The 115343-nt window shown below is 45.8% G+C and carries 90 protein-coding genes, 4 tRNA genes, 1 pseudogene and 1 riboswitch (1 of these 96 running past the window's edge); of the genes and pseudogenes, 29 read left to right on the forward strand and 66 right to left on the reverse strand.

Going from position 1 to position 115343, the window contains the following annotated elements; genetic code table 11:
* Together L5M71_RS04655 and L5M71_RS04660 are read left to right on the forward strand one after the other, a co-directional pair.
* Positions 1 to 213: transposase (locus L5M71_RS04655; protein ID WP_248943622.1), on the forward strand; the 213-nt coding region annotated here is incomplete at its 5' end.
* A gap of 438 nt (positions 214 to 651) precedes the next feature.
* Positions 652 to 828 carry a hypothetical protein gene (locus tag L5M71_RS04660; RefSeq protein ID WP_105250227.1) on the forward strand — a complete coding sequence of 59 codons (177 nt, stop codon included), beginning with the start codon at positions 652 to 654 and terminating at the stop codon, positions 826 to 828.
* Positions 829 to 931: 103 nt separating this feature from the next.
* On the opposite strand, the gene aroG is transcribed toward L5M71_RS04660, so the two are convergent.
* The 5 genes from aroG to L5M71_RS04685 all read right to left on the reverse strand — a co-directional run bounded on the left by aroG (position 932) and on the right by L5M71_RS04685 (position 5776).
* A complete protein-coding gene (aroG, locus tag L5M71_RS04665) occupies positions 932 to 1987 on the reverse strand; it encodes a 3-deoxy-7-phosphoheptulonate synthase AroG (protein ID WP_263163580.1) in 1056 nt (351 codons plus the stop codon).
* A gap of 351 nt (positions 1988 to 2338) precedes the next feature.
* Positions 2339 to 3532, reverse strand: coding sequence for a tetratricopeptide repeat protein (locus L5M71_RS04670; protein ID WP_263206387.1), 1194 nt, complete (start codon positions 3530 to 3532; stop codon positions 2339 to 2341).
* A gap of 127 nt (positions 3533 to 3659) precedes the next feature.
* A complete protein-coding gene (locus L5M71_RS04675; protein WP_028761802.1) occupies positions 3660 to 3998 on the reverse strand; it encodes a hypothetical protein in 339 nt (112 codons plus the stop codon).
* Between the two features lie 178 nt (positions 3999 to 4176).
* Positions 4177 to 5427: an ammonium transporter gene (locus L5M71_RS04680; RefSeq protein WP_028761801.1), complete on the reverse strand. Its 1251-nt coding sequence runs from the start codon at positions 5425 to 5427 to the stop codon at positions 4177 to 4179.
* A 10-nt stretch (positions 5428 to 5437) separates the two neighbouring features.
* Positions 5438 to 5776, reverse strand: coding sequence for a P-II family nitrogen regulator (locus L5M71_RS04685; protein ID WP_028761800.1), 339 nt, complete (start codon positions 5774 to 5776; stop codon positions 5438 to 5440).
* Between the two features lie 344 nt (positions 5777 to 6120).
* Between L5M71_RS04685 and L5M71_RS04690 the strand changes: the two genes are divergently transcribed.
* Entirely contained in the window at positions 6121 to 6663 is a 543-nt protein-coding gene (locus tag L5M71_RS04690; RefSeq protein ID WP_263206388.1) for a hydrolase, read from the forward strand.
* Positions 6664 to 6744: 81 nt separating this feature from the next.
* On the opposite strand, the gene L5M71_RS04695 is transcribed toward L5M71_RS04690, so the two are convergent.
* Positions 6745 to 7497, reverse strand: a complete 753-nt coding sequence (locus tag L5M71_RS04695) for a putative porin (RefSeq protein WP_263206389.1) — start codon at positions 7495 to 7497, stop codon at positions 6745 to 6747.
* A gap of 250 nt (positions 7498 to 7747) precedes the next feature.
* Entirely contained in the window at positions 7748 to 9151 is a 1404-nt protein-coding gene (nrfA, locus tag L5M71_RS04700; RefSeq protein ID WP_113939112.1) for an ammonia-forming nitrite reductase cytochrome c552 subunit, read from the reverse strand.
* Positions 9152 to 9376: 225 nt separating this feature from the next.
* Between nrfA and narQ the strand changes: the two genes are divergently transcribed.
* Both narQ and L5M71_RS04710 read left to right on the forward strand, forming a co-directional pair.
* On the forward strand, positions 9377 to 11212 hold the full coding sequence (gene narQ, locus L5M71_RS04705; protein WP_263206390.1) for a nitrate/nitrite two-component system sensor histidine kinase NarQ: 1836 nt from the start codon (positions 9377 to 9379) through the stop codon (positions 11210 to 11212).
* A complete protein-coding gene (locus L5M71_RS04710; RefSeq protein ID WP_105250232.1) occupies positions 11205 to 11834 on the forward strand; it encodes a response regulator in 630 nt (209 codons plus the stop codon). The genes narQ and L5M71_RS04710 overlap by 8 nt, the downstream gene beginning before the upstream one ends.
* 91 nt (positions 11835 to 11925) lie before the next feature.
* On the opposite strand, the gene L5M71_RS04715 is transcribed toward L5M71_RS04710, so the two are convergent.
* Entirely contained in the window at positions 11926 to 12300 is a 375-nt protein-coding gene (locus L5M71_RS04715) for a YacL family protein (RefSeq protein WP_105250233.1), read from the reverse strand.
* Positions 12301 to 12496: 196 nt separating this feature from the next.
* On the opposite strand from L5M71_RS04715, the gene L5M71_RS04720 reads away from it, so the two are divergent.
* Complete coding sequence (locus L5M71_RS04720) at positions 12497 to 13462, forward strand: zinc transporter ZntB (protein WP_131525184.1); 966 nt, start codon at positions 12497 to 12499, stop codon at positions 13460 to 13462.
* A 97-nt stretch (positions 13463 to 13559) separates the two neighbouring features.
* Here the strand turns inward: L5M71_RS04720 and L5M71_RS04725 are convergent, their stop codons facing one another.
* The 3 genes from L5M71_RS04725 to L5M71_RS04735 form a co-directional block, all read right to left on the reverse strand.
* On the reverse strand, positions 13560 to 14693 hold the full coding sequence (locus tag L5M71_RS04725) for a succinylglutamate desuccinylase/aspartoacylase family protein (RefSeq protein WP_263206391.1): 1134 nt from the start codon (positions 14691 to 14693) through the stop codon (positions 13560 to 13562).
* A gap of 1 nt (position 14694) precedes the next feature.
* Positions 14695 to 16050: a lysine-sensitive aspartokinase 3 gene (lysC, locus tag L5M71_RS04730; RefSeq protein WP_131525182.1), complete on the reverse strand. Its 1356-nt coding sequence runs from the start codon at positions 16048 to 16050 to the stop codon at positions 14695 to 14697.
* A 150-nt stretch (positions 16051 to 16200) separates the two neighbouring features.
* Positions 16201 to 16375, reverse strand: a riboswitch (Lysine riboswitch).
* Positions 16376 to 16475: 100 nt separating this feature from the next.
* A complete protein-coding gene (locus L5M71_RS04735) occupies positions 16476 to 16910 on the reverse strand; it encodes a DUF3293 domain-containing protein (protein WP_131525181.1) in 435 nt (144 codons plus the stop codon).
* Positions 16911 to 17498: 588 nt separating this feature from the next.
* Between L5M71_RS04735 and arcA the strand changes: the two genes are divergently transcribed.
* Positions 17499 to 18215 carry a two-component system response regulator ArcA gene (gene arcA / locus L5M71_RS04740; RefSeq protein ID WP_006080127.1) on the forward strand — a complete coding sequence of 239 codons (717 nt, stop codon included), beginning with the start codon at positions 17499 to 17501 and terminating at the stop codon, positions 18213 to 18215.
* Between the two features lie 89 nt (positions 18216 to 18304).
* Here arcA and L5M71_RS04745 read toward each other — a convergent pair whose 3' ends face one another.
* Positions 18305 to 20617 (reverse strand): S9 family peptidase, encoded by a 2313-nt coding sequence (locus L5M71_RS04745; protein WP_263206393.1) that lies wholly within the window; start codon positions 20615 to 20617, stop codon positions 18305 to 18307.
* A gap of 266 nt (positions 20618 to 20883) precedes the next feature.
* Here L5M71_RS04745 and L5M71_RS04750 point away from each other — a divergent pair, with 266 nt between their 5' ends.
* Entirely contained in the window at positions 20884 to 21876 is a 993-nt protein-coding gene (locus tag L5M71_RS04750; RefSeq protein ID WP_263206396.1) for a class 1 fructose-bisphosphatase, read from the forward strand.
* A 500-nt stretch (positions 21877 to 22376) separates the two neighbouring features.
* Here the strand turns inward: L5M71_RS04750 and L5M71_RS04755 are convergent, their stop codons facing one another.
* The 3 genes from L5M71_RS04755 to L5M71_RS04765 form a co-directional block, all read right to left on the reverse strand.
* Positions 22377 to 23324, reverse strand: a complete 948-nt coding sequence (locus L5M71_RS04755; RefSeq protein ID WP_263206397.1) for a DUF4435 domain-containing protein — start codon at positions 23322 to 23324, stop codon at positions 22377 to 22379.
* The gene (locus L5M71_RS04760; protein WP_263206398.1) at positions 23324 to 24691 is read right to left on the reverse strand and encodes an ATP-binding protein; all 1368 of its coding nucleotides are present in this window, start codon (positions 24689 to 24691) and stop codon (positions 23324 to 23326) included. The genes L5M71_RS04755 and L5M71_RS04760 overlap by 1 nt, the downstream gene beginning before the upstream one ends.
* 439 nt (positions 24692 to 25130) lie before the next feature.
* Complete coding sequence (locus L5M71_RS04765; RefSeq protein ID WP_263206399.1) at positions 25131 to 25700, reverse strand: DUF7010 family protein; 570 nt, start codon at positions 25698 to 25700, stop codon at positions 25131 to 25133.
* A 397-nt stretch (positions 25701 to 26097) separates the two neighbouring features.
* Here L5M71_RS04765 and L5M71_RS04770 point away from each other — a divergent pair, with 397 nt between their 5' ends.
* A complete protein-coding gene (locus L5M71_RS04770; protein ID WP_105250244.1) occupies positions 26098 to 26589 on the forward strand; it encodes a TIGR00645 family protein in 492 nt (163 codons plus the stop codon).
* A 117-nt stretch (positions 26590 to 26706) separates the two neighbouring features.
* Here the strand turns inward: L5M71_RS04770 and L5M71_RS04775 are convergent, their stop codons facing one another.
* From L5M71_RS04775 to L5M71_RS04805, 7 genes are all read right to left on the reverse strand, one after another.
* The gene (locus L5M71_RS04775) at positions 26707 to 27951 is read right to left on the reverse strand and encodes a dicarboxylate/amino acid:cation symporter (protein WP_173247503.1); all 1245 of its coding nucleotides are present in this window, start codon (positions 27949 to 27951) and stop codon (positions 26707 to 26709) included.
* Between the two features lie 401 nt (positions 27952 to 28352).
* Positions 28353 to 29225, reverse strand: a complete 873-nt coding sequence (locus L5M71_RS04780; RefSeq protein WP_263206400.1) for a Wadjet anti-phage system protein JetD domain-containing protein — start codon at positions 29223 to 29225, stop codon at positions 28353 to 28355.
* Positions 29213 to 30433, reverse strand: coding sequence for a hypothetical protein (locus L5M71_RS04785; RefSeq protein WP_011790750.1), 1221 nt, complete (start codon positions 30431 to 30433; stop codon positions 29213 to 29215). The genes L5M71_RS04780 and L5M71_RS04785 overlap by 13 nt, the downstream gene beginning before the upstream one ends.
* A gap of 48 nt (positions 30434 to 30481) precedes the next feature.
* Complete coding sequence (locus tag L5M71_RS04790; protein WP_006080105.1) at positions 30482 to 31135, reverse strand: hypothetical protein; 654 nt, start codon at positions 31133 to 31135, stop codon at positions 30482 to 30484.
* Positions 31135 to 34809 (reverse strand): ATP-binding protein, encoded by a 3675-nt coding sequence (locus L5M71_RS04795; protein WP_263206401.1) that lies wholly within the window; start codon positions 34807 to 34809, stop codon positions 31135 to 31137. Before L5M71_RS04795 ends, L5M71_RS04790 begins: the two co-directional genes overlap by 1 nt.
* A 367-nt stretch (positions 34810 to 35176) precedes the next feature.
* Complete coding sequence (locus L5M71_RS04800) at positions 35177 to 35788, reverse strand: response regulator transcription factor (RefSeq protein WP_263206402.1); 612 nt, start codon at positions 35786 to 35788, stop codon at positions 35177 to 35179.
* On the reverse strand, positions 35788 to 37806 hold the full coding sequence (locus L5M71_RS04805; protein WP_263206403.1) for a sensor histidine kinase: 2019 nt from the start codon (positions 37804 to 37806) through the stop codon (positions 35788 to 35790). The genes L5M71_RS04800 and L5M71_RS04805 overlap by 1 nt, the downstream gene beginning before the upstream one ends.
* 282 nt (positions 37807 to 38088) lie before the next feature.
* Between L5M71_RS04805 and dsrO the strand changes: the two genes are divergently transcribed.
* From dsrO to L5M71_RS04825, 4 genes are all read left to right on the forward strand, one after another.
* Positions 38089 to 38871: a sulfate reduction electron transfer complex DsrMKJOP subunit DsrO gene (dsrO, locus tag L5M71_RS04810; RefSeq protein WP_263206404.1), complete on the forward strand. Its 783-nt coding sequence runs from the start codon at positions 38089 to 38091 to the stop codon at positions 38869 to 38871.
* Positions 38861 to 39943: an NrfD/PsrC family molybdoenzyme membrane anchor subunit gene (gene nrfD / locus L5M71_RS04815; protein ID WP_263206406.1), complete on the forward strand. Its 1083-nt coding sequence runs from the start codon at positions 38861 to 38863 to the stop codon at positions 39941 to 39943. Before dsrO ends, nrfD begins: the two co-directional genes overlap by 11 nt.
* A 35-nt stretch (positions 39944 to 39978) precedes the next feature.
* On the forward strand, positions 39979 to 43086 hold the full coding sequence (locus tag L5M71_RS04820) for a tetrathionate reductase subunit A (protein ID WP_263206408.1): 3108 nt from the start codon (positions 39979 to 39981) through the stop codon (positions 43084 to 43086).
* Positions 43087 to 43389: 303 nt separating this feature from the next.
* Positions 43390 to 44694, forward strand: a complete 1305-nt coding sequence (locus L5M71_RS04825) for a methyl-accepting chemotaxis protein (protein ID WP_263206410.1) — start codon at positions 43390 to 43392, stop codon at positions 44692 to 44694.
* Between the two features lie 83 nt (positions 44695 to 44777).
* Here the strand turns inward: L5M71_RS04825 and L5M71_RS04830 are convergent, their stop codons facing one another.
* The 7 genes from L5M71_RS04830 to L5M71_RS04860 form a co-directional block, all read right to left on the reverse strand.
* A complete protein-coding gene (locus L5M71_RS04830; protein ID WP_131525486.1) occupies positions 44778 to 45479 on the reverse strand; it encodes a DUF3581 domain-containing protein in 702 nt (233 codons plus the stop codon).
* A 424-nt stretch (positions 45480 to 45903) separates the two neighbouring features.
* Positions 45904 to 46134, reverse strand: coding sequence for a hypothetical protein (locus L5M71_RS04835; protein ID WP_113939132.1), 231 nt, complete (start codon positions 46132 to 46134; stop codon positions 45904 to 45906).
* Positions 46135 to 46293: 159 nt separating this feature from the next.
* Entirely contained in the window at positions 46294 to 46689 is a 396-nt protein-coding gene (locus tag L5M71_RS04840) for a DUF2391 family protein (protein ID WP_105250257.1), read from the reverse strand.
* A gap of 79 nt (positions 46690 to 46768) precedes the next feature.
* Positions 46769 to 47047 carry a peptidylprolyl isomerase gene (locus L5M71_RS04845; RefSeq protein ID WP_006084190.1) on the reverse strand — a complete coding sequence of 93 codons (279 nt, stop codon included), beginning with the start codon at positions 47045 to 47047 and terminating at the stop codon, positions 46769 to 46771.
* Positions 47048 to 47206: 159 nt separating this feature from the next.
* Positions 47207 to 49525 carry a penicillin-binding protein 1B gene (gene mrcB / locus L5M71_RS04850; protein WP_263206574.1) on the reverse strand — a complete coding sequence of 773 codons (2319 nt, stop codon included), beginning with the start codon at positions 49523 to 49525 and terminating at the stop codon, positions 47207 to 47209.
* A 95-nt stretch (positions 49526 to 49620) separates the two neighbouring features.
* Complete coding sequence (gene hrpB / locus L5M71_RS04855; protein WP_263206413.1) at positions 49621 to 52170, reverse strand: ATP-dependent helicase HrpB; 2550 nt, start codon at positions 52168 to 52170, stop codon at positions 49621 to 49623.
* Positions 52171 to 52297: 127 nt separating this feature from the next.
* Positions 52298 to 54517 (reverse strand): putative bifunctional diguanylate cyclase/phosphodiesterase, encoded by a 2220-nt coding sequence (locus tag L5M71_RS04860; protein ID WP_198571945.1) that lies wholly within the window; start codon positions 54515 to 54517, stop codon positions 52298 to 52300.
* 200 nt (positions 54518 to 54717) lie between these two features.
* Between L5M71_RS04860 and thpR the strand changes: the two genes are divergently transcribed.
* On the forward strand, positions 54718 to 55263 hold the full coding sequence (gene thpR, locus L5M71_RS04865) for an RNA 2',3'-cyclic phosphodiesterase (protein ID WP_263206415.1): 546 nt from the start codon (positions 54718 to 54720) through the stop codon (positions 55261 to 55263).
* Positions 55264 to 55388: 125 nt separating this feature from the next.
* Here thpR and L5M71_RS04870 read toward each other — a convergent pair whose 3' ends face one another.
* Positions 55389 to 56168, reverse strand: coding sequence for a tetratricopeptide repeat protein (locus tag L5M71_RS04870; protein WP_105250260.1), 780 nt, complete (start codon positions 56166 to 56168; stop codon positions 55389 to 55391).
* 431 nt (positions 56169 to 56599) lie between these two features.
* Between L5M71_RS04870 and crp the strand changes: the two genes are divergently transcribed.
* The 4 genes from crp to L5M71_RS04890 all read left to right on the forward strand — a co-directional run bounded on the left by crp (position 56600) and on the right by L5M71_RS04890 (position 59645).
* On the forward strand, positions 56600 to 57235 hold the full coding sequence (gene crp, locus L5M71_RS04875) for a cAMP-activated global transcriptional regulator CRP (RefSeq protein WP_006080082.1): 636 nt from the start codon (positions 56600 to 56602) through the stop codon (positions 57233 to 57235).
* 82 nt (positions 57236 to 57317) lie between these two features.
* Positions 57318 to 57665, forward strand: a complete 348-nt coding sequence (locus L5M71_RS04880) for a PepSY domain-containing protein (protein WP_105250261.1) — start codon at positions 57318 to 57320, stop codon at positions 57663 to 57665.
* Entirely contained in the window at positions 57646 to 58320 is a 675-nt protein-coding gene (locus L5M71_RS04885; RefSeq protein ID WP_131523983.1) for a response regulator transcription factor, read from the forward strand. Before L5M71_RS04880 ends, L5M71_RS04885 begins: the two co-directional genes overlap by 20 nt.
* On the forward strand, positions 58317 to 59645 hold the full coding sequence (locus L5M71_RS04890; protein ID WP_113939137.1) for an ATP-binding protein: 1329 nt from the start codon (positions 58317 to 58319) through the stop codon (positions 59643 to 59645). The genes L5M71_RS04885 and L5M71_RS04890 overlap by 4 nt, the downstream gene beginning before the upstream one ends.
* A 102-nt stretch (positions 59646 to 59747) precedes the next feature.
* Here the strand turns inward: L5M71_RS04890 and L5M71_RS04895 are convergent, their stop codons facing one another.
* From L5M71_RS04895 to orn, 28 genes are all read right to left on the reverse strand, one after another.
* Positions 59748 to 60551, reverse strand: coding sequence for a DUF1338 domain-containing protein (locus L5M71_RS04895; protein ID WP_263206418.1), 804 nt, complete (start codon positions 60549 to 60551; stop codon positions 59748 to 59750).
* Positions 60552 to 60760: 209 nt separating this feature from the next.
* Positions 60761 to 62221, reverse strand: a complete 1461-nt coding sequence (gene astD / locus L5M71_RS04900) for a succinylglutamate-semialdehyde dehydrogenase (RefSeq protein WP_263206421.1) — start codon at positions 62219 to 62221, stop codon at positions 60761 to 60763.
* Positions 62222 to 62230: 9 nt separating this feature from the next.
* Positions 62231 to 63250, reverse strand: a complete 1020-nt coding sequence (gene astA / locus L5M71_RS04905; RefSeq protein ID WP_263206423.1) for an arginine N-succinyltransferase — start codon at positions 63248 to 63250, stop codon at positions 62231 to 62233.
* A gap of 127 nt (positions 63251 to 63377) precedes the next feature.
* Complete coding sequence (locus tag L5M71_RS04910) at positions 63378 to 64595, reverse strand: aspartate aminotransferase family protein (RefSeq protein ID WP_263206425.1); 1218 nt, start codon at positions 64593 to 64595, stop codon at positions 63378 to 63380.
* A 308-nt stretch (positions 64596 to 64903) separates the two neighbouring features.
* Complete coding sequence (locus tag L5M71_RS04915) at positions 64904 to 65815, reverse strand: alpha/beta hydrolase (protein ID WP_263206427.1); 912 nt, start codon at positions 65813 to 65815, stop codon at positions 64904 to 64906.
* A 54-nt stretch (positions 65816 to 65869) separates the two neighbouring features.
* Positions 65870 to 67015: an HDOD domain-containing protein gene (locus L5M71_RS04920; protein ID WP_263206430.1), complete on the reverse strand. Its 1146-nt coding sequence runs from the start codon at positions 67013 to 67015 to the stop codon at positions 65870 to 65872.
* 205 nt (positions 67016 to 67220) lie between these two features.
* Positions 67221 to 69701 carry a prolyl oligopeptidase family serine peptidase gene (locus L5M71_RS04925; protein ID WP_263206432.1) on the reverse strand — a complete coding sequence of 827 codons (2481 nt, stop codon included), beginning with the start codon at positions 69699 to 69701 and terminating at the stop codon, positions 67221 to 67223.
* A gap of 179 nt (positions 69702 to 69880) precedes the next feature.
* Positions 69881 to 70465: an anthranilate synthase component II gene (locus tag L5M71_RS04930; protein ID WP_263206434.1), complete on the reverse strand. Its 585-nt coding sequence runs from the start codon at positions 70463 to 70465 to the stop codon at positions 69881 to 69883.
* 179 nt (positions 70466 to 70644) lie between these two features.
* A complete protein-coding gene (locus tag L5M71_RS04935; RefSeq protein ID WP_105250272.1) occupies positions 70645 to 71082 on the reverse strand; it encodes a ClpXP protease specificity-enhancing factor in 438 nt (145 codons plus the stop codon).
* Positions 71082 to 71711, reverse strand: coding sequence for a stringent starvation protein SspA (gene sspA / locus L5M71_RS04940; protein ID WP_006080065.1), 630 nt, complete (start codon positions 71709 to 71711; stop codon positions 71082 to 71084). The genes L5M71_RS04935 and sspA overlap by 1 nt, the downstream gene beginning before the upstream one ends.
* A 96-nt stretch (positions 71712 to 71807) precedes the next feature.
* Entirely contained in the window at positions 71808 to 72506 is a 699-nt protein-coding gene (locus L5M71_RS04945) for a cytochrome c1 (protein ID WP_105250273.1), read from the reverse strand.
* Entirely contained in the window at positions 72506 to 73720 is a 1215-nt protein-coding gene (locus tag L5M71_RS04950) for a cytochrome b (protein WP_105250274.1), read from the reverse strand. Before L5M71_RS04950 ends, L5M71_RS04945 begins: the two co-directional genes overlap by 1 nt.
* The gene (petA, locus tag L5M71_RS04955) at positions 73720 to 74310 is read right to left on the reverse strand and encodes a ubiquinol-cytochrome c reductase iron-sulfur subunit (protein WP_006080059.1); all 591 of its coding nucleotides are present in this window, start codon (positions 74308 to 74310) and stop codon (positions 73720 to 73722) included. Before petA ends, L5M71_RS04950 begins: the two co-directional genes overlap by 1 nt.
* Before the next feature lie 370 nt (positions 74311 to 74680).
* Complete coding sequence (gene hflC / locus L5M71_RS04960) at positions 74681 to 75574, reverse strand: protease modulator HflC (protein ID WP_113939145.1); 894 nt, start codon at positions 75572 to 75574, stop codon at positions 74681 to 74683.
* A 3-nt stretch (positions 75575 to 75577) separates the two neighbouring features.
* Positions 75578 to 76717: an FtsH protease activity modulator HflK gene (gene hflK / locus L5M71_RS04965; RefSeq protein ID WP_028761770.1), complete on the reverse strand. Its 1140-nt coding sequence runs from the start codon at positions 76715 to 76717 to the stop codon at positions 75578 to 75580.
* 36 nt (positions 76718 to 76753) lie between these two features.
* Entirely contained in the window at positions 76754 to 78061 is a 1308-nt protein-coding gene (hflX, locus tag L5M71_RS04970; protein ID WP_028761769.1) for a ribosome rescue GTPase HflX, read from the reverse strand.
* A gap of 23 nt (positions 78062 to 78084) precedes the next feature.
* A complete protein-coding gene (hfq, locus tag L5M71_RS04975; protein ID WP_006084207.1) occupies positions 78085 to 78357 on the reverse strand; it encodes an RNA chaperone Hfq in 273 nt (90 codons plus the stop codon).
* Between the two features lie 93 nt (positions 78358 to 78450).
* Positions 78451 to 79377 carry a tRNA (adenosine(37)-N6)-dimethylallyltransferase MiaA gene (gene miaA, locus L5M71_RS04980; RefSeq protein WP_263206437.1) on the reverse strand — a complete coding sequence of 309 codons (927 nt, stop codon included), beginning with the start codon at positions 79375 to 79377 and terminating at the stop codon, positions 78451 to 78453.
* Complete coding sequence (mutL, locus tag L5M71_RS04985; protein ID WP_411569130.1) at positions 79370 to 81283, reverse strand: DNA mismatch repair endonuclease MutL; 1914 nt, start codon at positions 81281 to 81283, stop codon at positions 79370 to 79372. The genes miaA and mutL overlap by 8 nt, the downstream gene beginning before the upstream one ends.
* Positions 81284 to 81296: 13 nt before the next feature.
* Positions 81297 to 82754 (reverse strand): N-acetylmuramoyl-L-alanine amidase, encoded by a 1458-nt coding sequence (locus tag L5M71_RS04990; protein WP_113939148.1) that lies wholly within the window; start codon positions 82752 to 82754, stop codon positions 81297 to 81299.
* Between the two features lie 8 nt (positions 82755 to 82762).
* Positions 82763 to 83221, reverse strand: coding sequence for a tRNA (adenosine(37)-N6)-threonylcarbamoyltransferase complex ATPase subunit type 1 TsaE (tsaE, locus tag L5M71_RS04995; protein ID WP_198571956.1), 459 nt, complete (start codon positions 83219 to 83221; stop codon positions 82763 to 82765).
* A gap of 102 nt (positions 83222 to 83323) precedes the next feature.
* On the reverse strand, positions 83324 to 84808 hold the full coding sequence (locus tag L5M71_RS05000) for an NAD(P)H-hydrate dehydratase (protein ID WP_263167850.1): 1485 nt from the start codon (positions 84806 to 84808) through the stop codon (positions 83324 to 83326).
* A 268-nt stretch (positions 84809 to 85076) separates the two neighbouring features.
* Positions 85077 to 85532: a hypothetical protein gene (locus tag L5M71_RS05005; RefSeq protein ID WP_028761762.1), complete on the reverse strand. Its 456-nt coding sequence runs from the start codon at positions 85530 to 85532 to the stop codon at positions 85077 to 85079.
* A gap of 661 nt (positions 85533 to 86193) precedes the next feature.
* Positions 86194 to 86269 (reverse strand) — tRNA-Gly (locus L5M71_RS05010).
* A 42-nt stretch (positions 86270 to 86311) separates the two neighbouring features.
* Positions 86312 to 86387 (reverse strand) — tRNA-Gly (locus tag L5M71_RS05015).
* Positions 86388 to 86428: 41 nt separating this feature from the next.
* Positions 86429 to 86504, reverse strand: a tRNA-Gly gene (locus L5M71_RS05020).
* Between the two features lie 42 nt (positions 86505 to 86546).
* Positions 86547 to 86622: transfer RNA gene (locus tag L5M71_RS05025), tRNA-Gly, on the reverse strand.
* Positions 86623 to 86892: 270 nt separating this feature from the next.
* Positions 86893 to 87438 (reverse strand): oligoribonuclease, encoded by a 546-nt coding sequence (orn, locus tag L5M71_RS05030; RefSeq protein ID WP_006080044.1) that lies wholly within the window; start codon positions 87436 to 87438, stop codon positions 86893 to 86895.
* 112 nt (positions 87439 to 87550) lie between these two features.
* On the opposite strand from orn, the gene rsgA reads away from it, so the two are divergent.
* From rsgA to L5M71_RS05055, 5 genes are all read left to right on the forward strand, one after another.
* Entirely contained in the window at positions 87551 to 88615 is a 1065-nt protein-coding gene (gene rsgA / locus L5M71_RS05035) for a small ribosomal subunit biogenesis GTPase RsgA (RefSeq protein ID WP_105250279.1), read from the forward strand.
* Positions 88616 to 88677: 62 nt separating this feature from the next.
* Complete coding sequence (gene asd / locus L5M71_RS05040) at positions 88678 to 89556, forward strand: archaetidylserine decarboxylase (RefSeq protein ID WP_028761759.1); 879 nt, start codon at positions 88678 to 88680, stop codon at positions 89554 to 89556.
* Positions 89557 to 89562: 6 nt separating this feature from the next.
* Complete coding sequence (locus L5M71_RS05045; protein ID WP_263206444.1) at positions 89563 to 90444, forward strand: DMT family transporter; 882 nt, start codon at positions 89563 to 89565, stop codon at positions 90442 to 90444.
* 68 nt (positions 90445 to 90512) lie between these two features.
* Positions 90513 to 93716 carry a mechanosensitive ion channel domain-containing protein gene (locus L5M71_RS05050; protein WP_105253001.1) on the forward strand — a complete coding sequence of 1068 codons (3204 nt, stop codon included), beginning with the start codon at positions 90513 to 90515 and terminating at the stop codon, positions 93714 to 93716.
* A 14-nt stretch (positions 93717 to 93730) separates the two neighbouring features.
* A complete protein-coding gene (locus L5M71_RS05055; RefSeq protein ID WP_263206446.1) occupies positions 93731 to 94453 on the forward strand; it encodes a glycerophosphodiester phosphodiesterase in 723 nt (240 codons plus the stop codon).
* Between the two features lie 20 nt (positions 94454 to 94473).
* Here L5M71_RS05055 and L5M71_RS05060 read toward each other — a convergent pair whose 3' ends face one another.
* Positions 94474 to 94809, reverse strand: a complete 336-nt coding sequence (locus L5M71_RS05060) for a DUF3392 domain-containing protein (RefSeq protein ID WP_113939153.1) — start codon at positions 94807 to 94809, stop codon at positions 94474 to 94476.
* A 92-nt stretch (positions 94810 to 94901) separates the two neighbouring features.
* Here L5M71_RS05060 and L5M71_RS05065 point away from each other — a divergent pair, with 92 nt between their 5' ends.
* Positions 94902 to 95837 (forward strand): D-2-hydroxyacid dehydrogenase, encoded by a 936-nt coding sequence (locus tag L5M71_RS05065; protein ID WP_263206448.1) that lies wholly within the window; start codon positions 94902 to 94904, stop codon positions 95835 to 95837.
* An 86-nt stretch (positions 95838 to 95923) separates the two neighbouring features.
* Here the strand turns inward: L5M71_RS05065 and L5M71_RS05070 are convergent.
* A pseudogene (locus L5M71_RS05070) lies at positions 95924 to 97498 on the reverse strand (PAS domain-containing methyl-accepting chemotaxis protein).
* A 262-nt stretch (positions 97499 to 97760) separates the two neighbouring features.
* Here L5M71_RS05070 and L5M71_RS05075 point away from each other — a divergent pair.
* Positions 97761 to 97952, forward strand: a complete 192-nt coding sequence (locus tag L5M71_RS05075; protein WP_006080031.1) for a bacterioferritin-associated ferredoxin — start codon at positions 97761 to 97763, stop codon at positions 97950 to 97952.
* Positions 97953 to 98228: 276 nt separating this feature from the next.
* Here L5M71_RS05075 and L5M71_RS05080 read toward each other — a convergent pair whose 3' ends face one another.
* Both L5M71_RS05080 and L5M71_RS05085 read right to left on the reverse strand, forming a co-directional pair.
* Positions 98229 to 98885, reverse strand: a complete 657-nt coding sequence (locus tag L5M71_RS05080) for a thiopurine S-methyltransferase (RefSeq protein WP_263206451.1) — start codon at positions 98883 to 98885, stop codon at positions 98229 to 98231.
* 102 nt (positions 98886 to 98987) lie between these two features.
* Complete coding sequence (locus L5M71_RS05085) at positions 98988 to 99329, reverse strand: hypothetical protein (protein WP_105250285.1); 342 nt, start codon at positions 99327 to 99329, stop codon at positions 98988 to 98990.
* Between the two features lie 249 nt (positions 99330 to 99578).
* On the opposite strand from L5M71_RS05085, the gene L5M71_RS05090 reads away from it, so the two are divergent.
* Positions 99579 to 101387, forward strand: coding sequence for a protein kinase domain-containing protein (locus L5M71_RS05090; protein ID WP_173247579.1), 1809 nt, complete (start codon positions 99579 to 99581; stop codon positions 101385 to 101387).
* Between the two features lie 20 nt (positions 101388 to 101407).
* On the opposite strand, the gene L5M71_RS05095 is transcribed toward L5M71_RS05090, so the two are convergent.
* From L5M71_RS05095 to L5M71_RS05105, 3 genes are all read right to left on the reverse strand, one after another.
* Positions 101408 to 103816, reverse strand: coding sequence for a zinc-dependent metalloprotease (locus L5M71_RS05095; RefSeq protein ID WP_263206453.1), 2409 nt, complete (start codon positions 103814 to 103816; stop codon positions 101408 to 101410).
* A gap of 128 nt (positions 103817 to 103944) precedes the next feature.
* Complete coding sequence (locus L5M71_RS05100; RefSeq protein ID WP_173496262.1) at positions 103945 to 107661, reverse strand: response regulator; 3717 nt, start codon at positions 107659 to 107661, stop codon at positions 103945 to 103947.
* Positions 107662 to 107876: 215 nt separating this feature from the next.
* The gene (locus L5M71_RS05105) at positions 107877 to 109271 is read right to left on the reverse strand and encodes a PhoH family protein (RefSeq protein ID WP_105250289.1); all 1395 of its coding nucleotides are present in this window, start codon (positions 109269 to 109271) and stop codon (positions 107877 to 107879) included.
* A 406-nt stretch (positions 109272 to 109677) separates the two neighbouring features.
* Between L5M71_RS05105 and rapA the strand changes: the two genes are divergently transcribed.
* Both rapA and L5M71_RS05115 read left to right on the forward strand, forming a co-directional pair.
* On the forward strand, positions 109678 to 112584 hold the full coding sequence (rapA, locus tag L5M71_RS05110) for an RNA polymerase-associated protein RapA (RefSeq protein WP_263206456.1): 2907 nt from the start codon (positions 109678 to 109680) through the stop codon (positions 112582 to 112584).
* 223 nt (positions 112585 to 112807) lie between these two features.
* Positions 112808 to 113710, forward strand: a complete 903-nt coding sequence (locus L5M71_RS05115; protein ID WP_263206458.1) for an alpha/beta hydrolase family protein — start codon at positions 112808 to 112810, stop codon at positions 113708 to 113710.
* Between the two features lie 35 nt (positions 113711 to 113745).
* Here L5M71_RS05115 and L5M71_RS05120 read toward each other — a convergent pair whose 3' ends face one another.
* The gene (locus L5M71_RS05120) at positions 113746 to 114552 is read right to left on the reverse strand and encodes a crotonase/enoyl-CoA hydratase family protein (protein WP_263206459.1); all 807 of its coding nucleotides are present in this window, start codon (positions 114550 to 114552) and stop codon (positions 113746 to 113748) included.
* Between the two features lie 562 nt (positions 114553 to 115114).
* Here L5M71_RS05120 and L5M71_RS05125 point away from each other — a divergent pair.
* A protein-coding gene (locus L5M71_RS05125; protein ID WP_028759518.1) for a response regulator crosses the window boundary here: on the forward strand, positions 115115 to 115343 show its 5' portion. It continues 767 nt past the right edge of the window; only the first 229 of its 996 coding nucleotides appear in the window; it begins with the start codon at positions 115115 to 115117; its stop codon lies beyond the right edge, outside the window.

Below are 115343 nucleotides of genomic sequence, written 5' to 3' on the forward strand. Positions count from 1 at the left end.
GGGAAATCTGTTATTCCAAGGCGCCGCTATAAGAATACACCTCAAGAAAGAGTCGATTGGTGCTTATATCGGTATCGACATTTAGTGGAGAATGCTTTTGGAAGAATTAAGCACTATCGAGCAATATCAACAAGATATGACAAGCTAGCAAGAAATTACGCCAGTATGGTGTCACTGGCGTTTATGTTAATGTGGCTGCCGATGTATTGCTGAACAACATTTGTACAGCAAAGATCAACAGACCCTAGCAAAGTCTGAATAAAATCAATCAGATTTTCCTGACAGACAAATAGACTTATTCACGACATACTCATCTGCTATTTTGATTGTATTTAAAGCCAAAACATCATACTTACGCATTACACTGGCGTATTCACAATAAATGAATTTATACTAATTTGTGTTCAGGCATGTACCGTTTTACTTAACCTCAGAGCCGTATGTAAGAGGATAAGAGTGCAATGGAAGAAGGCTTGGCACAAAGTTGCTGCTGTTGATTATTTTTGCCGTTTTGCCCAAAATGCCATGGAGGCGGTTATACAAATCAATAGAATTTGTTAACCTCTACGCGCTAGATTTTGCGATTCATACGCCCAAGTTCTAGCGAGAATATTAAGATAAACAAATTAAATTAAGATCAAAGGAAGCTTTATGTTGGATTCCGCTAAAGTTCAATACCCGCCATTACCACTGATCCAAACTTGGGTGTGGATGATGATCGAATCAGGCAATCCAGAGATACAAGATAAAGGTAGAAACAACCTTATTGCCGCCTTTGGTAGCTTAGCCAAAGCAAATGAATACATTGTTGAAATAAGCAATAAATAGATAAAACAAAGGCGCCAGGATAGCGCCTTTGTTTTTACTTAACCCGCAATCGTTAACGGCTAACTCAGGTATAGTTGCGGTTTATGTTCGCTCGAGCAGACAATTAAACCTGACGGCGTTCGATAATGCTTTGGTTCAAAATGGCTAATAGACGCTCGGTATCATCCCAACCAATACACGCATCGGTAATACTCTGCCCATAGCATAACTCTTGACCTTCAATAAGATCTTGACGACCTTCCACTAAATGGCTTTCTACCATAACACCAAAAATAGCAGTATTTCCCGCCGCCACTTGACCAGCTACATCTTCAGCAACCACTAACTGACGTTGATACTCTTTACTACTATTCGCATGGCTAAAGTCGATCATGATGTTGTCGGCAAGCTTTGCTTTTAACAATTGCTGGCTAATCTCAGTGACATGCGGCGTGCTATAATTGGGCTCGCGGCCACCCCGTAAAATAATGTGGCAATCAGGATTGCCCTTAGTCGAAACGATCGCCGAATGGCCCAACTTAGTCACAGATAAAAAATGGTGTGGTGCATTGGCAGCACCTATCGCATCAATAGCAACTTTGATCGTGCCATCAGTACCATTTTTAAAGCCGACCGGACAAGAAAGACCCGAGGCTAACTCTCTGTGTACTTGAGATTCTGTCGTACGGGCGCCAATGGCTCCCCAGCACATTAAATCAGCCATATATTGTGGGGTGATCATGTCAAGAAACTCACCCGCGGTTGGCATACCGCTGTCGTTCAAATCCACTAATAATTTACGGGCGGTGCGTAAACCATCATTGAGTTTAAAGCTGTTATCCATGTAAGGATCGTTAATCAGCCCCTTCCAACCCACTGTGGTTCTTGGTTTTTCAAAATACACTCGCATCACAATTTCGAGTTGATCTTTATAACGTTCACGCAGTGAGACCAAACGCTGTCCATATTCCAACGCAGCTTTGGGATCGTGGATAGAACAAGGCCCAATCACCACTAATAGACGATCATCAGACTTAGCCAGAATATTATGGATACTATTACGCGCATTAAACACAGTCGCAGAGGCTTTTTCGGAAGCAGGAAATCGTTCAAGAATCGCGATAGGTGGAAGTAACTCTTTTACTTCTTTAATGCGAACGTCATCATTTTGGTAATACATAATTTTACTGCTCCAACGCTGGTGTTTTAGGCTATTTCTATCGCTGCGATAAGGGATCTCAACTGCAATACTGAGTTCAATTTATCGAGTCTCAAGCGCCAATGCAACCAAGTTGTCTCCATTTCAAAAAATCAAATATAACTTATTGTTTTAATATATTTTAAAAAAATCAAAATTCAAATATGCCAGCTAACTCACAGCCTTGATGAACAAAATCGAATATGGCGGATAAAAAGGAATAAACATATTTACTGCAAGTGTATTTAGGTGCCCTATATTAGCAAGCAAAGATGTTTACCCGTAATAAGCTTAATTGATGGCCAGCTCTCTATAGAAAAGAGCGGGCAAATGCTAATGCTGTAACATGACTTGTAACTTGCTCTGATAGCGTTGACGCTCTGACTCATCTCGGCTCAAAGCCAAGGCTTTATCCATATTCAGTTTGGCACGCTTTTCGTCCCCCAGCGCCCAGTAGGTTTTAGATAAACCGAAGAAGAACTCATGACGATAATCCGCTTTTGCCAACGCCCTTTGATACCAAGCCAAGGCCTCGTCGTATTGATGCTCATCATAGGCTTGCTGCCCCATGTCATAGTAATAATAGGGATTACGTATTCGCGCTAATTCAAGCACTTTATTAATTTCGGCCCATTCATCAAGCCGCCCCTGCTCCCCTAAAATCAAGGCTAAGTTATAAAGCGTTGTCAGATTCTTCGCATCAAACTTGAGTGCATAGCGATAAACCTGTTCAGCCCGCTTTTCATCACCTTTATGCCGGTAAATAATGGCGAGCGTGTTGAGTGAAGGCACAAACTGGCCGACTTTTAAACCCGCTTTAATCAAGGCATAGGCCCTGTCTAAATCACCGTTCACCAAAGACTCTGCCGCCATGTTGTTGTAAAACATACTGATTAAGGTCTGCCGATCCACTTGGGTTTTACCGTATCCCCGTAGAGCTCGCTCTGGCATAAAGTCCACTAAAACTGCGGTAGATGACACATAAACTGAATGTGCGTTTTCAGGTGGAAGTAAGCGTAAATTCACATGCCCATTGATTAAATAGAAATCACCTTGCTTATCCCATACGGGTTCTATCGCAATATCTTGATACTCAGCACTCACATTCAATATGTCCGCTAACGCAGAAGTCATGACCACTAAAGACATGCAATTACCTGCCCTTTGGGCATAGGTTTCACGGGCAATTTGGGTCAGATTATCTTGATATCGAAAATCAATGTTAGCGCTATTGGTTTGACTCGCATTGATATAACTAGCTAACCATTCATTGGCTAACATGTTGTTATTGTGTGACAAAGTGTATATCCCATAGCGACGTTGTACATCTGTCACGACCTCGGGTGGCAGATAAAAGATATCCGCAACAGAAGGAATATCGGCCACAGGGGTAAACAGTGAATCGGCAAGTAACGACTCAAGATCCGACGGATTAGGCTCAATGGTCGTCGAGCTACAAGCAAACAATTGACTGAATACAACGCTCAAGATCGTACTCAAGTATACGGCTCGGAATAGTTTCGACATACGTCCTCCCACACCATTAGCTCCTATTTGAGCTTATTACAAATGGCGAAAAAGACGACATAAAATGGTTACAAAAAATGATAATCGCGATCGATTGAAAATAATCGCAAATAATTTAACGAATTAACTATTGTGAAGGTCGGTCAACTTCTATGTATAACTCACGCTGCTGATAATGATACGGCCGATAGTTATGCTCTCCACAGGTAAAATGTCGATAGGGTTTCATGACCGTAACGCAACCTGAGGGTAAAGCCTGCAGAATTTGGATTTGCTGCTGGCGACGAAGCGACTCCTGCCATTCAAAATCCTTGAGCACTTGATCACGCACGGCAAAGGCATCGACAGGCTCACTTGAGCGATTAACGATCACTTCTCCTGCAAAGGCAGAAACCGATATCCAGCCAGAAATGACGATAAGACTTAGTCGCGAAAATTGACCTATTGTTTTTATATTCAAGCTCATAGAACACTCCTTAATTTATGCAAGAAAACAGAATTGCTCAGTAATTAAGCTTATGACCCTGTGCTTAAACTTCAATCACAGTGATTACCCATAAAAAAGCAGAGCCTAGGCTCTGCTTCACTATCCCTCGATCCAAGCTAAGCATCAAGGTGAATCACGCGTTAATGTGCAAGTTTAATCAGCCCGCATTTTTGACCGTAACAAACTCAGGATAGGCATCAATACCGCAGTCAGAAGCATCCATACCGTTGTATTCTTCTTCCTCAGTCACACGGATCCCCATGGTTATCTTAATCACATACCAGACAGCAAATGATGAGCAGAACACCCAAGTGAAAATGATCGCTGCCCCCGTCAACTGTCCGGTAATAGTTGCATTGGCATTGGATAATGGCACACACATTAAGCCAAGGAAACCAGCCACACCGTGTACTGAAATCGCACCGACGGGATCGTCGATCTTAATGCGATCTAAGCCCACAATCGAGAACACCACCACGCCGCCCGCCACTAAACCAATCACACCCGCCATTAACAATGAAGGCGAGAGAGGATCTGCCGTAATCGCCACTAATCCAGCCAAAATACCGTTAAGGATCATGGTCAAATCCGCTTTGCCCCAAATCATCTTACACACGATAAGAGCTGAGATGGCACCAAAAGCCGCTGCAGTATTGGTATTCACAAACACTTTCGCCACTGAGCTTGCATTCGCCGCATCCGACACCATTAATTGCGATCCGCCGTTAAAGCCAAACCAGCCCATCCAAAGAATAAACATACCTAAGGTTGCCATTGGCAAGTTAGAGCCTGGAATAGGATTCACTTGACCATTAGGCCCGTATTTCCCCTTACGCGCACCGAGCAATATTACGCCAGCAATCGCCGCGGTCGCCCCCGTCATATGCACAATACCGCTACCAGCAAAGTCTACAAAGCCCAGTTTAGCGATAAAACCTTGGCCCCAAGTCCAATAACCTTCTACTGGATAGATAACCGCTGTCATCACCACAGAAAAGAACAAGAAAGCCCACAACTTCATCCGTTCCGCCACAGCACCAGAGACAATTGACATCGCCGTTGCCACAAATACAACTTGGAAGAAGAAGTCAGATTCTAATGCATGGCTCGCATCTGCTGATTGCGAACCAATTAAGGTGCCAATTGACGGTAACCAGCCACCTTCAGTGTTATCCACATACATGATGTTGTAGCCAACCAACAGATACATCACACAGGCAATCGCGTACAGCACAACGTTCTTAGTTAAAATTTCAGTGGTATTTTTAGAGCGAACTAAACCCGCTTCTAACATAGCGAATCCCGCCGCCATCCACATGACTAAAGCGCCAGAAATCAAAAAGTAAAAGGTATCGAGTGCAAAGCGTAGTTCAGTGACTGTGCCGCCTAATTTCGTTAATTCTTCCATTGTCAGCCCCTTATAGCGCTTCAGTATCAAGTTCACCCGTACGGATACGGATAGCATGTTCTAAATCAACGACGAAGATCTTACCGTCACCAATTTTCCCCGTATGGGCCGCAGTGGTAATCGCCTCAATCAACATGTCGAGATTTTCAGCCTTAGTGGCAATTTCTAGTTTTACTTTTGGCAAAAAATCCACCTGATACTCGGCGCCGCGATACAACTCTGTATGCCCTTTCTGACGGCCAAAACCTTTCACTTCGGTCACCGTCATGCCCTCAATACCAATTCCGGCGATAGCTTCACGGACATCATCCAACTTAAACGGCTTGATGATAGCGCTGACTAGTTTCATCCTGACCTCCAAAAAAACGCGATTGTTATTAACTTGTATCAAAGGTAATTCAATCATTAGGCCAACAATTTAATCTATTGATTATTATTGGTTTAAATTGTTTAACACTATTTTTTAAGGTTAAAAATGCACCATAATCGAGCACTAACTGGTGCGATGCACTCTTTTAGTGAGCAGTTTAAGTGCGACAGCTATTCGACCTTAGGCCTATTGGTAACAAGGTTAAATTAGGGTCTACTGGGGTAAGCGTAAAACGAGATGAAATCTGAGCATCACAACACAAGCTCTTAGACAAAAGCGAAGATCATCACTAAGACAATCATCAAGCGCAAAAGGAAGGCCCGATGTTAAAACCAGAAGAATGTGTTCTCGTTATCGTCGATGTGCAAGGAAAACTTGCACAAATCATGGATAACAGTGACAAGCTGCATCAACAACTACAGACCTTAATCCAAGGCGCACAATTATTTGAAATTCCAATACTCTGGTTAGAACAGCTACCCGATAAACTCGGAGCAACTAGCCCTGAGCTGCAAACCTTACTTGCGAAAACCAGCTCACCCATTGCCAAGCAGCATTTTAGCAGCTGGCACTGTGACGCGTTTGCAAAGGCATTAACTAAGACGAATCGCAAACACGTCATACTGGCGGGTATTGAAACCCATGTGTGTGTTTACCAAACCTGTTGTGACCTTATCGAACAGCAATATTCGGTGCATCTCGTCGCAGATGGCGTCTCGTCACGCAGTGCTGAGAATAAACAACTCGGGATCCAAATGATGACGGCCAGAGGCGCCCTATTAACTAACGTGGAATCGCTATTATTTGAATTACAACATCAAGCCCAAGGCGAGCGGTTTAGGGCATTATTAAAACTGATAAAATAGTCTTAAATTTATTTAGGGTAAAATAATAAAGGTCACATTAACTTGTGACCTTTATATTAAAAAATCGTTAAATATATTAAATTAGAAACGACCAGTCAAACCTAAACCAATAAATACACCATCAGCATCTGAATCTAATTCTCTAGCTAACTCAAAGTTTGCAGAGAAGCTATCAGACAGACGTAACCAATAAGCGGTTTTCAATACGAAAGTATCGTCATGACCATCATCGGTATAGCCTAGACCAACAGACCATGACTTAGTCACATACCAATCAGCACCTAAATTGAATGTGTCGTCAGAATCTTGATGTGTCCAGTTTGCGCTCAAATTAACACCTGTAGTTGATTGCAGTGCAATAAAGCTACGCACTTTTAAACCGTATGACTCTTCGATGCTATCGCTGCCATCGTTATAGAAAGCAGATACTGCAGAGCTATCATTGAAGTAATAACCGACTTCTGCACCGTAAGTGTTCCAGTCAAAACTGCCGATTTCAGAACGTTGATAGTTAGCAGCAATAAACCATTTAGAAGCAAATACATAAGTGCCATCAACACCAATGGTATCTAAATCTGATTCATCATAATTGCTGTAATTAACGCCAACATTAGACGTTTGAGCTAAAAATCCATTAAGCGCATAAGGACCTTTAGTTTGGTCAACTGGGCTAATGTAGTAACGATAATTCGCGTTCCACAGACCATCGCTGAACTCTTCAGAATTTGCGCTATATTTTAGGCCTGCTTCATGCTGATATGGATTATCTTGTGCAGCAGCGGCATTAACACTTACGAAACCTAATAATATTGCTAGCGCGGTAATTTTTTTCATCAAAGTATTCCCTTATATGATTATAAGCTAGGAGTAAAAGATGAAGATAACGAAGAAACAATCTCAGTGTTGCTTATTCCATTATCATTAATATCCATTTAAATTTAAACGAACCTGCTCTCCTAGCGGCGCACACCTTAATGCAAAAAATATAGAATTGAAATAAAAATTTAATATTTACACTTTAATAAAGGATATAAAAAAGCTCCTTATATAGGAGCTTTTTATTATTTTGAAGTCTACTTAAGTATTATTTATAAGTGGCTTCGCGTTTTTTCGCTTCTTCATCCCACTTAGGTAACATGTCTTTCTTGAATGCTTCTTTCTCTGCATTCATTTTATCCATGTCCATACCTAATGCTGCTTGTGCCTTAGCTTTGGTAGAGATATCAGGAATAGCGATTGGATCTGTGATGCCTTTTTTCGCTAATAACTGTGCTAACTTAACTCGGGCATCGGCCGCTTTATTCACTGAAGTACCTAAAACACGTAGGGCTTCTTCAGGAGCATGAGCAGCAACACCATGGGAGGCAATTGCTAAATCCCAGCGCCATTGAGCATGACGGATATCGGTCAAGATAGGCTTCATTTCAGCTTCAGTTGCACCCAATTCCCACGCTTTAGCAGCTTCGAAGTGCGCTTTGACTAATTGCTCTTCCGCTTTCAGTTTCATTTCTTTAACTTTAGCTTTACGCTCATTAGTGACGCCAACTAAGAATTCTTTCGTTTGGCTATGGCAAGTTGCACAGGTTTCTTCGAAACGGTCAAATGGATTACCCACTTTATGATCGGTAAATTTCTTACCTTCAGGGCTAGTCACTTTTGGCATATGGCAGTCAACACAACTGACATTATTTTTACCATGAATACCCAGTTTCCACGTTTCATACTCTGGATGTTGCGCTTTTAACATAGGTGTTTTAGACAGGGCATGAGTCCAATCGGAGAACTCGATACCGTCGTAGTAAACTTCCATCTGGTCAACAGTTATGCCCATATCCCAAGGGAATTTGACGAAACCTTTTTTGTCTTCTTTTTTCTCAAAATAGTATTCAACGTGGCACTGACCGCACACCATAGATTGCTTGTCTTTCTTCGAAGCTTTATCAAATGGCGTACCGATAGCATCCATTGCACGGTCTACATAAGGACGAGAGATCCGCAGTTTTGGTGAGCCTTTTTCATGACAATCACCACAGCCAATGGTGTTAGTGACTTCAGGGCCACCCTTAGCCCATTTACCTTTGAAGTAGCCATCTTCACCTTGCTCTTCAATTAAGCGAGGTACATCAGGGCTCTTACAGCTCCAACATGCCATAGGCAATGGACCATCTTCCGCATTTTTCGGCGCACCAGTACGTAAGGTATTACGCACGTCGGTCACGGCATACATATGGCCGCGAGGAGCGTTGTAATCTTTTGCGAATGCATAGCCAGCCCACAGGATCACCATATTAGGATCCTGCCCAATCGCATCGACAAGTTCTTCACTCTTTGCGGTATCATGCCAGCTATTATATTGATTCTTAAATTTATCTTTATAAACTTCGTTGCGAGGCTCTGTTTTATCACTCGCCATTGCGCCCGCTGCCATGAAGCTGGCGGCAACCAGTGCACTCAGTGCAAAGGACTTACCTGTCATCTTCTTCATCATCTCATCTCCGTGTTGCATTATTGTTGTAAATCACGACATCTCCATGGTCAAACTTAGTGATTTAACCCTGCTAAAAATATACCTCTTAGGGGGTATCTAGGTTGAAGTTTGCGCTAGATCAAAATGTAAAGGTGTTGTTGTTCACATTTCTATACTTTTGTTAATGTATTACATTATTTTCTAATGTAAAAACCACTGCAAAGTGCCATAACAGCGGCCATCAAAATGAACAGCGGATTAATGAAACGAGGTAGTCTCACCTCAAAAATCTTAGGATTAATGTTAGTACTTATTCTGCTCTCTAGTAGTTTATCGACTTTTGCTATCATCAATTTGTCCTACAGCTTAGGCGACGCCAAGGCGATTAATGCCTCAGGGTCGCTGAGGATGCAAAGCTATCGGTTAATGTTTTACGCCAACTCAGGCAGTGATGCTGCGCAGGATAAAATCACCGAATTCGAAAATACGCTCTATTCCGACACGTTAAAGCCCTCGGAAAGTTGGTTTAGTCCACCAGAAATTGCCGCTCAATATCAGCTTGTCATCGATAAATGGCTGGTGATGAAACACTACATAGAACAAGAAAACTCCCGCGATTATGTCGCCTCACTGAAGGACTTTGTTGATACCATAGATTTACTGGTGCTAGAGATGGAGCACTACGCCGCCTTTAAACTCAGGCTCCTTGCCGCCAGCCAAATATTAGGCTTAGGCGTCATGCTCATTATCGCTTTTGTGGCCGTGCGTTTTACAAAGAAGAAAGTGGTGATCCCACTGCAAAAACTGATGGAGTCGGCGAATACCATTTCTAAAGGTAATTTTGAAATTGAAATGCCCGAGACCGAATATATTGAACTCACAGCGCTGACCCATGCCCTACAAAAAACGGCTAAGGAACTCGCGACGCTTTATGGCAACCTAGAATCGCAGGTAGCAGAAAAAACCCTAGCGCTGACAAGGGCCAACAACGAGCTGGCATTCTTATATGATAACCTACTGACATTAAACGCGAATAAACTCGATTACAAAGCACTTAAAGCGGCGCTGAATCAGTTAAAAGGCTATGAATCACTCGACTACCTAAGACTCATTATCCAATATCCCGAGCAAGAGCTTGAAGTGATTGAGGCCGATGGCGGCTGGCCAGATATGACTCAAGAGAGCACCCGTTTCCCACTGCAATTTGAGCAGGCTAATTTAGGCTATTTAGAGTTAATTGCCGACCAAACACCCAATATCGCCTTGTTTAACAATTTCGCAATTATGCTGACCCGCTCAATCGTGATCCACAATGCCACAGAGCAAAGACAGCAACTGGCGCTAATGGAGGAACGTGGTGTAATTGCCCGGGAGCTGCATGACTCTTTAGGTCAAGTGCTCTCTTTCCTGAAAATCCAAATTAGCTTATTACGCAAAAACTTAGATTGCAGTTGCCGCAGTCCAATCGTTGAAGCGCAGTTAACCGAAATCAACGAAGGTGTAAGCACTGCCTACGTGCAACTCAGGGAGTTACTATCCACCTTTAGACTCACAATTAAGGAACCTGATCTAAAAAGTGCTTTAGAGTCTATGCTTGAGCAACTCAGGACAAAGACGAATATAAAGATAACCTTAGACTATAAACTTGCGCCACAATGGCTAGAGGCAAAACAACACATCCACATACTGCAGATCACGCGAGAAGCGACGTTAAACGCCATCAAACATGCTGAGGCCAGCCTCATTAACATCCATTGCTATAAGGATGACGAGGGTATGGTCAATATTGATGTTTGTGATAACGGCATAGGTATTGGACATTTAAAAGAACGAGATCAACATTTTGGCATAGGTATAATGCATGAACGAGCCAGTAAGCTTTCAGGTAAAGTCGTGTTCAGCGACAATGATTTAAAGAGATTTAAACCTGCTATGGCAACCACGACTGAGCAAGGATGCAATGCACAAGACGACGCACTCAAACCTAACAGCCCACTAAACCTTGTGCAGCACAGCAAAGGGTCAAGTGGCACTAGAGTGACGCTTATTTTCCCCTCTCAACAGGAGCCTTCAAATGGGTAAACCTTATTCCGTACTGGTGGTCGATGACCATCCCCTCTTGCGCAAAGGCATCTGCCAGCTCATCGCTTCAGATCCTGACTTCAGCCTCTTTGGCGAAGCCGGTAGTGGTTTAGACGCATTAACCGCAGTGGTCACCGATGAACCCGACATCATATTGCTCGATCTGAATATGAAAGGCATGACAGGCTTAGATACCCTCAACGCCATGCGCCAAGAAGGTGTTACCTCACGCATAGTAATTCTCACCGTTTCAGATGCAAAACAGGATGTTATCCGTTTACTTCGCGCTGGAGCCGACGGCTATTTGCTCAAAGATACTGAGCCAGATTTGCTGCTCGAAAAACTCAAAAATGCCATGCTTGGCCACAGGGTGATCAGCGATGAAGTAGAGGAATACCTTTACGAACTTAAAGATGCGACCGATGAACAAGAATGGATTTCAAGCCTGACCCCAAGGGAGTTGCAAATTCTACAGCAACTGGCGGAAGGCTTAAGTAATCGCATGATTTCAGAGCATTTACACATTAGTGAAGGCACAGTTAAAGTGCACGTGAAAAACCTACTGCGTAAAGCCAATGCTAAATCGAGAACCGAAATGGCGGTGCGCTACCTAAATAATTAAAGATACGAAAATAAGCTTGGTATCGCGCAAACAATAAAGGCAATCCCATGATTGCCTTTATGTTTTTATCAAATAGAGATTAAATAAATGATTACAAACCTTTCTCAATAAATTGCTGCCAACTCAGTAACGCCTGCTCAAAATCCTCAAGGCCACAATAAGCTTCTGACTCAGCATCATAGAGTGACATAGCCTCTTCCAATTCATATTCTTGCTCAAAGCCTAAGGTATTGGCAAAGACTCGCGCCTGTTCACGCTCTAACTCTAAGGTAAAATCATTACCAACAAGACGCCATGAACCTCGTTTATCGGCTTGAATTTCTTTTATCACACCCAACACTTGCTGAATTTTAGCTAACTCAGTCCCTAATTCTTCCGTAAACCATTGCCCAAGCACTTCATGATCCATGCTAAAGCTGGCCAGAAAAGTGCCGGTTAAACTGTTACGCCGAAATTCGTATTCCATTTTATTGTCTCTTTGATCTAAGCCTACTAATGCTAATTTTAACCTATCCTTGGCTAAGTTGCTTGCATCACTCAGCACATCAAATTTATGTCAATTAACATTTACCTCATGTCGTTAAGCATAAGTACTGACTTCATTTTCATGACAAAATCAGTTAGTTTGTTTGGATGATTTTGAAAGTTAAATGGAATGCGATATGCACGAAGGGTTTATCTACAGTTTAGTGCTCAGCGGCGCCCAAGCGGGTTCCACCTTGAGCCTAGAACAGATCGAAAAATGGGATCCTCAGGATGGCCTACTCTGGTTACACCTTCGCTATCGCAATAAAAAGGCACGCCACTGGATACTCAATAGCGGTCTGCCTAAGGTCGAAAGTGATGCCCTACTCGCCCAAGACACTCGCCCCCGCGCTGTGATTACAGGTGAAGGCATATTACTCGCATTACGCGGCGTTAACCTCAACCCCAATTCTGCTCCAGAAGACATGGTAGCAGTGCGTATCTATGCCGATAAACAGCGTATCATTTCCACCTGCGATCGCGAGTTACAGTCAGTCAAAGATGTCGCCGAGCTGATCCTTGAGGGAAATGGGCCTACAACTACGGGGGACTTCATCGTCGCAATCTGCGAGCGACTGACCAATCGTAAAGTCGAGTTTATTGATAAATTGGAAGAACAGCTCTCTGATTTAGAAGAGCTCGTCGTCTCAGGCAATGTGAAAGACTTACGTACCGATATCGCCGAACTGCGCCGTCAAACTGTGGCCATTCGCCGCTATTTAGCCCCACAGCGCGAAGCATTCTCGAAAATGATTTCAGAGCAATTCAGTCTATTTAAAGATACTGAGCGACTCAAGCTGAGGGAAACAAACGATAAACTTATCCGCACCATTGAAGATCTCGATGCCCTGCGCGATAGGGCCAATGTGACTCAAGAAGAATTACTCAGTCAGCAGTCGGAGCAACTCAACAAACGCTTATACTTCTTATCCTTAGTGTCAGCAATCTTCTTACCGCTAGGCTTTTTAACAGGCTTACTTGGGGTCAATATTGGCGGGATACCGGGCGCGGACAACACTTGGGCCTTCGCCACCTTCTGCGGCATATTAATCTCACTCGTCGCCCTGCAAATGGCGCTGTTTTATCGATTTAAGTGGTTATAGCCACCTTAAAACAACAAAGCCAATCGATTAGGATTGGCGTTGTTTTCTCTCAGTCCGATAAGCTAATTGTTATGGGCTAATGCTTACGAGCTAATTTTTATGATTTAGGCTGGAATGTCGGCAACTCAAACACATTGGTCATCACTTTATAAAGCTCAGTTCCTTGGTGCACTGACGCCGAAGCAAAGTGTAAAATCGGCACACAGTCCTGCGGCAAACTAACCGTTTTTAGCTCATCAGCCGTACCATATAAATCCATTCGCAGCAAATTCACTAAGGGCTGCCCCGCAGCCAATGGCTCACCCACAGGTGCAAGGTATTCCACTAAGCCAGAACTTGGCGCGTGATATTTTTTATAGTCTTTTAGATAACAACCAAAGCGCTGCATTTTAGCGGGTGCAACGGTTTCAGCGATCACGCCTCGGTGGCTTAAATATGCCAAAATCCCTTGTGCATCAACCCGTGCATCCTCAAGACAGACGCGCTCTTGGCTCGCCAATTCCAAGGTTAACGCTGACACTGCAACCCCTAAATCGCGCCCTTGAGATTTTGCAAAATCACTCAATTGCCACCAAGGACAAAACGCAGCCTCATCCATGGCGCCACCAAAGGCATTGGGGATAATGAGCGTATAAGGGATCGACAAAAACTGCGCAGCAGCTAAGTCATATTCAGGACAATACAAGTGCTTACAAGACTTAGGACCTGTGTGCAGATCGAGCACTATATCCGCACCATGGGCCATAATCTGCAGGTTAACCGCAAGCCTATGGCCGGTTGTAATGCCCCATTCATGACGCAATTTTTGCTGACAAGCTTCAACCAAAGTACTGCGATAGGCTTGGATCAGCTCGCTATCACTCAGCTTGGCATGTTCCCCATACCAAGTCGGCAAATCAATAGCATGATTCAAATACTCACGATTCCAATTCGCCCCCGTAATAGGATCAAATCGGCCAAGGGTAAACTCACCACTTTTTTGGTTGATCCCGAGTGGATTCGCCAATGGCACTAAGGTGATTTCGCCGCGGATGTCACAGTGTTCAAGCTGCTTCATCAACTGATAAATCACCGCATTCCCTTGTACTTCAGCACCGTGGACATTGGCCTGAATATACACTTTGGGGCCAGTCGCCTTATCGTCACTCGGTTTGAAATGGTAGATAGGCAAAGTGAGTGCTTGCCCTGCGGCAAGCTCCCCGATTTGCAGAGACGATGTTGTCGGCAACATACTAAACGCCTTCGAACAGATTTTGATGCAGCGATTTAACCACTTGCGCCGCTTCCGATTCTGCCACTAACACACACAGATTATGTGGGCTGGCACCTTGGCAAATCATCCGCACATTGTGTGGTTCTAACACTTCAAACACACGACGACAAATACCCGGCGTCGTCGCAATACGATTACCGATAATCGCCACTAAGGCCAATCCATCTTCAACTCGCACACGACAATGCTGTGATAATTCTTGCAGCAATGCCTCACTCAACAGACCTTGTCCACTTGAATCCGAACCAGTTTTATCTAGGGTTAGAGACACATTCACTTCTGATGTGGTAATCAAATCCACACTGATCTTATGTCGCGCTAATGTCGCAAAGGTTTCCGCTAAAAAGCCCTGCGCATGCAACATTTGCAAGCTGTGAAGATTTAATAGGGTTTGATCGCGGCGCAAAGCCACAGCGCGGAATACGGGCGCATCTTCCACTTGATGACGGATCCAAGTTCCGCCCTTTTCAGGCTCTTTACTTGAACCCACAAACACTTGAATTTGCTGACGAACGGCAGGAAGAATAGTCGCTGGATGCAATACCTTGGCACCAAAGGTCGCCATCTCGGCAGCCTCATTGAAACTGATCTCGGCAATCGGAAAGGCATTGGGCGCCAAACGAGGATCCGTTGTATAAATCCCAGCGACATCGGTCCAAATCTCTACCGCTGAGGCGCGTAACGCTTCAGCTAACAGTGCAGCAGAATAATCACTACCACCACGACCTAACGTTGTTGTTTGTCCCGCTTCATCGGCACCGATAAAGCCTTGCGTGACAATCACTTGTTCCGCTAATAGTGGCTGTAGATAATCACGAGCTAGAGTCGCAATCTGCTCGACCTGAGGTTCGGCTCGGCCAAAGTGGCTGTCAGTACGTAACACTCGGCGCACATCGAAGGCACTTGAGTTGACACCTTTCTCACGGATCACCGCCGAAAACAACGCTGAAGAACATTGCTCACCGAGGGACAACAACTCATCCATAGTCGCTTTGCTGCGTTGTGATGCAAGCGCTTCACTCAATACTGACATGCGACTCAATAATTTATCTAATGCGGCGGCCACATCGTTAGGACGACCGAGCTTATCTAAAATCGCATATTGAATTTGGGCAATTTGTTTTAATCGCTGTAATCGGCCATCGTCGTTGATCGATTCTTGGGTCAATTCTACTAGTAGATTTGTCACGCCGCTCGAAGCGCTGACCACGACTAAACGGCAATGAGGATTAGCTAACACTATGTCGGCACAGCGATTCATAGCGTTATAGTCGGCGACTGAGGTGCCACCAAATTTTGCGACAACGAGGGACATTAGCGCACCTCCGTGAAACACGTAGGGCAACAAATAAATGCAGATTGAATAAGATATTGATTAACTAACATGATCACACTCCGAACTGACTTCGTTCGAAGAGCCTGGTGCTCAATGATAACGCACCCCAAAAGAAGGGAAACAGCAATCGTCACCAGAAGCTCTCCACCAATTACAGGTGACAATCGTCAGGATTCAGCCTGAGCGACCGACATAAACATGCAGCAACCATATCTATGCCTCGGCGTTAATCTCCCTCATCAGTCATCGCTGGAGTTTGTGCTCCTCTGACCGACTACCTAGTTAACGCTCCTCTTCTGTTCCTTTCCTAGGAAAGGGACGAAAAAAGTAGCAATAAACCCCTAATGAAGTCAATGCTAATTTCATAACAAATGAACAATTTAAATAAAATCTTTTGAAAACAACTAAATGTTCAAATCGGGTAGCTCGTATACCAGCTGCACATAATCTCTAAATTTGCCTAAACACACTTCATCATGTCCATCCAAGATGCAAGGCACTAAGCTCACATCCCCTTGTTCGACAACATAAATCGCATATTGATTAAATTTCTTACCCAATTGCAATGCCATCGTTCTATCGATAAACACGGCCCAACTTTTTTCCATGTGGGATAAATCCGGTGCTGCGCCCACTAAAGCACGATAAGGGCTACCGAGTAATTCAATTTCACGGAGAAGTTGGCGATCGAGTAAACGGTTTTGGCTAGGAGAGAGAAGCTTTGAAGCGGGATTATGAGCGGTAATAACAGCAAAGGAAAAATCACAGGATAATGCTTGAGTCAGCAAAAACAACGGCGCTTGGTAACATTGCCACAAATTTTGAGTCGTATTGTCCATTGGTAGTCTAGTCGAAAAATGAACCCAAGCTAGTGTAGCAGAGTGATTGTAAAATCCAAAGAGGCGTGAACTGGCTCACAGGAATAAGAAATACATTAGTTATACTAATCAATAGCTAAAGTAAATATCATGGTAAAAACCCCTGCTCACCTAAAATTTGTTAACATTTCATTTGTTAACAAATGACTAAAACGAGTACAATGTACGTACTGGTGAGTTGAAACAGATTGAGCAAGATGCTTATCGTTCAATACAGTTTGTTACATATATCGCTTAAAGTAACGTGAACTGACCGGGCATCTGTTTAAAATCTGTTCTACATTTGATTTGTCTTTTAAACATTTAAAAAAAACAATAGTTAAGGAACTTATTCTAACTATTGCTTATCGAAGTTGGTACTGATTACGTTTTCTCGTATTACACTTAAACGTGCACTTAATCTACATCCAGATATAGATGTCACCGTAAAGATTTTCCTTTTGAGCACAAAGCAGTTCAAGGAAGTATCAACGCTTTTATGAATATAAGAGCCCGAAGTAAGTTGCTCTTATTGGTTAGTATAAACTGATTAAAATTTAGGTAAATAATATGCAAAATCCGCACATTCTGATCGTTGAAGATGAAGCCGTTACCCGTAACACGCTGAGAAGTATTTTCGAGGCAGAAGGGTATGTGGTAACTGAGGCCAATGATGGCGCAGAAATGCATAAGGCTATGCAGGAAAACAAAATTAACTTGGTCGTTATGGACATTAACTTGCCAGGTAAGAATGGTCTATTGTTGGCACGTGAACTACGTGAAATCAACAACATCGGTCTTATCTTCCTGACAGGTCGTGACAACGAAGTCGACAAAATTCTTGGACTTGAAATTGGCGCGGACGATTATATTACCAAGCCGTTCAACCCACGTGAATTAACGATTCGTGCTCGTAACCTTCTGACTCGTGTCAACAGCGCTGGCGCTGAAGTCGAAGAAAAGAGCTCAGTAGAATACTACCGCTTCAATGATTGGAGCTTAGAGATCAACAGCCGTTCATTAGTGAGCCCACAGGGTGAATCTTACAAACTGCCACGTAGCGAGTTCCGCGCTATGCTGCACTTTGTTGAAAACCCAGGCAAAATTTTGACTCGTGCCGATCTACTGATGAAAATGACCGGCCGTGAACTTAAGCCACACGATCGTACTGTAGACGTGACTATCCGTCGTATCCGTAAGCATTTCGAAAGCTTGCCAGATACGCCAGAAATCATCGCGACTATTCACGGTGAAGGCTATCGTTTTTGCGGTAACTTAGAAGGCTAATCACCCGCTAAGCGACATCCGCATTAATTGGTTTGATAAGAATCGATTCACAAAAAACCAGATCCTAGGATCTGGTTTTTTTATGCCTACTATTTGGCGTTTTTCAACTGCCTATCTAGGAAATCGGCCAGTGAGCGATATAAGTGATTACGCACTTTCTCGCCACGCATCGAATGTTTAGATCCCGGATAATCGATCATCTGGAATAATTTACCTTCATCCTGCAGCGCTTTATAAACCCGAGTGCTGTTTTCAAACAAGACGTTATCGTCAGCCATGCCGTGATACATCAACAGACCTGCTTGATAGTTTTTCACGTAAGGAAACACGCTGCTGGCTTCATAACCCTTTTCATTGCCTTCAGGATGACCTAAGTAACGCTCAGTATAATGGGTGTCATACAAACGCCAGTCGGTCACAGGTGCGCCCGAAATCGCGGCTTTAAAGTAATCTGGCGCCTTAAATAAACTCATCAAAGCCATATAACCGCCGTAGCTGTGGCCGTAAATCGCCACATTATCGGCATCGACAAAGGCTAAGCTACGCAGATAATCCACCCCCACTTTTTGATCATTCACTTCAGCTTCGCCCAAATGACGGTAAATCACCTGCTCAAACCGAGTGCCTCTGTGGGCGCTGCCGCGGTTATCTAATTGGAATACCACATAGCCTTGTTGCACAAGATACTGGGTAAAGTAGTCCTGCTCACTCCAGCTATTAGTCACTAACTGGGCGTGCGGCCCACCGTAAACCCGCACTACGACAGGGTATTTCTTGCTCGCATCGAAGGGAACAGGTTTGAATAAACGGGTTTGTAACACTTGGCCATCTTCGGCTTTCAGTTCACCAAATTCAGGGATTTGCCACAGACCCGCATAGCCATATAAAGGATGGCCTTGCTTAACTTCATTTTGCTCAACCCAAGCCAATTGTTGGCCCTTGTCACCGTGTAAACTGATCTGCGGTGGCTGAGATAAGCTATTGAAATAATCCAGATACACACTTTGATTGTCGGCAAACACAGGGTCGTGCATGCCCGCTTGCTTGCTTACCCGCTCAACCTTGCCACCCGCTAAAGGCACGCGATAAAGTTGTTTCTCGATTGGCGTATCTTTGCGGCCAGTGAAATATACCCAACCAGCGGTTTCATCTATGTATTCCAACGCATCGACAGCCCACTCGCCCTGAGTCAATTGGGTTTTAAGTTTGCCTTTTAAGTCAAAAAGATACAGATGATTAAAGCCGTCACGCTCAGATGCCCAAATAAAAGCCGATTGCTGTTTTAAAAAGTGCAGATCGTTATTGAGGTTCACCCAAGCGTTACTGCGTTCTTTCACTAAGGTTTTTGGCTTAGTCAGTGAATCTAACGCCACTAACTGCAAATCGAGCTTATGTTGATCGCGGCTCTGCCACTGGAACGACAAGTGTTTGCTATCGGGCAACCAATCGACCCGCGGCAGGTAAATATCTTTGCTCTTGTCTTCGCTGTTCTCTTCGCGCAGAGTCACCCAATTGATAGCCTTATTTTTTAGCGTGACCACACCGAGGGCGATGTCGACATTGTTTTTGCCAGCATAGGGATAGCGCTGCTCAGTAAGTTTAATACCATCAGCATAGATTTCGTTACGGGTTACTTGCTCGACACCGGACTCATCGATACGGGTAAAGGCGATGGCCGATTCATCGGGCGCCCACCAATAACCTGTCATGCGATCCATTTCCTCCTGAGCGACAAACTCTGCCATGGCATTTTTAATTGCCCCGCCGCCATCGGTTGTCATAGCTTGAAGTTTTTTGGTCGACAGATCTAACACATACAAATTTTGGTCCCGCACGAAAGACACAAAATGTCCCTTGGGTGATAGGCGCGCATCTGTGGCAAACCCTTCGCCAATGGGAAGTTGGCTGACACTGTTATCCACTAATGAAAAATAATACAGATTACCAGCAGCCGGAATTAATAGCGCTTGGCTATCATCGGCCCAGAAGTACTCCATAATGCCTTCACCATAAATACGTTGGCGTTCGCGGCGGGCCTTTTCTTCATCGGATAATTCATTGCTTGCCAACTTCTCGGCATTGAGCAATAGGCTAGATTTTCCCGTCTTTACATCCATCTGCCAGAGATCATAAAAGTTTTGATTGTCTTTACGGCCCGCAAGATAAGTGACACGCTGACCATCGGGTGACAATTTCAAACCACGAGGGCTGGTGCCCGCTAATGCGGGCGAGGCATTCATTCGCTCAATCGTCAGTGGCAGTTTGCCGCCTTCCATTGCAAAAGCTGGGGTAATTGAAAACATAGCTGTCGAAATCATGGCCATTTGGCTCGCTATCAGTAGGGGAACGGTGCGCACCTTAAGTGAGCACGCAGGGAGCCAAGTTAACCTATTTTTAATCATTATTATTCCTTGGAAGCATAATCGCCTAAGATGTCAGCGATTAAAAACAAGCCGACATTGTGCCAGAGGCAAACCCTAAATAGAAATAGCATGCAATATGCCGATACAAATTAGGCCCTTGCGCCAAGCCCAATCCAAATAATCCCAAAAAGCCCTAATATTCGCTAAAAGCATCAGCAACATCGCTGAAATTGTCGACTAACTGAGTTATCATTCGCGGCAAATAACGAAATTGACCTCATTGTTGAACCTCTAAAGGACATAACATGCAGACTCTGGCCCAGCACCTGACCTCACAGGCAGTGAACGACTCCCTCTCTCACTTGATTTTAACCTTAGCCGACACCTCAAAAGCCATTAGCCATGCCGTTCGCCACGGTGCACTTGCGGGCGTGTTAGGCGCGACTGAGCAAGAAAACGTCCAAGGTGAAACCCAGAAAAAACTGGATATCATCACCAACGATATGCTCAAAGATGCATTAAAAGCTGACGGTACAGTGCGCGGTTTGGCGTCGGAAGAAGAAGATCATGTGGTTGAAGTCAGCCAAAATGGCCAATATCTAGTGTGTTTTGATCCACTCGATGGCTCATCTAATATTGATATCAACTCGTTAGTCGGCACCATTTTCTCTGTCCTGCCCGCCCCTGCTGGCGAGTTGACTGAAACTAGCTTTTTACAATCTGGCCGCGCCCAATTAGCCGCTGGTTATGTCCTTTATGGTCCATCGACCATGCTGGCATTAACCACAGGCCAAGGCGTGCAACTCTTTACTTTGCACCCAGAAACCAATGAGTTTTTACTGACTAACGCCGCCATGAGCATTAGCCCAGATACCCAAGAGTTTGCCATTAACATGTCGAACCAGCGTTTTTGGGAAGCGCCAATGCAGACCTATATTGCCGATTTACTGCTCGGTAAAATTGGCCCACGCGAAAAATCATTCAACATGCGCTGGATTGCGGCCATGGTCGGCGATGTACACCGCGTGCTATCTCGCGGTGGTATTTTCACTTACCCAACCGACAATAAAGATCCTAAAAAACCGTACAAACTGCGCTTGATGTACGAAGCCAACCCAATGGCCTTCTTAGTCGAACAAGCTGGCGGTAAGGCTTCTACTGGTTATGAAACCATTTTGGATATTCAACCAACACAAATTCACCAACGTGTTGCCGTCATCCTAGGCAGCAGCAACGAAGTCGACGCTTGCCTGACCTACCACGGTATTGATTACAGCGAAGAGCCAAATATAGAGTAAGCCGAATCGCTTAGCTTCTGATTTTTAGGATAAAAGCCACTGACCACAGTGGCTTTTTTGTTATTTATACGGCCTTGCGGCCGAGAAGGTCGTGGGGCTTCACCCCACACCCGACCAAGGAGGACTGCTCGTCCTATCCTCCTTGGATGCTCCATGACGTCCCCAACGGAGTTGAAAGCCCCTTGTGCTCATTGCCAAATCTGCTATCGCTTCCGAAGGATGCGTCCCTGCACCTGCGAAAGCTAGCTCGGCATCCATGCCGAGACTCACGCAATTTGTCTATTCGCCCTGCGGCAACTCCGAGGGGATGGTGTATTCCTCAAACACTAGAGTTATTGATTAAGTATTAAAGCATAAAAGTAACGTCTGTCAGTTTATTCTCTTATCTCGTTTTATTGAGCTTTCAACTTAACCATTTATAACTTGATGTGTTCCTGTATATCGGATAGCTATTCTTACCCAATATTATGACTAGCCGCTATTTCGTATCACCCTTTAATTCAAGCTGCAGACTTTCCAAAATTTTGTCTTACTAGAAATTCTTTCAAACAGTTTGGAGTCTCAGCATATTGGCTTAGTTCAGAAATACTATTCGCCTTAGTCAAGTGCAGTTTAACTTTCCCTTTTGACTTAAAAATAGTCCTTGATTTAGTATTGCATCTATCTTCCTTTAACTTCACCAAGAATACCCTTAAGAACTCTAAGTGCTGTTTACCTCTAAACCATTGATCTGCAGAAAGCTCAATAAAATAATTTTCTGATTCTTGAAGAGAAATTTGAATTTCTGATGACAATTCAGGGAAAATTTGCTGTGGTTTTTTCTCATCGTACTGCTTAGTTACATATCCTAAATTGATTGAAATCAAATCATCAATTGATAAATTATTTATATTAAGTCTTCCACCAATGCTTCCATTTTGTTCCATCACCCTTAACTCTCTAATAAGAAAATTAAAGTATTTTATTTCTTGTAAATAGCTTTTTTTAGTGACGACATAAAGCTCCAATGCCTTTTTATAGCATTCATGTTCATCTGTAGTATCTGACAACCCAAACTCCGCAGCTAAGATTTTTTCGAATACTGCATCAGAAAAATAAAGGTTCTCTATTGAATAACATGGTGTTAGATAAATATCATTAGCATTAGAGATCTCTTTATTGCTATCAAAGTCACTATCGACAAAAAATAAACAAGGTGAGTCTTTATAAGTGGAGTGCTTCCTTATTTTATTCCTCAAGCTTATTACATTTGACTTCCCTTTGGAGTTAATTCCTGACCACCTTATATCAGGGCGTATTATGTTAATTCTCCCTGAAAAATACTTTTCATCTTCTCCTTCAAAAAAAATAGCGATCTGATTAGTACTTTTACATCTTATTCTTGTGAATTCTAAAAATTTTACTGAAATAGAGTCTCTAGAATCTTTAAGTGTTTCAACTCTTGACATTACAGTTCCTCAATATACTCAAACAAATCAACAGTGTGATCTTCAAGTTCATTTTCAAAAATGAAAGGTGAATGAGTAGTAGAAAAAAGGAATTTACATTTACCAGAGTTTATAATGTCAGGAAGTAATGTTTTTTGCCACTCCATAGATAACGAGAGTTCTGGTTCATCAAAAAAAATAGCTAAGTTCTCTTTCTTTTGAAGGTATAACAGAGCAAATAAAGAAATAATTTGCTTCTCACCAGATGATAAACTTTCAATATTCACAGTTCTATTATTTTTTTTCCTGACAATCTCGATCGTGACATTACTTTCATCATAGATAATTTCTTTATCAGCTAAATATTTATTGCTAACTTTTGTAAAATTCTGAATAGCTTCATCATTTTCTTGTTGCTGTTCATATACCTTTAGTAGATTACTGACAAAGTATATTAGCGGGTCATGGTCTTTTTGGATTTTACCAGTATCCACTAAGTCCAATATTTGTTTTTTCTGAGGTTCAGATATATGTTTCCCAATACGTTCCAGTACAATTTCAACTGCTTTTGGATCTGAAATAGAAGTTTTCATCTCTGGTGTTACTAAAAAACCACTTACTAACTGGCTTAGCATTTCACCATTAATTTTTGAAAACCATTCCACAGATGAACTTAATATTTCAGAAGTTATTTTCTCAATACTTTCCTGAACATCATGCATCCCAAAATTTATAGAAACATGCTCATTAAATGAGCCTTTTCCTGAGCCACTAAAAGCTCTTATATCTTCTTCAACTCTACGATATGTAGGTAGGTATAAGGTCTTTAAGTTTATTTTTTTACTAATTTGCTCCAACTTATCTTGGGTTGAAGGTTGAACTCTTTTTTTCGGCCTGTTCTCACGAATATTGTTATGTCTAAATCGCATATCAGGACGGAGGGAGTCTCTAAAAATATCTCTCAAACTCTCCTTTAAAACACTTGCAGGTAAATCTAGTTCAGAAACAACTCTTCTAAATACAGATGACATTTCCATTCGTTGGAGAGGAAGTCGCCTAACATCATCAAGTAGTTGCAATATGAATTCGTGTCCAAACTTAGTCTCTATATGCTCGAAAAGCGGGTGTGACTTAATTAAAGCAAGATCGGCATCAAACTCTGGCTTTGTAAAGCTTATTATGTCTCCATCACTAAATACGATGCCAATTTCTTCGAAAGAAATCTTTCTCAGTTTTGAGGTTTCACCTGATAATAGTGCATAAAACGAGTTTAAAATTGTTGTTTTTCCATAACCATTTTCGGCTACCAGAATTTTATATGGGCTATTAAATTTTATTCTTACATTTCTCTCTTCATAAAGCTTAGTTATAAAAAATTCCTTTATCATTATGCCTCCTGCTCAAAATTTTGATGGTTTTTATAGTGCATCTTAGAATACTTTATATTAAAAGGCGGAACAGGTATAACACTTTTCAGATGAACAGCTAACAATTTAGCTACAGAGATACGCCCATCCCCTGCGAAGTTGCTGGAGGGCGTTGAAGAAAATCGCGTGAGTGAGGCATGGATGCCGAGCTAGCTTCCGGGGCACAGGATGTACCATCGGAAGCGTTAGCTATTTTCGAATAAGCACGAAGCCACTAATCAATGCATGTAACTTCGCTAGGGCGTCTTGGTTGATGTGAAAACAATAGGCAAGGAGGATAGGACGAGCAGTCCTCTTTGGTCGACTCTTAATTAAAATCAGGGGGTGAAGCCCCACGACTTTGATTCACCTCGGTCGTAAGGCCGTATTATTAACGTACACGTCAGTGAGAACTAAACCACTAACCCGCAACACACAGATTTTGCTGAATCTTCCAACGACGCTGCATCACAGGAATCGAAAACCCATAACATATCACCACAATCAAAGGTTGAAGCTGAAAACTCAACTCAGGCCACAACATAAAAGCAGCCGCGCAAGCCACAGTGCGCACTATCGCATGCACTATGGCCACCTTTTGCGCAGCTAAAACACCGTGGACTAACCACATTAAACCTGTTTGCACCGCAAGGGCGAAAGGCAAGGCCAGATAATTTTCCATAAAAAAGGGAATACTGATACTAAAGGTTAAAAAACTCATCCCCATCGCAGCGAGAAACACAGTCTCAAACCAATTACGCTCAGCGCTTTTCTTAAACGAGATATTCTCGCCTGTCAGCCGCGAAATCCCCATGGCAAGGTAGATAATAGAACCTGTACCGATAAAGACCGCCATCACCAACTGCGAAGGAGGTAATACAAAGCTCAATACAAACAGTAGGCTCCACACAATCATGCCGGATAAGGGCATAGCTAAAGCACGTTGTTGACGGTATTCGATTAATTGTTGGTCCAGTGATTTATGTTGCATGATTAAGCCTCCTTGTTTAGATGACTTAAGTATCTGCGTAAAATGTCCATCACGGCAGTGTGAGTTGTCAGCAATCTAGGATGACAAATGTCACTTCCTTCATCAAAGCCCTAAAATGCCAAGAAAAATGATTATCCATGGCTGAATTTGCTTGGTATTAGGTTGAAAAAAGCGACGATCAGACATATCAAAGGCAGTGCAAATTAAACGATGTGGCGCTACTAACACCTAACATAGGGTTTAAATAACCACAGAGGTTACAAAAAAACACAATAACAGCATATAACTCACGCCATTGTGATTGGGTAATAGCGCGCATAAAGTGCATTATGTTACTGTTTTAGTCATTAGTGACTCGATTTTTTTACCGCATTTTAGATAAAGGGTTTAATGGATTATGGAACAAATATTTGAAAAATTAATGTATGCATCGCGCTGGATTATGGCGCCAATTTATTTGGGACTCAGCTTTGTTTTATTGGGCTTAGGCATTAAATTCTTCCAAGAGATCTTCCATATTCTGCCGATCATTTTTGAGATGACGGAAGTGGATTTAGTGCTGGTGACCCTGTCCTTGATTGATATCACCCTCGTGGGCGGCCTGATTGTGATGGTGATGTTTTCTGGCTACGAGAATTTTGTCTCGCAGCTGGATGTGGGCGAAGACAGTGAGAAGCTAAGTTGGCTGGGTAAATTAGATTCTGGCTCACTGAAAAACAAAGTGGCGGCGTCGATTGTGGCGATTTCGTCTATTCACCTACTGAAAATCTTTATGGATGTGAAGAATATCGATAACGACAAAATCATGTGGTATCTGTTAATACACATCACCTTTGTATTATCAGCCTTTGCCATGGGCTATCTGGATAAAATTACTCGCACTAAGTAATGGGCTAACATAGTTGATGCGAACCTAGCAACGCATCAATACCAGCATAGAGAATATTAAACAAAAGCCACTGTTTTCAGTGGCTTTTGTTTTTATAGAATACGACTTAGTGGCACATTAACTCTTCGCTGACTCAAGCTGATGCACTTTCTCGGTTTGATCCACTATAGTCAACACCGCAGTATCACCAACCACGTTACAGGACGTCAGCACCATATCAATAATACGATCCAGCGCTGCCACAATCGCAAAGGCTTCAATCGGTAATCCCATTTGATGGATTAACACACCTATCATCACCATGCCGCCACCGGGAACACCGCCAGCACCGACAGATAATAGGAAGACACTAAATAACAGCGAAGGCAATTGCTCAGTGGTAATGGGCATGCCAAAGGCGTTGGCGACAAAGAAAATCGCAATAGTGATATAAATCGCCACACCGCCCATGTTCATGGTCGCCCCCAGCGGTACGCCAAAACCAGCAACAGCACGGTTCACGCCTAACTTGTCAGTTAAAGTACGCATGGTCACGGGAATAGTCGCATTTGAGCTTGCGGTCGAGAGTGAAAACAGCACTTGCTCTTGGGTCTTCTCGCGGAAGGTTTTGGCTGAAATTGGGGTAAATATCCCCACTGCCATAGGATAAACCACAAAAATCCACAGTAGCAGCAGCGCGAGGATCAGCACCATATACTCAACCACACTCATAAACACACCTGCATCTAAGGTCGCGCCGAGTTTAAACATCAAGGCAAATACACCATAGGGCGCAAGACTCATCACCACAGAAATCAATTTCATCATGATTTTATTGGCGGTTTGAAAACCTTGGACAGCACCCGCAACATGCTCCCCAAGGGACTTAATCACACCGCCAAGCAACAAGGCCATAAAGATCACTTGTAGCATATTGCCCGACATAAAAGCCGTCACAGGATTACGTGGGACTATGTCGATCACCAACGCCATCAGGCTTGGCAGCTCAGTTGCTGTAATCGCTACGCCATCTGTGCTGCTCATATCTACACCTTTACCGGGTTCGAGTAGCAGCACCACTAATAATGCGGTCGCGATTGCGACGACAGTATTGATGATATAAAAACCGAAGGTCTTACCGCCCAAGCGGCCAAAACTTTTGAGATCTTGCAGCTCACAGACACCACAAACGATGCTCACAAACACGAGTGGCACAACCAGCATCATGATCATATTGACGAACATAGTACCAACGCCACCGGCAAGCTCGACTAAATTACCCGAGAAAAAACCGATATCGTTTAAGAAGTATTGCACTATTGTACCGAAAATAAGGCCGGCAAACAGACCAATAAAGATCCGCGTCGAAAGTGATTTCATCATGCTTGTGATTTCCCCAGAAAGGTCATTTATTTGTTATTCATCTTCCATGATGAGCACAATTGCCAATCCATTTTTGGCTCAGGCGGGGATAGTGAAACATGCTAGCCGTTAATTCAATGAATAAATTTCATTTTTTCATCTTGAATTAAGTTAACACCATCACAGAAAAATAGTAATAAACTGATTTTAAACCATAAAAAATCTATAAGCACAATATTTGAGCACTAACAAAATATATTTAAACCAGTATAAATAAACAAAATAAACACCAAATAACATCAAATTAAACATATAAGAAACAATAGCCAGATAAAACCCAGACTTAATAACTGAATTTAAATTTTTAACAGGATTTAAAACCAGTTAATTATTATAAAGCAGAGAGATGAAAGGGATGACAGCTAAATATATGGCACTAACACTAGTTCAAGTCCGCGAGCCAGCAGGTGTTGCTGTTTGATACTAATACGGTGTTGATTTAGCCAAACGGCTAATTTTTGCCAATGCTTTAACTCGGCATTTTGCAAATACTTAGCCTGTTTCGCTTGCTTGTCGAAATCATCAGTAGAATTAATTTGTGCTATTGCCAATAACTCAGCAGGTGCTGTCAGCGCAAGTTGTGGCACAAGGCAATGGGTCACACCCATTAAGGTATGGGCGATTTGTAGCCCTGCGGGATCTAAGTCGGTAAAGGCAATGATCGGTAATTTATCTGCCATCGCTTGCAAAAAATGCCGCACGCCAATCGGGGAATGATGACCGCTACCTCGGTAGATAACCATCACATGAGTTAAATCCTGTGGCAAACGCGCTTGATGGATAACATCAAATACATCTAAGTTTTCAATCACTAGGATGGCTGCGACATTGAGTTCATGGCAATGCTTTTGTGCTTCATCCAAAGGAATACGCAGTGATGTGCGAGTTGAAATCCCAGTTGGTGAAGATCCGAAACCTAGATACTTCATCAAAACGTATTCGGCTTCAGGGCGTATCTTAGCGAGCTTTTCATCGTGACTTTTGGCGGACATCGCCATGCGATCGACATTAAAATCAAGCTGCCTTAAATCAAGCCCCATTAACGCCAACACGCTTTGCCTTAGCAGTTCAAAATCTTTGGGCGCAAAACACAGATACTTTTCGGATTCATCTAACTCACCCACTTCTAACTCGCGGTAAATCGCGCGCCAGTTAGCCGTGAGCTTAACCTTGGGAGAACGCTTAATAAAAGTGTTCTCCAACAGCTGCAGTTGTCGCTGGCCTAGGCTAACCATAACTCAACATCGCGAATGATAAAGTTACCGCTATAAATGGGATGCGGCTCACCTAATGGCTCAAGCTCAAAGTAAGCTTTGTGTTCATCGGGTAGGCCTTCGTAGCCACCAATCACTTGATAAATCCAGCTTTCGGCGTCCCAAGGCAGCGCTTTATCCGCCAGATATTCCAGCGCAGATTGGCGCAGGCCAGACTCAATCACATCGACGAAATACTCATCCACCGCTTGTTTGAGCGGATTATCCGGCACATCAAAGTCTTCACTTTGGGTGATAGAAACGGACACATCATGCTCACGAACCGCCGCAATCACGGGATGACGGCTGATGGCCTTGATATGCGCGACTATGCCCATCAACTCCAGTTCTTGGCTGGCGTTGTGCACATCTACCGATGCAGGGGCGAGCAAGATTTCAGCGCGATTGAATAGACTCGGGATTTCCTTGTGGGACACATGGTCCGCAGGCCGATAATCCGGATGCAAATCAGTGTAGAGCAACCAGCCCTTGAGTAAACGGGTACGGCCACGGATTTGTCTGAAGCGGCCTAAGAGTTCGAGTAAACGCCCCTGCACTACGCTCAGTTCCTGGGCGCAGTCGCTCATGGTTTCCTGCAAAGTCGTCACTAAGAGTTTGCGCAGTTCACGTATATCGCCAGCGATTTCGCCTAGCTCACTAAACTGGAACATCTCTAAGCCATTAAGCAATTCAGACACTTGGCTTTGAGCTAATTCGTTTTCGCGGATCTTAGCGTTGATCGTACCAACGTAACCGAACTCGTTATTGATCCGGCCCCAGAGCACACGAATCGAATAACGCAGACTGTCGGCGAAACTATAAACATGTTCGCTTAAATCGGATAAATAGGCCTCGGCGGCGCTGTAGTCTGAGCTATGACGCGCCTCTTTATAATGGTCGGCCAAGGTTTTAATGGTCGCTAAGGCCGAACCGACATTAGAGTCGATTTGGCGATTGCGCTCATCACTTAAACCTTCTTCGAGTAAGGCACGCACAGAACGCTTAAGCCGCAGCTCCTGATCTGGCTCTGGCCGCCATAAAATCCCTGCCTGTTTAAGCTTTTCGACCACGCTTGGATCGTGCGCATCCTCGTTAAGAGAGCCCGCCAAATAGGTATCCATAATAATGTCAGCATGGCGACCTAACTGCTTGAGCAGTTTCACACCCGCCTGATGTAAGTTACTGCTCATCATGGCCTCCTTGGTCGCAGCTTTTACCTAGGTTTAACAGTGCCAACATTAGATTAAGTCCCGCTGGGTCGCTGTTTCCGCCTGCGCTTCTAGGCTTAAACCTTCGGTTTCATCGATAAAACGAATGACTTCATACAGATAATCCAGCTTACCCGTGGCGATATAGATTTGCTTCTCCGCATTGGGGCGCACTAAATAGCCGAGTTCGACTAATCGTTTGAAGACTAATTTGATTTGCGCATCGCTGTTGGTACTGGTCGAGCCAAATAGACGATATTGGCTGAGTTTGGCTAACTGCTCACGGAACGCTGGCGTGTCTTCGATACGGCTTTGCAGCTCGGTCAAACGCACGGGCGCACCTTCGCTCAGCGGCGCATCTTGGCCACTGGCTTCCTGCACTAACACCAACCATTCCACCAGCGGGATCAATGCCTGACAGATATCTTTAAACTGCGATGAAATCACTTTGCGCTCGCTATCGCCGAGCTGCAAATAACCGCAGAAGAACACATCACCTTCGGCGGCGGAGGCCACGGTACGGTTGATTTGATTGAGATAAGCTTCGACCCGCTCGCGGGTACTGCTATTTTTAAGGGCGCGCCAGCCTTCTTCATTAGTGGTGCGGCAAATAAACTCGCCCTTGAGTAACAGCTCAATCAAAGCGCCAGTGCCAACTAATACGGTTTGGGTTGCATCACTCATTAGATGGCCTCCTTCGACAAACGCTTATTCAACATGTCGGCAATTGGGTTGACTTTAGGCTTAACCACCTGCAACTTCTTAGTTTGTTTGTTGATAATGTAACGATTAGCGAACAAGTTCAGCACCTCAGACTCAGGGTTCGGGAAGGCGCCCAGCACACAAATATTATTGTTTTCGCAGGCGTCGAAAATCTTCTTCACGTTGGTATGGTGCAAAGTGCCCAACTCATCAATTGGCCAGTGAATGGTCACATCGGCGCGTCCACGCAGCAAGCGCGTGAATGCCAACAAGAACTTACACAAAATCAGATACGCCATACCGTGACTTGAGGATTCGTTAAGCTGTCTGTCGGTGCGGATAATTAAGTCGCTGTTACCTTCTTTAAGGCGCAGCTCGATTTCCAGCAACTTAGAGATTCCCCCCGTTAACGCGGCGCGGCCGATAATGTCTAAGGCACGGCGCATGCTGTTGGTGTAATCCTCATCGGGCAAGCCATTAAAACCATCGGCTTTCCAATGCTTAAAGGCTTTGACGAACTGTTCAAGCTCAGGCCAGAACTCTAACTCGCTGATGCGCGAACGAATACGTACAGCCGATTCAGACACGCCATCGAGGAATAACTCTTCGCCCACTTCGCGGGTAATACGCGCACTTTGGGAGGCTATGCGGCGGTCGATATCGGCTAACACATCGTAGAAAGCGGTTAAGTCGACACCAAAAATCCGTCCTTGCTCACGCAGCGCAGTAATCGATTGCGGCACGATCACGTTCAGCAATTGCTCAAGCTGTGGCACTAACTTACGGTAATCCAGCAGACGAATACCTTTATCGTTGATAAAGCTCGATTCTTCGCGGGCACGCTCCCAGGTTTCGGCAAGGCCAGAACCTGACTTGCTGGCGATCACTGAGTCAAAATGCTCTACATATTGCTTCACCGAACCCATCAGGTAATCGCGTTTCAGCAGCAAATCTTCACCTTGGCGCAGACGCTCGCCTAGGCTGCCTTGGGCTTCTTCGTTATTGGTTGGCAACTTAAGCTCGGCGAGTTTACGCATTACGGCACGTAATTTAGTTAAGTTTTCAGAGGCTTCAACCTGCGCCGCATCGGACGCTTTACGCTCAGTTTCAAGTTGTTGACGACGGGCCTTAACATCCTGAGTTTTCGCCTTAAGCTGTTGATCGATTTCCGATACCGCGCGCTTCACATCGCTAAGCTGAGTTTGCAGTTTAGGTTTGCGCGCAAGCCAAGTGTGTTGATACCAATCGTCGAAGCGCAGTACGTCGCTGCGACGCTGCTCGGCGCGGCTGATTTTGGTTTCTAAATCACGAATTTGTTGCTTGAGTTTGAGGATATTATCCTCATCCACACCACGGGATTTAAGCTCGTTTTTGTACCAAGTCTCGCAGGCTTTCTGCTCGATTTTGGCGCTTTCGCGGCGTCCTTCAATAGTCGCTTTAATTTGGCCGAGTTGGTTGTCGAGCGCGCCGATGACTTCCTGCCAATAGGCATTCTTTTCCATGCGCGCTTCGAGCGCTTGCTCTTTTTGATCTTCGAGCCAGAGTTCATGCTGATGTTTAAGTTGTTTTAGCTCACCATCGAGTTGAGTCAGTCTTTGTCCCGCATGGGCTTTGCGCTCGCTCAATGCTTTGTTAATTTTCTCTTGCTCGCTGCGCTTTTCATCAAATAGGCGACGCAGATCGTCACGGCTATTTTTGTACGCCGTGCGGGCAAAAGTCAGTTCACGGCTGAGATTATCCAACTCGCCATTAATGGCCACCAGCTGAGATTCGGCCTCGGCTTGCATTTCTTGGGCACTAGTGTGGGCTTCTTCGGCTTTGCTTAACCGAATCCGCAGCTCTTGTTCGGAGGCGGCATATTCAGGCACATCGATCGCTTTAAGATCTAAATGCACGCCAAAGAAAGCTTCGCTCGATTCAGTCACTAAGCTTGGATGTAAATCAGTGCGATGCAGTAGTTCAGGCGCGATCACTTTACCTAAACTTTGCTCCCAGCCTTGGGATTCTTTACGCAAAAACTCCAATAGGGTGTGGGATTGCGGGAACAGCATATGGTGCAGTTCATCCAACGCAGTTTGACGCTCGTTCACCCTTAAGGTGGCAATACGCAAGGCTTCGTTGGCTTGGTCACGTTTGGCTCTGAGCTTGCGCTCATCGCTGCTTAAGCGCTCGACCTTGGCATTGCAGCTTTCTTGTTCTTCGTCGGCGCGGTGAATACGTTCGTCGAAAATCGCGAGACTCAGCTTTTCTTCTTCGGTGTAAGTCACGCCATCAACACGCAATTTAAGCTCGGCGGCAGTGAGTTTGAATTGGTATTCCTGCTCGCTAAAGCTAGCCTTGCCCGCATCCATTTGGTTGCGCCATTGCAGCTCTAGGGCGTCAATATCGGTGCGCGCCACTTCACGTTGTTTATCGCGGGCTTCACGCTGCTTGTCTTGGTCGGCATGCAAACCTTCAAGCTCGCGGTTTAACTGCTCGCCAATCTTACTGCGACGAGCATTGTAGGCCGCCTCAATGTCTTGGTGCTTCTCGGTTTGCAGCTTATGGCGTTCACTTAGGTTTTCAACATCGGTGCGCCAGTTCGGCAGCATCTCAAGATCGGCCTTGGCTTGCTCTATGTTGGCATCTAAAAAGGCAGCATGCTGATCTTCAATGGCATCGAGCTCATACTCGCACTTTGCCACATCGCCCTTAGCTGCCGATAAATCGAGATTGAGCTCATCGCGCTGCTCTTTCCATTCATCATCAAGCAATCTGAGTTTTAAATTCAGTTCCTTAGATAAGGTTTGTTGAATATCTTGGCGATCGGCTTCTAAGGTTTCATCGTTGCGATAACCGCGAGACAGACTCGATAAACGCAGTTCGGCGCTAAGCAGTTGGTTAAATTCTTGCTCGAGTTTCTCAAACTCAGGACGAATAACTTCAAAGCCTTGGATAAGTTGGCTTTCACGGATCCACGCTTCAACGCGCTGCGGATTCAAACGTGAGCTGGGCGGATTAACCCCATCTTCCTCTAAAATGGCGGCGATCATGGATTTGACCGTCTCCATCTTGCCTTCTTTGGAGTGCACCGCTTTAGCGAGTTTTTCGATGTGACGCAGGGAATGCTCGCCCTCACACAGAGCAAATTGGCGTGCATAACCGCGTAGTTCGCTGCGGTTGCTGCCCGTGCTTAATAGGGTGCGATCGTTTTGAATAATGGCGCGATATTCACGGGTATTAAGCAAATTAGTGGTGGCGATGCCGGCACGTTTTAAATCACGGCCTAATTCCGCCATGGTGTGGCACAGAATAGTGTCGCCATTTTGCGATTTAATATAATCGCTTAGCTCAAAACCTTTGGCGATAAAACGATAGTTAACGCCCTTACCATCACCCGCCGAGGCCAGCACAGCTTGGTACAGTAAGCCATCGGCCTTTTGATATTCGTAAATGATGTAGCTTGAATCGTGTGGTAAATACCAACGCTCGAAACTGTCGCGGGTCGAAGGCACCACGCGGCTTGGGTATTCACCATAAAAAACAGGGACTAGACGTTGTAATGTCGTTTTACCCGAGGCGTTAGTACCACAAATGTTGGTATGACCATTGAGGGCGAGTTCCACCACGCCCGGAAGGTGCGTATCAATCAGCACAATACGAATCAAGCTTGCCATTTCATTCCTTATGCAAACAGGAGAGTCTTATCTAAGCTGCAGAAGCTTCTACACAATAAGAGAAAACAATCCAAGAGGGCCACTGACGTTAAAATCGTCACTGTAAATAAACACTTTAAAAAAGTGACTAAAAGTGATGTTAAAAATCGTGGCCTAAAAATAGTGCCCCTAAAATAAGGCAATCACAGTGTATTGGCAATTAAGCGGCGATGCACTAATGCCTTGGCTCACATCTCAGCCCATTGCTCAGCAAAAACATAACCCTATAGCTAGGCTCAAATCAAACGGCCAATGATACGACAACTTAGCCAAAATAGGCGGCTAACAAAGCGGCAATTAGCGCGATAAAAGGTAAATTCCAGCGGATTTATTCGAGACGCAAGCGTTCGGCAATCCGACTGTAGATCAGCATCATTTCCGCCAGCGATCCCACTTGCATGCCTTTCATCAAATTGGCACGGTGGATCTCAACCGTGCGCATGGCAATACAGAGACTATCGGCGATCTCTTGGTTCTTCAGGCCTTGGGCAATCAGGTTGAGTATTTCCCGCTCTCTTGGCGTGAGCGCTTGATAAGTCTCAAGATACTGATTGTCTTGATGATGCGCCTTGGTATGTTCCAACGCTTTGACAACCGCTTCGGCTAACTTAGCGCCATCGGCGGGCTTTTGGAAAAAATCCACCGCACCTAATTTAAGCGCATCTACCGCCATTGGCACATCGCCATGGCCAGTGAGATAAATCACCGCTAGCGGACTATTTTTTGCCACTAATTCAAGGTGCAACTGTGGGCCACTCAAACCCGGCATTCGCGCATCGACCAGCGCACAACCCGGTAGTGTTAAGTCTACGGCGGTAAAAAAGGCTTCGGCGCTATCAAAGTCGGTGATCTTAAGGCCATAACTTTCAAGCATAAAACGCAAAGAACGACGCACTGAGTCATCGTCATCGATTAAATACACAGATAGATCAAGACTCATTATTGTGCTCCATTGGGTTCAGGTTTATGCGGTATAGCCACCTGCGCTTGGCAACCGCCACCCATAGCACTTTCTAGGCTAAACGTACCACCATGGCTCTCGGCAATATCACGGCAAATCACTAAGCCTAAACCTAACCCCTCTGATTTAGTGGAATAAAATGCTTGCATCAGCAGACTGGTCTCTTCGGTTAACCCTGTGCCATTATCTGTGACTGTCAGCAAGAGCGTACATTCTTGATAGCGAAGATCGATATCGATCGTGGGTGTGTATGGCTTTTGCGTGATGATCTGTTCGGTGCCACTGGATTCAAGCTCTAACCGCTGAACGCAGGCGTCAAAGGCGTTTTTCAGCAAGTTAAGCAACAACTGCTGCATGCCAACTTCATCGAGGGACTGTAAATAGGGTTCACCATTCACATTGACAGCATGGTTTATCTGATGTTGTTCAAACTCATAGGCGAGCAGCGGCACAGTATCATTGACCAACTCATGCAGATACAAAGGCTGTTTCGACACAGGTCGCTTCTTCAGTAAATTACGTAAGCGACTGATAATATTGTCGGCGCGCGTGACTTCCTGCTGGATCAGCGCCAATACCGATTGCAACTCCTCAGGGCTCGTCCCCCGCTGTAATCGCACTTCGGCGCCATGACAATAATGGCCAATCGCCGCCAAAGGTTGATTGAGTTCATGGGAGAGACTCGCGCCAAGCTCACCCGCGATAGCAATACGTTGGGCATGTTCCAGTAACGCACGGTTTTCATTGAGCTGGCGCTGAGTGTTAATCAACTCACGGCCGTGGCGACTAAAGCGGTATTCAAGCCAAAAATGATACACATTGAGTAAAACCAAAATCCCTAAAACAAGCCAAGCCCATTGTTGATGTAACTTGATCCACTGCCACGCCCTTTGCCACCATGGTGCCTGCAAAGGATGCATATCGAGATCTTTAAGCAGTTGATCGATCGCAAGCTGACTCACGGCCGTGGTCCAGCCCGCAGAATCAGCAGACTTAGCGGCGAGATGATCTTCAGGCAGCGCTAGCAAAGCTTGAGTCACACTTTTAGCCAGAGACTGGGAGGCGCGATTGGTCTTTGCCATAGACCAGTTGGGATAAAGGTGAGTCGAGACTTGGCAATTAAATCCCGCAGGCGCTTGATTATCGAGCACTCGATAATGGGCGATATTAATAAGACCTTCCGTTTGCATCTGCTCAAGCTGACACACAGGCACCACAGCCGCATCCAGTCGATTATCTTTCGCCGCATCATCACCACTTTTTTGATCATCTAACTGATACAACAAATTATCTAGCGGGAACCCCAGCGGAATGATCTCACCTACAAAGCGAGGCAAATCTATGCCCTTTAGCTGCGCTTCGTACACTAAGGTCAAGTAACCACCAAAGGCATTTTTCGATACGATCCCGAGGCGACGTCCCTTAAGATCACTTAAGGTGTGATAGGGTGAATCGGCGCGCACCACCAGCGCCGAGCCCACTTGCATTGCCGCGCCATTATTTAACGGACTGCGCAGGGTCGCCAACCAAGTAAGGGAATATTGCCGCGCCAGCAACACGGATTGCCCTGGGTTTGTGATCACAAAATCGAGCCCTTGGGTTTCAACGCCCTTAGCTAGCTCATCGAGGGTGAGAGGATGTAACCTAAAGTAACTGTTGGGAATTTTGGTTTCGAGCCACCCCATCAAAGGTTGCCAGCGGTTGATGGTTGCCTTATAACCGCGGATGGCTAACACGCCAACATCGACTACTTGATAACTGGGCTCTTCGATAGCAACTTGAGCAACAACCTCAGGGTCAGTTAATCCCGAATGCGCACTTTGATTCAGTGGCTCCGCAGCAAACACCTTAACTGAAGCCAGCAAACATAGGAATAACACTGCGTTCCTTGGCTTTTTTCTCGGTATTGCCACGGAATGTGGAGTGCTCAGAATCGATAACGGCCACTTGACCGATAGAGCTAAGCGAAACACCGTTTTCATCATCCTCAATAACATGAAGTGCAATCCTTTATCCCCAGTCACTCACACTAAAATCAAGTCCAACTCAAGCTAAGAAAAGGCCAAACTCAAGTAACAAAAAAATAAAACCCTAACATTTTGAAGGCTATTCTAACGGATATTTGTTGCGCTAGATCAAGTCCACACCCGATATGTGGAAAACCACTATAGTTATGCCGCCTCCCCTTTTACAGAATGCCTGTAAACCTCGCCATAAACCTTAACTCTAGGTCTATGAGCCAGTTTATTCGCCATCTGCAAGTAGTGAAGGAAATCTGTATGGACAAGAGTAAACGTCAGTTTCTCGGCAAAATGGCCAGCGTCAGTGTTGGCGCCGCACTCATCCCTGTCGTGCAAGTGTATGCACAGGATGATAAGCGCAGCCCTCAAATGCACAGTGCCAGCGAAGGCCAAGTGGGTAAACGTTACGGTATGGTAATTGACTTGCGCCGCTGTGTGGGCTGCCAAGCCTGTACCGTCGCTTGCACTATCGAGAATCAACCGCCCCTCGGGCAATTTCGCACCACTGTGCAGCAGTATGAAGTCTCGCAGCAGGAAAATACCACTCCGCCTGCGTTTTTAATGCTGCCAAGACTTTGTAATCACTGCGAAAACCCGCCCTGCATCCCAGTTTGTCCTACGGGCGCGACCTTCCAGCGCAAGGACGGCATAGTGGTCGTCAACAATGAATGGTGTGTTGGTTGTGGCTATTGCGTGCAAGCCTGCCCCTATGATGCGCGCTTTATCAACCACGATACCAATACCGCCGACAAATGTACCTTCTGCGCCCATAGGTTAGATGCAGGATTACTGCCTGCCTGTGTCGAAACCTGCGTAGGAGAAGCCCGTGTGATTGGCGATCTGAATAATCCCAACAGCCAGATAAGCCAACTGCTCGCCGCCAACAAAACCGATATCAAGGTGCTCAAACCGACGGCTAATACTGCGCCACGGGTGTTCTACATCGGCATGAGCAGCGCTTTTGAGGACAAGATTAGCGGCCAAGCCCCCGTTAGAACCTTACTTACCGATACTGGCGAGGAAATCCACCATGGTCATTAAAGAAATCTTTACCCCAGATATCGCTATTACTTGGCTACCTTGGGCAGTGCAATACTTTTTTATGATGGGGCTCGCCTACGCCAGCGTATGGGTAGCGACAATACATTTGTTTAGCCAACCCAAACCCGATGACAGATTGCTGAAGCTCTGCGCCTGTTTAATGTTAACCGCAGGCATAGTCGCCCCTATCGCCTTACTCGCCGATTTACACCAACCGCTGCGGGCTTGGCATTTTTATGCGCAAGTTCGCCCTGATTCTTGGATGTGGTATGGCGCCTTTTTACTGCCCGTATTTTCGGGCACCAGCGCAGTGTTTGCTTGGCTGCTACTGCGTCAATATCTGCCTAAGCGCACCACGAATCAAGACTCAGATTGGGTGAATAAAATAGGCCAATTACTGAGATTCGGTGATTGGAACAGTGACAAATTCATCAAGCCGATCGCCCTGATCACGGCCCTGAGTGCCTGCAGTATCGCCCTCTACACTGGCATGGAAACCATGGCCATTAAGGCGCGGCCACTGTGGCATACCTATTGGCTGCCACCTTTGATGGCAATGAGTGCCCTGCTCGCCGCCTGCGGCACTTTGGTGGTACTGAATCGACTATTAAAGGGCTACCAACAGCGCACCCAAGACAGCCTATTACTCTGGGTAAGAGCCAGCTTTGGTCTGTTCGCCCTATGCCTTATCGGCTGGGCGTTATTCGATAAGGGCTCGGCCCCCGAAGCCGCATTATTGCTTGAAACCAGCCCAAGCTGGCAACTTGCTGCAATTTGGGTACTGGTCACACTCGCCGTGCTAGCACTGATGCTCGCCATTCGTCACTTACCCAATATTGCAATGCTAATCGTCAGCCTCACGGCCATTCACCTTGCGTGGGGATTTCGCTGGATAGTGCTAATTCAAGCGCAAACCGATCCTAAATACGGCGCGGGGACTTATCTCTATCAACTGCCTTGGGGACCCGAAGGGCTATTAGGCATAGCTGGTACCTTCGGCCTCTGGTTAGCATTAATGGCGCTGGTCTCCGAACTTATTCGCCACACGCCTGCGGCAAAACTTGCTCGCTGAGCACCCAATTAGTTTACAGAATTAAGGAGTCCAGCATGGATAAGAGTAAACGTCGTTTTATCAAAGGGGCCGCTGTAACGGGTGGCGTGGGATTATTTGCTGCGGGTTATAGTCATACATTAGCGCAGATAGGTAAAGGTGTCGTCAATGGTACCTCAGGAAAACCAACCCAAGATCCGCTGCACGGCAATTCCTTAGTACCTGAATACAAAGTCGATTTACAGTCAGGCCAGTTAATCAGCAACGACGATCAACGCATCGCCAATACTATGTGCTTAGGTTGCTGGACCAAATGCGGCGTGCGCGCTCGTATCGATCAAAAAACCGATAAAATCATCCGTATCAGCGGTAATCCTTATCATCCGTTGTCATCGCGGGAACATATCGATTTCGATACGCCGATCAAAACCGCCTTTGTTGGCCTTAGCGCCTTTCAAGAACAAGGGCTGCAAGGACGTTCCACCGCCTGCGCCCGCGGTAATGCCATGCTAGAACAATTAGATAGCCCACACCGCGTTACCCAATGCCTTAAACGCGTGGGTAAGCGCGGCAGCGGCCAATGGCAGAGCATTAGCTTTGAGCAATTGCTGAATGAAGTCGTCGAAGGTGGTGATTTATTTGGTGAGGGCCAAGTCGAAGGCTTAAGAGCGATTCGTGATATCGCCACGCCGCTCGATACCAATAATCCAGAATACGGCCCTAAGGCCAACCAGTTACTGGTCTCAAACGCCTCCGATGAAGGCCGCGATGCCATTATCAAACGCTTTACCTTCAACAGCTTTGGCACACGCAACTTTGCCAACCACGGCGCTTACTGTGGGTTTACCTACCGCGCCGGAGCAGGCGCTTTATTGGATGATTTGAAAAAATACGCCCACTTAAAACCCGATTGGGACCATAGCGAATTTTTACTCTTTATCGGCACTTCACCGCAGCAATCGGGCAATCCCTTTAAACGCCAAGCAAGACAATTGGCTAACGCGCGGGTGAATAACACTAATTTCAGTTATGTGGTGGTGTCGCCCATGCTACCCAATACCTCGAATCAACCTTGCGCGGGCAATAATACTTGGCTGCCGATCCGCCCCGCCACCGACTCGGCACTCGCCATGGGCATGTTGCGCTGGATTATTGATAACCAGCGCTACGCCACCGATTTTTTGAGTGCGCCCAATGTCGATGCCGCAAAAGCATCAGGTTACCGTGGTTTTAGTAACGCAGGCTTCTTGATCGTCAGCGAACCTACCCATCCAAGATATGGCCAATATCTCTTTGCCAGCGATCTTGGCTTACCTTTCGAGGGCAAAGCCTACGGCGAGCAAGACTCGCAGTTGGTTGTCGATGCCGCGAGTGGCAAGATAGTTTTGGCGAGCCAAAGCCTGAAAGCCATGCTCGACGTTGACCAAAACGTCGACACACCTAAGGGGGCGATTGCGGTTAAATCTAGCTTCCAACTGTTAAGTGAAGCGGCGCAGAGCTTCGAGATGGCACACTATGCCAAGGAGTGCGATATCAGCGAAGCGCAAATTATCGCCCTTGCAGATAAGTTTACCAGCCATGGCACTAAGGCTGCAGTGATCTCCCACGGCGGCACAATGAGCGCCAATGGTTTTTATAGCGCTTGGGCAATCATGATGCTCAACGCCATGATAGGTAACATCAATCTGAAGGGCGGCGCATTAGCTTCCGGCGGTTCCTTTCCCGCCTTTGGTAAAGGCCCAAGGTATAATCTGCAGGAGTTTGACGGCATGGTCGAGCCTAAGGGCGTATTCCTATCGCGATCTAAATTCCCCTACGAGAAAACCTCAAAGTATCGCCGTAAAGTCGAAGCGGGCGAATCGCCTTATCCCGCCAAGGAGCCTTGGTTTCCGATTTCATCGCCCTTGCTGGGCGAACATTTAACGGCGGCGGTGCACGGTTATCCCTATCGACTCAAAGCCTGGATTAACCACATGGGCAATCCGATTTATGGTCAAGCGGGTTTAGGGGAAGCCATTGGTGAACAACTGAAAGATCCCAAAGTGCTGCCGCTGTTTATCAGTATCGACAGCTTTATTAACGAAACCTCGGCGCTATCGGATTATATCGTGCCCGACACATTAACGTATGAGTCTTGGGGTTGGAGCCCTTCGTGGCATGGTACTCTGACGAAGGAAACGACAGGTCGCTGGCCGATTGTCGAACCAAGGGTCACAAAGATGGCCAGTGGTGATGTGGTCTGCATGGAATCTTTCTTGAGCCAAGTGGCGATGAAACTGCAACTACCTGGCTTTGGCGAAAATGCCGTTAAGGCCGCCGATGGCAGCTTACATCCGTTAACGCGCGCAGCGGATTACTCACTTTACGGCGCCGCCAACGTGGCCTATTTGGGTAAAGCCGTTGCCGATATTAACGCTGAGGACATGTATCTTAGCGGTGTGAGTCGTATTCAAAGTGAGCTCAACGCCAGACTCAAGCCAGATGAAGTCAAAAAAGTCAGCTACTTATTTGCCCGCGGCGGCCGCTTTGAAAATATGAGCGGTGCACGGGATGAAGTGGGTAATCCAACCAAGGTTTGGCCAAAACCTATGATGCTGTGGAATCCCGAAGTGGGGAGTCGCCGTAACAGTCTCACAGGGGAATTTATGAGTGGCTGTCCACGCTTATATCAACCCGCCTTAGCCAATGGCACACCGCTCGATAAGGCATTTAATAAATCACAATGGCCTTTGCTGATCAGTAGTTACAAATCCCACACCATGAGCTCTATGAGTATTGGCTCGGATCGTTTACGCCAAGTACACCCTAATAATCCGGTGCGACTGAACGAGAAAACCGCCACTCGCCTTGGGATCAGCACAGGTGACACGGTCAAGATCAGCACGCCCAACGGCAGCGTTATTGCCTTAGTGGAATGTGTTGCCGGAGTGCACCCTGACTGCATCGCTATCGAACACGGTTATGGCCATAAGGAACTCGGCGCGCGGGACGTAGTGATCGACAACCTTAAAATCGCCGCCAATCCGCTGATCCGAGTCGGCATCAATATGAACGACTTGAATCTGTTTGATCCGAGTCGCCACGGCCGCTACCCGCTGGTGGATTGGGCAAGTGGCGCTTCGGCCAGACAAGGGCTGCCAGCTAAGATTGAAAAACTAAGCTAACCGCCGAGCATAGATGGCACTTAAGAAGCTGCCCTTTGGCAGCTTTTTCTTTAGCGTTAATTCAATCTGATTAAACCTAATCGCATCATTAATGCTTGCTAGCTATGCCTATTCGCGAATAAACCGAGGAATAGTGATCTTTTTTACTCAATTTAGGTATATAGATCCCGATAACGCGTTTCATAGAAATAAACCACATATTAAAATCACAGCTATATTTATCAGTATATCTAGCTCGAAATATCGAGCTTTCAATAAAGAACTGCAGTTTTTGAGTCAGTTAGACTCATCAGGAGTATCTCAGTGTTCAACTCTTCATTACGTAAAAGCCTTGAAGTGAGCGAAAGCAAACGCCAAGAGGCAGAGTCGATCATCGACTCGATTAAGCACAGTATTGCCACAGTAGAATTTACGCCTGATGGAATAATTCTCGATGCTAATGCGTTGTTTTTAAAAACGGTAGGTTATTCACTTAATGAAGTCGTAGGCCAACATCACAAGCTGTTTTGCTCGGCGGCTTATGGTAATTCTGCTACCTACCAGCAATTTTGGAGCAATCTAAAAGCAGGTCATCCACAGGAAGGCAATTTTGCACGAGTGAATAAAAATGGCCAAGAGATCTGGCTTAGAGCGACTTACTTCCCCATCAAACAGGCAGGTAAAGTCGTTAAAATAATGAAAACAGCCGCTGATATCACCCAAGATAAGCACCAACTTGACGACCAAGCGGCCATTTTTAATGCCTTGAATCGCTCGCAAGCCATTATTGAATTCACTACCGATGGCACGATTTTGAAAGCCAATACTAACTTCTTAAAGACAATGGGCTTTAGCAAAGAGCAGATTATTGGTAAACACCATCGTATTTTCTGTTTTGATGAGTTTTATCGACAAAATCCACACTTTTGGGACGATCTAAAGCAAGGTCGATATAGCAGCGGTCTCTTTGAACGCAAAAATGCTTATGGCGATTCGATTTGGTTAGAAGCGGCATACAATCCTATTATGGATGAGCAAGGTAAAGTGGTTAAAGTGATTAAATTTGCGAGCGATATCAGCAAGCGGATCGAGCAAAGCCACGCTGTACGTGAAGCCGCCAATATTGCACTGACCACGTCACAACGTACCGTCGAGCAAGCAGAACAAGGCGTACATTTACTCAATGCGACGGTAAATACCTCTAATGTTATTGCCGAGCAAACCCATAAAGCGACCTTGGCGATAACTCAACTCAATGAACAATCTCAAAGTATTCAAGCCATAGTCGCAACCATTAGTTCGATTGCCGATCAAACTAATTTACTGGCATTAAATGCCGCAATTGAGGCCGCACGAGCAGGGGAACAAGGCCGAGGTTTTGCCGTTGTCGCCGATGAAGTGAGGCAGCTCGCTTCCAGAACCAGTAAATCAACCAGTGAAATTGCCGCCGTAGTCACTAAAAATACCCAGCTCACCACAAGTGCAACAGACATGATGAACGAAGTTGAAGGTATCGCACAGGAAGGGAAACAACAGTTAGCCGAGGTAACTTTGGTGATGGGAGAAATACGTAGCGGCGCGGAAAACGTCTCAGCAATCGTGTCGCAGCTATCAGTCAATAACAATTAATTGCTAGCATTTAATCGCGCTATCAAGGATTGCATGGCGCTTTATCTAAAAGACAAAACGCCAACCTATTGCTTTTACGTCAATCAATAATCAGTTTTACGACCTTCATAGGTGGCGCGCATTTGCTGTACAAGAACCTCATCGTAAGCACGTAATCCGCTCATCACTAAGGTTTTTATACCTGTGCCAACTAAAGTGTCGCCACTGTGTAATTCAAAATGCAATGTCACATCGCCACGTTTACCGTCGATTTTTAAATCTTGGCCAACGAGTGATAAGGTCACTTGCACAAAATCGAGAGTGGTTAAGTCAAACGACATACTTTCGTAAATCACTAAAGGCCGTTCTGGGTTGATCATCACTTGATGTTGTTTCATCAAAGGGATAAGGATATCGATAAAATTATGCCCAGAGAAAGCAACATATTGACGAATAAAGGATTCGGTCTGCGCATCGCAACAACTCACATCGCCATGACGGCTGACATTAAGATAGGTTTTTTCACGACTATCGCGAATCGAAAAACTCTCGCTCACTTGTTCAGGGAATTGCAGTTCGACGCTATCACCCACCATACCCGCAAAGCTAAACTTCATGCTCTGGCTCAAACCATATTGAGTCAATACTAGGGCAAACAGTAAATCTCCCGGTACGCAAAAGCGTTTTGCCCCCACATCGTGGATAGGATTAAAGTCCTGCGCAATTTTCTTCGCGAAGTCACTGGCTTGTTGTGCTGAAACGGAAATAGCTTGATTTTGCTTAGAAAAATAAGGCGCTAGAAACATATAAACTCTATTTGTAATAACTCAATACAGGGATGGATAACAAAATTATCACGAGTCTACCTTAAATTAGGTATTTAACTCACCCGATGACTTGACCCACGTAAGGCGTACAAAGTAACACCCTGCCCACATTTGTAAAGCCAAACAAATGACAGGGGTATCAGGATCTGTTGACGTTTCAGGTTTATTCTGCAGATATTAGGCGGAATTTTATGCAAGATAGAGCCTTTATGGCGAGATGACGCGACATATTACAGCCGATAATGCCGCAGAAATGTTAGCTAAATAAGACCGTTTTCATCACTCGTGACTCATTCAAAATAACTCAACATCATTTTTCATTTGGCGAGCAATACCTTGTCAGAACAAATAACATCTAAAACGTAAGTATTGCCTAGCCACCGATAAGCCAAGGAATAAATCGTTAGACCTTTTTAAATTCACGCTTTAACTGAAAACCATCGTCAGTGGCTAACTGCTCTAGCACTTCGATACGCTGACGAAGGATGGCTAACTCGGTCTGAAAAGCTTGGTTTTCGGCCACTTGCTCACGCGTCGACACACCTTGTTTGTTGCGAATTTTCATTATAGCGACCACATATCCGCCAACAATTGCGAGTATTGGGATAAGTAAAGCGAGGGCACCAGTGTTCATAGTCATTTCCTTTATCTATTGGCGTTATCGTTATCAAGCTCAACATTTAGGTCTGCTTATGACGCTTAATCAATGTCAAAGTCAGAACATGAAAATAAGTATGCGCAAGACAACCGCAATCAACCAGTGACAAAAGTCATGAGATTTAGCGAAACAGTGTCATTCTTTATCAAAACTATCCACAACAATAGCGCCCATAGAGGCTGGCATAGTGATCACTATGATCCGTTTTATAGAGGTTAATGGGTCCTCAAAAAATGGCACTTTATCGAGGCAAAGCAGCACGAGGAAAACCACGAGGGCAGTGAGCAAATACGCCACCACGATACGAAAAATAAACACAGGAACGCGGGAAGCAATATTCTGTTGGAACACGCTGTGATAGGTGAATACCCCAAGAAAGAGCAGCGATAAACTAAAAAGCATACCGATATTCAATAAAGGTAAAGTCTCACCGAGATGCCACGCTTCCTCAGAAAATGCAACGGGAACCGCAAGGGCAAAAGCCCCTACGCAAACTTGACTCGCATCTTCGGTGTTAAAACTAAATTTCATGCTGATCGCTCCCTAATCTTCCAATCTATTTGATTAGTCGAAAATAACGTTCGGTGAAGATGCGCTTATTACTGGGGTATTAAGTGCGATACAACACTTTAACCACATGCCAGCCAAACTTAGTTTTCACTATATGCGGCACCAGTAATTCACCTGAAAATGCAACCTTATCGAACTGTGGCACCATTTGGCCTTTTTTGAACTCGCCTAAATCGCCACCTTTTTTGGCCGAAGGGCAAGAGGAAAAACGCTTAGCGAGCACAGCAAAATTAGCACCATTATTCAGCTGCTTAACAATATCCTCAGCCTGTTCTTTGTGTTTCACTAAAATATGCACGGCGGCAGCGGTTTTAAACATGTCATTTCTCACTTTGGATTAACGTCCCGTGCAAAGGGAAGATTGGCGCCCCGAGTTTGCCCTCGATCACACCACTTCCATCGGCACAGGTTCTACTGACTAAAAGGTTTTAGATCCAACGCATAAGTGCGTTATTGGCCCATTATCGACCCTATTAACCTAGAAAATTTTCTGCCACCACTGCAAAGGGTCGCCGCAGTTATTCACAGGACGATAGGTCGCAGCTAATGCCGGAAGCGCATCGACATTGCTGCAAGTGGATTCCTTAGCCACACCTGTATCTCGGTCAAAAAAGCCCTTCACTACGCCGTTCACTGGGATTGAGCGCAAACTAATAGGTGGACGTTCCTTTAAGAAGGCAAGATACACGGCCATGGCACCACTACTACCATACAAACTGGTTTTGCCGTTATCGTCACGCCCAACCCAAATAGCGGCGACGTTACGCTCATCAAAGCCCGCAAACCAAGAGTCGCGGCTATCGTTACTGGTGCCAGTCTTACCCGCCAGTCCAACGCCAGGGAAGGCATTACCTAAACGCGTTGCCGTTCCCGTATTCACTACTTGCTGCATAGCAAATTGAATTAAGAAATCTGTCTCAGGTGCTATAGCTTGCTCTTTGGGCAATCGCGTCACAGGCAATGGATTCTTATCAGAATCTAGCACAGCGGTCACTGTGGTTAACTTACGGTAAACACCGCTATCAGCTAAGGTTTGGTACACTTGCGCTACCATTAATGGCGAGCCATTGACGGCGCCGAGTAACATGGAGGGATACTCGTTTAACGGCTCCTGCCAACCCGATTTAGCCAATGTTGTGGCGACCGCATCCACACCCACAGCAATTCCAAGATTTACCGTCGGTACGTTCATCGACTTTTTCAATGCCGTTAACAAAGGCACCTGACCACTGAACTTCTTATCAAAGTTTTGTGGTGACCATGTCTTACCTTGCTCACTTTTCAAGGTAATAGGTTGATCTTTAAGAGGTGTCGCTAAGGTAAATTGGCTATTAGGTGCCAGAGCCGTAGCATACACAAAAGGCTTAATTAACGAGCCAATAGGACGACGAATTTCAACCGCGCGGTTAAAGCCATCAAATCCTGGGGTTTTATCGCCGACCATAGCCGCAATACCGCCCGTGTATTTGTCGGTCACGACCATACCAATCTGCAATGATTTATTGCTCTTATCTAAGCTTTTGAGGGTTTGAGTCACCGCAATTTCGGCGGCTTCTTGGGCCATAGGATCGAGCGTGGTATAGATTTTCACCCCAGATTGCTTCAATAGCGCATCGCCATAACGCTCGTTCACTTCCTGTTTTACCAGAGCGAAGAAGGACGGCAATTTCTGGTGTGCTGGTTTATTGAGATTACGGATCCCTAAGGGTGACTCTACCGCCACCTTGTACTCAGCCGTGGTTAAATCCCCCGCATCCATGAGTAAACGCAATACTAGATCACGGCGTTCTTGAATACGATCCGGATATTTCCATGGATTGTAGTAAGACGGTCCCTTAATCGCAGCCACTAAGAATGCCTGCTGGGAGATAGTCAACTCACTGATAGGACGGCCGAAATAGAAACGTGAGGCCAACCCCATACCATGGACGGCACGGGATTTATCCTGCCCCATATACACTTCGTTAAGATACGCTTCGAGGATTTCGTCTTTGCTGTAACGAAAATCAATAATGACCGCCATTAAGGCTTCGCGCACCTTACGCAGCAAGGAACGCTCACTCGAAAGGAAAAAGTTTTTCGCTAACTGCTGAGTTAACGTCGAGCCACCTTGCACAGTGCGACCGGCGCTGATGTTCACAAAAGCCGCGCGCGCAATCGCGAATGGATTCACACCATGGTGTTCATAAAAACTACGATCTTCCACCAGCAGTAACGCCTGCACGATTGACTTTGGCATTTCTTCGGTCGGCACAAACAGCCTGTCTTCACCGTCGCCAGTAATAATGCGGTCGAGCAATACTGGCTCAAGGTGGAATACGGCGAGTTGACGCTTGTCTGAGACTCGAGTGACCGAACTGATGCCATTGCTGTCGAAACTGATCATGACTCTTTGTTCGACTTGATCGCCTTCTGGATGCAAAAACGGTCGACGCCACAATTCAATACGAGTGCTCGATGCCGAAAACTCTCCCACTTGGCGCGGGTTAGCGACTTTGCGATAGCCGAGCAACTTAAGCTCAGCCATCATTTGCGGATGGCTGACTGCCGCACCGGGATACAGCGCCATAGAACGACTAAACACCTGTGCTGGCAAATGCCATTTTTGGCCTTCAAATTTTTGCGCAATAATTTGATCAAGATAAATGCTGTAAAAAGTCACTACAGCTAATCCAGCCATGCCTAATTTCCAACTGATAGACCAAATTCGTCGAAATAAACCGCGGCCATGATTAGCCCGACGGGAAGCGGGTGATTTTTTTGTCATCTTAGTTGTCATATCTACTTCATCATTCATGCATTTAAAGACATCAGCCATAGGCACAAAGCTAACGTGGTGCGAATCAAAGTGCTTCATAACAAAATGTTATAAAACCAGCGGCGTTGTGCTTGCTAGGGCTGAGCTAAACCCAAGGTTTTCTTCTTGGTAAATTTTGTCGGCAGTGTATTTACAGGATCGTCTGGCCACAGATGTTTTGGATATCGACCGCGCATTTCCTTTTTCACTTCCACATAAGGTCCCTGCCAAAAGCTGGCTAAATCTGCCGTCAAGGCTAATGGACGCTGGGCCGGAGAGAGTAATTCCATCGTCACCTTTAGTTTGCCCTGCGCCAACATAGGACTCTGCGCCATGCCAAAGGTTTCTTGCAGACGTACACGCAGTAGCGCACGCCCAGACTCGTCATATGCTATTGGCGCAGAGGTACCGGTGACTAACGGCCAGGAAGTTGGCAATAACTCGTCAAGTCGATGTTTCTGCTGCCAGCTCAAACAGTTTGCCACAAAACCAAAGCAATCGAGCTTAACTAATTGCTGCAGATTATTCACATTTTCGAGGTAAGGCGCCAGCCAAGTTTCTAGGCTCGCTAATAATGCTTCATCATCAACCTTGGGCCAGTCACCGCCCGCGTCAAACTCAGTTGCCAGTTTGAGCCTGTGTTGAAACTGTTCTAAGTTAGCGTTCCAATTGAGGATTTGTAATCCTTGCTGGCGAATATAGCCCAGTAAGGCCGCGACAATTTGCTTACGTTCAGGCTTAGCAATCGTCTCGGTTTTTACTAAAATTTGTCCGACCTTGTATTGGCGCTGCGCAATCACTCGACCTTTAGCTTCATCCCAGCCACAGATCTCATGAATGTCCAGCAAACCTTTTAGCTCGCCGTCGAACAAGCTTGGCTGAAGCTGACTCGCTAAGTAAATCCGCCCAGCGTTTCTGCCTTCAGTTTCTTGAAAATCCGCCACCACCATCCACGGCGTTTGCGCCAATGCATCATCGGCTGCGAGCACGACGCCAGTACCATTGGCTAATTGGTAGCCCTCAACACCGCGGGCCTTAGCGATACGATCCGGATAAGCAAGTGCTAATAATAACCCCACATCGCTGTGGTGTGCATGGGTCGCTATCTTAGACAAATCCGCTGCTAATCCTAGCTTTTTCTGCCACTGTTTTGCCTGTTGCCCAGCTTGTCCATGACAGGCAAAGTGCAGGTAATTCATGATATCGGCGCCCTTTTTAGGCAAACCACGCGCCTCTAAAACCCCCGACAACAAGCAGGCCAAACTGCCCAATTGCGTTGCTTGTTCGTTAGCATTATTGACTCCCCCATTGTTTGCGCCCAAACTTTTTGCGCCCAATAACATATGAGCAAGCCTTGGGTGACACCCTAGCTCGTAGGCCGCTTTACCGTGGGGAGTGAGTTTATTTTGAGCATCGACCATGCCTAAATCTTGTAACAGTTTCCACGCCAGCGCCTCATGCACACTTGGTGGCGGCGTTAACAACATCAAGTCGCTAAAGGATTTTGCGCCCCAGTAAGCACAATCGTGGGCCATAGCCACCAGATCCGCTTGGCTGATCTCGGGTTCATCGGCCCTGAGCATGCGACCATGTTCTTCTTGGCTCCACAGGCGAACACACACACCCGCTGATAAACGCCCGGCGCGACCACTGCGCTGAGTTGCGGAGGCTTGGCTTATACGTTTCAAGCCTAAGCGAGTGACACCGGTTTTAGGGTTAAAACTCGCTTGTCGTTTATAACCACTGTCGATGACAAACCCTATGTCTTCAATAGTTAAACTCGATTCCGCCACGTTAGTGGCTAGCACAATTTTACGCCTGCCATCTATAGTTGCAGCGATCGCGCTATCTTGCTCGGCACCCGAAAGTTCACCATAAAGAGGGCAAATCAAAAAAGCATCGTCCGCTAAGCGCTCGCGCAAAAACTGCTGTAATCGTAAGATCTCCCCTTTACCGGGTAAAAACACGAGCACGGCATTATTGGCAGCCGTTTTATCAACACTGGCACTGCTGCTGGCCGAGACCAGTTCGAGCACGCAGCGGCCGAGGTGATCGATCCAATGCTGCTGAGTTGGCACAGGGCGATATTCGATGTCGACAGGAAAACTCCGGCCTTCGCTGTGCAAGGTCACCGCTTCTGGCATGAGTTCAACTAAAGCAAGACCTGATAGAGTCGCTGACATAGCTAATATCTTTAAATCGTCCCGCAGTGAAGCTTGCACTTCGAGCGCTAGGGCAAGACCTAAATCTGTGGTGAGGTGACGTTCATGAATTTCATCGAAGATGATCATTCCAATCCCAGTTAACTCGGGATCTTGTTGGATCATTCGCGTCAGTATGCCTTCGGTGACAATTTCTAAACGGGTATTAGCGCTGATTTTAGCTTCACCGCGGACGCGATAGCCGACTTCTTGCCCCACCTTTTGCTGGCGACAGCTGGCAATATAGTGCGCCACACTACGCGCCGCGACACGCCGCGGTTCGAGCATTAAAATGCGTCCGCTGATTTCTGGCCAATCTAACATAGCCAAAGGTAACGCCGTTGATTTACCCGCACCTGTCGGTGCCTCGAGGATCACTTGAGCGTGACGAGAAAAAGCCGCGCGCAGCGGTGCTAATAAGCTATGAATAGGTAGAGAGTTCAAGAAAAAGACATCAGCGGCCAAGACAGGGCGTCAGTGTACTAACAATCGGCTTTGAGTACCATTTCGCAGCAAACATTATCAAGTCAGTGCTGACATAAGTAACAGCTCAAGGCTGCCATGCCCAAGATTACAGCTGTGGATAGGGAGCAAAAATCTCACGCTTTTCGAGCCAAGGTTGACTGAGCCCTGACTGTAGTTCAGCTAAGCGTATCGGTTTATTGATGGCGTAACCTTGAGCATAGTCGACGCCTAAGGCTTGCAATTTCCACCCTATTTCTTGGGATTCGACAAATTCAGCAACCACATCAAACCCCATATCTTGACCAAGTTGGCAGATGGATTTTACGATCGCCTGATCCGCAGAGTCTTCGCAAATATTGACGACAAATTGGCCATCCACTTTCACAAAATCCACATTGAGGCGCTTAAGGTAAGCAAAGCTAGAAAAACCTGCACCAAAGTCATCGAGGGCTAATTTACAATTGAGCGGACGCAGTATCTCGAGTAGCTTTGTCGCTTGATCGAGCTGACTCACAGCCGCGGTTTCTGTGATCTCGATGCAAAGCTTATCCACCAGCTCAGGTTCGGCCATCAAACGCATTTCTAGCCAATTCATAAACTCATGATCGCCCAAAGAGGTTGCCGACAGATTCACAGACACAAGATCCAATTGCTGCCAAATATCTAAATGACTACCACCCCACTTGAGCAAATTATCGATCACCCAAAGATCAACCTTAGAAGCCAAGTTGTATCGCTCGGCGGCGGGTAAGAAGATAGCAGGAGACACTATAGTGCCGTTAGTCTGCACCATACGCAGTAGGATCTCTAAATGTAAGCCAGTTTCCTCGCGGTTTAACGGCACTATGCTTTGAAAATAAAGCTCAAATTGGTTTAACGCGAGTGCGCCGACGATATCTACAGAGGCCATCATCTCGGTGTAGAGACGGTTCATTTTAGGATCGCTCGCACTGTATAAATGCCAACCATTTCGGCCTTGATCCTTCGCCAATCGACAAGCAGCGTCAGCTTGACTCATGACGGTATAAATATCGGCAGATTTTTTATCTAGCCTAGCAATCCCCATACTGACACTGACATTGTGACTACGACTTTCCCAAATAAACTCATGATTTGCTAACTGGGTACAAATCCGCTTAGCAATCTGTTTCGCAGAGTCCACATTGCAGTAATGCATCAGGATACCAAACTCATCGCCCCCTAAACGGGCAACTATATCGCCTTTACGTACGAGCTGTTTCAAACGTAATGCGACTTGGCAAAGTAGCTTATCGCCCGCCTGATGGCCACTGATATTGTTAATGACTTGGAATTGGTCTAAATCGAGAAACGCCACGCAAATAGGCATATCGTCATGGGCATGTAGTAGGTTTTCTAATAGGGCTTCGAAATGTAGCCGATTAGGTAAACCCGTAAGTGCATCATAATTGGCATGGAACGACAGCTCATCGGCTAAGCGGTACTTTTCACTGACATCTTCGGCAATCATGACTAAAGTATCTTTATCGCCGCTAATCTGGCTAAAACTCAGTTTTAACCAAGTTAATTGATGAATTGATTTTAAAGGTAATTCACACCAAGCTTGACCGAGCACACCTTCTCGTACCACATGTAAGGTATCGGTTAGCATGGCGTGTTCTTCCTCACGCACCATGTCGAATAAATCATAGCCATGTTGAATTGGCAGGGTTTGCAGAGCGACTTTATTCAGCATAGTCAATTGATCATGCTTATCTAACAAGGCGCAAGCTAAGGGCAACTGGTTGAATACTTCACAGTATTTATGTTCACTGGCAAGCATGCTTAAAGCAATACGCGTCAATTCCATCGCAGAGCCAATCATCACAGCGGCGTGATTAAACTCACTTATAAACTCTTCGCTCCATTCACAACATTCGGAGCAATTGACGGCCCCCAAGGCAATACGGGTTTCGCCAAACACGACTGGCGGCAATACTAATAGACTCTTGACGTCCCAATCCCTTAATAAAGCTCGCTCAGCCTGAGCATCGGCAGGCAAGGTATTCACATCAGCCAGATTTAATAGACGCGGAGTACGGACAAGAGAGCGAAAAAATGGCATTCGTGCCAGGGGCCAGACTCGTGTCTGTTGGCCTTGGGCAAATTGAGGTTTTAAATACAGATTACGCGTGCGTAAACGATCCAGTGACTGGCTTCCGGTTAATACAAATACCCCGTCACAATGCAGTTGCAAAGTAATAGTCTCAAGCGCTCTGTCAACATTCTGCTCTAAGGTTTCTAGCGGGGATTCACTAAAAATACTGACCAAAGCCTGTTGGAGTGGATTAGCTAAACCTACTGACATGAAAAGTCTCTTCCTTACCTAAAAATCCATTTAAGGTATTATCGACGTGCATTAAGTATAGGCTCACAGTGAATTAAACGTCTGCTTGAGTCACAAATTAGCTGATAAATTCAACAGCTAGATTAACGCTCAAATGCGCTTAACGTCAAAGTGCTCGCTAAGATAATCCATATTAAGCCCTCCAAAAGGATGATAAACCGATGCAACAAAGGCTATTCCTCGGCTTCGCTCCCACAGATAGTCAAAGGGTATATCTAAGTGAATTGCAGCAGCAATTGATATGCCACCTTAATCCTGAGGCGAAAACGGTGAGTGTCAACAATTTGCATTTAACGCTCTGCTTTATAGGTCAAGCTAACAACGAGCAAAAAATCGCCCTCCTTAATGCGGTTGACCGCTTAGTGAAGCCAAGATTTAGCGTTCGGCTTAACCAGCTCGATGTATGGCCTAATGCGCAAGTATGTTGCTTGAAAGGCGATGATATTGAGCCGCCGTTAGCGCAATTAGCTAAAAAAACGCAAGAAATTGCCGACCGACTGCAATTACATCGGAATGAGCACAGCTTCTGCCCGCACATCAGTTTATTTAGAAAAGCAAAACAATGGACACTAGATGAGTCGGCTTTATTGCAACTCAAAGGTATGAATACGCTGACGTTAACGCCCGATAATTTGCATTTATACCATTCAAAAAGCACAAGCACGGGTGTCGAATATCACATCCTAAATTCTTGGACACTCGGTTAACCTTAATCAAAAAAAAAGCCCGAGTATCCACTCAGGCTTTATTTTTCAACTTATAAATCAATTTATTAATCAATACTAGAATAAAAAAAATAGCAGTTAACTAGAGAGCGATGATGAAGAAATACCTATTCGAGTAAACGTAAGGTTTCGCGATAGGCACGCTTTTGCTCGTAGGTTTGTAACCGCAGCATAAACTCATCAGTCTTAGTCATTTCAGCATTCATTTTCAACGCTTCGATCGCTTTCTGCTGCGTCGAAATAGCAGCACCAAAATCGCCTAACTCCGCATAAGCCGCGGCTAAATTATCAAGATTTGTAGGATCGTTTTCATTCACTTTGAGTAATTTTAAGGACAACTCGACCGCTTTATTGCCATCACGATATTCAGCTTCGGGACAAGTTGCTAAAATCCACGCCACATTGCCCAAAGCAACATCATCACCCACTTGGGAAAATTGCTCGACCGCTTTACCGCAGTTTCGCTGCACACCGTCACCGCCAGACGCATAAATAAAGCCTAAACGGAATTGAGCCCAACGACTGCCCTGCTCACTCAACGCTTTATACCAATGCTCAGCGACTGACAAGTCACGCTTGATCAATTGGCCTTCAAATGACAGATCCGCTAAGGTTTGCTGCGCTTTTTCATGTTGTTGTTCGGCGGCAAGTGAAATCCAGTGCAATCCAGTCGGCACTTCTTGCGACACAAAACGTCCGGAGAGATACATTAATCCCAGCAAAAATTGGGCATCGGCATCACCTTGCTCTGCCGTCACTTGAATATGCACAAACTTACTGGCCGCAAGTTCAGCTGCTGGCTGCGGGATAGAAAATGCGTGCGCCGCAGAGCTCAGCCCAATTGTTAAGCTTAAACCTGCACCTAAAACCCATAATCTGTATTTCACTTGCTTACCTCTCTTAAAAACAACTGCCCTCAAAGTTAGCCAGAATTAACCCCATAAGTCGAGCCTAAATACGCACAAACCTCAGGATAATGGGGGAAGCTAAGCCAAATGGAATGTCAAATTTAAAAAGTGAAACATGTTATTGTATAATTTAGTGGCATATTTTATTCATAATCTATAATAAAACTGCTGAAATAGACTGGTAAGATGTGATTAACTCGACAGAGTTAAGTGAATCCAGCGAGTTTCATACCGATTTAGTTGACTTAAATCACTAAAGTAGCAAAATAAGCTCTAATTTTAGATGGTTAATTGCATTTATTCACTTATTCTAAACTAAGACTTCCATCAAGTTTTTGTGAGTTTAATTGACGTAAAATGCTTATTTAGAATACTCTTACTTTCGTTTTAATCAATCGAGGAACACCAACATGGCTCTGATTGGTAAGCCAAAACCTGATCCAACTTTGGAATGGTTTTTATCACACTGTCACATTCATAAGTACCCTGCAAAGAGCACTCTTATCCATGCTGGTGAAGACTCAGATACCCTTTATTACATAGTAAAAGGTTCTGTAGCGGTATTGATTAAAGATGAAGAAGGTAAGGAGATGATCCTTTCTTATCTGAATCAAGGTGACTTTATCGGTGAACTAGGTTTGTTTGAAGAACAAGCCGAACGTACCGCTTGGGTTCGTGCTAAGCAAGCTTGTGAAATCGCTGAGATTTCATATAAGAAATTCAGACAGTTAATTCAAGTTAACCCTGAAATTCTGATGAAGCTGTCTGCGCAAATGGCCTATCGCCTACAAAGTACCAGCCAGAAAGTGGGTAACCTTGCATTTTTAGACGTTGCAGGCCGTATTGCTCAAACTCTATTGCATCTGGCTAAACAACCTGATGCTATGACACACCCTGATGGCATGCAGATTAAGATCACTCGTCAAGAAATAGGTCAAATTGTTGGCTGCTCACGGGAAACTGTGGGTCGTATCTTGAAGATGTTAGAAGAACAGAATTTGATCCAAGCTCATGGTAAGACAATCGTGGTATACGGTACCCGTTAAGTTAGTCTTCAGCTTGATTTAAGCCTGCCTTATTAAAGTGGCCTAGAATAAATTCTAGGCCATTTTTTATTGGGGAGCTCAAATGAAACGGCTGTTTTTAATCTGTTTTTTCAGCCTATTCACGCTGGTGCATCCAATAATCTTGCATGCCGAACCTATTGAATTAGAACATTATCAAGCCAAGGCGTTAGTTAACTCTGGGCAAATATTGTCCTTAAACGGTACACTCGCCGTAGTGAATCAATTTTGCCAAGGTGAACTAATTGATGCTCATCTCTATCAAGAAGATCATAAATGGCGCTATGATTTGCAAATCAAAGTTCAGCGTGGCCAAATCGTTAATCTCAGTATTGATGCAACTAATGGTCAAGCCGATCAATCAATAGCACTACCGAGCGAATGTCGAAAACATGAAACTGTTACTCGTTGAAGATAACCCAATGCTAGTCACCGAGCTGGAGAAACAACTCAAACTCGCTGGCTATGTAACCGATATTACAGACAAAGCGCTTGAAGCCGATTATCTGATCAAAGAAACCCAATACGATTGCGTAATCTTAGACATAGGTTTGCCCGATGGCAACGGCCTCGAACTGCTCGAAGGCTGGCGAAATCAAGGGATCAGCACTCCAGTTATCATGCTGACTGCCCGCAGCCAATGGCATGAAAAAGTAGAAGGTTTTAATGCTGGCGCCGACGATTACTTAGGTAAACCTTTCCACGCACAGGAATTATTGGCCCGAATCCAAGCTTTAATCCACCGTGCACATGGTCGTCTAAACACCTCAAGTAAACAATTGAGTTATGGTGGCGTGGTTTTAGATGAAGCAGAACAAACGGTAAAAGTGGCCGAGCAACTATATGAACTCACAGCAATGGAATTCAGGCTGTTAAAAATCTTCCTCATGTCACCTAAGAAGCTGTTATCTAAGACGCAGCTAACCGATAAGCTCTATCAGTTTGACGATGAAAAAGAGAGTAATGTGGTCGAGGTTTATGTCACCCATCTACGCAAGAAACTGGGTAAAACCACAATCGAAACCCGTCGCGGCCAAGGTTACATCTTCCACGGCATTATTGAATGATCTCGATCCGCACTAAGCTCAGTTTATGGTTAACTGGCTTACTCGTGTTAGGTACTGTGATTGGACTGATACTGTTTGAGTCCATGCTACGTCAGGCCTTCCACGACTCTATTATCAATCGCTTAGAAGAAGATCTCGAACATATCATGCTGGCAACCCATATCCATGATGGGGAGATCAGCATAGATCAAAGCCAGCTTTCCAGTTTCTACAAGCCCGCCTATTCAGGCCGTTATTTTCAGCTTAACCTGCCAAATGAAGTGATTCGCTCACGCTCCCTGTGGGATATGCAGTTAGATATCGAGCCATTGGCACCGAATCAAACCCGCGTCTGGCAAGCTAAAGGGCCAAAAAATAACGATATGCAGTTGTTATCACTGGGATTAAATTCCAGCAGTGCCAATGTCAGCGCCACCTTAACCGTTGCGCAAGATTTGAGTATCGGTAGACGCGTGTTTAGCGAGGTTTATGGCACTAAGCTTGGTGTCAATCTGGCGATGTTAGTTGCTATGATCGCGGGGATATTCTTGATCCTACGTCAATCCTTTAAGCCAGTTAAGCACATACAGCACGCACTTTCTCGGCTAAGACAAGGGGAAATTAACGCGCTGGAGCTCAATAATATTCCTCCCGAAGTACAACCATTAGCAAAAACCTATAATGAACTACTTGAGTACACAGCCAAGCAAATTGAACGTAGCCGCAATAACTTAGGTAATTTGAGCCATGGGCTTAAAACGCCACTTGCCGTGATGCAGCAACAGGTTGAAGCTCTTGGCCTCAAAGATCCTGAAACTGCCATTGCCCTGCAGCAGCAACTTGATTCGATTCACAAGATGGTCGAGCGTAAACTGGCTGCGGCGAGGATCACTGGCGACATGCTCCCCGCAGCGCAATTGGTTATCCCTAGGGATTTACATAGCCTAGCCAACACGCTAAATAAGGTTCACCGCAATAAATCCATTGAATGCAATTTCGAACTCGATCCCAATATTCTCAGACTGCCTATTCACAGAGAAGATGGCATGGAGCTCTTAGGCAACCTGCTAGACAACGCCTTTAAATGGGCCCAGAGCCGAGTCAGCATTCAGCTATCGCGTCAGCAAGAGCGTCTCTGCCTTTGTATCGATGATGATGGTCCAGGGGTTGCTGATGATGAGCTAGATAAGCTCACACAAAGAGGAACAAGGCTTGATGAGTCTGTAATGGGTCACGGTTTAGGATTATCAATAGTGAAAGAAATTGCCGAGCAATACGAGATTGAACTGCAGTTTAATCACAGCACTCGCTTAGGTGGATTGAGGATCGAGCTGACCTTTAGCTAGCCCAGGCTATGTCAATCGTATTAAATGCCTTGTTTGAAATATCCATAAAAAACGCCATCGAATTGATGGCGTTTTTTTTATGCAGAAAGCAATTTGAGGACGTTAGGCTTTATTCACATTGGTGCTTTCAAAAATCTTGTCGGCAGACGCCGCCACAAATCCTGTGTAGAGCTCGCCATTAGCCATAGGATAACGTAGCGCAAACTCATAGAAACAGCTTGGGATTTCCACTGTCGCGTCAGTAAATTCAACACCAATTTTATCGGCCATAGTCGACGATTGTTCTAATAATACTTCTGGCGAACCTTTGATCTCACCACCTGAACTATTGAGCACAAAGCCCGCTTGCTTCAGAGCATCATTCACTGACTCTAAAGTCTCAAAACCGTCGAGGTGATTGATAGACACAGTGAAATGGTTAGCGCGATAACCAAAAGCCGCTACCCAAGCTGCATATTCACTCTCAGTTAATAAGTCCTGATAGGTTTTAGCATCTAAAGACCAATGACGGCCTGAGTAAATAAAATTGTCAGCGGTAGTCGCTGCAGCGTCCACTTGGGTGATTAAGCCTTGAATAGTTTTTTGCAGCGCAGAACTAAATTCTTCAACCAACAGCTCAGAGATAAACACTTTAGGCTGAGTCGAGTCTGGATGTTCAAAATGCTTAGCGATCAGTTTTTTCTGTTCAAACTTATAATCACCGCAAGGTACATAACCTAACGAAGTGAAATGCTTAGCCAGTACATCCAAATTCACCTTAGCGATATTGAAAGTACGCAGGGCAATATGGTCGTTGATGATCGGCTTACCATGACCCAACAACGCGTGCACTTTTGCCGCAGAAGGGGTCATTTGAATATAGTCTTGCCACAGAGCGGCAAATAACGCGTTGATGTCGGTATGCATAAAAACTCCTTTTATTGTGCTGCGGTTATTGCTGTTATTTTGCCGCGAACACTAAATGTAACGACCTAAATGCCACTGTTGTAGCGTCACACATACCCACAGTAGAAACTCAAGTAACGTTACTGCTTGTTATTAAAAAGGAAGAACATTAGTCCTTCCTCCTCTTTCCCACATATTCTTTACCGCATAAAAGTCAAATCTCTACCCGCTTACAAGCTCAAACCTGGGCTTAATGTCGCGGGTAAACTCACGGCATCAGCCTCGACCGAAGCGACCGGATAAGCACAGTAATCGGCGGCATAGAAAGCGCTCGCCCTGTGGTTACCCGAAGCCCCTACGCCACCAAAAGGTGCCGCGCCAGATGCGCCAGTGATTTGTTTGTTCCAGTTAACAATCCCAGCACGAATGCGCGCGAGGAAATAGTCATAATCTTCACGGCTATCGGCCAGTAAGCCCGCAGACAAACCATAACGCGTTTGGTTAGCCAGTTTAATCGCTTGATCGAAATCGCTATAACGCACTAGCTGTAGCAGAGGTCCGAAGTATTCTTCATCCGGCAAGACATCGATAGCCGTCACATCGATAAGGCCAGGAGAGACTAAGCCCGTACCTGCTTCTAGATGGGTCAACTCGACTAACGATACGCCGCCTAAGTTCTGCAGATTCGTCTGCGCCGCAACCATACCTTTGGCGGCAGTTTCAGAAATCATTGAGCCCATAAAAGGTTGTGGCTGCACATTCCAAGGGCCAACTTTAATCTGCTTGACCGCATCAGCTAACATGGCAATCAAGGCATCGCCCCGCTCGCCTTGCTCTACATATAGACGGCGCGCACAAGTACAACGTTGGCCAGATGAGATATAAGCCGACTGCAAAATATCGTGCACGGCAGCTTTGATATCCTGCACACCTTTAATGATCAGTGGGTTATTGCCCCCCATCTCAAGTGCTAAAATCTTGCCCGGATGACCGGCATATTGTTGATGTAAAAAATGACCTGTGCGTGAGCTGCCAGTAAAGAACAGACCATCGAGCTGCGGGTGAGAAGCCAGTGCTTTACCCGTTTCCACTTCACCTTGAACTAAGTTAAGCACGCCAGCAGGCAGACCCGCTTTATCCCATAGGCTAACCATCAGCTCAGCAACTTTAGGCGTCAATTCAGAAGGTTTGAAAATCACAGTATTCCCAGCCAACAGCGCCGGGACTATGTGACCGTTCGGCAAATGACCGGGGAAGTTGTAAGGACCGAACACCGCCACAACGCCGTGGGGCTTATGGCGGATAACCGCGCGTCCCGCTGGTGTATCGTTGGCTTCAGTGCCCGTACGTTTATTGTAAGCCGCGGCTGATAGCGCAATTTTGCCTATCATGGCGCCGACTTCGGTCGCAGTTTCCCACTGAGGTTTACCCGTTTCTTGGGCAATCGTTTCAGCCAGTTCCGCTTTGTTGGCTTCGAGTTGGCTGCGATACGCTTCGACTATGGCTAAGCGTGCATCGAAACCTAACATAAACCAATCAAACTGCGCGGCGCGCGCGGCATCAACGGCGGCGTTAACTTGTTCTGCTGTAGCAGTTTTACCTGTCCAAATAGTTTGAGCATTGGCAGGGTTAATTGAGGCCACGTCATGACCTTTGCCAGCATGCCACTGACCTTGAATATAATGTGTCATTGGTTATTCCTACATTGCCAAAATACGGATTTGATCGCCTTTTGCGAGCAACAAACCCGCTGCCAGCTCAGGGCTGATAATGATGTGTTCGGATTTGTCGTCCACAGCCAGTGCGGCAGACGTCGCTCGATAATTGGCTAATTGAGTATTTGAGATAATAAATTGAGTGTCGGCTTCGACCATGTCACCAATATCGACGGTTAATAAACGGCTTTCACGCACGCCGCGAATGTCCGATAAACGACACTCAACCGTTGGACCACCATCAAAAATATCCACGTAACCGCGGCATCGAAAGCCTTCGGCCTGCAGCAGACTTAATGCGGGACGGGTATTGGTATGCACTTCGCCAATCACTTTCTGCGCTTCTTCCGGTAATAGACAAACATATACCGGATTTCGTGGCATCATTTCGGCCATAAATGCCTTTTTACCCAAACCAGAAAGATAATCCGCCTGAATAAAATCAATGCCTAAAAAGTGTTTTTGCAGCCAGCCATAGAAAGGTGAATGACCATCGGTATCGCTCACACCGCGCATTTCGGCAATTACAGTTTCGCCAAAACGTTGCGCATGTTGCGCTAAAAACAGAAAGCGACTGCGGGATAACATGCGGCCATTGTTGCCCTTGCGATACGCTTCACGCAAAAACAGGGTGCACATTTCGGCGGCGCCAGTGTAATCATGGCAAAGGGTGAGGGTTTCGACCTCGTTACGCACGTCAATTTGTTCGGAATGATAGACTTCAGTACCGAGTCGATAATGGTAGAAAGCATCTTCCATTCCCACGGCCGCTTCGATAGCGCACGTCCCCACCACTTCACGGGTGTCGGTATCTTCCAGCACCATCAGATAACCTTCATCGAAGGGCGCATCGACGGTTTTGACGAATGAGGCTTCTGCTCGCGCAATTTTATGTCTGAGCAAATCGGCATTCACGGGTAATGACGTAAAACCATGACCAGACTCTTCGGCAATTTGATATAAGGCTTCAAAATCGCCAGCCTGAATAGGACGTATGATTAACATCTTAGTGTCTCCTCACTTTGGCTTGCCGTGCATCAAGGCGCCTCTCTTCAAAAAGACAGGTAATGATGCACGTAAGTATTCCCTGACAAAAAAGGAGTGCGAATAAATTCAGCACTCCTTTGGTCATTTAGGCGGCAGCAATGCTCGCCACAGCACGTTCAAAACGAGCTAGACCTTCAGCAATATCTACCTCAGGGATCACCAGAGAAGGAGCAAAACGTACCACGTTAGCACCCGCCATCAGGCTCATTAAGCCTTCAGCGACAGAGGCCACCAAGAAGTCGCGTGAACGGCCTTGGTATTGTTCATTAAGAACTGCCCCTAACAGCAAACCTTTACCGCGTACTTCTGAAAATACATGATATTTTTCATTGATTTTGTTCAAACCATCGCGCAATAACTGCTCGCGATGTTTAACGCCGTCTAACACTTCAGGGGTGTTCACTACGTCTAACACAGCATTACCGATAGCGCAGGCTAATGGGTTACCGCCATAGGTAGAACCGTGAGTGCCCACTTTTAGATGTTCAGCAATCTCAGCCGTTGTCAGCATAGCTGCGATAGGGAAACCACCGCCGAGTGCTTTAGCTGTGGTTAAAATGTCAGGCACTATTTCAGTACCCATGTAAGCGTACAGTTCACCAGTACGGCCCACACCCGTTTGGACTTCATCAAAAATCACTAGTGCATTGTGCTTATTAGCCAATTCACGCAGGGCTTTTAGGAATGCAGGATCGGCATCGATAATACCGCCCTCGCCTTGCAGCGGCTCAAGCATGATGGCGCAAGTCTTATCGGTTACTGCGGCTTCTAAGGCGGCAACATCGTTAAATGGCAGGTGAGTAATACTCTGCGGCTTAGGACCAAAACCATCGGAATAGGCAGCTTGTCCACCGACACTGACGGTGAAGAATGTACGGCCGTGGAAAGCTTTATCGAACGCTATGATTTCATCTTTCTCAACTCCATGTTTTTCTAAGGCATAACGACGGGCAAGTTTTAATGCGGCTTCGTTGGCTTCGGCGCCAGAGTTGGCAAAATACACTTTGTCGGCAAACGTGCTATTAACTAATTTAGTCGCTAATGCCAAGGCAGGCTCATTCGTCATTACGTTTGACAGATGCCATAATTTTTCACCTTGTGTCTTAAGGGCATTCACAAGGGCTGGATGACAGTGACCTAAGCAATTTACCGCAATACCGCCAGCAAAATCGATAAACTCGTTGCCCTCTTGGTCCCAAACTCGGCTTCCTTCGCCACGAACAGGGATCACGGCAGCAGGCGCATAATTAGGCACCATCACTGCGTCAAACTGGGCACGGTCCAACTTCATATCAACGCTCATTCTTCTTCGTCCTTTGTGTTTGTTTAACGGCGCCTTGCACCGTCAGAGTCCCATAGGTATCTTTATCTAGAGTTAGTGATACTGGGATTGCTTGTGTCTATTAATAACCATTATTAGCGAAAATGTGATCAAAATACCAGTTTTTCACAAACATCAATCCACGCACTTCCACTCAAAGTGCATAAAGATTGCAGTTTAAGAACTATACAAGCGGTTAAGCCTATGGCTTGCAGCATAATTAGTCAGAAAAAAAGTTATTTGCCCCTCATTTTGCTAGCTATTCACTGAATGTGAATAACTACACCATTTTAACGAATCAAGTGTGAAAGCACAAAATGACCAATTTTCGACCTCACTTCAAGGGCTTCGGGTAATAAATTGAACAGAGGAAACACATGGGGCATGTTAGGGTAAAAGCAGCCCGTTATCTCACCACCACAGGCTTTTATTTGGGCGACTAAACGTTCAGAATCTTGCAATAATAGCTCCCGCGTACCCGCAATTACTAAGATAGGCGGCAGGTCTGCCAAGTTTCCCTGTAAGGGGGAAACTTTTGCCGACATAGGATCGGCCCCCGCAAGATAAGCGCCACGTAAGCGCAGCAATGCCTCTATGGTGAAGAAGGGATCGTCGGCTGCGAGTATCAACTCAGTATCCCCCGTAAGTGCTAAGTCTAACGCGGGCGATAGTAAGATACAGGCGGTCGGTAAAGGCAGGCCTAAACGCTTTAATTCCAGCAACAAACTCAGGGCTAAATTGCCGCCCGCCGAGTCACCCATGAGGATCAAATTCTCCGTGCCTTTCAGCTCAATTAACCGCCTATAGGCTTCAAGCACATCATCAAATGGCGCGGGGAAAGGATGCTCAGGTGCGAGACGATAATCCGGAATATAAGCATCTAATTGACAACGCTGGCAGATATCTGCGACCAGTCTTGCATGGGCATGGGGCGTTTTAAAACAGAAGCCTCCGCCACGGATATAAAATAGATTTCCAAGGCGAGGAGGTTCGTTGAGAAGCACATAATGTAACAAGTTTGAGTGTTGTAAGGGGATGGTAGCGCTGACTAACTTATCCGGCCAAGGGAGCCAGCGTCTATCAAGCTCAAGCAACTTTTCACGCACTTGCGCTAAGGGCATTTTGGCCTGTCCACGACTGATGGATGGCCTAGCGACATAGGATAAAATGGTATTTAGTACAGATGCTTGCCAGCTTGGCATATCCCTTCCTCTACTTAAACGCCGCAATCATGGCGCTACGTAGCAGACCGTGGATTACAGCAGATCTAACTTCCTATAGTTTTGTGCTTTTAAGCGCAGTACTTCTTGCTCAGTTAACTCATAATAATCAAACATTAAGCGCTTTTCTTGGGGATCGATTTGACGCATTTCTTCGAGTAATACCACCTTAGCATAACAGTTTGCCCGCGCGACTAATGCCGACAGAGGCGACAATTCTCGATAACTTAAGGTTTGGTCTAACTCCTTTAACAACCGAGTTAAGGGACTCGCTTCAAACTTAAGTAACTCTAATAATTGCCAATTAAGTTTAAGACCATGGTTTAACACTTGTTCAAACACGGCCTTAGCAGGAAACTCAGTGGCAATCACCGCATCATACACTTCCTTATCACGGCTGCTACTGGCTTCTCTTATCCAAGATCCCCATGTTTGGTCGAATAAACGGGCACTTAAACTCAATACAACGGATGTGCCTAACTGATTAAGTAAGGCACTACTATAAACCAAGGCTGAGTCAGTATTATGAAGCTGAGCTAAAGCATTTGCCGCTATGCCACTGACTATGCTGTAGCGCCATAATTTACGAGTAGTCCATAACAACTTAGCATTGCCACTAGGAAGCCAATTTCGCAAACAAAAGTAAGGGATAATGGTGCGAAGGTTTTCGATACCGATGTAATTCATCACTAATTTGATATCAGTGACCCGCACATCTGAGCTCTGAGACCGGCGAGCGCGAAAAGATGGGCTGTTGACCATGTTGGTTAAGTCGCGGCACAACCAACTTAAGTTACTGATCAGTGGTCTTAATCGCGTTGCATCGAGATTTTTTGCCAGCAATAATTCCAGCAAGAGGATTTGCGACTCATTGATATCTGACTTAGCCAGAACAGATTCAGGGGACGCGAGTTGATGCTCGATGGCGTTAATGACAGTTTCATGCAACTGGCTCGATACGGCTTCAAACACTTCTTTAGCTTTAATTTGTTTCATCAAACGCACCAAAATCGCTTCGCGTTCAACATCTAACTTATTTGCATCGGCCTCTAATTCAAGGTCGAGTTCATCCAAAAGAGTCGGGCTCGCTTTTTGCTTTCCGAGGATCAATTGTTGATAGAGTCTATGTTCTATCTCTATAATTTTGCCGGGTCTTACACCGCCCGCAACCGAAATCGCCACTATAAATCTTTCCTATATCGCTAATGCCCGAGTGACGTCAACACAATCAAACTCTCAAAATCATTACAATTTCAGCACATACACTTAATCTTAGCAATAATGCAAAGTCGCAGAACGCAAACAAAGAGTTATATCGGATATTTCCTAGTCAGTTACCCAATAAAAAGGCCTCGACTAGGAGACCTTTAAAAGAAATCGAACTGAATTATTTAAGTTCTTGTTCAAATAACTTATAGATGCGGCGGTATTCATCTAACCAGCTAGAAGGTTGACGGAAACCATGGGGCTCAACAGGATAAATCGCCATTTCAAAGGTTGGTTTTTCCAGTTCAATGAGGCGCTGTACCATACGCACACTGTCTTGGAAGAAAACGTTGTCGTCCATTACGCCACTCATGATAAGCAGTGGTTTAGTTAATCCTTGGGCATGCTCAATAGGAGAGCTGCGCTCATAGGCGATAGGATCGACATCAGGCGTATTTAAGATATTAGAGGTATAAGGCGCATTATAATGTGCCCAGTCCGCCACAGGACGCAATGCAGCTCCAGCTTGGAACAAGTCCGGCGCGGTAAACAAAGACATGAAGGTTAAGAACCCACCGTAAGAGCCACCATAAGTACCGACACGCTTAGTATCGACATGGGTATGAGTCGCCATCCACGTTACGCCATCCTTTAAGTCTTCCACTTCTGGATGACCCATATTGCGATAAATAGCGGTGCGCCAATCTCGGCCGTAACCTTTAGAGCCACGGTAATCCATGTCCATCACAACATAACCTTGTTGAGTCAGCAGGTTGTGGAACATAAACTCGCGAAAATAACCGCTAAAACCATAATCGGCATTCTGCAGATAACCTGCGCCGTGATTGAAAATAACCGCAGGATATTTCTCAGCGCGGGACTTATCATAGCCTTGCGGCAGATAAACTCGAGCGTACACATTGCCAGCACCATGATTTGAAGGTACAGCTACCACTTCTGGCGCTTGCCATGGGTAATTTTTGAAGGCATCACTGGTATAAGACGTCAGCTGCTTTAACTCGCCGCCAATGGGTTGAACATAGAGTTCATTAGGCTGTGTGCGGCGTGAGGCATTGAGTAATAGCTGAGTGCCATCGGGGCTTAAGCTGTAATCTAAGTTGCCATCCCACTGGGTTAGTTGCTCATTTTTACCTGTGGCAAGATTCACGCGGTGAACGTTATAAATGCCGGGGTGACTCTGGTTCGCTTTGTAATAGATGTAATTGGCATCCGGTGACAGCGTAATATCACTCACCACAAACTTGCCTTGGGTTAACGCACGCGGCTTTTCGCCTTGAGCTTTAATATAAAGCTGCGAATAACCGGACTCTTCTGACAAGTAATACAAGGTATCCGTATCCGGTAACCAACCGAATTGGTTGTAGTCGTAATTCACCCATGCATCATCATGCAAACGATGTTCGGTAATGAATTTACCCTTAGCAAGATCGACACTGGCGATCCAGCGATCTTTGTTATCGGTGGCTTCTAGCATCAGGGCTAATTTATTTTCCGACTCATGCCATTGAATCGCACTCTGAGTCCAGCCCCAATCCTGCATCAACTGAATTTTACGTGGCGATTTAGTGCTTTGATAAGTTTCGCCTTTCGCTTTAGCATTTTCAGCTTTCACTTTGGCTAGCACATCTTCATCAAAACCAGTAAGGCCCTCGATTGTGATATCGACTTTTTTATGTTGGTTTAAATCAAGCACAACAAAACGTTGCCCTGGTGGCGTATCTTCAGCCACGCGCGCGCGCACTGGCACTGGGTCGATATAACCTTCGCTACCTAAGTAATTAGGCATGATGTCGTGTTCGCTGCTACCTGTGTAATTTTTATCTGTAAGCGCGACTAAAATATAGCGGCCATCGGGTGATAAACTCAGCTCTGACACCACTTCGCTATCGCCTAAATACCAAGTGCTGGCGGCGAGCGTTGGATCGTTTTTTTGTAATTCATCTTGGTACTGCGCTTTAGCTTTAGCATTTTCTTGCTGCAGCGCTACATACTGAATCAATCTGTGCTGTTGTTTCGCAATATAAGACGTCGGCTCTTTTACACCTTCTGGCGCTTTCGCCATTTTAATTTCAGCAAGTTGCTCGACTAAGCCTGAATCTTGATGAATTTGGAAAACATTGTCGCCCTGCCAATAGGCAATATCGCCATTATTGAGATAACGCACACCATCGATGGCGGTGCGCTGGCGAGTCAATTGGCTGATCTTACCCGTGCTTAATTGCTTAACAAAAATGTTGCCTTGATATAGGTAAGCCTTGTGGGACTTAGTGCGATCAAACACACCAAACTGCTGATCTGCGGCATGTAACTTATCGAGAGCTAGCTCGACGGCGCGACTGTCATTGATGCCTTGCTGATAATAGCTACGCAGAGGTGAAGCACTCGCTTGGCGGGCAAACAGCACGCTTTGGCTATCGTCGCTCCAGTAAGCCTCTTTGGCAAAGATCCCCATCCAATCAGGATTTGCCATAATTTGATTAAGCGTAAGCGCCTGTGAAACTTGTGGCGGTTGGGCTAAGGGAACTTGGAATGCTGGCGGAGCTATTACGGGAGTTGCAGTTTCAGTCGATGTCGCTGCGCACCCTGCCAATACGGCAACCGCTAACGCACTAAAACCCAAATTTCGCATTACGCTTCTCATTTATCCTTCCTTTTATTGTTATCGCAATGGCTAAATGACCCAGTCTACTTATCTGCTGGTTTCGCCTATTCGCGTAGTTTTGCGGCAGTTATAGCATAGTTAATCGCTAAACTTGCTTAAAAGAAGGATAAATCTTGTAACAGAAATTGATAGTGTGGAGAGTTTTTAAGGCGAGGAAATTATACGGACACAGCCGGTTGCGCTAAAAAATTGGCTAACAGTTCGAGACCTTGCTCGGTGAGAATTGATTCGGGATGAAATTGCACCCCATAAAGCGGTAAGTCTTGATGGCTCATGGCCATGATTTCTCGGCCGTGAATTGCATCGTCAAACCAAGCATCGAGTACAAAACCTTCAGGCACAGCATCAACCAGTAACGAGTGATAACGTGTCACGGTTAAAGGCTGATTTAATCCCTTAAATAACCGCTGTCCAGTGTGCGTAATTGCACTGACCTTGCCGTGCATCACCCGTTCGGCACGCACGACATTGGCACCAAAAACCTGTGCCATCGCTTGATGTCCCAAACAGACACCTAAGATTGGCATGCGCGCAGCAAAATGCTCAATCGCCGCAAGGGAAATCCCCGCCTCATTGGGAGTGCAAGGGCCGGGCGAAATCACCAAATGACTAGGCGAAAGCGCCTCGATGTCGGCGATGCTAATTTCGTCATTACGCTTAACCACTATCTCTTGCCCTAGCTGCTGAAAATACTGCACTAAGTTAAAGGTGAAAGAGTCGTAATTATCGATCATTAGCAACATACAAGATCCATTGGTCTAAATGGGTAAAGGTAACGCATATCTAACGGATGAATGCGGGCGCAAATGCTATCACACCTTGTACTTAAGGTTTAACCAATTACGGCGATAAAATACAGCGACAAAAAAGCCAGTCATTAGACTGGCTTAGTTTTTAAAACGACTTGGGCATTTCACCACAGTTATTTAACCACAGTTAAATGACTGCGACGCTTAGGAGGCTCATCTGTCGGTTCAAACGCTTTATCTGTTGTTTCAACAACGGATAAAGATGAATCGACTTCATCGTCCATCAGATAAGCATCTTCGATATCGAAGACAGTGCCAGCACCGTTTTCACGGGCATAAATAGCGACAATCGACGCCATTGGCAACATCACCTGCTGAGGAACACCACCAAAACGCGCATTGAACTCCACACACTCATTGCTAATTTGCAAATTGCCCACTGCGCCAGCAGCAATATTCAACACTATCTGGCCATCCTTCACGTATTGCTGCGGTACTTGAGTGCCTTCAACAAAGGCATCAACCACAACGTGAGGAGTCAATTGGTTGTCCATCAACCAATCATAGTAAGCCCTTAGTAAATAAGGACGATTTGGAGTCAAAGGTTTCATTACATACCCATGCGCATTTCGCGTTCGGCTTCAGTTAAAGAAGCTTTAAACGATTCACGCTCAAAAATACGTGTCATATACGCTTTGATATCTTTAGCTACACGGCTATCTAGCTCAATACCTAATACAGGTAAGCGCCACAACAATGGGCCAAGGTAGCAATCCGCTAGACCAAATTCTTCGCTCATGAAGTAAGGCACTTCACCGAAGATAGGCGCAATTGCGATCAGGCTTTCAGTCAACTCTTTACGAGCCGCTTCAACACGATCACCTTTACGGATACGGTCAACGAGCGAATACCAGTCAGTATCGATGCGATGCATCATCAAACGGCTTTGGCCGCGAGACACTGGATAAACTGGCATCAAAGGCGGATGAGGAAAACGCTCATCCAAATATTCCATGATAATGCGTGATTCGTATAAAACGAGTTCACGGTCTACCAAAGTTGGCACTGAGTTATATGGATTTACTTCGAGTAAATCCTCAGGCATTTCGTTAGGGTCGACCTGTAAAACATCAACAGTAACCCCTTTCTCAGCTAACACGATACGTACTTGATGGCTATACAGATCATCAGCACCTGAAAACAGTGTCATGATAGAGCGTTTGTTGGCAGCAACAGCCATTGATACCCTCCAGAATCGAAATAAAACAAAAGTAAACGAGGGGCAAAGCCCCCCGTTTACACTATGCGGATATTACATTTTACCCGTTATTGGTGCCTAGTGTACATCTTTCCAATACTCTTTCTTCAAGAGGTAGGCCACAATAAAGAATATAAATAGGAATCCGAGTACCCACCAGCCCATAGCTTGACGCTCTAGCTTAACAGGTTCAGCCGAATAAACTAAGAAGCCAGTGATATCACGTACTGCTTGGTCGTATTCTTCCGCATTCAATTTACCGCCGGTCACCACAATAGTGCCATCTTCTTGTTTAACTGGTGTGCCTTGTAACTCTTCGAGTACATGTGGCATACCAACAGATGGGAATACTGTGTTATTCACACCAAATGGGCGACTTGGATCTTTATAGAAGCCTTTCAGATAGGAATAAACCCAATCTTCACCACGCACGCGAGCAACTAAAGTTAAGTCTGGCGGTGTAGCACCAAACCATTTAGCAGCATCTTTAGGTGGAATAGCGTTTTGCATCAACTCACCAATTTTAGCATCGGTGAACATATACTTATTACGCATATCATCCGCAGAGATACCGATATCGGTCGCTACACGTTCATAACGTTGATACTGAGTGCTGTGGCAACCAGAACAGTAATGTTGGAACAGGTCCACACCACGCTCTAAAGAAGCTTTATCATGCAGATCAACATTGGCATCTTCTAAATGAATTTTATGTCCGCTCGCGGCCATAGCCAACGTCGGCAACAAGGTAACTAATGCAATCAATAATTTTTTCATTAGTGTGTCAACCTCGCTGGAACAGGTTTAGTTTTTTCATTCTTGCTGTATACCCACAGCGCCACAAAGAAACCAAAGTAAGTGAAAGTAAACACCTGTGCAACTATCGTCAGCGTCGGCGTGGCAGGCACTACCCCTAAATAACCCAATACTATGAAAGATATAGCAAATTGGGCAATATTCAGCTTATGTAGCGTACTACGGTAGCGAACTGACTTCACTTTACAGCGATCTAACCAAGGCAATACGAACAGTACTGCAATCGACAGACCCATCATTATTACGCCACCCAATTTATCAGGCACAGCACGTAAAATGGCGTAAAAAGGAGTGAAGTACCAAACAGGTGCAATGTGTTCAGGAGTCTTCATCGAGTTAGCCGCTTCAAAGTTTGGCTTTTCAAGGAAGTAACCACCGCCTTCAGGAATAAAGAACAACACATAGCAGAACACTATCAGGAAGCCCGCGACGCCCATGATGTCTTTTACAGTGTAATATGGGTGGAATGGAATACCGTCAACTGGCCAGCCATTTTCGTCTTTGTTCTTCTTGATTTCGATACCGTCAGGGTTGTTAGAACCCACTTCATGCAGCGCAATTAAGTGTAAAAACACGAGTACGACTAATACTAGCGGCAGAGCAATAACGTGCAGCGCAAAGAAACGGTTCAGCGTTGCGCCAGAGATCACGTAGTCACCACGGATCCACAGGGTTAAGTCGTCACCAATAACTGGAATCGCACCGAACAGAGAGATAATTACCTGCGCACCCCAATATGACATTTGACCCCATGGCAGCAAATAACCCATAAAGGCTTCGGCCATCAACACGAGGAAAATTAACATACCAAACAGCCACAGTAGTTCTCTAGGTTTCTGATATGAACCGTAAATTAAACCACGGAACATGTGCAGATAGATCACGACGAAGAAGGCTGATGCACCCGTTGAGTGCATATAACGCAGCAACCAACCGTATTCAACATCACGCATTATGTATTCAACAGAGGCAAATGCGCCTTCTGCTGTTGGTACATAGTTCATCGTCAACCAGATACCAGTCAGTAATTGGTTAACCAATACCAACATCGCTAGCGAACCGAAAAAATACCAAAAGTTAAAGTTAGTTGGCGTAGCGTACTGGCCCACGTGACGGTTATAAGTCGCCGTCATTGGGATACGCGCATCAATCCAATTAATTAAATTCTTAACCATTACGCCACTCCTTTATCTACACCGATAATCACGGTGCCATCATCAACGTATTGATGTGGAGGGATAACTAGGTTCAATGGAGCAGGTACGCCTTGGAAAACGCGACCAGCCATATCGAACTTAGAGCCATGACATGGACAGAAGAAACCAGAAGTGACACCTTCAACTTGCTCACCAAATGAATCTGGCAAATAAGTAGGTGAACATCCGAGGTGGGTACAAATACCGACAGCAATAAAATACTCTGGCTTGATTGAGCGCAAAGGATTTGTTGCATAATCAGGCTGCTGCATCTCAGCAGAAGCAGGATCTCTTAACTTATCATCATGTGTTGGCAGTTCATTGATCACAGCATCTGTGCGACGGACAACCCATACAGGTTTTCCACGCCACTCAACACGGATCAGCTGACCTGGCTCTACTTTACTGATATTTACTTCGACCGGTGCACCTGCAGCTTTCGCTTTGGCACTCGGATTCCATGACTTGATGAAAGGAACCGCTACAGCGACGGCACCAGCACCACCTACTACGGCGGTTGCGGCTGTCAGGAATCTGCGACGTCCGGTATCGACTGGCGCATTGCTCATCCACTTATCTCCCAGAGGGTGTTGGAATTTTTATATTTCAAAGACTTTCAGCCCTTAGTCATCACTAGGGTCAAAAATCGAAGTTTGAAGCGGGGCTCATTATAGCTAAAAATTAGAAGCAGATCATAGTGAAAACACGCAAGTAAGTTAGGGAGATTGCGTGTTTTTTAAAAAAAGCCTAAAAAAGACCCAACTATTAACCCATTTTAATTCATTTGGATCATATTTTAAGCTTCTTGTCTGTGACATCGGCATAAAGCATGCATCGCTAATATAAATTAGCCCTTACTTTTCAAACTAAGTTAACAATCGCCAGATAAAAAAATAGGCCCTGAGTAACAGGACCTATTAAATGAATACTTTTAATGTATTACTTCTTAGGTGCAGTGCTCTTCATATACTTGAAGAACTCGCTATCAGGCTCTAACACCATAATATCGGACTTGCCTGAGAAGCTGGCTCGATAAGCCTCTAAGCTACGAACAAAACCGAAGAACTCAGCATCTTTGTTGTAAGCATCAGAATATATCTTCGCTGCTAACGCATCCCCTTCACCTCGAATGGTTAAGGCTTTACGTTCAGCTTCGGCAATCTTCACCGTCACATTGGCATCTATTGTTGCACGAATAATTTCAGACTGTTCTTTACCTTGCGCTCTATGCTCTTTTGCCACAGCTTGACGCTCTGCTCGCATACGCTGGTAAATACTGTTACTGACGTTAGCCGGTAGATTGATTTGCTTTACACGCACATCAACAACTTCAATACCTAAGTCTTTTGCACTTTCTGAGGCATTGGATAACGCATCATTTTGCAGTTCATCACGCTTACCAGAAACAATCTCTCTAATAGTGCGACGACCAAACTCTGTGCGTAAATCGTTGTTGATCTTACGTTGTAATAGCGATTCTGCATTCGACTTAATACCACCGTTTGTAGACAGGTAATATTTTTCGAAATCCATAATGCGCCACTTCACATAGGAATCGACCATAAGGTCTTTCTTCTCTGAAGTTACAAAACGATCAGCTGCACCATCGAGTGTTTGAATACGAGCATCGAGTAATTTTACTTTATCGATCACAGGCACTTTCATGTGCAGGCCTGGGCCGTAGACGCGGGTGACTTGCTTACCGTCAACGTCGTCTTTTAAAATTTCACCGAAACGCGCCACAATAGCGCGCTCGCCTTCATTCACCACCATTAAAGATGACAAACCAATACCTAAGAGCACGGCGATAAGAATAACGCTTAATCTACCCATGGATTACTCCCTCCCTTGGCGAGTACGATCATCGCGGGATGGACGTCCACTCAAAGGCTCATTCGCGCGAGTCGTTGATACAGATGAAGAATTAACATTTTGCTGTGGCTTAGCTTCCAGCTCATTTGTCGCAGGCTTCTGCTGAATTAACTTATCTAGCGGTAGGTACATTAAGTTGCCGTTGTTCTTAGCATCAATCAGCACTTTATTCGTATCTGTCATCACTTGCTGCATTGTATCAAGATACAAACGCTTACGAGTCACTTCAGGCGCAGCTTGATACTCTGGTAATAACAACTCAAAACGAGCCACTTTACCGCGAGCTTCTAAGACTTCACGCTCTTTGTAAGCATTCGCTTGTTGTGCCATACGTTCAACTTCACCACGAGCTTTTGGTTCAATTTCACGGGCATAAGCTTCAGCTTCACGAATAAAACGTTGTTCATCTTCTTGGGCAGAAATCGCATCATCGAAGGCGTCTTTCACTTCTTCTGGCGGACGTGCCGGTAAGAAGTTAACGTCAACAACAGCAAGACCCAATTTGTACGGTTCAAGAATGCGCTCTAACTCTTTCCACGTATCGCGACGAATAGCATCACGGCCCGTAGTCAGAATATCATCCATCTTGTTATGCCCAATGACATAACGCAGTGCACTGTCAGTCGCTTCACGCAAACTGGCGTTCGCATCGACGGCACTAAATAGATATGAGTAAGCATCTAAAATACGATACTGAACATCAAGCTCAACTTTCACGACGTTTTCATCGGATGTCAGCATGCTACCAGACGCAGGAATAGAGCGAACCGATTGAATGTCGACGGGATAAATTTGGTCGATAAATGTGGCTTTCCAATGAAGTCCAGGGCCAATTTCGCCAGCGTGTTTACCAAATCGCAGTGCCACACCACGCTCAGCTTCTTTAATTGTATAAAAACCCGAAAGTCCCCAAACAACTACAGCAACAGCAAGAATGATGATTAGGCTAAACGAACTAAAAGACTGGCCTGAGCCATTTCCTTTGCCGCCAAAGCGCTTTGAAAGATTACGAAAAACCTCGTCAAGGTCCGGTGGTCCTTTGTCGTTACCACCTTTATTTCCCCAAGGATCATTACCCTTGTTACCGGGCTCGTTCCAAGCCATTTAGCACTCCATAAGTGGATGAAATAAATTAGATTATTAACAAACAGCTTCATCTATCGAATCTTCGAAGATGAAGGTTTCTAACTCACCCTGACTCTGTTTTGTTAATCGGCGCCAATCGGCGTCCGATAAACGAACAGACAAAATACAGTTCCCCAGATCGTCGTACTCTTTCTGCTGTATCGCATCCAGTCGATAAAACTGGCCAAGATAATGTCCAGCAGTTGCCGGAATTCTAAGTGTTAGCTCTTTAATCACCTCACCAATAAGCTCAGTGATGGCTTTCAATAGCAAATCAAATCCTAAACGCTTCTGTGCTGAAACCCAAACTCGAACGGGTTTGCCTATGTCGTTATATTCAATTCTTGGCGTCACATCTTCGAGTAAATCGATTTTGTTACAGACCACAAGTTGCATGACTTCATCGGCTTGGATGTCTTTCAGTACAGATTGAACCTGATCAAAATTATCCGCCATGTTTTCATCTGCACAATCAACTATGTGTAGTAATAACTCAGCTTGCCTTGTCTCTTGTAAGGTTGCCTTAAATGCAGCAACGAGATCATGGGGCAAATGACGAATAAACCCGACAGTATCCGCTAATATCACGGCACCATCAGGTAAATCTAACTTTCTTAGCGTAGGATCGAGTGTGGCAAATAGCTGATCTGCAGCATAAACATCAGATGATGTTAGGGCATTAAACAGCGTTGATTTACCCGCGTTTGTGTAGCCGACTAATGAAACGGTCGACAAATCACTACGCTTACGTGCACGTCGACTCTGTTCACGTTGCTTATCAACTCGCTCTAAGCGTTTGTTGATATTTTTAATCCGTCCTCTGAGCAAACGTCTATCGGTTTCGAGCTGGGTTTCCCCTGGACCACGTAAACCAATACCGCCCTTTTGCCTTTCAAGATGCGTCCAACCACGGATCAGGCGAGTCGACATATGGCGCAATTGCGCTAGCTCCACCTGTAACTTACCTTCGTGAGTTCGCGCTCTTTGGGCAAAAATATCGAGAATAAGTGTCGTACGGTCAAGCACTCGACACTGACACACTTGCTCAAGATTACGCTCTTGGGCTGGACTCAATGCATGATTAAAAATCACCACATTGGCTTCAGTCGCCGCCACTAATGCAGCTAACTCTTCGGCTTTACCAGAACCCACAAAAAATTTGCGATCCGGTGAACGTCGACTTCCAGTAATCACCCCGACTGATCTTGCCCCAGCTGATTCTACTAATAGCTGCAGCTCGACTAAATCTTCTCGGCGTTCCTCATCGGAAAAGTCGATATGGACAAGAACCGCAGTTTCTCCCGCCTCATAACGATCAAACAAGAAGCAAACTCCTCAGATAATACTTATTCGCCACTAGGCGCATCATCTTGAGCACCATATCCGCCTTGGGCATTTTGGTGACCAGTAACGTTGAATGGGCGTGCTGGCACGACAGTAGAAATAGCGTGTTTATAAACCATTTGGCTCACTGTATTTTTCAACAGAATGACAAATTGATCAAACGACTCTACCTGTCCTTGGAGTTTAATGCCGTTAACCAAGTAAATTGATACAGGAACGCGCTCGCGACGCAATGCGTTCAAAAATGGGTCTTGTAAAGATTGCCCCTTAGCCATTTTATTATTTCCTTTTTTAATTTATATAAAATAAATCGATATCAGTGATAGTTTTTTGTTTAGTTTTAGTATTATACAGCAAGGGCTAATAAGCTAGCGGCATTGACGCATAAGTATAACTAAATTCCCCTCAGCACCACTTTCAAGCCAATTCAACTCTGGCCAACTCCGCAACCATGTTAATTGACGCTTAGCCAATTGCCTAGTAGCAGCAACCGCTTTTTCGACCATAGTATCATAGTCAAACTCACCATCTAGGTATTGCCAGCACTGTCGATAACCGACACAACGCATTGAAGGCAAGTCTAAATGCAAGTCTCCACGGGCTTTTAGCTCTGTGACTTCCTCAATAAAGCCCTGTTTGAGCATAAGCGCAAAACGTTGCGCTATTAAGTCATGTAACACTTTGCGCTCGCGCGGTGCAATAGCAAACTGCACTACGTCATAGGGCAAGGGGGCTGACTTGGTCTGAGTCAACTCAGTCATGCTCTTGCCGCTTATTCTATAGACTTCCAGCGCTCTTGAAAGTCTTTGTGGATCATTAGGATGAATTCTTTCTGCCGACACGGGATCTATCTCCCTTAATTGGTCATGCAGTGCTTCCCATCCCTTTTCATCCGCCTCCGCTTGGATCTCGGCCCTAATGGCCTCATCCGCACTCGGCAAAGGTGACAAACCTTCGAGTAACGCTTTGAAATACATCATGGTTCCGCCAACTAATACTGGCGTTTTCCCCATGCTGACAATCTCTTCTATCTGGGCTATGGCATCGGCTCTAAAGTCGGCTGCCGAATAGCTTTCACTGGGATCACGAATATCAATTAATCTGTGCGGCCCGCGAGCCAGTTCGTCTGTTGAAGGTTTGGCACTGCCAATGTCCATACCACGATAAATTAATGCCGAATCGACCGAAATAATTTCACAGTTATGCTTTTCGGCCAATTCTAATGCTAAAGCTGTCTTACCTGAGGCCGTTGGCCCCATCAAAAATAACACTTTAGGCTGTAATTCTTTATTCACTTGCTTGCTCTTCTAGCCACGATTGCCAAGGTAAGAATATCGCTTTGTTGGCAATAAGCTGTTTTTTCTCTTCAGCTAACTGCGAAAATGCTGCCCAGACTTCTGGTGCCGAAACGAATCCCGTTAAACTGTGTTTTGCCAACCAAAACGCCAATGCGCTCGGCGCAGGTGTTTCAAAACGTAGCGATTGTAGCCACTCAGGGATCACTTTAGCTAACTGGCTCTCTCTGATATATGGGGGCACTTTTTTAATAATCAACTGCTGGTAACGAATTGTTAGTTCTAAACCTAATTGGCGGATCAGCGTGTCGTGTTCATCGAGCACAGCCTGCCAATCCGCATCAGCCGCGACAGACACTGGCATCAATAAAGGCTGACCAATTAACCCCGTCGCTAGTTTAGCTTCAATCTCTTGGCATCGCGTCGCCAATGCTACTGATTTTATTGATAATAGACTGAGTTTATCTTCCGACGTCATCACCCAATATTGCCCATCTAATATCGATGGCATAGGTAACACAGACTGATAATCTTGATCTTTTACACTGTAAGAAGGGGTTTGCAGTAAAGCACCATAACTTGCTATTGCCGCCTTTGACGGTAATTCAGTACGTTGTCGAGATTCACCTACAGAATAACTGCCACGGCTGCTGTCTCTTGGCATTGTCATGCTGCCAAAAGCATTGGTTTGAGTGCCAAAACTGGCGCCTTCTCGTCCTGCGCCTACAGACTTTACTTGAACTGCTGGGGCTACTGAATCTTGAGCAGACTCAAGTGTATCAGTTTGCGTATTAACTTGAGCTGAATCAGCGCCAAATACAAAAGGGGCTGAGATTTCAGTGGCGCTTATCGGGGCATCCACAAACACATCTTCAACCTCATCCAAAGAACTAGAGTGAACGAAGGTGAGCTCTCCTGCTTCTTCCAGCGCCGATTGCAATGCTTGCAGAATATAATCATGCACATAGCGACTCTGATGGAATCGCACCTCATGCTTAGCGGGATGCACGTTAACATCCACTTGATGGGGATCGATATCCAACATCAGCACGTAGCCGGGTTGCTCAAGTTCTGCTTTTTGGGCAAAGGCTTGGCGCACCGCGTGATTGACTAAGCGGTCACGGATAAGGCGTCCATTGACATAAAAATAATGGGCATCAGTAATCACTGGCGACCAAGGTGACTGTAAATAGCCACTGAGGCGCAAATCATCGTGTTGACATTCAATCTTAAGCGCTTGCTCAGCAAATGGGCGACCACTTACTTGCGTCAAACGCTGTAAATACTGGGCTTCATTCATGGCAGGACGATAATTACGTACTGTCTTGCCGTTATGCGTCAGCGTGAAATGAATATCGCCGCGCACTAATGCAATGCGCTTTAACCATTCATCTATATGGGTAAATTCGGTTTTGTCACTCTTTAAAAAGCGTCTGCGAGCTGGTGTATTAAAGAATAAATCCACCACTTCAATCGTCGAACCTACTGGATGCGCGGCGGGCATCACTTTAACTGCCATGTCGGCACCTTCAGCATGGGCTTGCCACGCTTCGGTTTGCTCAGCCGTGCGTGAAGTTAAAGTTAAACGTGAGACTGAGCTGATACTGGCTAGCGCTTCACCACGGAAACCAAAACTAAGGATTGCTTCAAGATCGTCTAAGGTGTGTAACTTTGAGGTCGCATGGCGCGATAAGGCTAGCGCGAGTTCATCTTTAGGTATGCCAGATCCGTTATCGCGAATTTTAATCAGCTTGCTACCGCCTTTGTCGATTTCAATATCGACTCGGCTCGCTCCTGCGTCGAGGCTATTCTCGACCAATTCTTTGACTACGGAAGCGGGTCTCTCAACCACTTCCCCCGCCGCAATTTGGTTGGCTAATTGCGGAGGCAGGATCTGAATGCCCATCATGCTTTCCTATTTAACTCTGGGGTATGACTAGCGTTTGCCCTAACTGCACCACATCGGACTTCATTCCATTCGCTTGTTTGATGCTGGACATTGGCACACTGTAACGTTGCGCGATTGCAGATAAAGATTCTCCGCGACGGACCTTATGTTTAACCTTTGTCGATACCGCATCGCCAACATAGGCTGTAGGTGTTCTTTCAGTTGGCGTTCTTTCTGCTGATGCTTTTGCTGTGGTTTTGGCCGGCTTAGCACTGCTAGAGCTTCCTCCCCTTCTTTGGGCAAGCAAAGTATCCGCTGGCGGATTGTTGTGATAGTAACGGCTCACCCCCTTATAAATAGCATTGGCAATGCTCTCTTGATGGCGACTACTCGACAGTAAACGCTCTTCTTTAGGGTTTGAAATAAAGCCCGTTTCAACCAATATTGAAGGAATATCCGGTGACTTCAGCACGGCTAAACTCGCGGACTCAGGGCGACTTTTATGCAATTGAGTCACGCCACCTAAATCTTTTAAAATATCCCCCGCAACAGAATGGCCAATTGCCATCGAACTGTTCATTGACATATCGAGCAGCGTCATAGCCAAATACTGTTCATTATCCGTGTTTTGAATAATCTCACCCGCGCCGCCCAGCAACTCAGAGTGTTTCTCTTTTTGCTCTAACCAACGACCAATTTCACTATTAGCACGACGCATTGATAGCACCCATACGGAGGCGCCACGTGGATTGGGCGAGGTAAAGGCATCCGCATGGATAGAAATCAGCAGATCTGCCTTACTGTTGCGCGCCAGTTCAGAGCGTTTATTTAAATTCACAAAATAATCACCAGTACGGATCATCACAGCACGCATGCCTGGCGTGTCATTGATTTTGCTGGAAACACGTCTGGCGATTTCTAGGGCGACCTTTTTTTCATAAACACCAGAAGGACCAATGGAGCCAGGATCGTCGCCACCATGACCCGCATCAATAGCAATGACAATATCGCGGGATGATTGCGCCGCTTGGGTGACAGTTTTAACGGGTGTAGATGACACGATAGCCGTTGCCGTAGTTAACGTTTTATCTTCTAAATCAACCACTAGACGATTGCCATAGGGCGCAGTAACAGGCAAAGAAAACAAGCTTGCATTCAATGGTTTTACGAGATCGATCACTAAGCGCAAATCACCTTTAGTCGGTGACTTACTGATCCGCACGCCCTTAACTAACTTACTGTTGTTTTCAAGATTTTTAAGCACAACTTTAGCAGTGGTCTTTTTTAAATCCACCACTAAACGATTAGGGCCATCTAAAGAGAAATAGGTGTAATCAGGCACTCCACTCAAGTCAAACACGATTCGAGTTGACTCAGGCGCGGCCCAAATACGTACGCTTTCTAACTGATTAGCAGCATGGGCCGCCACAGAGAAAAAAGAACATAAAGAAAGAATAATAATTTGAAAATACGGGTTATTTTTTATCATTTTAGTTTTTATTTTATCGCTTTTAATAACTTTTCACCTGGCTCAGACAAGGCCTCTATACGTATTTCTCGCCCACTATTTTGATAACTTAAATGCATATGGACATCGGCAGCGGGCAGTAAACCCTCTCCCTTATCTGGCCATTCAACAATGCACAGACTCTTATCCGTAAAGTAATCACGGATCCCCATAAACTCGAGTTCTTCTGGATCGTTTAAACGATACAAATCAAAATGATAAACTTCGACATCTTCTAGCTCATATGGTTCAACTAAAGTGTAAGTCGGGCTTTTAACGGCACCTTTATGGCCCAATCCCTGAATTAAGCCACGACTCAGCGTCGTTTTACCGGCTCCTAAATCACCCGTAAGATACAGAGTCAAAGGCGCTTGGACATGGCGGGCTAATTTTTGCCCAACCGCAATAGTGTCGTCTTCGTTGTCTAAGAAAAAAGTTAACTCTGTCATATCCGCTTATATCACTGCTGTTATTGATGGAGAAGCGACTCAATCCTAAAAAGGCACAGGGCACATAACAAAGTCCAGCCCCGCTTGAGTCTCACATTCCGCCTAGAGTAAATCACTATTCACTAATTGGCGAATAAAAGGCATTAAATCGCTCGCTAACATACCCCGTTCTCCCTGTATTGCCGCAAGATCAGCGGCGCAACCATGTACGACTACGCCAAGCACAGTTGCCTGCATATTATCCATTCCCTGAGCCATGAGCGCGCCTATAATACCAGATAACACATCGCCACACCCACCACTGGCAAGCCCAGGGTTGCCGACTGGTGCAACTACCATTTGCTGACCATCAAAAATGACCGTTCCTGCGCCCTTTAGCAATACAACACCGCCGTACTTTTGCTGAATCGCGTGAACAGCGGCAAATCTGTCCTGTTCAATATCGACCACGGTACAACCAAGTAAACGCGCCGCCTCACCCGGATGTGGTGTTAATACCCAATTCGTTTGGCGCCTTGGTTCGTTACTGAGCAGATTCAATGCATCGGCATCTAAAACACAAGGCTTATCGCTCAAGCCCACGGCTTTAAACAAATTATACCCCCAGTCATGCTTACCTAAACCAGGGCCAAGCACGATAACCTGCGCCCAACCAAGGCGCAGATACACTTCCATATCGACTAAATCACAACCCCAAAACATCAGTTCAGGACGGGAGACATTCACCGTCAGTTGATGCTCAGGTCGACTGATCACAGTGACTAATCCCGCGCCTGCACGTAGGCAAGCCTCACTTGCCAGTCTCACAGCCCCAGCCATACCTATATCACCGCCGATGACAGTGACTTTGCCCGATTGGCCTTTATGGCTATCCCGTGCTCGGGCGGCAAAATAGTCCTTAAGAGTCTCTCTTCCTACTCTTTGTGCGCTCGCTTCAGCAAAGAAAGGCGTTAATCCTAAATCTGCAAATTCAAGCTCGCCACTGTAATGCCGCGCCTTACCCGTTAACACACCTTGCTTTACACCACCAAAACATAAGGTGATATCCGCCATCACAGCAACACCTGCTACGGCGCCTGTATCAGCAATGACTCCAGAGGGTAAATCAAGGCTCAATACCCAAGCCGAATTGTCATTGATGGCACGGATATATTTAGCCATATCGTCGCGTACAGCATCACGCACCCCCGTACCTAACAGACCATCGACTATGATTTTCGCTGCGAGAATAGGTTCAACCTCTAACGGCAGTAATTTTCCACCTTCAGCAAGATAATGGGTCAATGCTTGCTGACACTCAGGCGTGCCTGCCGCTGACGTCATCATCACAGAAACGTCCATACCACTGGCACGGGCTAGACGGGCGCACACTAAAGCATCGGCACCATTGTTACCGCTGCCAGCAAGAATTAACACAGGTAAGACTTTGGAGCTATGTTTCGCTAAACACTCAAAAGCCGCCGCGCCAGCACGCTCGACCAATTCATAGAGACTAGATACTCCCTGAGACACTGCACTCAGTTCAGCTTCGCGAACTTGTGTTTGGGTGTATAGAGCTTTGGGAAATTGCGATAGATCTTGTGCCATGAAGGATCTCCTTAGACACCAATGACTCCATTTCACAATGAGTAATCTCACCATAGAAGTCTTGGCAGAATTGAGCAAGGCCAATAAAAATCAGCCAATAGATCAAGAAAGTAGCAAAAAAAGCAGCGAGAAATTATGACGTAAATCAGTTCAGGCGCAGAAACCCGCCCAAATGGAGCAAAGTAGAGTAAAAGTTGCCGATACAAAGTCGACATAAAAACCAAAGCCAGCACTGGGCTGGCTTTGAGAATCGAGAAGAAATGACGATTTAGATATCGTCCATCCGAATCGTACTATGGACTAGACGTTGCTGCTGAGTTTTCTCTACTCGGATCAAATTGGCTAACGCATTGCGCGCATCTTCCGCCGTGGTTGAGTTAACTGTTTTTTCTAACAAACCAATCAGACGATTCTCTAGGTCTAAATGTAAGTTGAGCACATCATCTTCATTCATGTTTGCGGGCAACATAGTATCTTGGCAACGCTTAGTAAAGTCTTCAAAAGTGAAGTCTTTATACCAAGTATCAAGAATACGATGTGGTGCTTCATCCATATAATCACGCAGTTTTTCTGCCATGGTTTTTTGGTGTGATTCAAAATACTCCAACATCATTTTCACACGAGCCGAGTCAGCTTGATTATTGAGTCGGCCATAGAGTTGCGCCATATCTAAGCGGCAATTTGCCACATACTCGAGTAGATCACGTAATTGTTGAATACGCATATAATGCACTCCATTGTCAGGCCAACTACTTGGCGCTATTAATTTTGTCTAATTCCATTATGTGAGTAAAAGCGTTACGAATATTTGAACAAGGTCATAATTTAACTTTCACGCAGCTATCTAATTTAGGAAAACTTGAAGAAACACGCTATAGATCACGCATCTAAATCCTATCACACTGTTTTGTATAAAAGAGAAAAGCCAAAAGAGATCTCAACGCACTTTTCCCAAAGGGTATTCGTAAGTCTTTGGTTGTGCATGGTGAATCTGAGATAGAGTGCTTGAGGTAGATGGCAGTGAATCAAGACAAATATAGACGAACTAATTGAGGGAATTATGTGAAAAAGTAGCTGTTGAAGAGTTTAACGGAAGTACAGCGAAATGATTTTGATAGGGAGAGGTTCGAGCAATGATCTATGCCTTAGTCAACGGCTAAGCATTATAAGTGATAGCAATATGAGCAACACGATTGAAATGATGTTGGATAAAATAATTTTGGAGGGATTTATTGAAATTGGAGCGACATGATTTTGATCAAGAGCGGTTCGAATCGATGACCTATACCTTGACTAATTTAACAATCACAAAGGTATCGCCATATCAAAAATCACAACTGAGCTAATGTCAATTGAGTAATGTGATAGTGGAATATTTAGGAAATTGGAGCGACATATCGGGTTCGAACCGATGACCTATACCTTGGCAAGGTATCGCTCTACCAACTGAGCTAATGTCGCATAATCTGTATTAATGATTTGGTAAATCACTAAGTTTTAATTTGGAGCGACATATCGGGTTCGAACCGATGACCTATACCTTGGCAAGGTATCGCTCTACCAACTGAGCTAATGTCGCATAACCTGTATTAATGATTGGTAAATCACTAAGTTTTAATTTGGAGCGACATATCGGGTTCGAACCGATGACCTATACCTTGGCAAGGTATCGCTCTACCAACTGAGCTAATGTCGCATAATCCGTATTAATGATTTGGCAAATCACTAAATTTTAATTTGGAGCGACATATCGGGTTCGAACCGATGACCTATACCTTGGCAAGGTATCGCTCTACCAACTGAGCTAATGTCGCCTTTTGTATCGCTACTACATTTGCCTTCAACATCAACAAAGGTATCGTCTATCAACCTTTATCAACTGAGCTAATGTCGCTTTTTGCATCGCTGCTACATTTGCCTTCAACATTAACAAAGGTATCGCCTATCAACCTTTATCAACTGAGCTAATGTCGCATTCAATCTAAATGACCGCACATCTCTGTTCGCATCAAAAAGTTGAGGCCGCATTATATGAAAAATTCATGCGGCTGCAACCCCTTCTTGCATATTTATCTACTGATCGGTCAAATTTTAAATACTTTGCTGCGATAATACTGCAATTCAGCGATCGACTCTTGGATATCCTGCAGTGCTTGGTGAGTGTTTTGCTTCTTAAAGCCCGCCATAGTTTCTGGGCTCCAACGCTTCACTAGCTCTTTAATCGTACTGACATCCACATTGCGGTAGTGGAAATAATCTTCCAGCTCGCGCATATAACGATTTAAAAAGCGTCTATCTTGGCCAATACTGTTACCACACATTGGAGAGGCGCCCTTAGGAACATACTGTTCTAAGAAGGCAATCGTCTTGGCCACGGCTTGCGCTTCGGTTTCTTGGCTAGCACGCACGCGATCAATCAACCCAGACTCACCATGGTGCTTTTGATTCCAATCATCCATAGCGGCCAGCACATCATCTGACTGATGAATCGCGATAACCGGACCTTGACCGATAATATTGAGTTCTTGATCTGTAACTAAAGTGGCAATTTCAATGATCCTGTCGACGTCGGGCTCTAACCCTGTCATTTCCAAATCGATCCAAATGAGATTATTTACATCTGCCGTCATAAATCAGCCTTATCGTGTCAGTTAGCCTAAATTCAGGCTTTTTTATTCAAGAGTGTGTATCATACTGCTTTTTTCCAACACAAAAAATCACCTAATTGACGAAGACGAATCAGTGAGTAAAAAGAAACCCCTAAGCCAAGGTCAATTACGCCGTATGCGCGCTAATCACGAGAAGCGACTCAATCGTGATAGTGGCGATAAAAATACGCCAGAGTTACAGGATAGTTCATTGGGGCAAGAACAGCCCGGTACTGTGATTTCACGTTTTGGCCAACATGCCGACATAGAAACTGAAAGCGGCCAAATTGTGCGCTGTAATATTCGCCGTGCCGTCACCAGTTTAGTGACTGGCGATAAAGTGATCGTACGATTAGCCATTGAGAGCCAAGCCAATAGCGGCATCGCAGGTATTGTTGAAGCCGTTCATCCACGTCGCTCATCACTTACACGCCCAGATTTATACGATGGCGTGAAAATTATCGCCTCGAATATCGACCAAATTTTGATTGTCTCCTCGGTATTACCCAGCTTTACCACCCAGATCATCGACCGTTATTTAGTGGCCGCTGAAGATACCGATATTCCGCCTATCATCATTTTGAATAAAATTGACTTGCTCAATCCCGATGAAGCGCAGGCAATCGACGAAGCGCTACAGCGCTACAAAGACATTGGCTATCCGGTTTATAAGGTCAGCAGCAAGCTTGGCGATGGTATCGATACCATCAAAGGCATACTCAAAGATAAAGTCAGCGTGTTTGCCGGCCAATCTGGTGTGGGTAAGTCATCAATAATCAATGCCTTGCTACCCGATGCAGAGCTTATTATCGGCGATGTTTCCGATAACTCAGGTTTAGGTCAACACACTACTACCACTGCTAAGCTGTTGCACTTACCTAGTGGCGGCGATTTAATCGACTCTCCAGGAGTACGCGAGTTCGCCCTATGGCATCTTCCTGCACAACGTGTCGGCTGGTGCTTTATCGAGTTTCGCGAGTATCTTGGCGCATGTAAATTCCGCGATTGTAAACACGGTGACGATCCCGGCTGTGCACTTCAAGAAGCCCTGAGCCAAGGTAAGATCAGCGCAGATCGTTTTAATAATTACCATAAAATTATCGCCAGCTTAGATGAACAACGTCATGCCCGCCATTTCCGTGCGGCCACTGATGAATAACGACTTATTGATAAATAACAACAGTCTCAGCAAAGATTGAGCAGTAAGAAAAGGAATTGAAATTGGATAAAGTCAAAATAGCGCTGCAGTACATGCTGCCAAAACACTTGTTATCTCGTTTAGTGGGTAAACTCGCTGCAGCCGAAGCTGGCGCCTTAACCACTGCCGCCATTAAGTGGTTTATCAAACAATATAAAATCGACATGAGCGAAGCGGCGCAGAGTGAGCCTGAAGCCTATAAAAGCTTTAATGCCTTTTTTACCCGCGCCCTTAAACCCGGTATTCGTCCGTTAGATATGGACGCCGATATCATGGTGCATCCAGTCGATGGTGCCGTAAGCCAATTAGGCCCAATCAAAAACGGTCGCATCTTCCAAGCTAAGGGTCATCACTATTCATCGTTAACCCTGCTTGGCGATCAAGCCGAAGATGCTAAACGCTTCGAAGGCGGTGATTTTGCGACTATCTATCTGGCGCCTAAAGACTATCACCGTATCCACATGCCGATTAAAGGCACGTTATCAAAAATGACCTATGTACCTGGCGAACTGTTTTCGGTGAATCCGTTAACGGCGAGACACGTACCCGGTCTATTTGCCCGTAACGAACGCGTTGTGGCGATTTTTGAAACCGAATTAGGTCCATTGGCCATGGTATTGGTTGGCGCAACGATTGTTGCCAGTATTGAAACTGTATGGGCTGGCACAGTCACGCCGCCGACAGGTAAGCAAGTCTTCACTTGGGAATATCCAACCCAAGGCCCAGATGCCATCACCTTAGACAAAGGTGAGGAAATGGGTCGCTTCAAGTTAGGCAGTACTGTAGTGATGTTGTTTGCTAAAGATGCTATCGCAACCTTTGCTGAAGGTGTCGAAGCCGAAGCAGTGACTCGTATGGGACAAGCCTTCGCTAACCTGAAAGACGTTAAGCAAGCGGATTAAGCTTTCTTGAGTTCTGCTAAACCTTCGGGATTAATTGAATTGCATCTGGCTGTGCTGCTATTTGGCGGCACAGCTTTGTTTTCTAAATTAATCCCGCTCAGTGCCCTCGACATCACCTTTCTACGCTGTATCGTCGCAGCCACTGTGTTAGGTTTGCTAGTCAAATTCAGCCGCAAACGTTTAACGCTGGCAAGCAAACAAGATTATCTAGTCGCAATCGGGCTTGGGGTTATCGTCAGCCTGCATTGGGTGACTTATTTTGCGGCCATGCAATTATCGTCGGTCGCCATTGGCATGATTGCGTTTTTCACCTATCCGGTGATGACAGTGATTGCCGAGCCGTTGCTGACAGGTAATAAGATAAAATTACACGATATGATCAGCGGCGTGTTAGTGCTGATAGGGGTGATATTACTGATCCCTGAAGCCAATTTAGGTAACGACACTACGCTGGGCATTGCCATCGGCATAGTGTCCGCCATCTTGTTCACTGCCCGTAACTTATTGCACAAACGCTACTTTTCCCAGTACAGCGGCCCACATGCTATGTTCTACCAAACCTTGGTCGCCGTCGTGTTCCTAATGCCGTGGCACCAAACGGAACTGAACAGCATCTCATTAGAAGTGTGGGGATTAATTATTTTACTCGGCGTCGTCTTTACCGCAGCGCCACATGCGCTATTTACTTCCGCACTGAGGCAACTCAGCGCCAAAACGGTTGGGCTAGTCTCTTGCTTACAGCCCTTTTATGGCGCCATGTTAGCGCTGATCATTTTAGGTGAAGAGCTCAATCTCAACACCTTAATTGGTGGCACTATCATAGTCGCTACCGCCATCTTCGAAACCCATCAATCGCACCAGTTACAGCGGCGAAAAAAGAACGCCTGAAACATACCAATCTCAACGCAATTTGGCTAATATGGAGCGTCTTTCGCCCCTAAATGTCTTTAGCCTATATGCCACGTATTTTATTGTTCATTATTGCTTTTTTCACATTTTCCGCACTTGCCAATTCGCCTTTGCAGTTGGACAAACGTCTTGGCATGAACAAGCAAGATCAGCAACAAAATCTCAGCATTGACGAACAAATTAACGAACTAAAAATTAACATAGAAAAACTCGCCGCCAATGCAGCCAGTTTCCAACAAGCGCAGATTGATTTTGAGCAACATAAGAAGCGCACTAACCAAGCGCTGAAAGACGCCTATAAACCTTTATCACTAGAAAAAGGTACTGACCTCAGCCAGCAGGCTTCCATGGCCTATATTCGCTTGTCTGAACTTAAAGAAAGCGAATCCACCCTTGGCCGACAAGTTAACGATTTATTACTACGTCACAATGACTTACCTACCGTTATCGCCAGCGCGAGGCAAACTGTCGCCCAAAACAAAAAAGCAGAACTCGCCCCGCTAGATACCCCTACGGGAGAGTTACAGCAAACTCAACGACTCTTCTTTGAACAAAGCCTTGCCACCGATGAAGCAGAACTTGCCAGCAGCCAAAAACGCATTGAACTGACGCAATTACAATTACAGCTAGTCCGCCAACAACTGGTGCAGCAAGAAGCCTTGATCGAAACCATCAACAAGGCAATCAATAAACAACGTCAGCAACAAACGGATGCCACCCTAGCCAAAAACTTAGTTAATACCGAAAAAGTCATCGATCCTATCACCCGTAATATTGCCGACACTAACCAGATTTACGGCCAAAAGCTGCAAACGTTAACTTTGCAGATCAATAATGTGGTCGAACAGCAAGAACAGGCAGAAACACAATATCAATCCCAAGCCAAACAACTGGCAAATATCCAAGAGCAGATCACTTGGGTCAAAATGAACTCCGCCTTTGGTGAGCGCTTTTTGCAGATGTTGCAATCACTGCCTAAACCACCGAATCACGAAAAACTGCAAACGCTGATCGCCGATGCGCGCTTAGACAGATACCATTTAGAGCAGCAACAAGCCCTCAATGAGCAAGAATTAGAACAACCCGGCTTATACAATGAGCAGCAGATTAAACTCTTACACTCGCAACAGAGTTTGATCTCGCAATTGATGCAAAGCTATGACCAATACTTAAGTGAATTAGGCAAGCTGAAGGTCAATTACCAACAACTGAGTCAACAGAATCTCACCCTAAAAAATACCCTTAACGAACATTTATTCTGGGTGCCTAACGCTGCAAGTATCAGTAAGTTATGGCTTACGGATCTTGAGCGCAGCACGGTTTGGCTTGTGCAACAAGCACAGTGGGATGAACTGGGAAAAGCCTGGGATGAACAAAACGATTATTGGTCTTGGTGGATCATATTGCTGGTACTGTGTTTAGTCGTACAAGACTTGATCACGCCTAAATTCAATCGCTTGCTAAATCATTACACCACTTATGTGGGCAATGTGACCCAAGATAAATTCATTTACACTCTCAAAGCGCTCGCCTGCAGTATCAGCTATGCGTTGATAAAACCTTTCCCAGTGATCATGGCGGGATTGATTTTCTATCATTCCGATCGCAATTTTGTGCAAGCAGTGGGTATGGGCATACTGGCGATTGGTTTAGTGTATCTCTTATATCGCTTTATCTTTATTCTGACACTCGACAAAGGCGTACTCGTGGGCCATTTCAAACGCCCCTCAAAACTCATCCAAGCGGGACAATCACGGCTCAGACACTTTGTGCTGATTGCTAGCCCATTATTGGGTCTGATGGGCTTTACCGAAGTGCTCGACACATCACTGGTGCGTAATAGCATAGGCCGCGGCGCATTCATTATTTTCTGTATCGTTTTATTCTTGTTATACAAAGATATTTTAATCCTGAGCCGTAAAAACTCAGATGCAAAAAAAGACGGTAAAAACAAAAAACTCATTCAGAAAATGCTCTGGACCTTGCTGATTTCTGTGCCGCTTTTAAGCGCAGTGTTAGCCTTTAGGGGTTACTACTTCACCGCTTTCCAAATGCTGTTACAACTGCAATTATCTATCGTGCTGGGTCTGGGTTTCTTGCTCTTATACCAATTGATCAAACGGTGGATGTTAATCGAACGCCGCCGTATCGCCTTCGATCGCGCTAAGGCAAAACGTGCCGAACGCTTAGCACAAAGGGAAAAAGGCGAAACGCATCACCCTTCCGTCGATGGACTCGATACCTACGAAGAACCCGTGGTCGATCTCGAAACCATTTCGAGCCAATCCCTTGGCCTAGTGCGTTCACTCTTGTTATTGGCCTTTTTAGCCAGTTTGATTGGTCTGTGGACTCAAACCCATACGGCGCTGTTTTCCTTCCTCGATGGCATTACGCTGTGGACTACCAATACCAGTGTAAATGGCTTAGAGCAACAATTGCCCATTACCATGAAATCACTGATGTTTGGGCTGATAGTGGTGGGTTTCTCGTTAATGATTGCCACCAATTTACCCGGCCTACTTGAGCTAATGATCCTGCAAAGGCTTGATCTCTCGCCCGGAACGGGTTTTGCGATCACAACCGTCAGTCGTTATCTGGTGGTTTTCCTCGGACTATTAATCGGCTTCTCTAATCTCGGGATGGAATGGTCTAAGTTGCAATGGCTGATTGCCGCACTGTCGCTCGGTTTAGGTTTTGGTTTACAAGAAATTTTCGCCAACTTTATCTCAGGTTTGATCATTTTGTTTGAGAAACCCGTGCGGATTGGCGACACGGTGACAATTCGTGACTTAACAGGGACAGTCAGTAAAATCCAAATTCGGGCGACCACCATTATTGATTGGGATAGAAAGGAAATTATCATCCCGAACAAGGCCTTTATCACAGAGCAACTGATCAACTGGTCCTTGTCAGATCCTATTACTCGGGTCATTGTTTATGTGTCGGTGGCGCGGGATTCAGACCCTGCCAAAGTTGAAGCGACCCTGTATCAAGCGGTGCAAGAGTGTGAAGATGCACTTGCCAGCCCAGAACCTGAAGTCTGGTTTGCCGGCTTTGGTAAACATACCCAAGATTATGAAGTGCGCGCCTATGCGAAAGATATGTCGGCACGCTGGCCACTGCGCCATGATTTACATAAACGAGTGACTAAAAAACTCAAAGAAAACAATCTCGAACTCGCCTACCCGCAGATGGAAATCCATATTAAGAATGGTCAAAATCGCGAGCAACAAGGCATTATTAGAAGCTAATAGGATCGTAGACCATGCTTATTTTTGCTCACCGCGGCGCCAGCGGTTATCAGGCCGAAAATACCTTAGCCGCCATGGCTAAAGCGTTAGAATTGGGTGCGCAAGCCGTCGAACTCGATGTACATAATGTCGAAGGTGAGTTAGTCGTGTTTCACGACAGACGACTCGATAATAAAAGCTCGGGCACAGGCGTCATTCACTTAGTGAGCAAGGACTATCTAGCAAGCATCAATGTGAAAGGTGAATCCATTCCGACGCTATGGCAAGTACTTGAGCTGATTGCGGGGCGCTGCATAGTCAATATAGAGTTAAAAGGCATTAATACCGTCACGCCGTTAATCGACTTATACCCAAAGGCTATGAGTCAGCTTGGTTTTAATAAGGAGCAGTTACTGATCTCTTCTTTTAATCACCCCTATCTGTATGAACTTAAACAGGCGTTGCCGGATGCTTTAGTCGCACCACTGCTTGCCAGTATTCCACTCGAAGGGGCTGCCGTGGTAAGCGAACTGAATGCCTATTCATTACATTTAGATGTGAGTTTTATCAGCCAAGCGCTAGTAGACGACGCCCATAACCGAGGTGCCAAGGTTTATGTTTATACTGTCGATCATATTGATGATATTCATGCGCTTAAGCAGATAGGTGTCGATGGCGTGTTCAGCAATTACCCCGATCGCGCCATGCAAGCCTTAACCCAAAAGGCAATGGCCAATTACTCTGGCTACTTTGAGTAACGGCCAAAATAATAACGCTATTAAGCTTGGCTATTTCGCTGAGCCCAATAACCGATAAAAATAAACATGGCCACAATTAACAGAAACATCCAATGGGATGGCATAGCCACTATGTGTCTTGCCACCCAAGGCGTGGCTTTCACGATCAATAGGCCATAGCCAAAGGCATTCACAATAATAAAAACAAATGTCCGCAGCACAAAAGAATGCCCCAACAAATGACGCCTTAAGATACGATTTACATCCGCTGAAAAAACCAAAATAAGACATACCACCATAGCGGTAGCAATATCGAAGGCCCAAGGGCGAAGCATATTACCTAACTGGGCAATAATGGCGACTAATTGATCAAACATAGACTTAACCTAAAAAGATGCAGCGCAATCCATCAGAGTGGCCGCGACAGCGTATTGAAAAATAACAATAACCAAGCATAAAGGGAGACGCCATGGGGCACAAGTTACTCTTGCTAACAAAGGCAAATCAACAGTATCGCGACTTGATTGAGGCGCAGAAACTCCCTGATTTAGAGATACTCGATGATAATCCAGCGGGCATAATTGAAGCGGATATTTGGTTAGCCGAACCTAAACTCGCCGCGCCCCTATTACCCCATGCTAAAAATCTGCAATGGTTACAATCAAGCTTTGCAGGCATAGATGCTCTGATGAGTCCAAGGGGCAGAAAAGACTATCAACTTACCAATATTAAAGGCATTTTCGGCCCGTTGATGAGCGAGTATCTATTCGGCTATTTACTCGCGCATGTCCGCGGCCATCGTTTTTATCGCCAGCAACAAGGACAAAAACAGTGGCTGATTCAACCCCAGCACCGCCACTCAAGTTTACAGGGCATGCGATTGCTCTTGCTTGGCACAGGGTCAATAGCCCAGCATTTAGCGAAAACTGCAAAACACTTTGGCATGCATGTTACTGGTATCAATAGCAGCGGTAATACCGTAGAAGGTTTTGATGCCATAGAAGCGATGGCCAATTTAGGCCAAGTGTTAACACAGGCCGATGTGGTTGCAAATCTACTGCCAAGCACTCCCGCAACGTACAATCTTCTCAATGCTGACATGTTAGCTATGTTAAAAACTGATGCAGTGCTGTTTAATGTTGGCCGCGGTGATGCACTCGATCTCGATGTGCTAAATACCCAGCTGATCGCTAATCCTAGTCAGCAAGCGATCCTCGATGTATTTGCTCAGGAACCTTTGCCCAATAGCCATCCTATTTGGGAACGGGAAAATGTCGTGATCACGCCGCATATTTCGGCGCCAAGCCATCCTGCACAAATCGTCGATATCTTTAGCCAAAACTATCGCCGCTACATCATGGGTGAGCCACTGCAGAATCGAGTCGACTTTAGTAAAGGTTATTAGATCAAAGATAAGAAATTGAGTTAGAAATCAGTAAAAGAAAAGGCAATAGTCAGACTATTGCCTTTTTTATCTTAAATTTTAGTCAGTTAAATCCTAAAGCTGCGCTTTAAGAATTGCTCGACTAATACCGAGTGAGAATCCATCTCGCGAGTCACTTCGTCATTCAAGCCGACCATTTCACTGCCGAGTTGATGGCTAGAATGGGTAAATTGCGACACATTCACCACGCTGCGATTCATCTCATTTGCCACACTCGATTGCTCTTCAACCGCGCTGGCAATATGGTGCGTCATATCGGTAATGGTCGAAATGGCCTCACGAATCGTACGTAATGCCGTACCCGCTAAATCCGCCGTTGAAATACATTCGGAAGCGGCAACCACTCCTTGCTGCATACTGATAACAGCTTTATTCGTCCCCTGCTGCAACAGATTAATCATACTGTGGATTTCTTTGGTGGCATCGTGAGTACGTTGTGCCAGTGCCCGCACTTCGTCAGCAACGACAGCGAAGCCACGACCTTGCTCACCCGCTCGAGCCGCTTCAATTGCCGCATTCAATGCCAGTAAATTCGTCTGACCCGCAATACTCTGAATCACATCGAGCACTGTGCCAATATCTTTACTGTGGGCTTCTAACTCAGTAATCACTTTTGACGTTTGTTGCAGTTGCTCCGCCATAGCTTGAATCGAGCGAATAGTGCTCGACACCGTTTTATCACCATTGATGGTTTCAGCGGATGCCATTTGCGTGGCACTCGCCGCATCGGCACAATTGGAGGACATATCGCCTAATGTGGCGGTCATTTCCTGCATCGCTGTAGCAACTTGTTCTATTTCAGATAGTTGAGCCTAACTGGTACTCTGGATTTGTTTGCCCTTGGCGGCAGATATTTTGGCCTGTTCTGACACGTTATAACAGGAATCCGATGCACGCCCAAGAATCGACTTAAGCTCTGAATTCTGCATTTGCAGTGCTAAATCAATCGCGCCAAGATCGTCACAGTTACCACTATAGATATGAGCCATCAGCGGATTATCGTAGATATGCTTTGCCTTAGCCACTATCGCGTAATAGCGACTCAGCACCAGATTGCCGCCCACCAGCAATACTAGGACACTTATCGCTAGGGCAATAAAGCCCATTAAGCCAATTTGCAGAGCAAGGTAAAGCATAGGCAGCATGGCAAGTAGTGCTAGTAACAGCAATTTAACTGGCATATCCAAGGTACGTTTTAACGCACTGACGCTGCCCTTTTTGTTCAACTCTGCATAGGCTATTTCTGCACGCTTAACCTGATCGCGTGTGGGTTTAGTGCGTACAGATTGAAACTCGACGACTTTGCCATTAACTGAAATCGGTGAGACATAGGCATCGACCCAATAGTGATCGCCATTGGCGCAGCGGTTTTTCACTATCCCTTTCCAAGGCTCGCCTTTTTTGATGCATCGCCACAGATCTTCAAACGCTTGCGGAGGCATATCTGGATGACGCACCATGTTGTGGGGCTTGCCTAGCATGGCATCGAGGTCGTAACCGGCAACGGTACAGAAAGATTGATTGGCGTAAGTGATATGACTTTGAGTATCCGTGGTCGACAATAAAATCCAATCCGCTGGATAATCATATTCTCGCTGTGTAACTGGTAGATTAGTTCTCATGAAACCTTATGGATCTTTGATTAGTTCTTTGATTATTCATCCCTGAGCTATCCATCCGTGAGGCATCATCACCCTGACTCTGTATTCCTAAACCTACTTCTAAAACTGCCTAGCTTTTTAGTGCTAAAACACACCTAGCATAGACGATAAAACGTGCGCCATGTAACAAAAGCGTTAAAGTATGAAAATCACCCAAAAAACATGATTGCATTTGATAAGCGTTTTCATTTAGAATTAGCGCAATTCGATTGGAGACTAATATATGTACGTTTGTCTTTGCCATGCGATCACTGATACGCAAATTAAAAACGCAGTAAGCCAGGGCGATAGCTCGCTTGCTGACGTAAAAAAGCGCTTAGGTGTTGCCGATCAATGTGGTAAATGCGCCAGAATGGCAGTGCAGATCATCCAGAATCAATTAGAGCGTGAGCCTAATTATTACGAAGTCGCATAGAGTTCATCGCAAATAGCGTGGTAAAGGGTAGCTCACTCACCAACAAACTTCCGACAAGTTAAAACCACGCTGACTCAAGCAAACTTAATCCAGCTCAAGCAAACTCAATCCAAAAAAGTCCCGCGACAACAAAGCCTTCTATCCGCCACTTCGTCTTAAATAATCTTGCCAGTTTAGACTTTAGATATGATGTTTTAATGACAAGCCCCACTGAACTCCAAGCTCGAAAGCCGCGAATAATTCAATGGGGTTACAGATCCAACTTCCGAGTCAAGCCTACTTACGTCTCAACAAATAGGCCGCTTCATTAAGCCAAGGCACGGCTTTCTTAATAAAACGTGGATTGTCGGCCAACACATCTTGCGACGCTAATACTTCAATATCAAAATCCTCACTTAGATGCTGCTCTACCCAAGTAGGGGATACCGCAAAAGGCGGGCCGATAAGGGATTCTTGCGGATAATCTAAAGTCACTAATAAACCGACACTGCCGCTAGGTAATAAGCTCGCTAACTGCTTGGCATATTGTGCACGCATACTTTCTGGCCATGCGATCAAAGCCGCGCGATCGTAAAAAGCCATCACCGCTTGGGTAATAGTCTTAGGTAGGGTGAAAATATCACCTTGATACAAGCTGATCTGTTCGGTTTGATAATGCTGGTGCTCACCCACAGTCGTTTGCGTCATCTCGAGTTGGTTATCGCTAAAAAATTGCTGTACTGCCAATTCATTCAACTCACAACCTATGACCTGATGCCCCTGTTCTGCAAGGAAACACATGTCTAGCGACTTACCACATAAGGGCACAAAAACCTTAGTATCTGCGGGTAATGCAAGCTGCTGCCAATACTTAACGAGGAAAGGATTGATGTCTTGCTGATGAAAACCTATCTGTTGCTGCTGCCACTTTTCATGCCAAAAACCGGGTTCCATGGGTTTATCTCTATTCGCTAATGTTGTCCTTACTCTAATGACATTTTAAAGTGGATGCAAAGCCTCCTGCCATTCGGCAAACTCAGCAATGTAAAGACTAACTTACTGATCTAACGTGGCTTGCACTTTACGCAGCCAAACACAGTTATCGCATTGGCATTGACGGCGTGATAAATGATGTGGGCTTAAAGATGAGTCGATAAAGTCCACGGCGATCAACAACTGCTGTTTTAACTCGGCAATCGATTTTTCGTTCACGGCCACCAGCTCGTCATTCTGGTTCATCCAGATACATTCCATGCCCTGATGACACGTTAAACATTGCTCGTCTCTATCATTAAAAAATACCGCATGCGGGCAATGGGTCACTTCCATTGACTGTAAAATACGCTTACGCGGATATTCCAAAAGTTCGATCAACAAGGCCTTATATTGGGTGGGCATACGCCCTCCTTAGCTGCACTTTGTCTGTGGGTTAATTAACAAAAATTGATTCCATCTAATGCCCCAAAGATTACCTATAGTCGCGAGGATTTAATTTGATGTAAGTCAAAGTCAGTGACGAAATGATCGTATAGGTAAGCCGCGCCTGACGCTGATCATCAATGCCATTCAAAATACTAAAATAAAGCCACCCGCTATTTGATTATCTCCCCCGCTTACTGGTTAAATGAACAAAACAAGGAGCACAATTTGCAAACACCGCAGCTGCAGCATTTTTATATTTCTGAAGAGCAATCCATTTACTTGCTCAAAGCCAATGATGCCCGTAAACATAAGGCGTGGATCCGCCTCTGTAAACAACAGCTGAGCAAATTAGGTTATACCGATATCGAATTGGTCGGCAAAGGCGCCTACGGTTTCGTGTTTGCGGGTATCAATCAAGCGGGCGATGCCCATGTGTTTAAGTTTTCACGGATTAATTTGCCGCAACACATTCAAGATCGGCTCGAAGAAGAAGCCTTTATGCTCTCCTTACTCAAGCACCCTAATGTGCCAGGGGCGATCAAATTTGAGCGAGTAGGTAAGCAGGGAATACTCGTGATGGAACGGGCAAAAGGGGAAGATCTCGACCAACTTTGCCGCCGCATGGGCGCCCTACCGACCGCTATGGTCATGAGCATCGCCCGCCAACTCGCCGATATCTTGTATTACCTGCGCACAGGCAAGCCTTTAGTGCACGGCGATATCAAACCTTCTAATCTGGTTTACGATATTGAACAACAACACTTATCGTTAATCGATTGGGGCTCTGCGGTATTTGCGCAGCGGGATGAACATAACAAACCCGTCGAAGACAATGTGATGGCGTTAATGTCGAGCGATCAACAACATACCAACGCCCGCATGGGTGATGTGTACTTTATCGGCGAAGAGCAACTCAATGGAGCACTCTCCAGCCCGCGCTTTGACGAGCAAGGAGTTGCCGCGACTCTGTATGCCCTCGCCTCTGGGCAAGCAAGCCGCTTCGGTGCACAGGTGATTTCACCCACCAGCATTGGCTTACCGATAGAATTAGCCCGTACCTTAGAAGGCATGCTCAGCACTGATCCGCAGCAGCGCAACATTGCCGGCGATTACTTTTTAAAAAGTATGCGCCACAGCCACAGACTGCATTTACCTGAACTGCCCAAAGCTGATTTACAGGGTGAAATTCCTGTATGGGTACAATCCCGCGACAAAGATGTTGAAACCGTCAGCTACAGTTCGCGTAAATCCTTTTTAAAGGAACACAACGCCCAAGATCCCATCGCTAAGATGGATGATATTCAGCTCGAAAAATATTACCGCAACTTCCTCGCTGGCATGGGCGATACCGAAAAAGGCTTTATCGCCGCAGTGGGTCGTTTAGCGCAATATCCGATCGTGGGTGGTCTGGCTATTCATTGGCAGGAAACCGGCGTGTTTATCGACTCCAATCTTGCGATTTACGATGCAAAGCAAAAAAGTGCGTTAATCATTGCAGTCAACAATATGGTGGATCTTGCACGGGGAATTAAACGTATAGGGGTGTTTAAGGCCTGCTTCTTTAACGCCAAAGACACACTGCATATCGAACGAGCTGACACCAGCGAGCCTTTTGTCGCCAGTGCCGCACTGCAGTTGCCCTTCGAAGTCGGTGACGTACCCACCTTAGAAGATAAGTCGCGGTTACATTCTTATTTTGAAGACGGTAAAGATCCCGATGAGAACCTCGAATTGCCGGTGGAGATCATGGAGGAATTAGCCCGCATCAACCAAATTCACCACACAGGCTGCATCATTTTTGAGGCGCTGCCGAATCACTTAAAAATTCACAGTTACTTGAAGCTGCTCAATCCGCGTAAACAAGCGGCGTTTCGCGCAAGTCTCGATCGCATCTTGCATCATGTCGGAAAAATCCAAGGTCACGGCGTATCGGGCTTTATGAAACTGCCCTACAAAAACACCCGCCGCTTTACTCATCTAGAGCGTAAAGCCGATCACTTTTATCCGAAAAATCCAAAAGAAATAGGCGCCTAATGGCGCCTATGTTCATCGGATTAAATCGGTGATCCCGGCGGTAAGGTTAACGGCTTAGGAATAAGCTTAACCTTAGCATCGGTCAAACCCGCAGCAAGACCCTGTTGCAACCAAGTATAGTGTGCCGCAAGACTCACATTCGCTCGATTCGACTTCGCTTTTAATTGCTTAATCACAAACTGAGCGCGATCGTTGATCGCTGCCCTCACTTCTGGTGAGGTTTGAGGATCGTGCAGCGTTGCCAGCACTTCATCAATCACCACAGCGCTCACTCGCATCCATACGCCTTCGACCAGCGCGAGCTTATCCTCTTGATACAAGGTCGCCGCAAATAACTTATCCAGTAATGTCGTCACCGATAACTGCTCGCTATCGGCCATGGATGCTTGGCTGACACGATTCAAGCGTTTAGGCATCAATAGCAAGCTCACGGTATGACGGCTAAACACTTCAGCCATACCGAGAGGATCGTTAATTGCACCTAAACCTGAGTCGAAGGATTCCCGCGTGACATGATAATTCCCCGCCTTTGGCACTAAACTGTCGAGCAAGGTTTGCGGCACAGTTAAACTCGCCGCATCGAGCGTGTTAAGTAGCGCGTCTAAGCCCGTTAACTGCAACTGCGGCGCAATATAGCTCCAGCGGCTGCCTTCACCAATAGATTGATAGTTATAGTCAGTGCCACCAATAAACTTCGCGACCGCATCGATTTGATAACGCGTCAGCAAATAAATTGGCGCAAAGGCATCGGCTAGCTCGCCCAGTGGCTCATTGGGTAACAAGGCCGCACTGGAGAATCCCGCAATCGCCTTAGTGCGAATTGTATCTAACTTACCCAGCTGGTCGATCGGATCATCACCACGATCCCACAAACTGGCATAGGCCTGACTCGCATCCTTTTGGCGAGAATCAGCCTCACCGATATAACGTAAGCCACGTTTCGCCACATCGGCCAGCAAGTCGACTTGCAGTGCTTGTTGGGTGCGAGCATCGCCTTGATCGCTATAGCCATAGGCGATAGCAAAATCATCCCAAGGACCAACACCTGTAGTGTAAGGGGCGGAAATATCAATATCATTGCCCTTTAGCTGGATTTTCGGATGGGGATAATCCATCACAGAGGCATCCTGATTAGTCGAAGCAGCAAAGTTATGATCGAGCCCTAAGGTATGGCCGACTTCATGGGCGGCCAGTTGGCGAATACGCGCGAGCGACAAGGCTGTCGCCGCTTTCTCGGCAGCCACTCTATCCTGCCAGCCTGCGGTTAAGCCTTTAGCAATCAAGTAATCCTGACGCACACGCAAGCTGCCGAGCGTGACTTGACCCTTAATGATTTCACCGGTGCGAGGATCGGTCAGCGCGGCGCCATAGGACCAACCCCGCGTTGCCCTGTGCACCCATTGGATCATGTTGTAGCGAATATCCTGCGGATCGGCATCTGCCGGTAATAACTCAACTTTAAAGCCGTTGATAAATCCGGCGCGAGTAAAAGCCGTCTCCCACCAGCGCGCGCCATCGAGCAAGGCCGAACGTATCGGCTCTGGCACACCGGGATCAAGATAATAAGTAATAGGTTTAACGACTTCGCTTGGCGCTGGGCCCGGATGCACTTTCTGTAAACGGTGGCGTAGGATAAAACGCTGCACTAAAGGCTGGTCAAAGGGCGTGGCATAATCGCGATACTCATCGGACAAATAACCGCTCATAGGATGATAAGCCCGCGGCTGGTAATCCTCATCGGGAAGCTCAACAAAAGAATAACGCATCCGCACCGACATTAAGGTGCCATCGGGTGTTACCTGTGCGACCTGCGCGCCAGCAACATCGCCTTTGAACGTCAGTTGCACATCCACATCGGCGTTTTTCTCAAAGGATTTAATCCCTTTGGGTAAGATGACAGAACGGCTCAAATCGAGCTGATAATTGCCCTGCTCTGTTTGTTGCAATACGGAAGACACGCCGTGTAAATCATTGAGCACCAGATCGTTGATCGCTACCAAATCTGGCTTGCCCTCAATCACTTTGCCTTGCCATAACACAGAATCGGCAAAGGCTTCTTCAACCGCTCTTTGCTCGGCGGCATCAGAGGTATTCGCACGATATTGAGTATTGAGTTGCTTGAGTAAAACATAGGGACCTTGGCGCTCAAACTGCACCATACGGGTCTGACCCAGTTGGCCGCGATCGAGACCAATGTCGTTTGATCCTACGCCCTGTGGCAGGCTAGTAACTAAGATAAAAGGTTGATTTAAACGATTGACCTCAAGATATAGCTCTCCCTCAGACTCCTCGTAATAGAGATTAAGAAACCCTTTCGCCTCTTGGCCCTGCTTAATGATCTTGGCGCTAGGCGCGGCTGCCGCGACCGTAACGGTGGGAAATCCTAACAGCGCTATAAATAAGGCTAAGGCTACACTTTGGGGTTTCATCTTTCCTCCTGATTCGGCTGGCTGCGTTATTTACCTTATAAGTCATTGGTATCTTTGATGACTGCTTATCTCAAGCGATTGATTTAAAGTAAATAATGCGAGGCCATCACTGGCCCCGAGCAAATAAATTAACGATTCTGATGCTGGTTCTTGTGTTTGATCCAGTGATTTAATGTTTCAAATAATTCGTTGAGCACTATGGGTTTAGTGATGTGGGCATTCATCCCCGCCGCTAAACTCTTTTCCCTGTCGCCCGACATTGCATGGGCTGTCATGGCAATGATAGGCAGTTCATCGGCACTAAAACGCTCACGCAATGCCCTTGCGGCCGTTAACCCGTCCATCACTGGCATTTGAATATCCATCAACACAGCATCAAACGGCCGCGAGTCGATAGTATCCAGCGCTACTTGACCGTTGTCGGCCAGCACCACTTCGTAGCCAGCGCTCTTAAGGAGTTCGGTGGCCACTTGCTGGTTAATAAAGTTATCCTCCACCAGCAGCACTAAACCTGTGTGCTCTCCTTCCTCAACTTGAACTTCAACCATAGGCTGAACCACATTCAATCTCGGTTCATCGGCAAAGGCGGCAATGATCTCATCGAACAGACTCGATGCCTTGAAGGGTTTTTGCAGTACGGCAAACACATTGGCGCTATCGACTTCATGCTGCAAGGGCTCTGCCGCATAGGCCGTCATCATAATAATCACCGGCCGTTTCGCTAAGCGGCCTTCGGCGACCATAGTATCTATGGCACTGACCACATCGCTACCGTCCATTTCTGGCATCATCCAGTCGAGCAATAACAGATCGATTGGTGCCCGCGACAGTTTGTAAAGCGCTTCGGCGCCGCTGGCGGCAGTATCAACGTCGAAGTGGAAATCTCGCATCAAGGTCGAATAAATTTGCAGTGCCGTCGGGTTATCGTCAACGACTAAGGTACGTAGACTATTGAGTTTTTCCGGCACGACCAAAGGTTCAATCTTAGCGGCTTCGGCAATTTCAAAACTGATGGTGAAGCTAAAGGTACTACCGACCCCAAGCTCACTCTGCACTTGCATCTTGCCGCCCATCATAGACACCAGATGCTTACTGATCGACAAACCTAAGCCCGTGCCACCGTATTTACGGGTGGTCGAACCGTCGGCTTGGGCGAAGGCATCAAACAACTTATCCTGTTGATCTTTACCTATGCCGATCCCCGTATCGCGCACCCAGAACTTCAAGGTAATCCGATGATCCCGCTCGCCGACATCTTCACAGCCGAGCTCAATCTCGCCAGATTGGGTAAATTTCACCGCATTCGATAACAGGTTAATCAGCACTTGGCCTAAACGTAGCGGATCGCCCTTAAGAATGAGTCCCGCCGTCACAGGGGCATATAAGAGTAACTCGACGCCTTGTTCTTGTGCCTTAAGCGCATTGAGATCCAGAGCGTGATCGAGCACTTTATCCAGCGGGAACGGCACCCGCTCAAGCTCCAACTTACCCGCCTCAATTTTAGAGAAATCGAGAATATCGTTGATGATCCTCAGCAGCGATTGCGCCGAGAAACCGGCTTTTTCGAGGTAATCTTTCTGCTGCGCCGTTAACGAGGTGCGCTGTGCCAACTGCAACATACCGATAATGGCATTCATCGGTGTGCGGATCTCATGGCTCATGTTGGCCAAAAATTCACTCTTGTAGAGGTTAGCGAGTTCGGCGTCTTGCTTGGCTTCGAGCAGCGCCACTTCGTTACTCTTATGGCGGGTAATATCCTTATGGGTACCAAGCATACGTTTGGGCTGACCTTCGGCGGTGAACTCCACCACACGACCACGGGATAACACCCAGTGATAGCCGCCATTTTTACCTAACATACGGAATTCAATTTCGAAAGCACCGACGGGATCAGCAAGATACTGAGCACGGTATTCCTCGACGCGAATACGATCGTCGGGGTGGGATAATTCATCAATTGTCGATACTAAAGCTGGGAATTCATTGGTTTTATAACCCAGCATAGAATAATAGGCTGGGTTACAAATGATCTGTTCAGAGTCTAAATACCAGTCCCACAGGCCATCTTCCACCGCATCCATGGCTAAGTGATAACGCTCTTCGGACAGGCGTAATTGTTCGGCGGATTCGTATTCCCGCGTCACATCACGCCACACGGCAATCAATCCCTGCAGTTCGCCGCGGCGATTGTAGAAAGGCAGCTTAAGGGTATCGAGCAACACAGGTTTGCCCGCAAGCTCGACCTTTTCTTGGTAGCGCAGCGGCGTGCGATCTTTTAAGACTTGTTCGTCTTCGGCGCGGATACGTATGCCCATTTCAGGCGAGGTCAGATCCTCAGATGATAAACCTATCATCTCGCTCTCTGTGTAACCCAGCATGCGTTCAGCCGCCTTGTTACAACCTAAATAGTTGCCTTCTTTATCTTTAAAGACAATCGCTTCAGGAATCGAGTCAAGCAGGGATCGCAGTAGCGCATATTCGCGCTCACGCCGCTCTGTGGTGTCTTTTAAGCGTTCAGTACGCCGCGCCACTAGCTTATCGAGCCGCTTATTCTGCTCAGCCAGATGGTGGGTATATTGTTTGTTTTCCTCAAAGATCCGACTGACCAGCAAGAACCAAGGTTCCCAGCCACGGGTGATTTTCTCCGGTGGTTTACGTGGCTCTTGGGAGCAGCCCTCAAGGTGCGACAGTAGTCGCGAGGCTGGACTCACAAAAGATCGACGCGTCTGCCAATGCACTATGGTCACCAACACTGACAGGGCGATAACCACTAAAATAAACGTCAGCTGCAGTTTTTCCCACGAGTCTTGGAATAGGTCGTCTTCATCCTGCAAATACAGTAAACGCCAAGGCGCGTTATGCAGTGCAACCGAGTGAATGTAATAGCCGTTGCGGATGATGCCATCGTGGGCATCGAACAATTCCGACTCAGGTAAAGAATGCAGCTCAGAGGGAATACGTTGGCTGATGTGATAGACCCGATTGATATCTGAGCTATCAAAATCGCTGTGGGATAAAATATTGTTCTGTTGGTCGAGCAAAATCACTGTACCCGGCATCTTAAAGTAAACCCGAATTTGCCGCGCTAACGAGGCAAGCGTCATGTCTAAGTTGATTGAGCCAATGAACTCATCATCCAAATAAATGGGCACACCTAAAGTGGTCAATAAGCCTTTGCCCGTGGAGTCAACATAGGCTTCACTCCAAAATACACTGCGCTGCGGATTCATTGCTGGGGTGGCGTATTGGAACTGTTTCTTGTTGAGTAATTCGTCCCTAAAACGTTGATCGTCATTCGACCAAGGGAAATAGGACATGATCCTACGTTTCGACAGGTAATAAATCGCCGAGGCTTTCGGGGCAGCTTCTTTGGCGACGGGGAATGACAGTGACAGCTCAAACAACATCTCAAGCTCTTGATAGAACTTGTCGTCGCGGCCGTCGAGGGAACCCGCACCAGTAATCCTACCCATGTTGGTAAAGGGCTCACCGCTCTGGGCGTAGCTAGGTTCTAAGGTAAAATACTGGCCGCTTTCGTTGAATTTACCGTATTGCGGTAAGCGTTCTTTACGCACGAGTTCGCCCAAACGTAAATGATCCACAGCAACGTTGCGTAAGCTTTTTACCGCTCTAATGCTCGACTCAAGTAGCAAATCGATTTGCAATACATGGCGTTGAACCTGCTCTTCACGCTGCTCCATCTGCTGTGCTTTTTGGCGGTCGAAAAACATCCATGCGGTCAACAAAGACATGACGATAACGCCGATGTACGTATAAAAAACGGCACGGTTGTAGTTCTTCTGGATCGGCGATTTTAGTTGGAGATCCGGCTCACTCGATTTCATCCACTACCCTTGATTGCAGCGCTTAATTTCAGCCTACGGCGGCAAAAACTATGAGCTCCATATAGTAGCAGGAAGGAACTGCCAATCACATAAAATAATTGTCAGATAAAGCCTACTCATACCACTGATAAGTCGATTAAAAATCTACTACTCCATAAAATTAAGGCCTCCATATCTGAGGCCTTAGTCATTACCCTAAATTAAACCGACCTGCTTTACAGATGCTCTTCGGCGTATTCCGCTAAGCGTGAACGCACCACGCCATTCAGATACACGTTGGCACTGCCTTCAAAGTCTTTAAAACGTTCGACAATATAGGTTAAACCTGAGGTAACAGCAGTTAAGTAGTTAGAGTCGATTTGGGCTAAGTTACCGCAACAAATCAATTTTGTGCCTTCGCCCATACGGGTGATCATGGTTTTGATCTGCGAAGCAGTGAGGTTTTGGCATTCATCTAATAACACTATGGAGTTTTGGATCGAACGCCCGCGCATAAAGTTTATCGACTTAAACTGAATGTTAGCCTTCTCCATGATGTAATTCATGCTGCCCGTAGGATTCACATCATTCTTATGCAGCACTTCGAGCGTGTCGGTAATCGCGGCCAGCCACGGCATCATCTTCTCCTCTTCCGTGCCGGGCAAGAAGCCGATAGATTCGGCGATTTCTGGGGTGTTACGGGTGACAATCACTTTGTCGTAGCGATTACGCTCGACCACCAGTTCCAACGCCGCAGCCATGGCGAGCAAGGTTTTACCGCAACCCGCTGGACCGGTTAAGATCACCAGATCGATATCGGGATCGAGCAGCGCCTGCAATGCCATGCCTTGATAGACGTTTTTAGGTTTAACACCCCATGCCTCGAGGTTTTTCACCCGCTCACGGCCTAAATCTAAAATATGTAAATGGGTGTCTGTTCGCTCGATAACACGACCGCAAAAATCAGACTCTGTGTCGATAAGATATTGGTTAATATAAAAATTATCATTTTCGAGGTCTTTGAGCGGTACTTCATGCACTGTATGTCTACCGTGGCGCTCGGTGGAGACCTTGTTCAAGTGCTCCCAAAAATTACCTTCGAACTGGTAAAAGCCTTTACTGAGGAAGCGGATATCATCGATCAACTGGTCAGTTCGATAATCCTCAACCAATTGAATACCTGCACCTTTGGCTTTAAGGCGCATATTGATATCTTTGGTGACTAAGACAACGGTACGGGGATGATGTAGGTTTTGTAGATGTAGCGCGGTATTGATAATGCGATTGTCGTTTCCATCTCCTGGCAGTGCGCCTAAGGTAAAATCGACAAGGTGATCAGGGAAAATTGAGAGCGAACCGACGGCATCGGCATGACCCTCTCGGCTGGGTAAAGGGACGCCATTGATAATCTGCTCAGGAGTAGTTTCACCGCCTAGGGTATCTTCCAATGCCCTGATAGCAACCCTAGCATCACGACTCACATCACTCTTTCGATCTTTAATCTGGTCCAACTCTTCTAGCACTGTCATCGGAATGACCACATCATGCTCTTTAAACGAATAGATCGCCAAAGGTTCATGTAGTAACACATTGGTATCCAGTACAAACAACTTTCTGTCGTCTTGTTCCATGGCGCCTCCAGAGTGCTTCATTAAAGTTTAAACACACTTTTGAGTCTCAATAAAAGTTACACGGCTCCTATTACTGGCTAAGCATATGGCAAAGAATGATCATAAGGTTCAAGTTGATAGCACTTTACTCGCACTTAAACCTTAAGTTGATATTGGCACCAAACTCACAAGATAACAATACAGCAACCATTGTTTACCTTACAGACTCGAAGCAGTGTATAACCGCGGATGTGACATTAGCGTGACAGTTTCATGTACTGGCATGACAATTTTGTCGCTTGTACAATTTGTAATCTAGCACTCTGGGAATTAGGCTCTAACGGGTGAGAGGGCGATTTAAATATCACGAGTATTGGTATAACATACGCGCCCTTTGTTAGAGTCCGCCTAGAAATGAGAATTTAAGATGCCGTTCGCCTTAGGTCAACGTTGGATAAGTGATACCGAGTCAGAGCTTGGTTTAGGAACTGTGGTTCAAGTAGAAGGCCGTATGGTCACTGTATTATTCCCTGCCACGGGTGAGAACCGTATGTTCTCCCGAGCAGAAGCCCCTCTGACACGCGTTATATACAATCCCGGCGATTCGGTTGAAAGCCATGAAGGCTGGAGCCTTGCGGTCAGTGAATTGACCGAGAAAGACGGGATAGTGATTTATCACGGCATTCACAGTGAGACAGGCGAGCAAGCTACACTGCGTGAAACCCTGCTGAACCACAATATTCGTTTCAACAAACCCCAAGACCGTTTATTTGCTGGCCAAATCGATCGCCTCGACCGTTTTGGTGTGCGTTATCAATGCCAAATGTTGCGCCACAAACTGGCCTCATCGGATTTGCTGGGTCTGCAAGGTCCACGCGTTGGACTTATTCCGCATCAAATGTGGATTGCCCATGAAGTCGGCCGTCGCTATGCACCGCGTGTACTGTTAGCCGATGAAGTGGGTTTAGGTAAAACCATTGAAGCAGGTCTGATTATTCACCAACAACTGCTGACCGGCCGCGCCGAACGCATTCTGATTATCGTGCCCGATACTCTGCGCCATCAGTGGTTAGTGGAAATGCTGCGCCGCTTTAATCTGCGCTTTTCGGTATTCGATGAAGACCGTTGTGTAGAAGCCTATGCCGATCACGACAATCCTTTCTACACAGAACAGTTAGTGATTTGTTCACTCGAATTACTGCGTAAGAAAAAACGTCTTGATCAAGCCCTAGATGCCGATTGGGATCTGTTAGTGGTTGACGAAGCGCACCACTTAGAATGGACCGAAGAAGCGCCAAGCCGCGCCTATCAAGTGGTTGAAGCATTAAGCGAAGTCATCCCAGGCGTTTTACTGTTAACCGCAACGCCGGATCAACTCGGCCATGAGAGTCACTTCGCCCGTTTGCGTCTGCTCGATCCGGATCGTTTCTACGATTACGATGCCTTCCTAGCCGAAGAAGACAGCTATAAAGACGTCGCCATTGCCGCCGAAGCCTTGGCTGGTAACGCTAAATTACCCGATGCCGCCATCAACAGCTTGACCGAATTGCTGGGCGAGAAAGACATCAGCCCAAGTATTCGTTTAATCCAAGCCGACGGTATTGATGCAGGAATACAACAGGCCGCCCGTAGCGAATTACTGCAAGAATTACTTGACCGTCACGGTACTGGCCGCGTGTTATACCGAAACAGCCGCGCCTCGGTAAAAGGCTTTCCAAAGCGTTTCTTTAACGCTTATCCCCACGCCATGCCAGATCAATATCAAACAGCCGCACGCGTCAGCGGCATGATGGGCGGACACAAGTCATTAGAGGCGAAAGCGGCGCAAGCCCTGAGTCCTGAAAAACTGTATCAAGAATTTGAAGATAACAGCGCCAGTTGGTGGAAGTTCGATCCCCGTGTGGATTGGTTAATCGAGTTCTTAAAATCCCACCGTAGCAAAAAAGTACTGATCATCGCCAGCCAAGCGGAAACGGCCCTGAGCTTAGAAGAAGCCCTGCGCACTCGCGAAGGGATTCAAGCGACGGTATTCCACGAAGGCATGTCGATTATCGAGCGCGATAAAGCCGGCGCTTACTTTGCTCAAGAGGAAGGCGGCGCACAGGCGCTGATCTGTTCTGAAATTGGCTCTGAAGGCCGTAACTTCCAGTTTGCCAGTCACTTAGTGCTGTTCGATCTGCCGCTAAACCCCGATCTATTGGAACAGCGAATCGGTCGTTTAGACCGTATCGGCCAGAAAAATGATATCCAAATTCACTTGCCATACCTTGAAGATACTGCCCAAGAACGTTTGATGCAGTGGTATCACCAAGGGCTGAACGCCTTTGAACTCACTTGTCCGAGTGGTCATGTGCTTTACAGTGAATTTGCCGAGGATCTATTAAACGTGCTTGTGGGTGATGACAGCGATGAGCTGACAAACCTGCTCAATCACACCCAGAGCCGTTATAAAGAACTCAAGCACGCCATGGAGCAAGGCCGCGATAAGCTGCTGGAAATCAACTCACACGGCGGCGAGAAGGCACTGGCAATCGTCAACCGCCTTGCCCAAAGTGACGGTGATACTCATTTAATCGGCTCAGTGATCCGTCTGTGGGATATTATCGGTGTTGATCAAGAAGATAAGGGTGAAAACTCGATTATTCTGCGCCCGAGTGAACACATGATGTTCCCAACTTACCCTGGCTTGCCAGAAGATGGCGTAACAGTGACCTTTGATCGTGACACAGCGTTATCACGCGATGATATTGCGCTGATCACCCAAGAGCATCCGCTGGTGCAAACGGGGCTCGATCTGATCACAGGTTCTGAAACTGGCACCACCAGCGTCGCAATTCTAAAGAATAAAGCCCTGCCAGCAGGTACCTTATTCTTAGAACTCATCTACATGGCCGATGCCTCAGCACCTAAGTCGAGCCAGTTGTACCGTTATTTACCGCCTACCCCCATTCGCGTGTTGTTGGATAAAAACGGTAACGACCTGTCGGCTAAAGTGGATTACGCCAGTTTCGATAAGCAATTAAGCGCAGTGAATCGTCACATTGGCGGCAAGTTAGTCACGGCATCTCAGCCTATTTTGCATCCGTTATTTGCTAAGGGTGAAGAATATGCTCAAGTGGTTGTCGATGAAATGGTAGCCCAAGCCAGAGATAAAATGACTCAGCAACTGAGTGCAGAGCTTGATCGTTTAGAGTCACTCAAGGCGGTGAACCCCAATATCCGTGAGGAAGAATTGGAATACCTGCGCAATCAGATGCAAGAGTTAAACACTTATCTAGATGCCAGCCAGTTACAACTCGATGCGATCCGTATGGTGCTCGTCAGCCACGTATAAACCTAAGCGGAACAGCAGGTTTCCATCAATTAGCCCAGCCTCAGCGTTGGGCTTTTTTGTGCCCTGTGGCTTTCGATTCCAAGTGGCCTCTTATTACAAGTGGCTTTTTATACTAAATGACAGGTGCAATTCTTTGGCGAGGAAAATTCACTTTTTGGTAATTGTTCAGGTTATACTCAAACACTGATGAATTTATGAGACTACACAGGTGGTTATCAATTCTATGCCGCGCATTCTTTCACTCCTCTTTTGCCTCATTCTCGGCATCACAACCATCGCTACCCACGCGGCAGACACGACAACAACTCCACCAACATCTACGCCAGCCGAAATCAGTGCCAAAAAGTCGAATCACAGCTATCTACCCACAAATGAAATTAAACAAATCACGATTGATAATCAGCCCTACGATTTGTTAGTGCGACCATGGGAAGGTAAAAAGAAACTTGGTGCGGCGATAATCCTGCCCGCCACCAATGGTACCGCAGACGCGCCAGGATTGATGGCGTTTGTACGCCGCAATATCAATCCTGCCGGTTGGGCCAGCTTAAGTTTAACTCCGCCAACTGAAATGCCCGCAGCTAACTTTGCCACCGCCGCCACTGAAGTGACCTCGCCTGGCGCCGCGCAATTAAGCTCACCGTCCAACAAACCAAGCCCTAAAATCAAGCCCGAAGATAACAGCAAGCACCAGCAAGAGCAGGAAGATTTTCTCGTCAAAAGCATGTCGCAGTTAGATGCCATCGGTGCTGATTATGCGGGAAAACGTATTTTGATCACCGCAGACCAAAGTGCAGGATTATTGATTAGCCTATTAAGCCAGAACAAGATTGCCGATCCTGATGTGCTGATTGTCATCAATCCCTATCGTGAGGACGAACAGCGTAATCAAGCACTCGCGGAGCAACTGGCAAAACTTACGCTGCCCATTTTAGATATTCAATCACCAGACGGTCACCCAGCCTCATTAGAAACAGCCGACAATCGCAAAAAACTCGCGGTGACCTTAGAAAGCCCTAACTATCGCCAAACTACCCTAGCGCTCAATTTAGATAACGAGAGCGCATGGCAGAATTGCTTAAATGCGATTAAAGGCTTTTCTGCCCGAATGAGCGGCGCGCAGTAAAAACGGCGATTCAAGCTAATTCAGACAAAATAGCATTACCAACCCGATTGGCGATCCCGATAGGGTTTCTGCGGATCTGTCAGCTGACGCGTCGCCGCTATCTTGCTATTTTTGCCTAACAATAACCGAATCTGACTAATAGACTCGCGGCACAGCAGACTACGGATAGAAGCAGTCCAACTGCGATTAATGCTAAGTTTGATGGCCGCTGCCGCATCCGGTGAGGTTTGCATCAGTTGCCGCGCCAATTGCTCTGCGGCTTCCATGGGCGTCTCACTCACTTGTGTCACGAGTCCTAAGGCCAGCGCTTCATTACTCTCAAGCACTTTTGCCGTCAGGCTAAGTAACATGGCTTGATCCTTAGGCATAATTTGCCTTAATGCGACTAAACCCGCCATATCTGGCACGAGTCCCCATTTCGCTTCCATGATAGATAACTTACTGTCGTGGCTAGCAATACGCACATCTGCGCCTAAAGCGATCTGCATACCGCCGCCATAGCAACAGCCCTCAAGCACCGCAATCACTGGCACAGGCAAGGTTTGCCAACCTAGTGACACCCGCTGTGCTAAATTCGCATTCCCCGGTAAACCCTTAAACAGTAACTTAACTGCCTGCATCGGTGCCGACATCACGCTTTTGACATCAAGCCCAGAGCTAAAATGCCCACCCGCTCCCGAGAGGATCACGGCTCGCACCGCACGATTGGATTTAATACTTTTAATCGCGCAGTCAAGCTCACTAAACATTAAATAGTTAATAGCATTCATTTTTTCAGGACGATTAAGCAACACATAGGCGATGCCATCATCGATTTTAACTTGTACACTTTGGCCACTCATGAAATATTCCGTTACTGGTCAGTCCAGAATAAATGTTAACACGTTTGGCATAATTCACTAAAAGATATAACATGAGCCTGTTTTTTGACTTGAGTCAAAATATTGCCAATTCCATCATGGATTGAAGGCAACTTATGTTAGGCTGTCATCACTACGTGCAGTAATCCTAATGTATTTTTCGATTAGATAGCCTTAGCAAGCTCAATAATTAAGCGTATTTAACCGCTAGCTATTTAACTGCTAATAATCGACACCAGTATCGCAATGCTACCTACTGCGAAGGATGATTGGGCAGCAATATATGGATTCTATAGTCCTTTTTTAGTCACTATATCCTTGTTATTTACTCAACATTAGCTAGTTCGATTTAAGATTCTGCATGATTTGATTCAACAATGATTCAAATTTTAATGCCATCAGAAAATATAAATTTATCAATGATATCTATAAGTTACATATAAAAGATATTAATCAGACTTGCCCGAAGAACGCAATTCGTCAGTCAGACCTAAAAAATAAGTGTTATCTTCAATAAATGGGCAAATAAGGATCACTAGTCAGCATGTCAATATCTGTACTCATCTGTGACGATTCCGCCATGGCACGTAAGCAAATGGCCCGCACACTCCCCAAAGAGTGGGATGTGGAAATAACTTATGCGACCAATGGTGCCGAAGGCCTTGATGCCATCCGCGCTGGAAAAGGCGAAGTGGTGTTTCTCGATCTCAACATGCCTGTAATGGACGGTTATGAAGTACTGCAAACCGTGCAGCAACAGGACTTACCCGCGC

The organism is Shewanella sp. SW1, assembly GCF_025653545.1.
GTDB lineage: Bacteria > Pseudomonadota > Gammaproteobacteria > Enterobacterales > Shewanellaceae > Shewanella > Shewanella oncorhynchi.

Excerpts from the sequence above, each read along its gene's own strand:
- L5M71_RS04660 (WP_105250227.1), top strand. The coding sequence starts at position 652 with ATGTTGGATTCCGCTAAAGTTCAATACCCGCCATTACCACTGATCCAA.
- aroG (WP_263163580.1), bottom strand. The coding sequence starts at position 1,987 with ATGTATTACCAAAATGATGACGTTCGCATTAAAGAAGTAAAAGAGTTA.
- L5M71_RS04670 (WP_263206387.1), bottom strand. The coding sequence starts at position 3,532 with ATGTCGAAACTATTCCGAGCCGTATACTTGAGTACGATCTTGAGCGTT.
- L5M71_RS04675 (WP_028761802.1), bottom strand. The coding sequence starts at position 3,998 with ATGAGCTTGAATATAAAAACAATAGGTCAATTTTCGCGACTAAGTCTT.
- L5M71_RS04680 (WP_028761801.1), bottom strand. The coding sequence starts at position 5,427 with ATGGAAGAATTAACGAAATTAGGCGGCACAGTCACTGAACTACGCTTT.
- L5M71_RS04685 (WP_028761800.1), bottom strand. The coding sequence starts at position 5,776 with ATGAAACTAGTCAGCGCTATCATCAAGCCGTTTAAGTTGGATGATGTC.
- L5M71_RS04690 (WP_263206388.1), top strand. The coding sequence starts at position 6,121 with ATGTTAAAACCAGAAGAATGTGTTCTCGTTATCGTCGATGTGCAAGGA.
- L5M71_RS04695 (WP_263206389.1), bottom strand. The coding sequence starts at position 7,497 with ATGAAAAAAATTACCGCGCTAGCAATATTATTAGGTTTCGTAAGTGTT.
- nrfA (WP_113939112.1), bottom strand. The coding sequence starts at position 9,151 with ATGATGAAGAAGATGACAGGTAAGTCCTTTGCACTGAGTGCACTGGTT.
- narQ (WP_263206390.1), top strand. The coding sequence starts at position 9,377 with ATGAACAGCGGATTAATGAAACGAGGTAGTCTCACCTCAAAAATCTTA.
- L5M71_RS04710 (WP_105250232.1), top strand. The coding sequence starts at position 11,205 with ATGGGTAAACCTTATTCCGTACTGGTGGTCGATGACCATCCCCTCTTG.
- L5M71_RS04715 (WP_105250233.1), bottom strand. The coding sequence starts at position 12,300 with ATGGAATACGAATTTCGGCGTAACAGTTTAACCGGCACTTTTCTGGCC.
- L5M71_RS04720 (WP_131525184.1), top strand. The coding sequence starts at position 12,497 with ATGCACGAAGGGTTTATCTACAGTTTAGTGCTCAGCGGCGCCCAAGCG.
- L5M71_RS04725 (WP_263206391.1), bottom strand. The coding sequence starts at position 14,693 with ATGTTGCCGACAACATCGTCTCTGCAAATCGGGGAGCTTGCCGCAGGG.
- lysC (WP_131525182.1), bottom strand. The coding sequence starts at position 16,050 with ATGTCCCTCGTTGTCGCAAAATTTGGTGGCACCTCAGTCGCCGACTAT.
- L5M71_RS04735 (WP_131525181.1), bottom strand. The coding sequence starts at position 16,910 with ATGGACAATACGACTCAAAATTTGTGGCAATGTTACCAAGCGCCGTTG.
- arcA (WP_006080127.1), top strand. The coding sequence starts at position 17,499 with ATGCAAAATCCGCACATTCTGATCGTTGAAGATGAAGCCGTTACCCGT.
- L5M71_RS04745 (WP_263206393.1), bottom strand. The coding sequence starts at position 20,617 with ATGATTAAAAATAGGTTAACTTGGCTCCCTGCGTGCTCACTTAAGGTG.
- L5M71_RS04750 (WP_263206396.1), top strand. The coding sequence starts at position 20,884 with ATGCAGACTCTGGCCCAGCACCTGACCTCACAGGCAGTGAACGACTCC.
- L5M71_RS04755 (WP_263206397.1), bottom strand. The coding sequence starts at position 23,324 with ATGTCAAGAGTTGAAACACTTAAAGATTCTAGAGACTCTATTTCAGTA.
- L5M71_RS04760 (WP_263206398.1), bottom strand. The coding sequence starts at position 24,691 with ATGATAAAGGAATTTTTTATAACTAAGCTTTATGAAGAGAGAAATGTA.
- L5M71_RS04765 (WP_263206399.1), bottom strand. The coding sequence starts at position 25,700 with ATGCAACATAAATCACTGGACCAACAATTAATCGAATACCGTCAACAA.
- L5M71_RS04770 (WP_105250244.1), top strand. The coding sequence starts at position 26,098 with ATGGAACAAATATTTGAAAAATTAATGTATGCATCGCGCTGGATTATG.
- L5M71_RS04775 (WP_173247503.1), bottom strand. The coding sequence starts at position 27,951 with ATGATGAAATCACTTTCGACGCGGATCTTTATTGGTCTGTTTGCCGGC.
- L5M71_RS04780 (WP_263206400.1), bottom strand. The coding sequence starts at position 29,225 with ATGGTTAGCCTAGGCCAGCGACAACTGCAGCTGTTGGAGAACACTTTT.
- L5M71_RS04785 (WP_011790750.1), bottom strand. The coding sequence starts at position 30,433 with ATGAGCAGTAACTTACATCAGGCGGGTGTGAAACTGCTCAAGCAGTTA.
- L5M71_RS04790 (WP_006080105.1), bottom strand. The coding sequence starts at position 31,135 with ATGAGTGATGCAACCCAAACCGTATTAGTTGGCACTGGCGCTTTGATT.
- L5M71_RS04795 (WP_263206401.1), bottom strand. The coding sequence starts at position 34,809 with ATGGCAAGCTTGATTCGTATTGTGCTGATTGATACGCACCTTCCGGGC.
- L5M71_RS04800 (WP_263206402.1), bottom strand. The coding sequence starts at position 35,788 with ATGAGTCTTGATCTATCTGTGTATTTAATCGATGACGATGACTCAGTG.
- L5M71_RS04805 (WP_263206403.1), bottom strand. The coding sequence starts at position 37,806 with ATGTTATTGAGGATGATGAAAACGGTGTTTCGCTTAGCTCTATCGGTC.
- dsrO (WP_263206404.1), top strand. The coding sequence starts at position 38,089 with ATGGACAAGAGTAAACGTCAGTTTCTCGGCAAAATGGCCAGCGTCAGT.
- nrfD (WP_263206406.1), top strand. The coding sequence starts at position 38,861 with ATGGTCATTAAAGAAATCTTTACCCCAGATATCGCTATTACTTGGCTA.
- L5M71_RS04820 (WP_263206408.1), top strand. The coding sequence starts at position 39,979 with ATGGATAAGAGTAAACGTCGTTTTATCAAAGGGGCCGCTGTAACGGGT.
- L5M71_RS04830 (WP_131525486.1), bottom strand. The coding sequence starts at position 45,479 with ATGTTTCTAGCGCCTTATTTTTCTAAGCAAAATCAAGCTATTTCCGTT.
- L5M71_RS04835 (WP_113939132.1), bottom strand. The coding sequence starts at position 46,134 with ATGAACACTGGTGCCCTCGCTTTACTTATCCCAATACTCGCAATTGTT.
- L5M71_RS04840 (WP_105250257.1), bottom strand. The coding sequence starts at position 46,689 with ATGAAATTTAGTTTTAACACCGAAGATGCGAGTCAAGTTTGCGTAGGG.
- L5M71_RS04845 (WP_006084190.1), bottom strand. The coding sequence starts at position 47,047 with ATGTTTAAAACCGCTGCCGCCGTGCATATTTTAGTGAAACACAAAGAA.
- mrcB (WP_263206574.1), bottom strand. The coding sequence starts at position 49,525 with ATGAATGATGAAGTAGATATGACAACTAAGATGACAAAAAAATCACCC.
- L5M71_RS04860 (WP_198571945.1), bottom strand. The coding sequence starts at position 54,517 with ATGTCAGTAGGTTTAGCTAATCCACTCCAACAGGCTTTGGTCAGTATT.
- thpR (WP_263206415.1), top strand. The coding sequence starts at position 54,718 with ATGCAACAAAGGCTATTCCTCGGCTTCGCTCCCACAGATAGTCAAAGG.
- crp (WP_006080082.1), top strand. The coding sequence starts at position 56,600 with ATGGCTCTGATTGGTAAGCCAAAACCTGATCCAACTTTGGAATGGTTT.
- L5M71_RS04880 (WP_105250261.1), top strand. The coding sequence starts at position 57,318 with ATGAAACGGCTGTTTTTAATCTGTTTTTTCAGCCTATTCACGCTGGTG.
- L5M71_RS04885 (WP_131523983.1), top strand. The coding sequence starts at position 57,646 with ATGAAACTGTTACTCGTTGAAGATAACCCAATGCTAGTCACCGAGCTG.
- L5M71_RS04890 (WP_113939137.1), top strand. The coding sequence starts at position 58,317 with ATGATCTCGATCCGCACTAAGCTCAGTTTATGGTTAACTGGCTTACTC.
- L5M71_RS04895 (WP_263206418.1), bottom strand. The coding sequence starts at position 60,551 with ATGCATACCGACATCAACGCGTTATTTGCCGCTCTGTGGCAAGACTAT.
- astD (WP_263206421.1), bottom strand. The coding sequence starts at position 62,221 with ATGACACATTATATTCAAGGTCAGTGGCATGCTGGCAAAGGTCATGAC.
- astA (WP_263206423.1), bottom strand. The coding sequence starts at position 63,250 with ATGTTAATCATACGTCCTATTCAGGCTGGCGATTTTGAAGCCTTATAT.
- L5M71_RS04910 (WP_263206425.1), bottom strand. The coding sequence starts at position 64,595 with ATGAGCGTTGATATGAAGTTGGACCGTGCCCAGTTTGACGCAGTGATG.
- L5M71_RS04915 (WP_263206427.1), bottom strand. The coding sequence starts at position 65,815 with ATGCCAAGCTGGCAAGCATCTGTACTAAATACCATTTTATCCTATGTC.
- L5M71_RS04925 (WP_263206432.1), bottom strand. The coding sequence starts at position 69,701 with ATGAGAAGCGTAATGCGAAATTTGGGTTTTAGTGCGTTAGCGGTTGCC.
- L5M71_RS04930 (WP_263206434.1), bottom strand. The coding sequence starts at position 70,465 with ATGTTGCTAATGATCGATAATTACGACTCTTTCACCTTTAACTTAGTG.
- L5M71_RS04935 (WP_105250272.1), bottom strand. The coding sequence starts at position 71,082 with ATGAAACCTTTGACTCCAAATCGTCCTTATTTACTAAGGGCTTACTAT.
- sspA (WP_006080065.1), bottom strand. The coding sequence starts at position 71,711 with ATGGCTGTTGCTGCCAACAAACGCTCTATCATGACACTGTTTTCAGGT.
- L5M71_RS04945 (WP_105250273.1), bottom strand. The coding sequence starts at position 72,506 with ATGAAAAAATTATTGATTGCATTAGTTACCTTGTTGCCGACGTTGGCT.
- L5M71_RS04950 (WP_105250274.1), bottom strand. The coding sequence starts at position 73,720 with ATGGTTAAGAATTTAATTAATTGGATTGATGCGCGTATCCCAATGACG.
- petA (WP_006080059.1), bottom strand. The coding sequence starts at position 74,310 with ATGAGCAATGCGCCAGTCGATACCGGACGTCGCAGATTCCTGACAGCC.
- hflC (WP_113939145.1), bottom strand. The coding sequence starts at position 75,574 with ATGGGTAGATTAAGCGTTATTCTTATCGCCGTGCTCTTAGGTATTGGT.
- hflK (WP_028761770.1), bottom strand. The coding sequence starts at position 76,717 with ATGGCTTGGAACGAGCCCGGTAACAAGGGTAATGATCCTTGGGGAAAT.
- hfq (WP_006084207.1), bottom strand. The coding sequence starts at position 78,357 with ATGGCTAAGGGGCAATCTTTACAAGACCCATTTTTGAACGCATTGCGT.
- mutL (WP_411569130.1), bottom strand. The coding sequence starts at position 81,283 with ATGGGCATTCAGATCCTGCCTCCGCAATTAGCCAACCAAATTGCGGCG.
- L5M71_RS04990 (WP_113939148.1), bottom strand. The coding sequence starts at position 82,754 with ATGATAAAAAATAACCCGTATTTTCAAATTATTATTCTTTCTTTATGT.
- tsaE (WP_198571956.1), bottom strand. The coding sequence starts at position 83,221 with ATGACAGAGTTAACTTTTTTCTTAGACAACGAAGACGACACTATTGCG.
- L5M71_RS05000 (WP_263167850.1), bottom strand. The coding sequence starts at position 84,808 with ATGGCACAAGATCTATCGCAATTTCCCAAAGCTCTATACACCCAAACA.
- L5M71_RS05005 (WP_028761762.1), bottom strand. The coding sequence starts at position 85,532 with ATGCGTATTCAACAATTACGTGATCTACTCGAGTATGTGGCAAATTGC.
- orn (WP_006080044.1), bottom strand. The coding sequence starts at position 87,438 with ATGACGGCAGATGTAAATAATCTCATTTGGATCGATTTGGAAATGACA.
- L5M71_RS05050 (WP_105253001.1), top strand. The coding sequence starts at position 90,513 with ATGCCACGTATTTTATTGTTCATTATTGCTTTTTTCACATTTTCCGCA.
- L5M71_RS05055 (WP_263206446.1), top strand. The coding sequence starts at position 93,731 with ATGCTTATTTTTGCTCACCGCGGCGCCAGCGGTTATCAGGCCGAAAAT.
- L5M71_RS05060 (WP_113939153.1), bottom strand. The coding sequence starts at position 94,809 with ATGTTTGATCAATTAGTCGCCATTATTGCCCAGTTAGGTAATATGCTT.
- L5M71_RS05065 (WP_263206448.1), top strand. The coding sequence starts at position 94,902 with ATGGGGCACAAGTTACTCTTGCTAACAAAGGCAAATCAACAGTATCGC.
- L5M71_RS05075 (WP_006080031.1), top strand. The coding sequence starts at position 97,761 with ATGTACGTTTGTCTTTGCCATGCGATCACTGATACGCAAATTAAAAAC.
- L5M71_RS05080 (WP_263206451.1), bottom strand. The coding sequence starts at position 98,885 with ATGGAACCCGGTTTTTGGCATGAAAAGTGGCAGCAGCAACAGATAGGT.
- L5M71_RS05085 (WP_105250285.1), bottom strand. The coding sequence starts at position 99,329 with ATGCCCACCCAATATAAGGCCTTGTTGATCGAACTTTTGGAATATCCG.
- L5M71_RS05095 (WP_263206453.1), bottom strand. The coding sequence starts at position 103,816 with ATGAAACCCCAAAGTGTAGCCTTAGCCTTATTTATAGCGCTGTTAGGA.
- L5M71_RS05100 (WP_173496262.1), bottom strand. The coding sequence starts at position 107,661 with ATGAAATCGAGTGAGCCGGATCTCCAACTAAAATCGCCGATCCAGAAG.
- L5M71_RS05105 (WP_105250289.1), bottom strand. The coding sequence starts at position 109,271 with ATGGAACAAGACGACAGAAAGTTGTTTGTACTGGATACCAATGTGTTA.
- rapA (WP_263206456.1), top strand. The coding sequence starts at position 109,678 with ATGCCGTTCGCCTTAGGTCAACGTTGGATAAGTGATACCGAGTCAGAG.
- L5M71_RS05115 (WP_263206458.1), top strand. The coding sequence starts at position 112,808 with ATGCCGCGCATTCTTTCACTCCTCTTTTGCCTCATTCTCGGCATCACA.
- L5M71_RS05120 (WP_263206459.1), bottom strand. The coding sequence starts at position 114,552 with ATGAGTGGCCAAAGTGTACAAGTTAAAATCGATGATGGCATCGCCTAT.